The organism is Variovorax sp. R-27 (genome assembly GCF_049913215.1).
In the GTDB taxonomy this organism is placed as follows: Bacteria; Pseudomonadota; Gammaproteobacteria; order Burkholderiales; family Burkholderiaceae_C; genus Variovorax.
In genome coordinates this window covers 4,161,054-4,269,857 of sequence record NZ_CP183984.1, presented here as the reverse complement: position 1 = coordinate 4,269,857, position 108,804 = coordinate 4,161,054, and the positions used below count along the sequence as shown (strand labels likewise).

The following is a 108,804-nucleotide window of genomic DNA, read 5'->3' as shown; positions in this document are numbered from 1 at the left end:
ACGAAGGCGGCATAGGACGCGTTGGCACGGTCGAAGGCGTCGTAGCCCGCTTCCTTGAGGGTCGGAACATCGGGCAGCCAGCTAAGCCGCTTCGTGCCCGCCACGCCAAGAATGCGCAGCTTGCCTGAGCGGTGCAGCTCCAGCTGGGTGGCCAGCGCGTCGGCGCCCAGCGGCACGTGGTCGCCGATGATGTCCGTCGCCAGCGGAGCGCCGCCCCGGTAAGAGACGGCCGTGAGCGGCACGCCGATGGCCTTCGACAGCTGCCACACGCTGAAGTGCAGGCCGCCGCCGAGGTTTGTTATGCCCACACTGCCCTGAGCGGGGTTCTTCTTGATCCACGCGATGTATTCGGGAATCGTCTTGTACGGCTGGTCTGCGCCGGTGGAAACGACACTGGGCACGTTGGCCAGATGCGCGACGGGAATGAAGTCTTTGTCGACGTCGTAGTTCAGCCGCGCATAGGTCATCGGAAACAGCACGAAGGGCGGTGTTGCGCCGATGAGGATCGTGCGGCCATCGGGTCGAGCGGCCTTCACCGCCTCGATGGAAATGCGCGTGGACGCACCGGGGCGGCTCTCCACCAGAACGGGCTCCTTGAGCGAGCCGCGCAATTCTTCGGCGATGGAGCGTGCCAGGTTGTCGAGCGCTCCACCCGGCGGAACGCCGATGATGAGGCGCACGGGCGCGTTGTCGGCGTGCGCGGTGATGCCGGCCAGGGTAATCGACGCGCCGAGCACGAGTGTCTTCAGGAACGAGGTCATGGTGGCTACCTGCTGGTTGAAAAATCGGAAGAGAGAAAAGGGCAAAAAGGGGTGGTGGCTTCAGAAAGCCACGACCGGCAGCGGATTCGCCGGCCAGTGCTCCGCTTCGAACGAGGCAGCGGCTTGCAGCAGTTGCCCGTCTTCGCGGAAGCGCCCGACCAGCTGCATGCCGATGGGCAGGCCCTCGCGGTCTGCGCCGCAGGGCAGGCTGATCGCGGGGTGACCCGTGAGGTTGAACGGCATCGTCCAGGGGAACCAGTTCGCGCGCACCTCGGCGTATTGCTTGCCGTCGATCTCGATGCTGCCGAACAGGTCCTGGTCGATGGGCAGGGCCGTGCGCGAGAGCGTGGGCGTGAAGATGAAGTCGTGCGTTTCCAGCCGCGCCTGCACCTCGCGGAACAACGCAGTCCGCGCGAACATGGCCTGCTGGAAAGCGACGCCGTCCACATGCTCCGCCAGTGCAAGCTGCTTCAGCAGCGACGGGCTCATCTGGTCGCCATGCGCCGCAGCCATGGGCGCGAAGCGGCCGCGCCAGCTGGTGTGGTTGATTACGCGCCACACAGGCTCCACGTCGAAGCCTTCGCCCGACATCGGCTCCAGCACGGCACCCATCGACTCCAGCGTTGCAAGAGCGGCCTCGAAGGCAGATGCGACCTCCGCCGCAATCGGCCGCCCCACCGGCGCGGCGCAGAAAAGAATGCGCTTGCCGCGAAGGTCGCCGCCGGCTTGCAGGTCGTCGAAGTAGCGCTGGGCCGGCACGCCCAGCGACCACGGGTCGGACCCGTGCGCGCCCGTCATGGCCTGCAGCATCAGCGCCGTGTCGGCCACGTTGCGCGTGGTGGGCGTCACGTAGGTGTAGTTGCCGAACGCGTCCTGCACCTGGCTGTGGGGCACCACGCCCAGGCTCTGCTTCAGGCCGACCACGCCATTGCACGCGGCGGGAATGCGCGTGGAGCCGCCGCCGTCGGTGGCAATGGCCAGCGGCGCGATGCCCGCCGCCATCGACGCCGCCGCACCGCCGCTGGAGCCGCCACTCGTGCGCGACGCATTCCACGCGTTGCGGGTGCTTCCGAACAGCGGCGCATCGGTCAGGCACTTGGCGCCGAATTCAGAAGAGGTGGTCTTGCCGATGAGGATGGCGCCGGCCTCGCGCATCCGCGCCACGGCCACCGCGTCTTTCGTGGGCACATGGTCGCGGTGCAGCAAAGAGCCGTAGGTGGTGCGCACGTTCGCCGTATCGACGATGTCCTTCACCGTGAAGGGCAGGCCATGCAGCAGGCCCGAAGCCTCGCCGCGCATCAGCGCCTGTTCGGCCTCCCTGGCCTGCTGCAGCGCCTGTTCATGGCACAGCGTGATGAAGCAGTTCAGGTGCGGCTGCAGCGCATCGGCGCGGCGCAGCACCTCTTCGACGATCTCCACCGGCGAGAGCTCGCGCTGCGCGACCAGCCTGCGCATGGTTGTTGCTGGCATCTCGCAGATCTCGGACTTTGGAAGAAGGACGGGAAAGTTTTTCATGGCGCAAATGATTGATGCGCCGCAACAAGTCGTCCAATACTGTTTTCCAGAAAAGGCATATGCACAGCGTATGGCTACCCCAGACCTTCGAACCCTTCGCTATTTCGTGGCCGTTGCCGAGGAGCGCAGCGTCGGCAAGGCCGCGCGCCGGCTCAACATGGCGCAGCCGCCGCTGTCCGTTCACATCAAGAACCTCGAGGCGGCGGTGGGCACGCCGCTCTTTCGCAGGGCAGCGCACGGCATGGAAATAACCGATGCAGGAAATGCACTGTTTCGGCGCGCGAAAGAGGCACTGCTGCTGGCCAACGAAGGCTTCGACGCCGCGCGCGCCGTCGGCTCGGGCAGCCGGGGCCGGCTCACCATCGGCACCATGGTCGTGCTGTCTTACCTGGTGCTGCCGCGGCTGGAAAACGAATTGCGGCGCAGGCTGCCCGAGGTGGAGATCCAGTATGCGGAGCTGAACGCCGTCAACAACGTATCGGCCCTCACCAACTCGGATGTGTCGGTGGCCATCTGCATTCCTCCCATTGCGCAGGCGGGCATTGCGGCAGAGCGCATCGGCAGCCAGCCGCTGATGCTTGCGGTGCGCGCCGATTCACCCCTGGCGCGACTGCCCAGCATTCCGCTGGCGCGCCTCTCGGGCCTGCCGCTCATCGGGCTGCCCATGCCCGAGGGCGACGTAGACAAATCGGTCGTCGCGTCGCTGCTGCGGCGGCACGACGTGAGCATGCCGATTGCGCAGCGGGTCGAGACGATGGTGTCGGCACTGGCGCTGGTGCTGGCGGGGAAGGGCGTGGCGATATTGCCCGCCTGCGCGCAGATCGGGCGGCCGCCCGGGGTGGTGTTCAGGGCTTTGCGCAATGTCGATGCGCGGATGGAGATTGCGGCTTGCTGGCGGAGTGATTGGGATAGTCCGTTGATTGAGCCGTTTTTGGTTTGTGCGCGGGCGGCGGTGCGGGAGGCGGCTTAGGTGAGTAAGTGAGTCTGTTCGGGGGACGGTCGTAAGTCGCGCTTAGACTTCCGAAGTCGACCAGAACCGGACATTCAAGGCGCCACGATTTCATGCCAATAGACGCCCAACTCTCCGTCCCCGCAGACGGCAAAACAGTTGAACGCCTTCGACATTGCATGGGCTTGCGTGCTGCCTTGAGCGAGGCGAAGGTAAGTGACGGTCTTCTGTTCGTCGACGTGAAGGGCGTGTTGCTTCTCGAAGATGCGTACGGGCGCATCCAGGAACAGTCGACCTCCGATGAAGTTCTCTGGCGGACGAAAGGCGCTCGCCCTGTGCTCCACGAGGAAGATCTTGGCGACCCTGAAAAGGTGGGCCTCATCGGAAGGTGGAATCTAGACTTCCTCCGTTGGCTCCACGGCGTTTCAGCCGAAACCAGCGAGCCGGTAGAAATCAGCTACACGCATGAGCGCGGCGACACGCTCTACGAGTCTGCTTGGTGGGCGGCCGACCCGTCGTCAGCGGAGGGGCGGATCGAGACCTTCGGCATACAGAACGACGAAGGTATGGATGAGACGCTTTGGCGGGCGGAGGCGATACGCCTTTCAGATGGCCGCCTTGAACTTCGTTGAGGCTATGCTGCTTTCGGCCAGGAGCAGACATTCCCCGAGGCGACGACATTGCAATGGACCCACGCCCGCTCATTTTCCTTGAGAAGCCGTATACCGAGAACCATGGGCCGTTTTCGACTCGCCGCGTGGTGCTTTCAGGGCTTGAATCGCAGATGGAGTACTGGATTGACCTGGCTGTCGGTTGGCTGGAACAAGGCGTGCCATTAGACGAAGAAATCGTTGAAGCGCTCAGCCGAATCGCTGAAACTCGGCAGAAGGCGCAGCGACTTCGACACCGGAGTGCTGCGTTGGTCAAGCGCTGGCTTCGCGAAAATGGTTAGGTCGGAATGCGGCCAATACCAGACGTTCAAGCCTTTCTCCAATCGTCCCTCCAATGGAATCCGAAGCTTTCACGCCCGAACAGTTTAAGAAGAGGCCTGCGGTGGCCCAAGTAGACGTCGATCTACGAAAGTGGCTTCGAGGCATTTCAGTTGAAAAACGGTTGGCGTTCATCCGTGCGCTCTGGCCGCTGAACTACACGTACAGCATGTCGCTGGCAAGATCGTCGCAACTTCCAAATAATCATGTTGAGGCGTTGCTTGTGGAATGGCTTCGCGCTGCGCAGAATAGCGCCGGCAATGGTCTGGTTGCCCTGGCGCCTCTCCTTGGTGAAGCCAGATTTTGGAAGATCGTAGATGCCTCGGACCTGACGGAGGAAATGCGAAACTTTTTTTATCTCTACCGTAAAAGTTATCGTCGATACAACGGCGCCACTGGCGCCTAGCGGCCACTTTCGGACCTTCCAATCTCCCGCCCACCGAACTAGAAACATAGCCGGCATGTCGATAGCGGAAATCCTTCAGTTCAGAATTCTCCCTTTCGGAAGTTTCTTGATTCCGGTCACTGGCGTTGCGCTTTGGTGCCTTCGAAAGCGCATGACGTGGCAGGCTATTTTCTTCGTCACCACTATGGGCATTGCTGGTGGCGCGACGTTGGTAGGGGCCCTACGGGCCCTTTTTCTTCTTCCATTGCGCTTTGGCTGCCTGGACTGTGGGCTCCTAAGCGCATGGTGGTACTCGGACGCCATCACCTTTGTCCAGGGCTTCGGTGTTACTTCCGCCCTAGCCCTGTTGACGCATTGGCTCGCGCTCAGGTCACGACACTAGCCCCCGTTCGACCAAAGTCGGCCAACCCCAGTCATTCATCACAGACCCCGATCGCACAAGGCATGAGCACAAATCCATTTCGACAGCGGGTAATCTTCGTTGATGTTGACGACACACTGGTTCGGTCCGTCGGCACCAAGCGTATTCCCATGCCTGCGGTTATTGCGCACATCAGAAGGCTGTATGCGGACGGCGCGGCGCTGTATCTCTGGAGTTCGGGCGGCGGCGAGTATGCGCACAGCTCCGCGGTGGAGCTTGGCATCGACGATCTTTTCATCGGTTTTCTCCCCAAGCCTGACGTCTATGTCGATGACCAAGCAGTGGAAGACTGGCGGTTCTGCCAGCACGTTTTGCCTTCCAATGCTGGCAATCTCACACCGTTGAAGACATAGCGTGCGGATGCCAGACGGCGACAGTCGGCCACTAGGAGACGTTTGCCGGGGCGAGCCGATATTGAGTAAAAGGTCGCGCACATGCGACGATACGAGGAGGAGCGGATGGTTTTCGGCTGGTTTAGGAAAGACAAGAAGCCGGCGGCCAAGACAGCCGCACTCGCACATACAAGCACAGAGCTCTCTGACGAGACGCACGAAGAGGTAAAGCGGCTCTGCGCAGAAGGGGACCAGCAGGCGAGCAGCAAACAGTTTGCAGCCGCGCTGGTCCTGTATTGGCAGGCATTTGATTTGTTGCCTGAGCCCAAAACGGATTGGTCTGCCGGCACGTGGATTCTGGCGGCCATCGGCGACGCCAATTTCTTGGCCGGCGACTTCGAGGCTGGGCGCGACAATCTGTCCAGCGCAATGCACTACCCCGATGCGATTGGCAACCCATTCCTGCATCTCAGACTAGGGCAGTGTCAGTTCGAACTCGGCGCTCTCGAGCGAGCAGCCGACGAACTGTCACGGGCGTACATGGGGGCGGGGGCCGAGATATTCTCGAAGGACGACCCCAAGTACTTCGATTTCCTGAAGACTAGGCTTCAGCGTCCAGCATCTGGGCAATGGTGACCGTAGACGGCCATGACCAGACGTTCGCGGGAGCGGCCCAGTTCGGCCCACTGAGGACTCTCGCAGCGTAAACACAACAGGTTCCGGCGCGTCTGGCGTTGCAAGCAAGAAGCGCGTGCACACCAACCGGACCTGCATGAACAATCGGCAATCAACATTCTTAGATTCAAAGGGCTCAGTGGTGCCAACTATCCGCTTCTCAGCAATGGCCTCCGTATTCGACTTCCGCCGGTCTGACGAAGGCGAACTCGTTGAGGACCGAGGCGTTCTGCGAACGCTGCATGGACTCACCTATTCCGACGAATCTTTTTCTGACTATCTTCTGGACGGCAGCGAGACTCGAGAGCTGGCGGGCGTCGGCATCTCTGGAGGGGAACTGAAGTTTGAGTTCGACTCGCAGGTTGGGGGACTAGTGGCCCGCACGGAATATTCGGTTCCGCGCTTCCTGACCAAACCGGAGGTTGAAGTCTTGCAGAGGTACACGGTCGGCCAATGGAGCGATGGCATTGGTTCGAATTTCTTCCAGGAGCGGATGGCTGATGGTCTCGCACCGCAGGTTTTGATTTTCGAAGACCAGCCGGTTCGCGTCGACCAGCTCGGATAGCAGGCGGCCGGGTGCCAAGTCGCAAAACGGCCACAACCGGTCGCTCGCCGTGCTGGCACATTGCCGCCCAGGAGCGGACATTTGCTGCAACATAGATAAAGGAACTCCCGATGGTGAAGGTCGAACTTGCGGTTTACTCTGACGCTTCGAATCAAGCCGTTGTTCAAACGCCAGGTCGTAGGTTTCCCGGCTCTGTAATTCAAGGAGATTCACTGTCAATTCTTTGTGCGGACGCTCGGCAACTTTCTCAGTGGATTGGGGCGAATAGCGATGCGAACGACGATGTGCGTTGGCTGGCGCAAGGGCTGCAAGAGGCGTTGCTCTCCCGCTTGCTTCACTATCAGTCAACACTGAAGGAAAGCGGAATTGATTTGCCGTATATGAGAATCGCTGCGCCTTCTGATCTAGTTGTCCTGGTCGGACAGGAGGCTGCCAGCGATCAATGAAGCGGGCCGACAGTACGATGTTCGTGTACGGACAATTGCAAACCTCCGACTACCAGCGCAATTGCTATGCCTGGACCACTTTCTGCAGCACGCGAGCGCGAGTTTCAAGAACTCTATGCTTTCGTTGACTTCTACTCCACGCAGGTCACAAAACCTGTCGCAAATTCACCGAAGATGGCGGACGTTTACATCGACATCATCGAGAAGTATGGAAGGTCGAAAGCGCTTGAAGGCTTGCGCATGGCGACCAATGACATTCTCGAAGAACTAGGCCGCATTCCGTCGGAACAAGTCGAGTCTCTCGACGAAGCCTTTCGCGGGGTTGGGTTGGTCTCCTTGTCAGAGCTTCGGCGTAGGTACTCGTCTTCATTCAAACGAATCGTCAAGCGTGGCCACATCAAAGACGATACCGAGTACTACTTGTTGAATGGCGTAGTAGTTGACCAGAGCAACGACATCGATGCCACCGAGCGGGCTTTGCTTCAGCGGTTGCTGGATACCTACGAGCAGGCGGTCACTCCAAAGTCCTAGCGGTTGAACGTCGGCAAAAGAGGACGTCCACCGTCTGCTTCGGGCGGCGGATTCAACCGGTCGATGCAACACACTAACCACCGCATAGGCGGAAGGAGTGTTGCAGATGAAGCGGCGACCAAGAATCTACTATTCAGGCAGTCAGAAGGCACTGATGTGGGAGCGCTGGAAGCAAGGCTGGACGTTGCATGAGATCGGCAAACTCTTCGATCGGCCTCACACGTCGATCCATCGAATACTTGCGGAAACGGGCGGATTCCGGCCGCCTCAGCGATCGCGCGCATCGACTGCATTGACGTTGGCCGAGCGCGAGGAGATCTCGCGGGCGATGGTGGCAGGCGAGTCGATTCGATCCACTGCAGCGCGACTGGGGCGAGCACCATCGACGATCAGTCGAGAGATCAAGCGCAACGGTGGTAGCGATGGCTACCGTGCCAGCCTGGCCGATGAAGCGACTTGGGATCGAGCGCGACGTCCCAAGCGTTGCAAGCTGAGTGAGAACCGCACATTGGCTCGCATCGTGATGGACAAGCTGCGCGTGCTCTGGTCGCCGGAACAGATCGCAGGTTGGCTCCGGCATACTTATCCGTGCGACGAGAGCCACCACGTGTCACACGAGACCATCTACCGCAGTCTGTTCATTCAAGCGCGTGGCGCCTTGAAGAAAGAGTTGTTGGAGCACCTGCGGCGCACCCGTGGAATGCGCCGGTCACGCCACTACACGCAGAAGACGGCAATTCACGGGAAGATCGTCGATGCTGTTTCGATCAGTGAGCGGCCCGCCTGCGTTGAAGACCGAGCAGTGCCTGGTCACTGGGAGGGCGACCTGGTCTTTGGCAGTGGCAACAGCCAGATCGCGACATTGGTTGAACGTCAAACGCGATACGTGATGTTGGTGAAGCTGGATGGCAAGGACTCGCAGACGGTCGTCAATGCACTCATCAAGAACGCCCGCAAACTGCCGCAGGAGCTCTACAAGTCACTGACTTGGGATCGAGGCACGGAGATGCACGCGCACAAGAAATTCACGATGGCCACCGACATCCGGGTCTACTTCTGCGATCCGCAAAGCCCATGGCAACGCGGAAGCAACGAGAACACCAATGGCTTGCTTAGGCAGTACATGCCCAAGGGCGTGAGCCTCGCAGGCTTCTCACAGCGCCAGCTCAACGCGATCGCGAGACAATTGAACGAGAGGCCGCGCAAGACGCTCGGTTTCCAGACACCCGCTGAGATGTTCAGCGAATGTGTTGCATCGACCGGTTGAATCCGCCGCCCCGTGCTGACGTTCTCTCTTGCAGCAAGCAGACTTTCAGCTTCCACTAGGGGTCTGCTCTTCATCAACGCTCCATTCATTCGGGTTAGGCCAAGCCTCTTTCAGATCTCAGTCTCTAGGATTGCGTCATGACCAGTTCCCAGCGGTCTGCGAAAGCAAAGCTAAGTCAGAAGCTGCGCTCCGGCCTGATTGCGGTCGCCGTTTTCGTTGCCTTCGCCTTGGTGGGGCCGTTGTTTGGATTTGGCAGGAGTGCAAGTTCCAGTGGCGCGATGGGCGGCGAGATTTGCCGAGCTACCTGCACGGCGCGAGGCTGGCGAGACGGCGCATTGGTTTCTCCAGAACACGCTGCGACGGGAGCTCAGAACGGCCCCAAGACTTGCCAATGCCGATGATGGCCCCGTACAACTGACCGCATAGGCTCGACCGCAGCCGGATACACCACCGTCGCGATCAGAGCTTGGTCTCAGTTAATGCGCAGCTCATCGATTCGCTTGGTGGCGTCAGCGCAATGACCTTGGCCACCCAAGCTTGACGGGCTCTATCAACACCGCTTACATTGCCCCCGCCTCGTGATGAGCGAGGCCGGGTTTGGAAGCCCGCTGACATCCTGCGACGAAAGCCGCAGCTACCGCACTTGGTCTGCGGCTTTTTCGTTTGCGCCTATTTTTTTAGGCGGCTCGAACGGGAGGGCTCGCGCCCTGCCGGTTTCCGCAAGGATGTCCCGGTCTTCCAACCCGTTCGAGCTGCCGCCCTCGTTTGGAAGCGATGGCGTCGGTTTCTGCAAATCGACATCCTTGGAGGCCCATGGCCAATGCTTCTTCAAACGACGCAAGCACGAACGCCCGTTGTGCTTGCGCGTCTTATCGTCCCACCGCCCAGTTCAAACCCTTCGAATGGGTCCAGGGCGACCGGCTCAACGATTCTTCCCAGCAAAGCCAGGCCGCATTCCTGAACGACGCCCGCGACGTAGTGCAGGGCGCGCAAACGCTGGTTCAGCTCCTCGCCTGGGACGAAGACCGGCGCGATGCCGCTTCGTCCGATGCAGACCCCGCGCCGCTCTTCGACGCATGCCAGCGCGGCTCGCTGCAGCGGCTTCTCTCGGCAACGCTGGGCCTGCTTCACGCCCGTATCGAAGTCCAGTGCGAGGCACTGACGGGGTAGGGAAGGCCTTCGAGTTCAGGCCGCCCGTATCACCGACTTGGGCTCCAGATACGCCTCCAGCCCGAAGGTGCCGAATTCGCGGCCGATGCCCGATTGCTTGAAGCCGCCGAAGGGCGCCAGGGGCTCGTGGTGCAGGCCGTTGATCAGCACCCGGCCCGCCTGCAGGCGGGAGCCCACGGCAAGGGCGTGTTCGTCGCTGCCCGACAGCACCACCGCCTGCAGGCCGTAGACCGTGTCGTTGGCGATTGCGATGGCGTCTTCCTCGTCGCGGTAGGTAATGAGGCAGAGCACGGGCCCGAAGATTTCTTCACGCGCGATGACCATGTCGTTGCGTACTCCGGCGAACAGGGTGGGGCGCACGTAGAAGCCGGCGTCGAGGCCTGCCGGGCGGCCCTCGCCGCCGGTGACGAGCCGCGCGCCCTCGTCGATTCCCTTGCGGATGTAGCCCTGCACCCGCTCCCACTGCTTGCGGCTGACCATGGGGCCGATCTCGGTCGCGGCATCGCGCGGGTCGCCGACCTTCGCGGCCTCGACCGCCGCCCGGGCCAGCGCGATGGCCTCGTCCAGCCGGTGTTCGGGCACCAGGATGCGGGTGCCGGCCAGGCAGGCCTGGCCGCTGTTCTGGAAGCCGGCCGTCACCGCCAGGGGAATGGCGGTGGCGAAGTCGGCGTCGTCCAGCACCACGGTGGGCGACTTGCCGCCCAGCTCCAGCGTCACGCGCTTCAGGGTGTCGGCCCCGGCGCGCTGGATGGCCTTGCCCACGGCGGTGCTGCCGGTGAAAGAAATCTTGGCGATGTCGTGGTGACTGCTCAGCTCCGCGCCCACCACGTCGCCCCGGCCGTTGACGATGTTGAAGAGCCCCGGCGGCAGGCCCGCGGCGTGCAGTGCCTCGGTGACCACCTGGGTCTGGATGGCGCTCATCTCGCTGGGCTTGATGACCACGGTGCAGCCGGCGGCCAGCGCGGTCGCCAGCTTGTTGCAGATGAAGCCGGCGTTGGAATTCCAGGGCGTGATGAGGCCGGCCACGCCGACCGGCTCCATCACGACCTGCGCGCTGCCGATCTGGCGGCTGAGGGGGTATTGCTCCAGCGTCTTCGCCGCGAGCAGGAAGGCCTCTGCCGCATACCGTGCAACCCAGCTAGCGCGGGACACGGGGCCGCCGTACTCCTCGGTGGTGGCGGCATTGATGTCGTCGGCGCGGGCCAGCACCGCGGCATGCAGGCGGTGCAGCAGCGCGATGCGCTCGGACTTGGTGCTGCGTGCATGGGCGGGCCAGGCGCGCTTGGCGGCGGCAATCGCTCGCAGCGTGTCTTCGCGGTCACCCAGGGTGACGTGGCCGATGACGGCCTCGGTGGAGGGGTTGATGAGCTCGGCCTGTTCGCGCCCGTGGGGGGTGACGAAGGCGCCGTCGATGTAGATCTGGTCGATGTTGCGCATGGCGGTGTTCCTGTTGATTCACCGGAGAAAAATCCGGCCTGAACCAAATCTAGGGCTCTGGCATTGACTTGAGAAGCCGGTCAAATCACCATGAGTCATTCAGGTAATCAGGACAATCGACCATGCACAGCAGCGGACTAGTAGAGCTGGAGGCGGTGCTGGCGGTGGCCCGGCACGGCGGTTTCAGGGCGGCGGCGGTCGACATGGGCATGTCGCGCTCGGCCCTCAGCGCCACGGTGGCAGGGCTGGAGGCGCGGCTGGGCGTGCGCCTGTTCAACCGCACCACGCGCAGCGTGTCTACCACCGAGGCGGGCGAGCAGTTCATCGCGCGCATCGCACCGGCGCTGGCCGACATCCGCGGCGCCATGGAGGCGACCAACGAGCTGCGCGACACGCCCACCGGCACCCTGCGGCTCAACAGTTCGGTCGGCGCGGCGCAGATGATCTTCGCGCCGGTGGTGCTGGAGTACCTGCGCCGCTACCCCGACATGAAGGTAGACATCGTGACCGAGCGCCGGATGATCGACATCGTGGCCGAGGGCTTCGACGCCGGCATCCGCCTGGCCGAGGCCGTACCGCGCGACATGGTGGCCGTGCCCATGAGCGGCGAGCAGCGCATGGTGGTGGTCGCATCGCCGCAATATCTGCAGAAGCACCCTGCGCCCCAGGTGCCCGACGACCTGATGGCGCACCGCTGCGTGCGCTGGCGCTTTTCGAGCGGCATCGTTTACCGCTGGGAGTTCGCGCGCCACGGCGAGGCGATGACGCTCGACGTGCCCGGCCCCATCACGCTCGACGAGCCCCTGCTGATGCTGGAGGCGGCGCGCGCAGGCGTGGGCATTGCCTACATGGGAATGTTCCACGTCGCAGAAGACCTGGCCAGCGGCCGGCTGGTGCCGCTGCTGGAAGAGTGGTCGCCAAGCTACCCGGGCATCTGCCTGTATTACCCGAGCCGGCGCAACGTGCCGGCGGGGCTGAGAGCCTTCATCGACCTGGTGCGCGAGGTGATCGAGTTGCCGGGCCGGTAGCGGAGCTAGGAATGTCCTGTTTAATGGACATTAAGCCTATATACATTAATAATGTGTCGTATGAAGGACAAAATAAGACTGCCCATCGAACTGGGCCAGGCAATCCAACGTGCGCGAAAAGATGGCCGCCTGAAGGCGACCGACATCGCCGCGCGCTCGGGCCGCGCGCGCAATGTTCTCTATCGACTGGAGCGGGGGGAAGACATCACGCTTGCCTCGCTTTTTGACATCCTGCGTGCCATGGATCTCACGATCAGCCTGGAGCGCCTGGGCATGCCGACGCTGGAAGAAGTTACGGAACGCTTTGGACAGGATGACGACGATGCTTCCTGAAAAGATCAGGCAGCTCGACGTTGGGATCGCCGGCGAGCCGGCCGGCCAGTTGCTCAAACACTCGGTCTACGAGTTCCGGTATCTCGACGGCCGTGTGGAGCAGCCCGCCGTCGCGTTGCTCATGCCGCCGACCCGGCCGACTTACCAGGACGGCGACCTCTTCGCTGTGATGGATCAGAACCTGCCCGAGGGTGACCTGTACCTGCGTCTGCGAGCGATGTTTCCCAAGCAACAGCTCACTCAGATGCACATGCTCGCGGTGGTGGGATCCAACGGTATCGGTCGGTTGGGCTTTCGGTTGCCGGGGGCGCAGCCGCTTGCGATGCCTCGGGTCATCGACCGCAAGACCTTGCTCGGAACCCGCTACACGCCAGAGGTGTTCGACGAACTGGTGCGCGCATACCTGAGCACGGGCGCCGGCATTGCCGGCATGCAGCCGAAGATCATGGTGCCGGATCGGGTCAGCGTTCCAGTGCCCACGATCATCGTGAAGGCTGCGGCACCGTCCTACCCGGGCCTGTCGGCCAACGAGTTCATGTGCCTGACGGCTGCTGGCCACGCAGGCATCGAGACACCCACGTTCGACCTCTCGGACGACGGGCATCTGCTGCTGGTCGACCGATTCGACATCGCGTCGGATGGGTCCCGGATCGGTTTCGAGGACATTGCGGCGCTGATGAATCTTCGGGTGCGCGACATCCAATCCGACCGCAAGTACCACGGAAGCTACCAGCGCATCGCCGAACTGATGCAGTACCTTCAACTGCCCAGCGAGAACCTCGAGCGGTTTTTCGAGCAAGTGGCGTTCAGCATCATGGTGCGCAACGGCGATGGCCACCTCAAGAACTACGGCTTGCTCTATACCTCGACCGCTGACTGCCGCCTTGCGCCGATGTTCGATGTGGTGACAACCGCGCTCTATCGGTACACGCGCTATGAAGGCGGCCCCGAGCTCGAGGACCGCACACTGGCGCTCAAGCTCTTCGCCGGCAAGGGCCACACGAAGGCCTACCCGACGACCGAGGAACTGCTGCTGTTCGGCCGCAAGGTCTGCGGGGTCGCAAAGCCAGAACTCGTTCTCGCGCGAATCGCGCAGGGGATGCAGAAGACGCTGGGCCTGATGGCCAGTGACCAGCGAATCCCGAAGAGCCTGTTGGAGAGCATGCGAGACATCTGGACCGATGGGATGGGCTATGCCAAGGTGCCGTAGATCTCAGTTGAGCCAACGGGCAGGGCCATCACATCGGCGGCATCTTGTCGAACTTGGGCAGTGCCGGGTCGAGAAAGTCCCAGCCGTGCCCACGCACGGTGTACGTGACCGCCTGCGGCTTGTACCGGCCGGGGTCGTCGAGGCTCGCGGCGTGCACGGTGAAGACGTCGGGCATCGCCGCAAAGGTCAGGTACACGGGCGAGCCGCAGTTCGGGCAGAAACCCCGGGTCTTGACGTTGCCGCTGTCGCCGACCATGTCCCACAGGGTGGCATTGCCGCTGTGCTTTACGCCGGCGCGTGGAAAGGTGAGGTACGAGCCGTGGCCGGTGCCGCTCTTGCGTTGGCAGTCGCGGCACTGGCAGTCGTTCTGGAAGATGGGCTCGGCCGAAATCTCGTAGCGGATTGCGCCGCACGCGCAGCCGCCGGTGTAGGCGTGGCTCATTTGTCTTGTCCTTTCGAGGTTGTTTTCCAGCGGGGCTGGCTGGGTGCAACCAATTTAGGCGAGCGAGGGCGCGGCGGGGGAGTAACAAGTTCGTCGTGAGTGGGCACCGCCCGGGAACTCAGGCTTCCACGGGCACGTAGAAGTCGATCACGGCCCCTGGCTGGTCGGGCGCGAAATGACCGTCGTACATCTCGAAGTCGGGGCTGTCGACGACCCGCAAGCCGGAGGCGGGAATCAACTCGCCCCAGATGGTCGCCATGGCGCTCTTGACTTGCGGGTGCAGCGCGGACCCGTTCAGGGCGATGCGAAAAACGACGTAGGTTGCCGCCGGAATCTCCTTCACTTCGAAGCCCTTGGGGAGGTCGCCGTCGGTTTCCACGCCCACGCCTGCCATGTACATGAAGCTCCCGGCCTCCTGGTCCACGCTCCAGACCACGCCGTACGTCGCCCAGCTCGGGGTCTGGCCCTTCAGCGGCAAGGCACCGACAAGCGCAGACCACAGTTGGGGAATGTCGGACTTCGTCGCGTCGTCGAAGCGCCGGGATGGGCCCGCGACGCGGAACGCCTCGAGCCTGGTCAATTCGGGCAATCGGGCCACTGCCGTGGGGGTGCTGCTGGGGGAGTTCATTGGAAACTGTCCTTCGATGGGGGTAGGAGAGAAGCCGGTACGAAAGCGGCCGGGTGACGCGCCGAAGAGGCGCTTGAATGCGCGCGTGAAAGCCTCCTGCGATTCGAAGCCGCAATCCAGGGCCAGATCGATGAGCTTCACGTCGGGCTCGCTGCAGAGCCTGCGGGCGCTGCGCACGAGTCGACGCCCGCGCACATGCGCCATGACACTGCGGCCCATGCGGGCGGTGAACATCCGGGAGAAGTGGTACGCCGAAAAGCCCGCGCGTTGCGCGATCAGTTCGAGCGTGAGGTGGTCGTCGAGCCGCTCCTCGATCCAGGCCATGAGGGGGACGAATATGTCGGGCTCGCGGGGCATCGGGTTGTCCATGCGGCGATCATGAAGTACCGCAAACCGGCTGTCCTGACCGAACTTGCTGGCGCGCATTAATGCGAAAGAATTGCCAACTCAGTGGCTTCTGCTTTGAAGTTCTTACAACTTCGGCCCCGTACATGCGGGTTTCAGACGGTAAAGTGCCCGTCTCCGGTTTCGGACTGTTTCCGACCCTTTTCCCGCCGCCTCCCGCTCCCCCCGTTTCTGTTTCTTCTTCATGTCCAACCTCATCGTGCACGGCGGTACGCCGCTGCGTGGCCGCATTACCCCCTCCGCCAACAAGAACGCCGTGCTTCCGGTGCTCTGTGCCACTTTGCTCACCTGGGAGCCGCTGCGCCTGCATGGCGTGCCCGACATCACCGACGTGCGCAAGATCCTCGACATCTTCCGCACCCTCGGTAGCGACGTGCACATGGACCACGAGACCGGCACGCTCGAGCTGCATCACCGCGAGACCACTTTCGACGCATCGCTGCACCGGCTGCCCGAAGAGATGCGCTCATCGATCATGCTGGTGCCGCCGCTGCTGGCGCGCTTCGGCGTTGCGCGGCTTGAAGACAACGTGAAGGGCTGCACGCTGGGCGTGCGCGAGATCGATCCGCACGTGGAGGTATTCCAGCGCTTCGGCGGCGAGGTCGAGCGCACCGAGGGCTCGCTGCTGGTGCGCAGCAAAGGCCGGCTTACGCCGACCGATCACTGGCTCGACTACGCCTCGGTCACGACCACCGAGAACTTCGTGCTGTGCGCAGCCGCCGCGGGCGGCACCTCGACGCTGACCAATGCAGCGTCGGAGCCGCACGTGCAGGAGTTCTGCCGCTTCATGGCCATGATTGGCGTGCGCATCGAGGGTATGGGCACCTCACGGCTCACGGTGCATGGCAACGGCGCGCTCAAGGGCGGCGAGTTTCGCTTCGACGAAGATTTCCACGAGATCACGACCTTCCTGGCGTTGGGCGCCATCACCGGCGGCGACGTGGTCGTGCGCAACAGCGCTCCCGAAAACTTTCCGCTGCTCGACCGCACCTTCGCCAAGTTCGGCGTGCAGATCGAGCATGCGGACGGCTGGTCGCGTGCCATCCGCACTGGTCCGCTGAAGGTGCAGACACCTTTCACGAGCAACGTGCTTACCAAGGTCGAGGCGGCGCCGTGGCCGTACTTTCCGGTGGACCTGCTGCCGATCTTCATCGCGCTGGGTGTGCGTGCCCAGGGCAATGCGATGTTCTGGAACAAGGTGTACGACGGGGCGCTGGGCTGGACGGGCGAGCTCTCGAAGTTCGGGGCGCACGTGTTCTCGTCTGACCCGCACCGGCTCATTACCTTCGGCGGCAATCCACTGACGCCCGCGGTGGTCGAGAGCCCCTACATCATTCGCGTGGCGATCGCGCTGTTCATGGTGGCGGCGAGCATCGAGGGCAAGTCGGAGATCCGCAACGCCGCGCCTATCCGACGGGCGCACCCGCGCTTCGTGGAGAACCTGCGCAGCCTGGGCGTGCAGGTTGAGTGGACGAGCGAGGAATAACCAGCGGGGTTGGTGCCGCAGCGCCCGCCCGTCAGAACGACGGAACGGGGTTGCGCCCTTCGGTCAGCACATAGGTGCCGTTGCGCCAGGCATAGACCAGCGTGCTGTCGATGGTGAGCACGCGGCGGTTTTTGGTGCCGCTCGTCCGTTCGCCCTTGAACGCGATGCGCATTTCGCCCGGCGCTTCGTCGGTGCCCAGCGTAAAGCTCGGCGTGCCGCTGACGTCGAAGCACGCGCCGCGTGGCGGCTCTTCCGACTTGCCGGGCCTGGGCGCTTTCTCGCAGGACTCGTCGGCGCCTTCATTGGTGGCCGACAGCGCAATGCCCCTTGCCAGCACGCGCACCTTGCCCGCTTCGAGCCCATACACCGACAGCCACTGCCCACAGTAGCCCTGCCAGCAACTGCCGTGGGCAATGGTCAGCGCAAAGCGCTGGGGTGCGATGCGCTCGACCTTGGTGGTGCCCAGGTTGCCCATGAAGCCGAGGTAGTCGACAGCGTCGCTGCGGCTCGCGAGCTTCCAGCCCTCGGCGCTCTGCTCGAAGAAGTAGGCGCCGAGCCATGCGCCGTTCACGTGGCCGTTCATCGGCTCGCCCCGGTCGTCGAGCGGCACAGTTTCGGTCAGCATGACGGCGTGCGTATCGTCCAGCCGCACCACTTCGCGCGGCGACACCTGAGCCTGTTGATCGGCCTCGCTGCCGGGCACTGTCTTGCCCTCGTTGGCCCTCTCGGGCAGCGAGACGGTGTCGGGCTGTCGGGGCGAGGCGCCCGGGCCCTGGGAGTCGGGGAACACCAGCGCCATGAGTTCGGCTCGCTTGAGCGTGGCCGATGCGGTGGGGCGAGGCACTGGTGGTGCAGGTGATGCTGGCGGTGTCGCGGGGGCAACGGCCTCGGCGGTTGCCACGGCCACTGCGGCTTCGTCCGGCTGCGCGTCGGCGGTGGTAGCGGGGGCTTCTTCTTTCTGCGGGCAGCCGCCGAGCATGACGAGGCTGGCGGTAGCAATGGCAGCAGCAATGCTGCGCTGCAGCGGCCGGGAGTGAGCGGGCCGCGTCGGGTTCAGGATGGGCATGCGCGCGATTGTGCCGAAGCCATTTGGCGATGATGACCCCGCCGCCGCCGCAACCTCCGGCTTGGCGGGAGAATGGCCGGCACCCGGCGACACACGAACAAGGAGCGCTCCAAATGACCACGCTGCAACAACTCATCGGAACAGACCTTCCGCTCATTCAGGCCCCGATGGCCGGCGTGCAGGGCAGCGCGCTGGCCATTGCCGTCAGCAATGCCGGTGGCCTGGGCTCGCTGCCAGGTGCCATGCTGAGCCCCGACGTCATGCGCAGCGAGCTCGCTGCCATTCGCGCGGGCACCGGCAAGCCCTACAACGTCAATTTCTTCTGCCACACCCCGCCGGTGCCGAGCGCCGAGCGTGAAGCGACCTGGCGTGCCGCGCTGGCACCGTATTACGCGGAGTTCGGCATCGACGCGTCGAACATTCCCACCGGCCCGGGGCGCAACCCTTTCAGCACGGAAGTGGCCGATTTGCTGGCCGAATTCCGCCCGCCGGTGGTGAGCTTTCATTTCGGGCTGCCGTCAGAAGCGCTGATGGCGCAGGTGCACGGTTGGGGCGCGAAGGTGCTGGCTTCGGCCACCACGGTCGAAGAGGCGCAGTGGCTCGAAGCGCGCGGCGTGGATGCGGTCATTGCGCAGGGGCTGGAAGCCGGCGGGCATCGCGGGCATTTCCTGTCGCACGACCTGACGCGGCAGCTCGGCACTTTCGCGCTGCTGCCGCAGCTGGTGCACGCCGTGAAGGTGCCGGTGATCGCGGCCGGCGGCATTGCCGATGCAGCCGGCGTGGCCGCGGCCATGGCGATGGGCGCGGCGGGCGTGCAGATTGGCACGGCCTACTTGCTGACGCCCGAGGCGACCACCAGCGCGCTCCATCGCGAGGCGCTCAAGAGCAGGGCCGTGCGACATACGGCACTGACCAATCTCTTTACCGGCCGGCCGGCGCGCGGCATCGTGAACCGCGTGATGCGCGAGCTGGGGCCCATCGGCGCAGCCGCGCCGGAGTTTCCGCTGGCCACATCGGGCATCGCACCCTTGCGTGCCAAGGCCGAGGCGCAGGGCAACGGCGACTTCTCTCCGCTGTGGTCGGGGCAGAACGCCACCGGCTGCCGCGAGCTGCCTGCGGCCGAGGTCACGCGCGAGCTGGCACAAGGATTTCATTGAGCTTCGAACCATGACCCAACTGCATCTGCCCCTGAAGTTTCTCGCGCATGGCGCGCAACCCGATGTTCGCGAACCCTGGCTGCTGGTGCTGATGCACGGCGTGGGCAGCAACGAGCAAGACCTGTTCGGCCTGGCGCGCATGATGCCGCCGCAGTTCAACGTGCTGAGCCTGCGCGCGCCCTATGTGCTGTCGCCCGACGCCTATGCGTGGTTCGAGTTCCAGGTGCTGCCCGATGGTGAACGCCGGATCGACGAAGAGCAGGAGCGCGAAAGCCGCTTCCTGGTCGGCGAGATGATTGCCTCGGCTGGCAAGCAACTCGGCGTGCCGCCAGAACGCGTGGTGGTCGGCGGCTTCAGCCAGGGCGGCATCATGGCGCTGTCGCTGCTGCTGACAAAGCCCGAGAGCGTGCGCGCCGCGATGGTGTGGCACAGCCGGCTGCTGTCGCAGGTGCTGCCGCACGTCGCGGCGCCGGAGGCCTTCGAGGGCAAGGCGTTGTGGGTAAGCCATGGCAGCGCCGACAACGTGATTCCGCCGAGCGCCGCGCAGGCTACGCGCGAGTTCGCGCGCACGCTGCCGTTGGCACTGTCGGGCGCGGACTTTCCGGGTGCGCATGAGATCCGTCCGGCCGAGTTGCAGGCCACGCTGGCGTGGCTGCAATCGCTCAGCGCGTCAACGAACGCGTAGACAGGCGCGCCATGACCATCGCTTCCATCTCGGCCACCCACTCGTCGTTGCCCGCTTCGGGCTGCACCAGCAGGCGATAGCGTCGGCCGCCCCATGCGGCGGTCAGCTGCGCATGGATCGTGGCGGGCGAGGGCTGCGGCTGCAGGTCTGTGCAGGCGGCAAAAGCCTTGAGCCATCTGTCAGCCAGTTCGTCGTACACGCGGCGGTGATGCTTGGGCTCCGCCACGCGGTGTTCGAGCATCAGCATCTCGTGGTCGAAAGCCGGCAGCCCTTCGAGCCGAGTGTCGCAGGTGATGCGCACGAGGCGCTGCACGCGCGTTGGCCAGTCGATATCCGAAGGCGCGATCACTTCCGCATCGAGCCGCGCGAGTAGCGCCTCGATGCAGTGGCGCACATAGCCCGAGAGCAGGGCTTCCTTGTCGGGGAAGTAGTCGTAGAGCGTGCCGACCGCGATGCCGGTTTCCAGCGCCACTGCGCGCGTGGTCACGCCCTCCCAGCCGTGCGCGGACCAAATCCGAACAAAGGCGTCGTAGATCGCCTGCACGGTGAATTTGCTGCGTGCCTGCGTGGGGCGTTTCAGGGGCTTGGAGCGGGGTGCGTCCGGCATCGACGGTTTTCCGAACCCGCCGGGAGACGGGCCGCCATACAGTTTGCGAATGAACAACGCATTCACTTTAACCCGCCTCGAAACGCGCAAGAACGCCCTCGGCACCACCCGTGTCGTGACCGCGCAAGACACAGGCGAGCTGCCGCCCGGCGAGGTGCTGCTGAAGATCGGCCGCTTCTCGTTGACCACCAACAACATCACCTACGCGGCCTTCGGCGACGCAGTCATGAAGTATTGGCAGTTCTTTCCGACTGGTGATGCCGACTGGGGTCACATGCCGGCCTGGGGCTTTGCCGATGTGGTCGCCTCGAGTGTGGAGGGCGTGGCGGTGGGCGAGCGCTTCTACGGCTACTTCCCCATAGCGAGCCACCTGCGCATGCAGCCGGTGCGCGTAACGCCGCGCGGCTTCTACGACGGCGCGCCGCACCGCAGCGAGCTGGTGTCGGCCTACAACCAGTACATGCGCTGCAGCAACGACGCAGGCTACGTCGCCGCGCTGGAGGACTACCAGATGCTGGTGCGCCCGCTGTTCATCACCTCGTTCATGCTGGCCGACTTCCTGGAAGACAACGCCTTCTTCGGCGCGAAGCAGGTCGTGGTGTCGAGTGCGTCGAGCAAGACCGCATTCGGCACGGCCTTTTGCCTGCGACAGCGCGAAGGGCTGGCGCTGATTGCGGCCACGTCCAACGCCAATCGCGCTTTCGTGGAGAGCCTGGGTTGCTACGACCGCACGCTGAGCTATGAAGAAGTGACGGCGCTGCCGGCCGATGTGCCCACGCTGTACGTCGACTTCTCGGGCAACGACGACCTGCGCGCGACCATTCACCACCATTTCGGCGAAGCGCTGGTGTACGACTGCTATGCGGGCTCCGCGCAGAAGACAGAATTTCTCGGTGACACAACCTCGCTGCCCGGCCCGACGCCCAAGCTCTACTTCGCCCCCGTGCAGATCCGCAAGCGCAATGCCGACTGGGGCCCGCAGGAGGTCAACCGGCGCTTCAACGAGGCGCAAGGCAGCTTCATCGCCGAGCTGAGCAGGCCCGGCAATCGATGGATGACGCTGGCACAAGGCGAGGGCTTCGCGCATGCGCAAGCCGTGATCGCCGACCTGCACGCGGGCAGGGTCGATCCGCGGCAGGCGCATGTGGTGCGGCTCGCGGGCTGAGCGTGTGAACTTCCGCGCGGCGGGCGCGTCACAGGGCGTTACGACGACGAGGCTGGTGCACAGCCCGAATTGGTGCACCATAGCCGTTCGCTTCCCCGACATTCCCGCACAAGGAAACCCACCTCATGCCCGAGCCCGACAGCGACACGCGCGACGCCCCTGAGTTCAGACCCCGCCGCGAAATGCCCATAGGCGCCATCGTCGCCTTCGTGCTGGTGCTGTTCGGGACTGCCTACCTTGGCTGGCGCTGGTATCAGCAGCAGATGCTGGCAGAACCCGTGCCAGTGGCCGTGGCGCCCAATGACGCGCCCGCACCACCGCCACCACCGGCGCCGCCCTCGGCAGCGTCCGCCGAGCCGCAGAACCCCATGGATGCACTGGCCCCGCCCGATGCGGCATTGCCCAAGCTGCCTGATTCCGATGCGCGCGTGACGAAGGCGCTGATCGAACTGTTCGGCGGCAAGAACGTTGCAGCGTACATGCACCCCGACGGCATCGTGCGCCGCTTCGTCACCACCGTCGACAACCTCGCGCGCGAACAGGCTCCGCCCAGCGCATGGCCGGTGCTGCCCACGGGCCAGCGCTTCATCACCGACGGACAGCAGGGGCAGGTACAGACGATTGCCGCGAACAACGCCGCGCGCTACAACGCCATCGTGCTGCTGGCCGAGTCGGTCGACCCGGCCAAGGCGGCGGCCGTGTACGCAAAGCTCTATCCGCTGTTCCAGCAGGCGTACGAAGAGCTGGGCTATCCGGGCCGCTACTTCAACGACCGGCTCATTGCCGTGATCGACCATCTGCTGCAGGCGCCCGAGCCCAAGGGGCCGGTGGAGGTGCGGCTGGTCGAGGTGAAGGGTGACGTGCCCTCGACCCGGCCGTGGGTGCGCTATGAATACGCCGACCCCAAGCTGGAGTCGCTGTCTTCCGGCCAGAAGATCATGGTGCGCATGGGACCGGAGAACGAGCGCAAGGTGAAGACCAGCCTGCGCGGCCTGCGCCAGCAGATCGCCACGGGCGACGTGGCGAAGAAGAAGCAACCCTGACGCCGCACGGCGCCCGATCTACACGGGCGCCCGTGAGCATTCCTCCGGCGCGCTGTGTAGGCGCGGACCGATTGCGTGCCGCACGGATGTCGCTGAGGCTTTGTTCTCAAGATCAAAACCTCGAGGACACCCGTATGAACCTGATGAGCGTCGACCTCTACCAGAGTGCAACCGATTCGGAGAAATTCCTCGCGCTTCCAGCGGGCACCGATCCTGCCGAACTCATGGGTCCGATGACCTTCGACCAGGACTATGCGCAGGTCAAGCGATACCAGGAGGCATTCCAGTTCGATCCGTCCGAAGCCTATGCGGGCGTCAATGCCGCCAAGATCGCTGCAGACATCCTGACCGTGAAGTGGGCGACCTATCGTCGTGAATCCCCGCCATAGAAGGGCCGCTGGGTTGCCGCCCGCCTTCTCGGGTTTCGTCAGGCCTCTTCGGTTTCCTTGTAGTCGCCCACGGGCACGCAGCTGCAGAACAGGTTGCGGTCGCCGTACACGTTGTCGACGCGGCCGATGGGCGGCCAGTACTTCGCGTTCTTGAGTTCGGCCAGCGGAAACGCGCCGAGTTCGCGCGAGTACGGGTGGCTCCACTCGGTGCCGAGCAGGCTCGCAGCCGTGTGCGGCGCGTGCTTGAGCGGGTTGTCTTCCTTCGGCCACACGCCTTCTTCGATGCGGCGGATTTCGCCGCGGATGGCGATCATCGCGTCGATGAAGCGGTCGAGTTCGGCCAGCGGCTCGCTCTCGGTCGGCTCGACCATCAGCGTGCCGGGCACGGGGAAGCTCAGCGTAGGCGCGTGAAAGCCGTAGTCGATCAGGCGCTTGGCCACGTCTTCGGCGGTGACGCCGCTGGTGTCCTTCAGCGGGCGCAGGTCGAGGATGCACTCGTGCGCGACGTGCCCGTTGGGGCTCGCGTACAGCGTGGGGTAGTGGTCCTTCAGGCGCGCGCTGATGTAGTTGGCGCTGAGGATGGCCGTTTCGGTCGCAGCCTGCAGGCCCTTGGCGCCCATCATGCGGCAGTACATCCAGCTGATCGGCAGCACGGCCGCATTGCCCAGCGGTGCGGCCGACACGGCGCCCACGCCATTCGACGGCATGCCTGCGGTCACGTGGCCAGGCAGGTACGGCACGAGGTCTTCGACCACGCACACCGGGCCCACGCCGGGGCCGCCGCCGCCGTGCGGAATGCAGAAGGTCTTGTGCAGGTTCAGGTGGCTCACGTCGCCGCCGAACTCGCCCGGCGCGGCCACGCCGACCAGCGCGTTCATGTTGGCGCCGTCGACATACACGCGGCCGCCGTGTTCATGCACCAGCTCGCACAGTTCCTTCACGCGGGTTTCGAACACGCCGTGCGTGCTGGGGTAGGTGATCATCACTGCGGCCAGCTTGTCGCTGTGCTTTTCGCAGGCGCGCTTCAGGTCGTCCATGTCGACGTTGCCCTGCGCGTCGCAGGCCGTCACCACCACCTGCAGGCCCACCATCTGCGCGCTCGCGGGGTTGGTGCCGTGTGCGGAAGACGGAATCAGGCAGATGTTGCGGTGGCCCTGGCCCTTGGCTTCATGGAACGAGCGGATGGCCAGCAGGCCTGCGTACTCGCCTTGCGAGCCGGCGTTGGGCTGCAGGCTGATGCCCGCGTAGCCGGTGGCTTCGCACAGCCAGGCGCGCAGCTGGGCGTCGAGCTGGGCATAGCCCTGCTGTTGCTCGGCGGGCGCGAAGGGGTGGATGTTGGCGAACTCGGGCCAGGTGATGGGGATCATCTCGCTCGTTGCGTTGAGCTTCATCGTGCAACTGCCCAGCGGAATCATGCTGCGGTCGAGCGCCAGGTCTTTGTCCGACAGGCTGCGGATGTAGCGCAGCATCGCGGTTTCGCTCTTGTGGGTGTTGAACACCGGGTGCGTGAGAAAGGCGCTGCTGCGGCGCAGGTCTTCGGGGATCAGCGGCGTGGTGCTGCCCGACAGGTCATCGAAGCGCGGCGCCTGCGTGCCGGCGGGCGCGAACAGGCTCCACAGGGTTTCGACGTCGGCGCGCGTGCTGGTCTCGTCGAGCGAGATGCCCAGGTGCTGTTGCAGGCGCTGGCGCAGGTTGACGCCGGCCGCCTGCGCGCGCTCGATGATTGCCGGCGTGTCTTCGCCGGTGCGGATGGTCAGTGAGTCGAAAGCGGTGGTGTTGACCGGCTCGCGGCCCATCTGCGTGAGGCCCTTGGCGAGGATTGCCGTGAGCGCTGCCACTCGCTGCGCAATGCGCGTGAGGCCATCGGGCCCGTGGTAAACGGCGTACATGCTGGCCACCACGGCCGGCAGCACTTGCGCGGTGCAGATGTTCGACGTTGCCTTCTCGCGGCGGATGTGCTGCTCGCGCGTCTGCAGTGCGAGGCGGTATGCGGGCTGGCCGTGCGTGTCGACGCTCACGCCGACCAGGCGGCCCGGCAGCGAGCGCTTGAATTCGTCGCGGCAGGCCAGGTAGGCGGCGTGCGGGCCGCCGTTGCACAGCGGCATGCCGAAGCGCTGCGTGGTGCCGCAGACGATGTCGGCATCGAATTCGCCGGGTGCGACGAGCAGCGTGAGTGCCAGCAGGTCGGCCGCGACGATGAGGGCGGCGTCGCACTGATGCGCGTGGCCTGCGAGTGGTCGCAGGTCGTGCACGTGACCGGTGGTGGCGGGGTACTGTGCGAGCGCGGCGAAGAACTCGCCGCTCACCATCAGGTGGGGCAGCGTTTCCGACACGGTGCTCACCTTCACTTCGATGCCCAGCGGCGCGGCGCGCGTCCTGATGACTTCGATGGTCTGCGGATGGCAGTCGCCCGACACCAGGAACACGTTGCTCTTGCTCTTCACGCTGCGTTTGGCGAGCGTCATGGCTTCGGCCGCGGCCGTGGCCTCGTCGAGCATCGAGGCGTTGGCGATGGCCATGCCCGTGAGGTCGCACACCATGGTCTGGAAGTTGAGCAGGGCTTCCATGCGGCCCTGCGAGATTTCGGCCTGGTAGGGCGTGTAGGCGGTGTACCAGGCGGGGTTCTCGAGCACGTTGCGCAAGATGACGCCCGGCGTGTGCGTGCCGTAGTAGCCCTGGCCGATGAAGTTCTTGAACACCTTGTTCTTCGACGCCATCACCTTCAGCTCGGCCAGCGCATCGGCTTCGGTTGCCGGTGCGGGCAGGCGCATCGGCTTTGCGCGGCGGATGGCCGCGGGCACGATGCCGTCGATGAGCTCCGCGCGCGTTTCCGAGCCGATCACCGGCAGCATGCGCGCCTCGTCCGCCGCATCGATGCCGATGTGGCGGGCGAGGAATTCTTCGGCGTTCTCTAGTTCTTGCAAAGAGGGAAGGGCGGGCGTCGGCATGGCGGTGAGGGCTCGGGGAGAAGAAGGAAGGTGGCTGAAGAACTCAGCGGATCAGGACTCGGCGGCGAACTTGTCGTAGGAGGCCGCGTCCAGCAGGGCGTCGAGCTGTGCGGGTTCGCTCAGCTTGACCTTGAAGAACCAGCCGGCGGCCAGCGGGTCGCTGTTGGCGAGCGACGGATCGGCGCGCAGGGCCTCGTTCACTTCGGTGATCTCGCCCGACACGGGCATGAACACGTCGGCTGCGGCCTTGACCGATTCGACGACGCCGGCAACTTCGCCTTGCGCAAAGGTCTTGCCGACTTCGGGCAGGTCGACGAACACCACGTCGCCCAGCGCGTCCTGCGCATGCACGGTGATGCCGACGGTGGCTGCGTCGCCTTCGGCCGACACCCATTCGTGGTCCTTGGTGTACTTGATGCTCATGGAAAAACTCCTCGTGGAAAAAATGAATCGGGGTGCAGAGCCTAGCCTGTAGACCAGGCTCAGCCGCGGTAGTAGCGGGTGGGCACGAAAGGCATCGTCGAGACTTCCATCGGCACCGGCTTGCCGCGCACGATGGCCTGCACGCGCGTGCCCGGCTCGGCGAAGGCGGTGGCCACGTAGCCCATGGCGATGCAGCGGTCGGCCGTCGGGCCGAGCAGGCCGCTGGTGACGATGCCGATGTCATGGCCTTCGAAAGATTGCAGCACCGTGCCGTCGCGCACCGGAATGCGTTCGAGGGCGACGAGGCCCACGCGCTTGCGCTTCAGCGTGTCGTGGTCGGTGTGGCCGGCAGCGCCTGCGGCAGCGACGGCAAGCTGCGCGAGGATCTTTGTCGCGCCCGGAAAGCCGCCTTCGCGCGCGCCGCCCGTGCGGCGCACCTTCTGCATCGCCCAGTTGAGCGAGGCCTCGACCGGCGTGGTGGTGGTGTCGATGTCGTTGCCGTAGAGGCACAGGCCGGCTTCGAGCCGCAGCGAATTGCGCGCGCCCAGGCCGATGGGCTTGACATCGGGCTGGGCCAGCAGCAGGCGGGCCAGCGCCTCGGCATCCTTCGCGGCCACCGAGATCTCGAAGCCGTCTTCGCCGGTGTAGCCGCTGCGGGTGACGAAGGCGGCAATGCCGCCGATCTGCACCGCACCGCCCGTCATGAACACGAAGCGCTCGATGCCGGGCGACAGCCGCGCCAGCGCGGCCGCGGCCTGCGGGCCCTGCAGCGCGAGCAGGGCGTGGTCGGGCAGGGGTTGCACTTGGCAGCGGCTGCCGATCTTCTGCTGGATGTGGGCGATGTCGGCCACCTTGCAGGCGCCGTTGACGATCACGAAGATCGAGCCGTTGCCCTCGTTGAAGAACATCAGGTCGTCGAGGATGCCGCCTTCGTCGTTCAGCAGCAGGCCGTAGCGCTGCTTGCCGGCGGGCAGGTCGATCACGTCGACGGGCATCAGGGTTTCGAAAGCCGCCGCCGCATCGGGCCCGACGAGGCGCAACTGGCCCATATGGGAGATGTCGAACAGGCCGGCCGCGTCGCGCGTGTGCTTGTGCTCGGCCATCAGGCCGGCGGGGTACTGCACCGGCATCGAATAGCCGGCAAAGGGCACCATGCGGGCACCGAGCTCCACGTGGAGGTCGTGCAGCGGCGTCTTGAGAAGTTCGGTAGCGGGGGCGGAAGAAGCAGCCACGGGGCACTCCAAAGGGGCAGACGAAATCCATGACGCAAGCCATGGGCCACCCCTGCTGTCCGCTTTACCTGAGAGATTCGCCCCACGATCGGGGTTTGCTCCTTCGGTGGGCCGATGGGCAGTTTTCACTGCAACGGCCTCTCTCCAGCAAGGAAACGCCGGTGTTCACCGGCGCCTTGTCAGTCCTTTTGCCTGAGCGTTCGGGAAACCCCTGCGCCTTCGGCGGCCCCGGCACGCGGGGCTCTCTCCTGACCCTGGCGAGTGTAGTGGATCGCGCGGGGCCGGGGTTTGGCGTCAGTGGATGATTTCGGCCGGCGGCAGCAGCTTGTCGATGCGCTCGCGCAGCGATTCGGCCCGCTCCACCCCGGCGGTTTTCTCGATCTCGGTGAGCATCAGCGCGGCGATGGTCAGCATCGCCTCGCGGTCGCGGGCCTCGCGCAGGGCGTCGCGCATCTGCAGCGCGAACTTCGGGTCGCGCCGCACGAACATGCGCTCGCAGATGTCGAACAGGAACATGCGCGTGGTGGCCAGCGAGCGCTTGCCGTCGAAGGTGTCGGCCGAGGTGGTGGCGACCTGGATCGGCTCGGCGGCGGCGATAGGCGCGGGCCGGGCGGGGGCTGCTACCGGTGCGGGCGCCGGTGCCGCAGCAGCAGCCTGCGGGGCCTGCAGGTAACCCCGCTGCACCAGCGCCTGGATCGCCTGTTCGGCTTCGACCCGGTTGGAGAACAGCGGACTGAAGTCGGTCAGCGAGCGCCGGCCATCGGCCATCAGCAGCAGGGCCCGCTCACGCTGGCTGAGCGTGCGCTGTCCGCCCTGGAGTTCGTCGCGCGCCTTGTCGGTCTTGGTGGGAAACATGGCAGCCACAGCTTTCGGGAATCGAGGGCTGCAGCATCGTTGCAAGTGGTGACATCTTCATGAACCGTTTGCTTTACAGGGGCAATCGCGGCTGGCCTTCAGCCCGCGCTTTCCTTGCGTATGAGCCACTGGTTGCCCACGCGCTGCAATTCCAGCGTCTTGCGGCTCTTCTCGCGCAGCTTGTCGGCGCTGTAGGTCTGTTGAAAGCTCGCGCTGGCCGCCTGCCCCTGGACGCTGATGACCAGGCTGTCGATGCTCACGCTGATGGTCGTCTTGTCGGTAATGCGCGCGCGGCGGTCCGCCTCCCAGGCCTTGCGGTCCTGGCCTCGGGGCGGCGTGAAGTCGGGTGCATAGGCGGCCAGGTAGCGCACCACGTCCCGGGCTGACCAGGCCGCGGCCCAGGCGCGCACGGCGGCTTCGACTTCGCGGATGCTGGAGGCGGGATCGGCCGTCGCTGCTGCCGATACGGGGGCTGGTACCGCGGCGGGCGTTGCGGACGGGGCGCTGAAGGCAGCCGGAGCCAGCAAGGCGCCGCCCAGCAGGCAGCTCAGGAATCGATTCATGGCGCAGTCCCCTCCTTGTCGGTTGTCGGCCCTCGGCCCGTCGCCCGATTCTGGCAGTGAACATCCGCCGATTCACCGGGCCGATCAGGCCCCGGAGTCCAATCCGTTACTTGAACCCGAGCACGTGCGGCAGCCACGTACTCAGCGCGGGCACGAAGGTCAGGATGACCAGCACAGCCCCATGCGCCCAAAGGAACGGCACCAGTTCCTTCACCAGCGCCGACATCGGCACCTTCGACACGTTGCAGGTCACGAACAGCAGCCCGCCCACCGGCGGCGTGATCATGCCCAGCGTGAGGTTGAAGATCACGATCATCGCGAAGTGCACCGGGTCCACACCCAGCTTGATGGCCACCGGCGCGAGGATCGGCGCCAGCACCATCACGCCCGGCAGCGGCTCGATGAAGATGCCGAACAGCAGCAGGAACACGTTGACGATGATCAGGAACATCCACGGCGAGAGGTTCATGCTGATGAGCCATTCGGCCATCTGCTGCGGAATGCCCTCGATGGTCAGCACCCACGCGAACGAGGCCGACAGTCCGATGATGATCAGCACCGAAGCCGACAGCAACGCCGAGCGCGAGAGGATGTCGGGCAGCATCTTCCACTCGAGCGTGCGGTAGACGAACTTGCCGCACACCAGCGCATAGAACACCGCCACCACCGAGGCCTCGGTCGGCGTGAACCAGCCGGCGCGCATGCCGCCCAGGATCACCACCGGCAGCAGGATCGCGGGAATCGCCTTCCAGGTCGTGACCAGGATCTCGCGCAGCGGCGGCGTTTGCCCGTCGCCCTTGTAGTTGCGCTTTTTCGAGACGTAGAAGTTCACGACGCACATCGCCACCGCGATCAGGATGCCCGGCATGATGCCGGCCGCGAACAGCGTGCCGACCGATACGCTTTCGTCCTGCAGCGCGTAGATGATCATGATGATCGAGGGCGGGATGATCGGCCCCACGATGGCGGTCGAGGCCGTGAGCGCCGCCGCGTACGAGCGGTCGTAGCCGGCCTTGTCCATCATCTTGATGAGCATCGACCCCGGCCCCGCCGCGTCGGCCAGCGCCGAGCCCGAGATGCCCGAAAAGAAGGTCAGCGACACCACGTTGGTGTAGCCCAGCCCGCCGCGCCGGTGGCCCACGAACTGGCCCGCGAAGCGCAGCAGCACCTCGGTGAGCGAGCCGCCGCTCATGAGTTCGGCCGCAAGAATGAAGAAGGGCACGGCCATCAGCGGAAAGCTGTCGATGCCGGTGAAGGTTTCCTTCAGCAGCACCATCAGCGGGTAGTTCTCCGCAAGGATCAGCGTGGTAACGGTGGAAAGGCCCAGCGCAAAGGCCACCGGCACGCCGATGGCCAGGAAAATGCAGGCGGAAACGATCAGAACAATGCTTGCGTCCATGGTCGTTCTCCCTACAGCGACGCCGAGGCGTTGGCGTCGAAGTGCGCGTCGGACGCGAACTCCCTGCGCAGCACGTAGCCACGCACCACCAGCAGCCAGTGCACGATCAACAAGATGCCGCCGAACAGCATCGCGCTGTAGATGTAGGCGAACGGAATCTGAGTCACGGCAGTGAGCTGGAACATCGTGCGTTCCATGTACAGCCAGCCGTACCAGACCATGAAGCCGAAGAATGCGAAGAGCAGCCCGGCGACGACGATGCGCACCGCGACGGCCGCGCTGCGGGGCAAGGCGTCCTGCAGGTTCTCGACCGCGATGTGCCCGCCGTAGCGCAGCACCGGCCCGGCGCCCAGGAATGTGAGCCAGATCATCATGTGGCGCGACACCTCCTCGGCCCATTCGAGCGACTGGCTCGTGGTGTAGCGCAGCACGACGTTGGTGAAGATGATGACCGACATGGCGGCCAGCAGAAGAATCAGCGCCCAGCGGTTGGCGGCGAGAAAGTAGCGCTCGAAGGCTTGCACTTTGTGTTGTTCTCTGTTCTGTCTGAAAAACGAAGCGCCCGGCGCACGCATGCGTGCCGGGCGCGTTGCCGGAGGGTCGGCCGTTGCGGCTCAGGGCTTACTTGACGTCCGTGATCTTCTTGATGTTGTCCGCGCCGAATTCCTTGGCGTAGCTCACGTAGGCGGGCTTCAGCGCCTCGCGGAAGGCGGCGCCGTCGACGGTGCGCGTGACCTTCATGCCGTCTTTCTCGAGCTGGGCAATGCCGTTGTTCTCGTCGTCGTTGACCTTCTTGCGCTGGGCAATGGCGGCCTTCTTCGCGGCTTCGGTGAACACCTTCTTGTCGGCGTCAGACAGCTTGTTCCACACCTTCGGCGACAGCAGAAGCAGCGCCGGCGAGTACACGTGGCCTGTGAGCGAGAGGTGCTTTTGCACCTGCGAGAACTTCGACGACAGGATCACCGGAATCGGGTTCTCCTGCCCGTCGACCGTGCCTTGCTGCAGCGCGCCGAACAGTTCGGGGAAAGCCATGGGCGTGGGCAGGATGCCGAAGGTGCGGTAGCCGTCCATGTGCACCTTGTTTTCCATGGTGCGCATCTTCAGGCCGGCCGCGTCGCTGGGCTTGACGATGTCGCGCTTGCTGTTCGTCATGTGGCGAAAGCCGTTCTCCGTCCAGGCCAGCGCGATGATGCCCTTGCTCGGGAACTTGGTCAGGATGTCCTGGCCGATGGGGCCGTCCATGACTTTGCGCGCATGGTCGTAGTCGCGGAACAGGAACGGAATGTCGACGATCTTGACCTCGGGCACGAAGTTGCCCACCGGGCCGGTCGAGGTGTTGACCAGGTCCTGCGTACCGAGCTGGATGGCCTCGATCTGCTCGCGCTCGCCGCCGAGTGCCGAGTTGGCGAAGTGCTGGCACTTGTAGCGGCCTTGGGTGCCTTTCTCGATTTCTTCGCAGAACACCGTGGAGCCCACGCCGTAGTGCGACTCCTTGGAGGTCGCGTAGCCGATCTTCAGAACGGTCGGTTGCTGCGCGAAGGCGGAAGTGCCCAGGGCAAGCGAAAGGCAGGCGGCGGCGATGTGGCCGAGTTTCATGATGTCTCCGGGGTTGGGGTCAGGTGCGCGTCAGGCGCAACGGACTATGCAACACCCGGGAGCTTTACCGCGTCGGGATTTTCACGGACGTACTCGCGAATGACGGCCTCGAAGTTTTCGTCGGACGTGAGCCCGAGCGCCCTCGCGCGCACGGTATCGATGTGGCCCGGCCAGGTCTTCACGATGCGCTGGATCGTCGGGTCGGGTGTGCGGTCCAGCAGGGCGGTGGCGGCCTTGCCGGCCACGCGCTCCAGCGCCGCGGCCATTTCGCCGACCGTGGTGGCGAGAGAGGGCAGGTTGAGCGCAGTGCGCGGGCCCCACTGCGCATCGCTGGCCTCGGCGGCGCGGATGATGCCTTCGATGGTGCGCGCCGGTGACGCAATGGCGACAGGCGTTGCGTCGGGCACGGGGCAGGCGGCGGGCAACCCGGCCAGCGGCTCGCGGATCATGCCGCTGAAGAAGCCCGAGGCCGCGCCGTTGGGCTTGCCCGGGCGCACGCTCACCGTCATGAGCCGCACGCTGCGCCCGCGCACGAAACCCTTGCGCGTGAAATCGGCCACCAGCTGTTCACCAATGAATTTCTGGATGCCGTAGCTGGTCTGCGGCGTGGGCAGCGTGTGGTCTTCGATCACCTTCGGCAGCGGCTGCTCGGGCGAATCGCCGAACACTGCGAGCGAACTGGCGAACACCAGCACGGGTTTCGTGCCGAGCGTGCGTACTTTTTCGAGCAAGGCATGCGTGGCCGCGAAGTTGCTGCGCATGCCGAGGTCGAAGTCGGCTTCGCATTCACCGCTCACCGCGGCGGCCAGGTGGAAGATGGCATCGGCTTCGCGCCAGACGGTGGCATCTGCGTCAGCGGCGAGCTGTGCGTTCAGGTCGCCCGTCACGGTGGTGATGCGCGCATCGGCCGCGAGGTCGGCGGGAGCGCCCGCGCGGTCGACCAGCGTGATGCGTTCGATGGGCCGGGCCGGTGCGCCGGCCAGCGAAAGCTTGCCTTGCTTCAACAGCGTGCGTGCGAGGCGCGCGCCCAGAAAACCGGCGCCGCCGGTGATGACGATCTGCATGGGTTTTGTCTCCTGTGAGCCGCAAGAATAAGCGAGGCTCACCAGAGCTTGGCGCAGGCGCCGCTCAACACCACGTCGGCGCTGGGGGCCGCGGGCGAGGCGCTGCGCTCGCGCGTCACGACGAGGCGCGAGACCTTCGACAGAAGTTTCTCGGAGGTGTCGGGCAGCGTCAGCGTGCCAGCGCCGCTCGCCGGCACCGTGCCGATGGCGAAGGGCGCTGCATCGGCGGGCAAGGCCCACAGCACGAGCCGTTCATCGCCCGAAACGGGCAGCGCTGTCGCACCCAGCACCTTCAGTGTGACCGTGCGGCCATGCCGCAGCGAGCTGACCAGCAATCGGCCCCGGCCCTCGGTGTCGGTGAGCACACCCACATAGCTTTGCGGCAGCCGCTCGCCCGTGCGCATCGCGAGCTGGTCGCTCGTGATGAAGGCGCCGGGCACGGCAAGGAACAACGCACTCGCGGCGATGACGCCCGCCACGAGCCCGCCGAAGCTGAAGCCTGCGGGCCGCAGCCAGCCGGTCCAGCGAGAAGGCCGCGCCTGTCGTGCTTGCTGTGCCTGGGCGGGTTGGGTGCGTGCGGCGATCGCGCGCCAGAGATCGGCCGAAGGCTTGCGCTGCTGCACCGACAGGGCCAGCTGCCCGAGCCGCTGCTCCCATTGCGCCACCACGTCGCGCACGTCCGCGCGATCGCGCATCAGCCGCTCGAAGCGCCGCCGTGCGCCGCCCTCGAGCGTGCCCAGTGCGTAGGCCGATGCCAGTGCATCGAGCAGGCGGGCGTCGGTGTATCTCATGGCGCCACCCCCTGCGCGCTCAGGCAGGCGCGCAGCTTGTCGAGCCCGCGCCGGATCCAGGCCTTGACCGTGCCGAGCGGCGCATTCATCTGCGCGGCCACCTCGGTGTGCGACAGGCCCTGGTAGTAGGCAAGCGCCAGGCTCTGGCGGAAGCTGCCGTCGAGCGCAGACATGCAGCCATCGATGCGAAGCGCATGCATGGCCTGGTCGAACAGCTGCGCTGCGCCGGGGGCCGGGTCGGCTGCCGTATCGGCCTCGGTTTCTGCCTCGCCGTCCGGACCCGTGGCCAGCGGTTGTTCGTGGGTGTTGCGCCGCTTGCGCGCGCGCAGCGCGTCCAGCGCCTTGTTGCGCACGATCGCGATCAGCCAGGTGATGGGCTGGATCTCTTGCCCGTCGACGCTGGAGCGATAGCCGCCCGCGTTTTTCCAGATGCTCACATAGGCCTCTTGCAGCACGTCTTCGGCCGCCTGTTCATTGCCCAACATACGAACCGCGACGCCGAACAGATGCAGGTGCGTGCGTTCGTAGATCTGCGCAAAGCACGCGTGGTCGCCACGGGCCGCGCCAGCGATCAGGTCTTGCAGGCTCATCAGAATATTTCTATTCATGCGGGCGAGTATTGCATCCGTTCCTGCGTGCGTGTCGTTTCTGGAGAAGGGCCGGATGATCCGGTCCGCACTCGTTCGTTTATCTTTTCTTCCTGAACCGGGAAATGCCATGACATTGAAATCGACGCGAATTCTTCCCTCGTGCACTGCCCTGCTGGGCGCCGCCTTGCTTGCCGCTTGCGCATCGCCAGCCACCGAGCTGCCGGCCGCCATCAAGGCATCCGATGGCGAACGCGCCGCCTTCACCTGGCACGCAGTGGGCGTGCAGATCTACGAATGCAAGGCCGGCGACAAGGGCGCGCTGGCCTGGCAGTTCGTGGCGCCCGAGGCGGAGCTTTACGGCCCCGGCGGCGCCAAGGCCGGCACGCACGGCGCGGGGCCCAACTGGACCGCGCTGGACGGCAGCAAGACGCTGGGCACGGTGAAGGCCCGCGCCAACGGCCAGCGCGAGGCCGACATTCCGTGGCTGCTGCTGTCCGCCAAGTCGGCGGGCGGCCCCGGCAAACTGGCCGACGTTACCAGCGTGCAGCGCATCAATACCCTTGGCGGCAATGCGCCGGCAAAGGGGTGCGAGGCGCAGGCCGATGCGGGCAAGCGCATCCGGCAGGACTACAGCGCGGACTACGTCTTCCTGGTTGCCAGGTAGCCGCCACATGAAGCGGGCCGGCCGGCCCGCCTCATGCTCAGCTCTTCTTGGCGCCACCGGCCTTGAAGCTCTCGACGGAAGCCTTCAGGTCCTTGTACTCCGGGCAAGCCATGTTGCAGGCCTGGCCCAGCGCGGCAAGACGCTGCTCGGCCTTGGGCAGGTCACCCATCGAGATGTACAGCTCGCCCGAATATTCGAGCGCACCGACGTGCTTCGGATCGATCTTCAGCGCGGCGTCGTAGTACTTCTCCGAGGCGGCCCACTTGCCGGCGCCGGACTTGCGCAGGGTGTAGCCCATGAGGTTGTTCCAGTCGGCATTGCCGGTGTCGTTGACGCGTTCGAGTTCGCTGATGGCTGCAGTCCACTTGCTGTCGGCGATCAGCGCGCGGGCGGCGGACAGCTTGTTGGCAGGCGTAGCCTTGGCGACCGGTGCGGGGGCAGGTGCCGGGTCTGCGGCGAGCACGTGGCCGGCGGCGAGGGCCAGAGTTGCGGCGATGGCGATGCGGTGGAGCAGGGTGTTCATGGCGAAAGATCCTCTTCGAGAAGTTGAATGGGTTGGCGGGCGGCAACGTGCATCGCCGTCCTGATTCCATTTACGCCACGGGTTTCCGAATGGACGCATCGCCGCGGAAAAAACCGGACGATGCTTTCCGCAGTGCTCCTGTCGCGGATGAGTTCACGCTTAAAGTACCTGCTGGAGCGGAGGATCAGTTCATGGACAGCAGATTTGAAGTGTCGGATGCCGTGCGCAATCTCGACCCGGACCGGATCGATAGCGACCGGTTCAGTTGGCGCGCCGCGTTGCTTGGCGCGGCGGTTGGTGTCGGCGGACAGACCTATGGCAGTACCCTGCTCGCTAATGTGAGCACCCTGGTCCTGCAGTCGCTGGGCGCCTCTCCCAAGGAGGCCTATGCGCAGGTCTACGGTTTTGCGTTGACACCCAGCCTCGTCCTGTCGTTTGCGCTCGGGGTGTGTGTCTACCTTGCTTGTGGCTATGTCGCCGCATCGCATGCGCGCAGCCGGCCTTGTCGGCACGGGCTGGCCGCAGGCCTGATGACGGCTTCGTTCTTCGTGCTCATGGTGATAGGGCCCTACGGATCCTCGATACCCGGCTGGTACGCGTGGCTGGCACTGACACTGCCGGTCGCATGCGGCACGGCCGGGGCGTATCTGTATGCGCGCAAGCGCGGAGGCGGCGTGAAGCCGTAAATATTTCCTGGACGCGGGGAGTGCGGACAGACGTTGAAGAGCCGATAGAGCGGCAGTTGGTCGGCGAACACAACAGCAGCACTCATTGTGCGAAGGGCGCCGGGTGCTCCCCGCAGCGAAATAAAGGAGGAGGCCGCAGGCCGGGGGACATTCGCGGAGGGGAGCACCCGGCGCCCTTCGCACGCACCCCGAACGCACGCATCACCGAAAACGACAAAGCCCTCCGAAGAGGGCTTTTCCACACAAGCGCAGAGCGCCTTACATCCCCACGTAGTTCGGCCCACCGCCACCTTCAGGCGTAACCCACACGATGTTCTGCGTCGGGTCCTTGATGTCGCAGGTCTTGCAGTGCACGCAGTTCTGCGCGTTGATCTGCAGGCGCTGCTTGCCGTCTTCCGTGCCGACGAACTCGTACACGCCGGCCGGGCAGTAGCGGCTCTCAGGGCCCGCGAACTTGGCGAGATTGACGTTGACCGGCACCGTCGCGTCCTTCAGCGTCAGGTGGGCCGGCTGCTGCTCTTCATGGTTCGTGTTGCTGATGAACACGCTGGAGAGACGATCGAAGGTGAGCTTGCCGTCGGGCTTCGGATAGACGATGGGCTTGCACTCCGCCGCGGGCTTCAGGTACTGGTGGTCGGGCTTGTTGCGGTGCAGCGTCCATGGAATGTGGCCCTTGAGCAGCCATTGCTCGATGCCGTTCATGAAAGTTGCAATGCCCAGGCCCTTCTTGAACCAGGCCTTGAAGTTGCGCGCCTTGTTCAGCTCGGCGTGCAGCCAGCTCTTCTCGAAGGCGGCCGGGTAGGCCGTGAGCTCGTCGTGCTGGCGGCCGGCTGTGACCGCGTCGAAGGCGGCCTCGGCGCACAGCATGCCGGTCTTGATGGCGGCGTGGCTGCCCTTGATGCGGCTCACGTTGAGGTAGCCGGCCTCGCAGCCGACCAGTGCGCCGCCCGGGAACACCGTCTTGGGCAGCGACATCAGGCCGCCGGCCGTGATGGCGCGCGCGCCGTAGCCGATGCGCTTGGCCGGCTTGATGCCCTTGGCCTCGTCGCCTTCGAGGTACCAGCGGATGTTGGGGTGCAGCTTCCAGCGCTGCATTTCCTCGAATGGGCTCAGGTAGGGGTTGCTGTAGTCCAGGCCCGTGATGAAGCCCATGGTGACCTTGTTGTCCTCCATGTGATAGAGGAAGGCGCCGCCGTAGGTGTTGTTGTCCATCGGCCAGCCGGCGGTGTGCAGCACGAAGCCGGGCTGGTGGCGCTTGGGGTCGATTTCCCAGACTTCCTTCACGCCGAGGCCGTAGGTCTGCGGGTCTTTACCTGCGTCGAGCTTGTACTTTGCGATGAGCTGGCGGCCCAGGTGGCCGCGCGCGCCTTCGGCGAACACCGTGTATTTGCCCAGCAGCTCCATGCCGAGCTGGAAGTTCTCGGTCGGTTCGCCGTCCTTGCCGACACCCATGTTGCCGGTGGCCACGCCGCGCACCGAACCGTCTTCGTTGTAGAGCACTTCAGCGGCCGGAAAGCCCGGGAAGATCTCGACGCCGAGGTTCTCGGCCTGTTGCGCCAGCCACTTGGTGAAGGCGCCCAGGCTGATGATGTAGTTGCCGTGATTCTGGAAGCAGGCCGGCAGGAAGAGGTTGGGAGTGCGCAGGCTCGACTTCTCGCCCAGGAACACCATCGCGTCGTCTGTCACCGGCTGGTTCAGCGGGGCGCCGAGTTCCTTCCAGTCGGGCAGCAGTTCGTTGAGCGCGCGCGGGTCCATGATGGCGCCCGAGAGGATGTGCGCGCCGGGCTCCGAGCCCTTTTCGAGCACCACGACCGAGATCTCTTTTTCGTGTTGCGCGGCGAGTTGCTTGAGCCGGATCGCGGTCGAGAGGCCGGCCGGGCCGCCACCGACCACGACCACGTCGTATTCCATGGCTTCGCGAGGGCCGAACTGGGCGAGGATTTCGTCGTGGGTCATGTGGGTTGGGTCGATAATGATTTTTCGAGGCGCGGGGCTTCCCGGGTTGCGGGGCATTTTATGCGGCGTCCACGGGCGGTCCGTGTCACTCGTGGGCGGGGCGCTTGGGCGTCACCTGCGCGACTCCACAGGATTCAGTTCATGGCTTACAGCATCGATCTTTCCGGCCGCGTGGCCTTCGTCACCGGCGCCTCCAGCGGGCTCGGCGCCCAGTTCGCGAAAACCCTGGCTCGTGCGGGCGCCGCTGTGGTGCTGGCCAGCCGCCGCGTCGAGAAGCTCAAGGAGCTGCGCGCACGCATCGAAGGCGAGGGCGGCGACGCCCACGTGGTCGAGCTCGACGTGACCGACATCAGCAGCATCAAGGCGGCGGTCGCGCGTGCCGAGACCGAGGTGGGCGCCATCGACATCCTGGTCAACAACTCGGGCGTGAGCACCACACAGCGCCTGCAGGACGTGACTCCCGACGACTACGACTACATCTTCGACACCAACGTGAAGGGCTCCTTCTTCGTGGCGCAAGAGGTCGGCAAGCGCATGCTGGCGCGCGCCCAGGGCACGGCGCCTGGCACCTACATCGGTGGGCGCATCATCAATATTGCGTCGGCGGCGGCGCTCAAGGTCATGCCGCAGATCGGCACGTACTGCATGAGCAAGATCGCCGTGGTGCAGATGACCAAGGCCATGGCGCTCGAATGGGGGCGCTTCGGCATCAACGTGAACGCGCTGTGCCCGGGCTACATCACGACCGAGCTCAACGAGGAACACTGGAGCACCGAAGGCGGCGCCAGGCTGGTCAACATGCTGCCGCGCAAGCGCGTGGGCAAGCCCGAAGACCTGGACGGCCTGATCGTGCTGCTGGCCAGCGGCCAGAGCCACTTCGTGAACGGCGCCGTCATCGCGGCTGACGACGGGTTCTCGCTCTGAGTCCGCGGGCTTGGGTCGGCATTGCGGCCGGACTGGCCGCGGGTGCGCTCTGGGGCTTGACCTTCGTGGCACCGCGCATGGTGGGCCATTTCGGCATGGTGGACATCACGGCCTCGCGCTTCGCGGTGTTCGGAGCGGTCTCGGCGCTTGCCGTGTTTGCGCGGCCTGCCGCCGTGCGCTGGCCGAACGGGCGGCAGGCGCTCGCGGCTCTGGGGCTCAGCGTGCTGGGCTTTACCGGCTACTACCTGCTGCTGGCCTTCGGCATCGAGGCGGCGGGCACCGAGGTACCCAGCCTCATCATCGGCACGATCCCCGTCTGGATGATGCTGCTGGGCCGGCCCGTCGGCCTGCGGATGCGCGCGCTGCTGCCGGGGCTGCTGCTCACGGGCGCGGGCATCGCGCTGATGATCTATGGCGCATGGTCCGCGCAGCACGGCGCAGGCAGTGGCGGTGCCCGCTTCGGCTGGGGCATCGCGCTGGCGCTGGCCGCAATGGCAAGCTGGACGGTGTACGGCCTGCTCAATGCCGCCTGGCTGCAGCGCCACACCGAGCTCAACGCAACCGACTGGGCCAACTGGCTCGGCGTGGCGACCGGCCTGGGCGCCTTGCTGCTGTGGGGCGTTGCGGGTAGCGACGTGGCGACGCTGCAGGCGCAGCCCGACGGCATGCTGTTCATGTGGATCGCGCTGGCGAGCGGCTTCGGCTCGTCGTGGCTGGCCACCATCCTCTGGAACGTCGCGAGCCAGCGCCTGTCCGCCAGCCTGTGCGGCCAGCTGATCGTCAGCGAGACGCTGTTCGCGCTGTTCTATTCCTTCGTCTGGGACGGCCGCTGGCCGCAGGCCGCCGAGTGGGCGGCGGCGCTGCTGTTCGTGCTGGGCATCTTCGCATCCATCAAGGCGCACCGATGAGAATCGAAATCCCCGAAAAGAAAAAGCTCGTGTATGAAACGTCGATCCCGATCCGATGGGGCGACATGGATGCAATGGGCCATCTGAACAACGGCACCTACTTTCGCTACCTCGAAACCGCGCGCATCGACTGGATGCACTCCATCGGCTTCGAGCCCGAGCCTGGCGGCGAGGGCATGGTGATCGTCAACGCCTTCTGCAATTTCTACCGGCAGATCGAATACCCGGGCAACGTGCTGCTCAAGATGTACGTGAGCGACCCCGGCCGCACTACCTTCGAGAGCTGGGGCACCATGGCCCGCGAGGAAGAGCCCGACGTGATCTGCGCGGCCGGCGGCGCGACCACCATCTGGGTCGACTTCCCGAAGCAGAAGGCGCTGGCGCTGCCCGATTGGCTGCGCGCGCTGGTGAGCGAGTGAACGGCGGTCCGATGAAGCGGAAGCTCCTGGCGTTAACGCTCCTGGCATTGCTTGTCACCGGCAGCCACGCCCAGATAGGCCTACCCGGCAAGAACGAATGCGCAGCCAATGCGCCGTACGCGAGCGCCGAGGCGCTGAAGAAGGCAGGGCTTGAACTCCCCGCATTCAAGCGCTATTGCTACACCGACAAGTCGGGCAGCTACGTCTTGCTGCTCGGCGAAAAGCAGGACGAGCCATACGACGGGGAACTGCTGTCCTCGGCCATCCAGGCCTCGCTCTACAAGGTGGGCGGCGACAACACCTTGACCCGTGAATGGTCGATCCGCGACTTCGCCAGCAAGGACGAGGCTGGCGTCAACTTTCGCTCGAAGCTCATTGAACTCGCTGACATCGACGGCGACGGGCTGGTCGACCCGATCCTCGTGTATCGCTTCTTCAACCCCGTTGACGCCGATCACATCGACAACGACGACTACGTGGGGCGCATCAAGATCGTCGCTTTCCATCTGGGCCGCAAGGCGACGATCCACGCCATCACCGGTCATCTGGACGGCGATCGCACGACCACTGCCAATGGCAACTACTTCGCGCTGCCCAAGCCAGTGCAGCAGCACCTCGTGAAGAAGATGGCGGCGATGTACGACGCCGGGCAGTTCGGCTTCGACAACTCCTATGGCTTTGTGCCGAAGAAGGAAGCTGCCCGGCGCTGAAGAGGCTCAGGCCGGTCGCAGCACGATGCGTGCCTCGAAGCCGTGCGCCGCGCTTACGGGCGGCGACGAGAGTTCGAGCTTCGCGCCGTGCTTCTCGACTATGGTGCCCACGATCGAGATGCCCAGACCATAGCCCGCGCGGTCGGAGCTGTGGCGCACGTGGCGCTCGCGCAGGGTTTCGAGCTGCGCGGGGGTAACGCCGTGGCCGGTGTCGCGCACGGCCAGGGTGCAAGGCGACATCACCTCGATGACGACGCGGCCGCCGCCGTAGCGCAGCGCGTTCTCCACCAGGTTGCGCAGGGCAATTGCGAGAGCATCGACGTCGCCGAGGGCCAGTGGCACGACGCTGTCGGGCACCTTGAGCATGAGTCGCTCGGCATTCTGCGGGTCTTGCCAGAACTCCTGCGCCACGGTGCCGGCAAGCTGCACCAGGTCGACCCGCGTGCGCGCGAGCGAGGCGCCCGATTCCGCGCGCGACAGCTGCAGCAGCTTTTCGGTGCGATGGCTGAGGGTGCGCAGCGCATCGAGCGCGGCCTGCACGTCGTTGCGCTGCAGGTCGTGCTCCAGCGCGGTCTGCAGCCGCAGGCGGGCGGCGGCGAGCGGCGTGCGCAGCTCGTGCGCGGCATTGGCCGCCAGGGCGCGCTCCACGTCGAGCGAGTGAGACAGCCGCTCCAGCAGCCGGTTGACGTGATCGCCGACAGTGCGCAACTCCTTGGGCAACCCGCCGGGCAGGGCAATCGGGCTCAGGTCGGCGCCGCTGCGCTTCTCGATCTCGCCGGCCAGATCCTGCAGCACCCGCAGCTCGGTGCGCGCCACGTTGCGCAACACCAGCGCAAGCAGCGGCAGCACTGCGCCGAGCGGAATGATCAGGCCGAAGAGCGTGCGGTTGAGGGCGTGGCGGCGTTCGTCGAGCGGGTCCGCCACCTGGAAGAACAGGCCCAGCGTCGGGTGTCGCACGGTGTAGATGCGCCAGGTCGGGTTGTTCGCGAAGCCGGCGGCCAGCGGCACGTCGAAGGTGTCCGCGGGCGCCTCGGCGGAGCGCAGCATCACATGCTCGTGCAGATCGACGATCTGGTAGATCACCGCGTCTTCCGAGAACAGCTGCTTGGGCGCGATCAGCGGTTCGCGCGGCGGCTCCTGGCCCGGGTGCTGCAGCTTTTCCAGTTCCTGCACCGCCATCGCGAACATGCGGTGCGAGACCTCGACCAGTTCGTTGTCGAAGTTGTGGTTGATCTCGCGGTCCACATACCAGACCACGGCGAACACGCACAACAGCCACACGCCGCCGACCCAGACGATCAGCGTGCGGGTCAGCCGGCCGGCGAGCGAGTCGCGGCCGGCCGCGAAGCTGGAGGCACTCATTCGTCGTCGTCCGCGGAGAACGACAGCCGGTAGCCGAGGCCGCGCAGTGTCTGGATGTGGCTGCGTCCGAGCTTGCGCCGCAGGCGGCTGATGAAGACTTCGAGCGTGTTGCTGTCGGCCTCGTCGCCGAAGCCGTACAGCGCATCGGCGAGGTTCTCGCGCGTGTGGATGCGCTCGGGCCGCGTGGCCATGACGCGCAGCAGCGCCCATTCCTTCTGCGTCAGCGTGATCGGCGAGCCGTCCTTGCGCACCATGTCGTGCGCCAGGTCGATCTCGAGCGTGCCGAGGTGCAGCACCGGCGAACTGCTGGAGCTGCGGCGCCGCTCGACCGCGCGCAGGCGTGCAAGCAGCTCGGCGGGGTCGTAGGGCTTGATGAGGTAGTCGTCGGCGCCGGCGTCCAGGCCGCGGATGCGGTCTGTTACCTGGTCGCGGGCCGTCAGCACGATGACGATGGGGCGCTCGGGCAGGGCGCGGATCTGCGGCAGCAGCGAGAGGCCGTCTCCGTCGCCCAGATGCAGGTCGAGCAGCACGGCTGCGTACTGCACCGAGAGCAGGGCGCCGCGCGCGTCGGCCAGGCTGGGCGCCACGTCGACCACGAAAGCCTTGGCCAACAGATAGCTGCAGACGGCATCTGCCAATGCACTGTCATCTTCGACCAGCAATATGCGCACGCATGTCTTTCCAAGAAAAATTGCAGTCTAGCGTCACCGAGTTGCACCGGGCCTTTCAGTCAGGTTCGGTTCATCTTGCTTCAGGCTCGGTTCATTCCGCAAACGTAGGCTCGCGACTGTTTTTCAGTCCTGCCTTCGTCCATGACTCGCTTTCCCAATTTTCGTCTGGGGGTTCTGACCCTTATCGCACTGGTTGCACTGATGGCGTGGGACGCGACGGGCGGGGATCTGATGCTGGCGCGCATGGCAGGGTCCCACATCGGGTTTCCCCTGCGCGACAGCCCCTTCATGGTTCATGTGATGCATGAGGGCGCCCGTGACCTCAGCTGGGTGCTCGTGATCACGCTGTTCGCCGCGATCCGCTGGCCCTTCGGCCTGCTGCGCCGCCTGAGCACAGGCAGCCGTGCCCAGTTGGCCCTGACCGTGCTGCTCTCGGTGATTGCGGTCAGCGTGCTCAAGCATGCCAGCCACACCAGCTGCCCCTGGGATCTGCAAGAGTTCGGCGGCATGGCGCGCTACGTGTCGCACTGGTCGTGGGGCGTCGACGACGGCGGGCCCGGCGGGTGCTTCCCGGCCGGCCATGCTTCGGCGGCCTTTGCCTATGTGGGCGGGTATTTCGTGCTGCGCCGGGTGTCGTCCCGCGCTGCAGCAATCTGGCTGGGGGCGGCGATGGTTGCAGGGCTCGTGCTGGGTGTGTCACAGCAGCTGCGCGGCGCCCACTACATGAGCCACACGCTCTGGACGGCCTGGGTCTGCTGGGTTGTGGGCTTTGCCATCGAAGTGGCGGTAACGCGCTTCGGTTCGCGCGCATTGAGACCGGCGGTGCCCGCACATGCAGGACCTTGATTTCGCGCTGTTCAGGCTGATCAACGCGGGCATGTCGGTACCGGCATGGAGCCTGGGCTTCGCAGAGTTCTCCTCCGACCTGCTGCCTGCTCTGTTGACGCTCGCCATCGGGGTCTGCGCATTGTTCAGCCGGCGCTGGCGCTATGCGCTGTTCACGGTGCTGATGAGTGTGCTGGCCGTGTGGCTGATCGTGAACATGATCCGCACGGTGGCGCCGATTCCCCGGCCCGCGTTCTATGGCCTGGGCATCCAGTGGGTGCCGCAGGGTGCGCGGCCCGGCTTCCCGAGCCTGCATGCGGCCGGCACCTTTGCCGCGGCCTTTGCGCTCTGGTGCCTGCCTTCTCGCTGGCCCATGCTGGCGGCGCTGCTGGTGGCCGCCGTGGTGGCGTGGAGCCGGGTGTACCTGGGCCTGCATTTCCCCTCCGACATCGTGGCGGCGGCGATGCTGGGCGCGGTGGTGTCGATCGTGGTGGAACGCGGCATCAGCCGGCCGCTGAGCCTGGCCGTTTCCAGCGGTGCTTTCGTGACGCGGCGGCGCGCGAGGATGAGGATGCTGAGGATGCGCAGGGCCAGCCTGAACACTGACTGAATAGTCAGTTCAGGCTCCCTTCAGGCGGGCTCGTTACATTCGCCACATGTCTGTTTCGCGAATCGCTCCCGCCCCATTGCAGCGGGTGGGTACTTCTGACTCCAAAACGCCACACTCGCCTGCCTTCGGCAGCCCGTGGGTGCGCTTCAATCTCTGGCTGGAGCGGCCGCGTTCGGCCGCCGTGGTCGTCCTGTGGCTCAGCCTCTACCTCGTCCTGACCACCAACTGGCCGCTGTGGAACGAGTTGGCCCGCATCGGTGGTGCGCCGAGCACCTACATGTCGACCATCGTGGTCATGAGCCTGCTCACGCTGTGCGGCTCGGCGGCCATGCTGTCGCTCACAGCCTGGTCACGCTGGATGAAGCCGCTGTGGCTCGCCGTGGTCGTGCTGGCCGCGGTGGTGCAGCACTACATGCTCGAGTACCGCGTGGTGATGGACCCGACCATGATCGCCAACGCGCTGCAGACCGACCCGAACGAGGCGCGCGACCTGCTGAGCTGGCGCATGGCCTTCAACGTGGGCGTGGTGGTGCTGCCTGCGGCCTGGTTGCTGTGGCGGGTGCGCGTCGCGCCGATGGGCATCCTGTCGAAGCTATGGCGCAACGTGGCGCTGCTGCTGCTGTCGGTGGTCGTGGCGCTCGGCGCGGCGGTGTCCATGAACCGCGAGCTGGCGCCGCTGATGCGCAACAACGTTCATCTGCGCTACATGATGAACCCCATCGCAACCCTCTATTCCACGGGTTCGCTGCTCATCAAGCCGCTGTTCAAGCGTAGCGGCAAGCTGATTCCGATCACCGCCGGCACGGCGCTGGGGGCGAGCTATGCGGCCCAGACCAAGCCGCCGCTGTTCGTGGTGGTGGTGGGCGAGACGGCCCGCGCCGACCACTTCGCCCTCAACGGCTATGCGCGCGACACCACGCCCGAGCTGGCCAAGCGCGGCGTGCTGAGCTACCGCGACGTGCATTCCTGCGGCACCAATACGCTGGCCTCGGTACCGTGCATGTTCTCGCCGCTGGGCAAGCAGGGCTACGAATCGCGCAAGGACGACTACGAGAACCTGGTCGACGTGCTGCAGGCCGCCGGGCTGGCCGTGTTCTGGCTCGACAACCAGGCTGGCTGCAAGGACGTCTGCACCCGCATTCCGAACGCCTCGGCCTTCGACGGCCTCGATGCCGCCACGAAGAAGGCTCTGTGCGACGGCGACGAATGCCTCGACGACGTGATGCTCAAGGGCCTGGACGAGCGCATCGCCGCATTGCCGGCCGAGCGCCGCGCCAAGGGCATCGTGCTGGTGATGCACCAGATGGGCAGCCACGGCCCGGCCTACTACAAGCGCTCGGCGGCCGATGTGAAGCGCTTCCTGCCCGAGTGCAAGACCAATGCGCTGGCCGAGTGCGGCCACGCCGAGTTGATGAACGTGTACGACAACTCGATCGTGCAGACCGACCGCTTCCTCGGCCAGACCATCGACTGGCTCAAGGCGCAATCGAAGCAGTACGACCCGGCCATGCTGTACGTGAGCGACCACGGCGAGTCGCTCGGCGAGTACGGCCTGTTCCTGCACGGTGTGCCCTACAGCTTCGCGCCTGAGGCGCAGAAGCACGTGCCCATGGTCACGTGGTTCAGCGAAGGCATGAGCGAGCGGCGCAAGCTCTCGCGCTCGTGCATGGAGGCGGGGCTCGATGCGCCGCTCACGCACGATAACCTGTATCACACGGTGCTTGGCGTGATGGACGTGACCACGCCCACCTACAAGCCGGCACTGGACGCCCTCGCATCCTGCCGCGCGAAGGCCTGAGCGGGCCCGGCTACTTCTTCTCGCGGGGCAACCGCCCCATGAGGAAGAACTCGTTGTTCGGCTGCATGCCGCTGAAGCTGGCCAGGCGGTTGCTCAGGCCGAAGAAGGCGGTGATGGCCGCGATGTCCCAGATGTCCTCGTCGTCGAAGCCGTGGGCGTGCAGCGGCGGAAAGTCGCTGTCGTCGATCTCGTGCGAGCGGTCGCAGACCTTCATCGCAAAATCGAGCATCGCGCGCTGGCGCGGCGTGATGTCGGCCTTGCGGTAGTTCACCGCCACCTGGTCGGCCACCAGCGGCTTCTTCTCGTAGATGCGCAGCAGCGCGCCGTGCGCCACCACGCAGTACAGGCACTGGTTGGCCGCGCTGGTGGTAGTGACGATCATCTCGCGGTCGCCCTTGGTGAGCGAGCCTTCTTCCTTGAGCATGAGCGCGTCGTGATACGCGAAGAACGCGCGCCACTCGGTGGGGCGGCGCGCGAGGCCGAGGAACACGTTCGGCACGAAGCCGGCTTTTTCCTGCACGGCGAGGATCGCGGTGCGGATGTCCTCGGGCAGGTCTTTCAGTTCGGCAAGGGGGTAGCGGGCCGTTGTCATGTTGTCTCCTGGTGTTCGATGCCAGGATCATAGGCAACCGCCCGCGGTGCGCCGCGTTTACTTCAGCGCCTTGCCCTGTGCTGCACCCAGCGGCGTGTGCAGCTGCGAGGGTACCCACGAGCCCGTGTTGTCGTCGCGCCCCTGCAGCAGGTAGCGCGTGTCGGCCTTGCCGTAGTTCTGCACTGCCATGGCCGAGAACTTGCCGATGTCGGTCTTCGGGTCGCGCAGGCGATTGACGATCAGCACCTTCTTCGTGTCTGCAAAGTCGGCCATCATGTTCTGGTCGCCTTCGCTGTCGCCGGCCACGAAGCTCGGGCCGTAGCCGTACTTGCTGACCAGGAAGCGCTGGATGTTCTTCGTCTTACCCGGGCCCTGCGTCTGGTCGTAGCCGCGGCGGAACTCGGGCTGGATCACGCCGCTGGCATCGCGCTCCAGCTCCATCGCGAGCACGCGCTCGGGCGGATTGTTGTAGCCGAAGGCGGGGTTCGACGAGATCTCCTTGATCACATCGACGAACGATGCCGAGCACACCCACACGTCGAAGCCCGCGTTGCGGAAGGCGGCATACAGCTCCTGCATTTCGGGCTGCAGGCGCAGGCCGTTCTTCCAGCTCACCGAGACCACGCCCGCGCGGCCCGGCAGCGCGGTGGGCGAAGTCCACTTGACCTTGGCGACCGGCTCCTTCAGCTGCCATGCCACCGTGTCGGCCGTGAGCTTGCGCACCTGCGCCTCGGTCATGCCGGCAAAGAGGTACGTGACCCACGGGTAGGCCGTGTCGTGGTCGAAGGTGTCGCCGATGGCTTCGTACAGGTAGCGCACCTTGGTGGTGAATGCGCCGTAATGCGGGCTCAGTGCCACCACGGCCAGCGACTGGTCGCCTTTCAGGCCCTTGTAGTTCTGGTAAAGCCAGGTGTAGCTCGCGACGATGTCGGGCACCACGCGGTCGATGTTCACCGGTTGGCCGGCCGCGTTGTTGTACGCGGGCAGGAAGTCTTTCTTCGGGATGTTCTTGCGCAGCGCCACTTCGAGCTGCGCGGGCGTGGCACCGAAGACGAGGTTCTCGAGCTGGTAGATGAGCGAGGCCTCTTCGATGTCGAGGAAGACGCTGGTGTTGTCCCAGTCGAACACCACGTACGGCCGCTTCGCGGCGTTGTAGCCCGGGCTGCCCTTGCCGAGGCTGGCGATCAGGCCCTCGATCTGCGCACGATTGAAGGCGTCCCAGTGGCCGGGCGAAAGGGCCGGCCCCGCGGAGGACGACAGGCTGGCACAGCCGGCCGCAGCCATCGCAGCGGCAATTGGCGAGAGAAGAAGGAGGCGACGTTGCATTGCTTTTTTCCTGTTTGAGTGCATGCGTTGGACAAAAAAAGACGATGACGAGCGTACGAAGCGCTCGTGACAGTTCCGGCGTTGCCGCTTGTGGGTTGTGCTCAGCGCGCGAGCGATGGCGCCTGGCGCTGTTCAAGCACCGCGAGATCGCTCTCGTCCTTGAGCCCGATGCCGGTCAGTCCCCTGCGCAGGGACTCTCGCATCAGCCATGCCAGCTTGAACGCGGCCACTTCGTAGGGCAGGCCTTCGGGGCGCACGTTCGAGATGCAGTTGCGCTCGGCGTCGTGCCGGCCGCGCTTTGGCGAATGGGTCAGGTAGATGCCGAGGCTGTCGGGCGAGCTGAGGCCCGGGCGCTCGCCGATCAGCATGACCGAGAGCGCCGCGCCGAACAGTTCGCCCACTTCGTCGGCCAGCGCCACGCGCGCCTGCGTGGCGATGACCACGGGGGCAAAGCTCGTGTCGGGCGGCAGGTGCGATCGCAATGCCGCGAGCAGCGGCACCGTATGACGCGCCGCCGCGAGCGAGGAGAGCCCGTCGCCGACCACCACGCAGACATCGCAGCCATAGCGCCGGTCGCCGAGCAGGCGCGTGGCGGCGTCTTCATCGAGCTGGCGCCCGAGGTCGGGCCTGCGCAGGTATTCGATACGGTCCGCGGCGCGGCTGCGTGCGCGTGCGACCTCCCAGCGCTGCGCGGTCAAGGCGGCTTCGAGCGCATCGACGTCGAGCGCGGCGTGGATCGCGTCGCGGGCCATCGCATGCGCCCATCCGAAGCGCAGTGTCTCGTCGGTCGGCATGCCGGCGCCGGCGCGGCCCAGTGCCAGCCGCGCGGGCGTGGCCGAGCGCCATTGCGCCCATGGGTTGGGGGTGACCGGTGAATCGCTCATGACGCGAGTGCGGACAGCCCGCTCATGTCGGCCAGCAGCCGGTTGGAAGAGGGCGGTGCCAGCTGGCCGGCCGCATTGGTGATCTGCATGCGCTGCAGCCACGCTTCGAACTCCGGCGCACGCTTCAGGCCCAGTGTTTCGCGCAGGAACAGTGCGTCGTGGAAGGAGGTGCTCTGGTAGTTGAGCATCACATCGTCCGCGCCCGGGATGCCCATGATGAAGTTGATGCCCGCCGTGCCCAGCAGCACGAGCAGCGTGTCCATGTCGTCCTGGTCGGCCTCGGCGTGATTGGTGTAGCAGATGTCGCAGCCGATGGGCAGGCCCAGCAGCTTGCCGCAGAAGTGATCTTCGAGCCCGGCGCGGATGATCTGCTTGCCGTCGTACAGATACTCCGGCCCGATGAAGCCGACGACAGTGTTGATGAGAAAGGGCTTGTAGCGCCGCGCCAGCGCATAAGCGCGCGCCTCGCAGGTCTGCTGGTCGACGCCGAAGTTGGCGTTGGCCGAGAGCGCGCTGCCCTGGCCGGTCTCGAAGTACATGACGTTGTCGCCAATGGTGCCGCGCTTGAGCGACAGCGCCGCCGCGTAGGCCTCGTCGAGCAGCTCGGGCGTTACGCCGAAGGAGAGGTTCGCCTTCTCGGTGCCCGCGATCGACTGGAACACCAGGTCCACCGGCGCGCCGGCCTCGGCCAGCTTGAGCGTATTGGTCACGTGCGTGAGCACGCAGCTTTGCGTGGGAATCTCGAAGCGCTGGATCACCTCGTCGAGCATGCGCAGCAACTGGCCAAGCACCGGCATGCTGTCGGAGGCCGGGTTGAGGCCGATCACCGCATCGCCCGCGCCGTAGAGCAGGCCGTCGAGCGTGGAGGCCGCCACGCCGCGCAGGTCGTCGGTCGGGTGGTTGGGCTGCAGGCGCACGGCCAGGTGGCCGGGCAGGCCGATGGTGTCGCGAAAGCGCGTGACCACGCTGCACTTCTTCGCGACCGACACCAGGTCCTGGTTGCGCATGATCTTGGACACGGCCGCCACCATCTCGGGCGTGAGGCCCGGCGCAAGCGCGGTGAGCGTGGCGGTGGTGGCAGCCTCGGACAGCAGCCAGTTGCGGAAGTCGCCGACCGTGAGGTGCGACACCGGCGCGAAGGCTTGCGCGTCGTGGCTGTCGATGATGAGGCGCGTGATGTTGTCGCTCTCGTACGGAATCAGCGCTTCAGAGAGGAACTGCTTGAGCGGCGTGTCGGCCAGCACGTGGCGCGCGGCCATGCGCTGCTGCGCGGTGGCCGCGCCGATGCCCGCGAGGTAGTCGCCCGAGCGCGCGGGGCTTGCGAAGGCCATGACCTGCCGCAGGTCTTCGAAGGCGAAGACCTGGTCGGCGATGGTGGTGCGATACAGCATCTTTCTTCAGGTGTCAGGCGGAGGTCGTCGAAGAAGACAGCATCTCGTCGGGCGCGGCCGCTTTGCGCTGCGCCGATGTCAGCAGGAAGTAGCCGTACGCCGCGGCCATCAGCACGATGAACAGCAGCGTGAGCATGCCGTTGAACCACACCATCGCACCCAGACACACCACGCCGAGCCCGAGCGCGATGGCCGGGAACACCGGGTAGAAGGGCGCGCGGTAGGTGCGCAGCAGGTTCGGCTCGGTGCGGCGCAGCTTGAACAGCGCGGCCATCGAGATCAGGTACATCACGATGGCGCCGAGCACGGCCATGGTCACGATGTTGGCAGTGAGCGTTTGGCCGCCGAACTGCACCCACTCGTCGCTGAAGATGGCAATGACGCCGATCACGCCGCCGGCCAGCAGCGCGCGGTGCGGTGTGTCGAAGCGCGGGCTCAGGCCGGCGAAGTAGCGCGGCAGGTAACCGGCGCGCGCCAGCGCGAAGATCTGGCGCGAGTAGCCCATGATGATTCCGTGGAACGAAGCGATCAGCCCGAAGAGGCCGATCCACACCAGCATGTGCAGCCAGCCACTGTTGTCGCCCACCACCGCCTTCATGGCTTGTGGCAGCGGGTCGTTGATGTTGGCGAGCTTGCGCCAGTCGCCCACGCCGCCCGCGAAAATCATCACGCCGAAGGCCAGCACCACCAGCGTGACGATGCCCGTGGTGTAGGCGATGGGAATGGTGCGGTGCGGGTCGCGCGCCTCTTCGGCGGCCATGGCCGCGCCCTCGATGGCGAGGAAGAACCAGATCGCGAACGGTATGGAGGCGAAGATGCCCGAGATGGCCGCGCCGTTCAGCACGCTGCCGCCGGCCCAGCCGTTGGCCACGAAGTTGGCCATGGTCCAGCCCGGCGTGACCACGCCCATGAACACCAGCAACTCGACGATGGCCAGCACCGTCACGAACAACTCGAAGGCCGCCGCGATGCCCACGCCGACCCAGTTGAGCGCGATGAAGATCACGTACGCGCCCAGGGCGAACCACTTCGGGTTGATGCCCGGGAACTGCACGTTGAGGTACGCGCCGATGGCCAGCGCGATGGCCGGCGGCGCGAAGACGAATTCGATCAGCGTCGCAAAGCCCGCGACAAAACCGCCGTTGGGTCCGAAGGCGCGCCGCGCATAAGCAAAAGGACCACCCGCATGCGGAATGGCTGTGGAGAGCTCGGTGAAGCTGAAGATGAAGGTGGTGTACATCGTGGCCACCAGCACCGTGGCAACCAGGAAGCCGAGCGTGCCGGCCGTGTTCCAGCCGTAGCTCCAACCAAAGTACTCACCCGAGATGACGAGGCCCACCGCAATGCCCCAGAGTTGCACGGGGCCGAGCACTTTCTTGAGATGGCCGGTGCCTGTGTGGGCCGGCGCTGCTGCGCCTGTGCTGGCTTCGGTGGAGTTCATGCGGCTTCCTCTCTGCGTGAATGTTGACAGTGCACATTCAGCAAAGCAAGGGCCGTTCCAACGAGGCCGGCATGGGCCGATATGGGCCGCTGGCCATAATCGGGGCCTCTCAACCTTCGAGGTGTTTTGTGAAGTCTCTTTTCTGTGCCGCTCTCGTGTCCGTCTTTGCAATGCCCGCCGCGTTCGCGCAATCTGCGCCCGTGACCACGCCAAGCGGCCTGATCTACCAGTCGATCAAGGAAGGCACCGGCGCTTCGCCTGCGGCCACCGACGTGGTCAAGGTTCACTACCGCGGCACCTTCCCCGACACGGGCAAGGAATTCGACAGCTCCTACAAGCGCGGCGAACCCACCGAGTTCCCGCTCAACGGCGTGATCCCGTGCTGGACCGAAGGCGTGCAGAAGATGAAGCCCGGCGGCAAGGCCAAGCTGACCTGCCCACCGTCGATTGCCTACGGTTCGCGCGGCGCCGGCGGCGTGATTCCGCCGAACGCCACGCTGAATTTCGAAGTGGAGCTGGTGTCCGTCACCAAGCGCTGATCGTCAGATCTGCGCCATGCCGCCGTCGACGAATAACTCGACGCCGTTGACGAAGCTGCTGTCGTCGGAGGCCAGGAACACCACGGCCTTGGCGATTTCGTCAGGCGTGCCGACCCGGCCCAGCGGGATGTTCTGGGTTTGTCCCTCGACGAAGCCTTGCACCTGTTCCGCCGTGAGGCCCAGCAGGTCGTAGGCGGGGGTCGGCACCACGCCCGGGCTCACGGCGTTCACGCGAATGCCGGCGTCCTTCAGGTCCACCGTCCAGCTGCGCGCAAAGCTGCGCACCGCCGCCTTGGTCGCGCTGTAGACGCTGAAGGCCGGGTTGCCCTTGATGCTGGTGATCGATGCGTTGAGCACGATCGACGAGCCCTTGGGCATCAGCGGCAACGCCTTCTGCACCGTGAAGAGCAGGCCGCGCACGTTGGTGCCGAAGATCTTGTCGAAGTGTTCCTCGGTGATCTGCCCCAGCGGCAGCAGGCTGCCGCCGCCCGCGTTGGCGAACAGCACGTCGAGGCGGCCTTTCTCCTGCTTGATGGCAGCGTAGAGCCGGTCGAGGTCTTCGAGCTTCGACACGTCGCCGAGCACGCCGGTCACGTTGCGCCCGATGGCTTTCACGGCCGCGTCGAGTTCGGCCTTGCGGCGGCCGGTGATGAACACGTGCGCGCCTTCGGCCACGAAGCGTTGCGCGGTGGCCAGGCCGATGCCGCTGGTGCCGCCGGTGACGAGGGCGATCTTGTCGTCGAGCTTGAGGGTCATGGTTTCTTCCTTGGTGGTTGCTGCAATGCAGCGTTGTCGATGGAAGGAAGTTTGGGCGCGACCCCCACGCGGACCAAGACGGCGCGCGGGATTTGTTTGTTTCCGGATCACTAATAATCCGGCGATGGACCAGATCACCGCCATGCGCGTGTTTGCCCGCGTGGTCGAGGCCGGCACCTTCACGCGCGCCGCCGACTCGCTGCAGATGCCCAAGCCCACCGTGACGAAGATGGTGCAGCAACTCGAAACGCACCTGCGCGTGAAGCTGCTGCAGCGCACCACGCGGCGCGTGACGGTCACGCCCGAGGGCGCGGCCTACTACGAGCGCACCGCGCGCGTGCTGGCCGAACTGGAAGACATCGAGTCCGACCTCACCAACGCACAGGCCAATCCGCGTGGGCGGCTGAGGGTGGACGTCGGCTCCTCGCTGGCCAACATGATCCTGATTCCGCAGCTGCCGACGTTCCATGCGCGCTATCCCGAGATCGAACTCGAGATCGGCGTGAGCGACCGGCCGGTGAACCTGATCGGCGATGCGGTCGACTGCGTGATCCGTGCCGGCGAGCTGACCGACCAGTCGCTCGTGGCGCGCCGCATCGCGACCTTGCCCTTCGTGACCTGCGCCACGCCGGCCTATCTGGAGCGCCACGGCGTGCCGAAGACGCCTGCGGACCTCGGCGACGGCACGCATCGCGTGGTGGGCTACTTCTCGTCGCTGAGCAACCGGCCGATTCCGCTGCGCTATGGGCGCGGCGAGGAGCGCATCGAGATCCACGGCCACACCGTGGTGGGCGTGAACGAGAGCACGGCGCACCTGAGCGCGATGCTCACCGGCATGGGCGTGGCGCAGACCTTCGATGTGATAGCCGCGCCCTACCTGGCCAGCGGCGCGCTGGTCGAGGTGCTGCAGGGCTGGGCGCCCGAGCCGTATCCCCTGCACGTGGTGTACCCGACCAACCGGCACCTGAGCGCCAAGCTGCGCGTGTTCGTGGACTGGGCGGTGGAACTCTTCGCGCCCTACAACAAGGTCGGCAAGCGCTGAAGCGCCTGCGGTTTCAGCCCGGCTGGTACTGGTACAGCCAGGTCTCGGTCAACGTCTGGTCGCCGTTCTTCATGTACATGCGCATGTCGATCGGCTCGTTGCCCTCGGGCGTGAAATCGAACTGCGCGCGCCAGTGTCCCGGCACACCGTTGGGCACGGCCTCGGCGAAGACGTACGAGAACTTGCCGCGCGCCGCCGTCAGCATCACCTCGGGCTTCACGCCGAAGGGCACGGCCTGCAGCGGCTGTCCGATGAACTCGACCATGAACTTGCGCACGCCCTGCGGACGCGGCTGGCCCGGCTGCCCGCCGCGCCCGATGCGCGTGGCCACGCAGCGCGCGAGCGGCGACGGAAAGGGTTCCTGATCGGTCCAGTGCAACCGGTATTGCAGGCTGTAGCTGGCCCCGGCCTTCGCATCGGCCTTGGGCACCCAGAAGGCGACGATGTTGTCGTGGATCTCGTCGTCGGTCGGAATCTCGATGAGCTGCACCGAACCCTCGCCCCAGTCGCCCAGCGGCTCGATCCACAGGCTCGGGCGCTTCTCGTAGTTCACGCCGTCCTGGTAGTGGTCGAAGGCGCGATCGCGCTGCAGCAGGCCGAAGCCGCGCGGCTTGGTGTCGGCGAAGGCCGAGGCGCGCGTCTGCGTGGGGTTGTTGAGCGGGCGCCAGATGCGCTCGCCCGCGCCGTTCCAGATTGCGAGGCCGTCGGAGTCGTGCACCTCGGGGCGCCAGTCGATGGCGGTGGGCTTGATGGTTTCCGAGTACCAGTACATCGACGTGAGCGGCACCAGGCCCAGGCGCGACACGTCGCGGCGCAGGAACATGCGCGCGTCGATATCCATGATGACGGCCTTGCCGCGCTGCATGATGAACTTGAACACGCCCGTGACGCTCGGCCCTTCGAGCAGCGCGTAGACCGTCATCGACGTGGTGTTGTTGGCGGCCGGTGTCTCGAAGTAGAAGCGCGTGAAGGTCGGAAACTCCTCGGGCTTGTCGGGCACTGCCACGTCGAGCGCAAGGCCGCGCGCCGACAGGCCGTATTGGTAGAGCTCGCCGATCGCGCGAAAGTACGAGGCGCCGAGGAACGCGACCCAGTCGTTCTTCTGCCAGTCGAGCTTGCTCTGGTCGCCCAGGCGGCTTTCCTGCAGGCGAAAGCCCGCAAAGCCTGCGCCCGGCGGTAGCGCGCGCGCGGGGCTGTCGGGCGGCATCGAGAAATAGGTGGGGCTGTAGAGCACCTCGCGGGAAAATGCGTCGCCGTCGGTGTTCTCGAGCACGTGCATGCGCACGGGCGTCTGGAAGAAGCGCCCGAGGTGGAAGAAGGTAACGGGGAAGGCGCCGGGCCCGTCGCGGAAGAGGGCGTTGGCGGGGTCGAACTTGATCTTGCCGTGCGCGTCGTAGTCGATGCGGTCGAGCACCTCGGGCGCCAGTGGCGCGGCGGCTGCATAGGGCTTGGCGGCGAGCGACTTCGCCTGTGCGATCAACGCGTCGAAGGAAAAGGGCGTGGGCTGGCTCAGTTGCAGCCCGTTGGCGGCCAGTGCCTCCTGGGGCAGTCCGAGGGCGGCGAGTGCGGCAGCGGCACCACCGGCGGCAAGGAAGGATCGGCGATCAAGCATGTGGTTCTTGAGGGTTGCGAATCTTGAGGGGGAAGAAAGAAAAGCAGCGAAGACGATAGAGCATTCTCCGCGACCGGGAACAGCTGGTAGCTTGACCTGGCCCGGGGCCGCACCGCGTCAGCCATTCCGCGCAGCGCGGGCCGGACAAAGCCGGCACTTCACAAAATTGTGCGTTTATGTATCGGCGACGTCCGTCGCCTTCAGCGCGTAGAGCGCATACAGCGGCACCCCGAGAAACAGCATGACCATCGGGGCGAACAAGGTGTAGGGCAGGCCGATGCCTTCCAGCACGCGGTAGGTGTCGGTCAGCTGCAGGCGCGGATGGGGCTGCGTCAGTTCGGTAGAGCGACGGATGCCCCAGAGAAACTCTGCACCGGTCGTGCGCACCGACGGATGCTGCCTTCCGCGCCCCACCGCAAGCCAGCACATGGCGTCGAAGGCCAGCATCGAGCCTGCGGGCGCGCGTTCGCCGAAGGTGGCGAGCACCGCCTGCACCTGCTCGGGCTTCAGGTACATCAGCACGCCTTCGGTGAACAGGAACACCGGCGCAGCGTTGCGCTTGCGCGGCAGGCCCAGCTGTTCCCACCAGTCGGGCGCGGTCAGGTCGAGCTCGCGCAGGTCGTGGCGTTCATTCGTCTCGGGGATCAGCTCGCGGCGCATTTCGAGCACCTCGGGCAGGTCGGCGTCGGTCATGTGGGACTTGCCGTCGTCCAGCCACTGGAAGTAATGGCTAAGGCCGCAACCCATGTTCACCACGCGCCCGCCGGGGTGCTGCTTGAGGAAGTCCTGGGCCAGGCTGCGGAAGCGGCGGGTGCGCGAGAGGATGCTGTAGATGGTTGCCCGGTCTTCCGGCAGCGCATGGCCGTCGTCGCGGATCTGCTCCAGGATGCCCGCGGCGTATGCGTCCCGCACGGCCACTTGCGGAAACATCGCGTCGCCCGAAGCCCGGGCGGCCAGGGGAATCCGCAAGGTCGAAGGAACGGCCGACAGGCGCCGTGCACGTCTGCCGGTGGTCATGGATGCGGAAGAGAGGCCATGCACAAAGTCTGGCCGCTCCGGCATTGCGGGGCAAGTCAGTCTTTGGTTATGCCGGCGGGTGAGAAGCGCATGTCTGCGCAGGCACGCGCCTTCAGCCTGCGGACTGCCCAGTCAATGTGCCTCGGGCTTGCCGCGCTGGCGCGCAAGATGGCGATAGATGGTGCTGCGGTGAACATCCAGCCGGCGGGCGGCCTTCGCCACGTCGTGATCGCAGGCCTTGAGTGCCTCGTCGATGGCGTGGCGTGTGATGCTCATCAGCGGTTCGGCGTACGGCAGGGCATGGGGCGTCGCGTCGTCGGGCGGCGAAGTCCACGCGCCGACCAGATGCGCGGGAAGCATGGCCGCCGTCACCGAATCGCCCACATCGGCCAACGCCACGACCGCACGCAGCGTGCTGCGCAGCTCCCGCACATTGCCCGGCCAGCGGTAGGCGGCCAGCGCTTCGAGCGCATCGCTCTCCAGCCGCAGGTGCTTGGCCGCGCCGCCCGCCTCGAGGAACAGCCGCGAGATCAGCGCGTGCCGGTCGCCGCGCTGGTGCAGCGGCGGCAGGGCGACTGTGAACCCTGCCACGCGATACATCAGGTCGGCGCGAAAGCGCCCGGTCTCCACCAGTGCCGGCAGGTGGCCGTGCGTGGCGCAGACCAGGTCGAAGTCCACCGCCACGCCCTGGCCGCCGCCCAGCGGCGTGACAACGCGCTCTTCGAGCACGCGCAGCAGGCGCGTCTGCAGGGGCAGCGGTATCTCCGCGATCTCGTCGAGAAACAGCACTCCGCCGTGGGCCTCGCGGATGCGGCCCGCCATGCCCTTTCGCTTTGCACCGGTGAAAGCGCCTTCCTCGTAGCCGAACAGCTCGGACTCGATCAGTGTTTCTGGCAGCGAGGCGCAGTCCACTGCCACGAAGGGCCCCGCACTGCGCCGGCTCGCGGCATGCAGGCGGCGCGAGAACACTTCCTTGCCGCTGCCTGTCTCGCCGTTGACCAGCACGGAGACGCCTTCATTCAGCACCCGTACAGCCTTGTGCAGCAGCGGTTGTATATCGTCGGCTTCAGTGGTCATGCCCGGGGGCGACGTGGCGTGGCGAGTGGTGGTACGCGCTGTGTCCGGCGTGTTCGAACGCTCCATCACCATCGCGATCTGCCGCCCGCCCGGCAGCGTCAGCAGGTTGCGCCGGTGCTCCATGCGCGGCCAGTTCGCGCCGAGAAAAGCTTCGGCGTCCAGGTCGAGCAGGCCGTCCCATGAGCGGCCGAACAGTTCGAGCGCTACACGGTTGGCTGCGACGATGCGCCCGCCCTCGATCACCATCAGCCCCTCGCGCGCGGTGCCGATCAGCGCCGGCCGCGCGTGGAAGCGCAGCACGTGGCCGCCGGCCTCGGCCAGCATCATGCGATGCTCGACCTGCTGCGCCGCCATGCGCACCAGCCCCAGCGCATGCGTGTTCACCCGCACCGTCTCGCCAGAGATATCGAGCGCGCCCGCCAGTTCGCCGCGCCCGGTGAAGATGGGCGCCGCCGCACAGCCGAGCGCGCCGTTCTGCGCCAGGTAGTGCTCGCCGCCCAGCACCATCAGCGCTTCTCGCTCTGCCAGCGCCGTGCCGATGGCGTTGGTGCCCCGGTTGTGCTCCGACCATTCCACGCCGGGCTGCAGCGCAATGCGCTCGGCCTTGGGCAGGAAGTCGGCACTGCCAACCTCTTCGAGGATCAGCCCGCTGGCGTCCGACAGGATCACCACGCAGCCATTGCCGACCGCATGCTCGGCAAGGCCGTCGAGCTCGGGCTGCGCGCAGTTCAGCAGCCGCATGGCCTGCTCGCGCCGTTCGCTCAGCAATGCCAGCGCCATCGGCTCGGGGTCGATCACATGGTGGTCGACCGGGCGGCTGCGCTGCCAGGAACGCGAGATGTGCGGTGCGATCCACGGCGCAGGGTCGCGGCCCTGCGCGAAGAACAGCTCGCGGGCCTGATCCACTCCGATCGATGGCAAATGCGCTTCACCACTCATGCGTGTCTCCGATAGGTTTTCGCCTTGTGCGACATCCTAGTCGCCATATTCGCGCGAACATGTCGCAGATTGCGAATGAAAACCCGCTCCGGCATCGGTTTGCAGTGCGCAGGTGCCTAGGGAATGTCCCGATCCGGCCGGGTATGTGGCTTGCGGTAGTCCATGCGGGCCGCCGCATGTCGTGGCGCCACTACCTTGCATATGGAGACAAAGTCATGGACATGCTCGAACCGGGCAAATTCGGTACCGCGGTGCCGTTCAAGAAGCGCTACGGCAACTACATCGGCGGCGAATGGGTCGCGCCGGTGGACAACCAGTACTTCGAGAACATCACACCCGTCACCGGCAAGGTCTTCTGCGAGGTGCCGCGCTCCACGGCGGCCGACATCGACCGCGCGCTCGACGCCGCGCACAAGGCCAAGGGCGCCTGGGGCCGCACCTCGACCACCGAGCGCGCCAACATCCTGAACAGGATCGCCGACCGCATGCAGGAAAACCTGGCGGTTCTGGCGGCCGCCGAAACCTGGGACAACGGCAAGCCCATCCGCGAAACCACGGCGGCCGACCTGCCGCTGGCCATCGACCACTTCCGCTACTTCGCCTCGTGCATCCGCTCGCAGGAAGGCGGCATCAGCGAGATCGACCATGAAACCTTCGCGTACCACTTTCACGAGCCCATCGGCGTGGTCGGCCAGATCATTCCCTGGAACTTCCCGATCCTGATGGCCGTGTGGAAGCTGGCGCCAGCGCTGGCAGCCGGCAACTGCGTGGTGCTGAAGCCGGCCGAGCAGACGCCGGTGTCGATCCTGGTGCTGATGGAAATCATCGGCGACCTGCTGCCGCCGGGCGTGCTGAACGTCGTCAACGGCTTCGGCGTGGAGGCGGGCAAGCCGCTGGCGTCGAGCAACCGCATCGGCAAGATCGCCTTCACCGGCGAGACCACCACCGGCCGGCTGATCTCGCAGTACGCGAGCCAGAACCTGATTCCGGTCACGCTGGAGCTGGGCGGCAAGTCGCCCAACATCTTCTTCGCCGACGTGATGGACAAGGACGACGGCTTCTTCGACAAGGCGCTCGAAGGCTTCACCATGTTCGCGCTGAACCAGGGCGAGGTGTGCACCTGCCCGTCGCGCGCGCTGATACAGGAGTCGATCTACGACCGCTTCATGGAACGCGCGCTGAAACGCGTGGCCGCCATCAAGCAGGGCAGCCCGCTCGACATGGCCACGATGATCGGCGCGCAGGCTTCCAGCGAGCAGCTCGAGAAGATCCTGTCGTACCTCGACATCGGCAAGCAGGAAGGCGCGAAAGTGCTGATCGGCGGCGAGCGCCAGAAGCTCGAAGGCGACCTGGCCGACGGCTACTACGTGAAGCCGACCGTGTTCAGGGGCCACAACAAGATGCGCATCTTCCAGGAGGAAATCTTCGGCCCCGTGGTGTCCGTCACCACCTTCAAGGACGAGGAAGAAGCGCTCGCCATTGCCAACGACACGCTCTACGGCCTCGGCGCCGGCGTGTGGAGCCGCGACATGAACCGCGCCTTCCGCATGGGCAAGGGCATCCAGGCCGGCCGCGTGTGGACCAACTGCTATCACCACTATCCGGCGCATGCGGCCTTCGGTGGCTACAAGCAGTCGGGCATCGGTCGCGAAAACCACAAGATGATGCTCGACCACTACCAGCAGACCAAGAACCTGCTGGTGAGCTACAGCGAGAACAAGCTGGGCTTCTTCTGATGACCGGCGAAGTCCTGCGTGTCACCGCGACCGATGCCGCGCTCGCGTTGACCGACAGGCTCGCCGCAAAGCACGGCCCGCTGATGTTCCATCAGTCGGGCGGCTGCTGCGACGGCAGTGCGCCCATGTGCTACGGGCGTGACGAGTTCATCGTGGGCGACTACGACCGGCTGCTCGGCCACATCGGCGGCATGCCGTTCTACATCAGCGGGCCGCAGTTCGAGTACTGGCAGCACACGCAGCTGATCATCGACGTGGTGCCGGGGCGCGGCGGCATGTTCTCGCTGGAGGGGCCGGAAGGCTTGCGCTTCCTGACGCGCTCGCGGCTCTTCACCGACGAGGAGTGGGCAGTGCTGGAGGCCGAAGAGGCGAAGTAGCAAGGGGAAGGCAGGAGGGCGTTGCGCAGATAGACTGGGGCGTTTTTCGATCAATCTCCAAGGAGCACCCCGTGAAGATCAGCGCGCCCTCGAGTCCGGCCGCGCGCCGGACTTTTCCGTTTGAAGGAAATGTGGTTTCCGCGAAAACCACTTTCCCGGTGACCTGGCCGACGCCATAGTTGCCGACCACCAACCCCAGCACAAGAACAGGAAACCGAATGAGCACCCTCGACATCGTCGGCCTCTGCGGCAGTCTTCGCACCGGCTCCATCAACCGGGCCGCCCTGAACCTCGCAGGCTCGCTGATGCCCGAGCCGATGGCCATGGAGGTCGTCGAATGGCGCGAGGTGCCGGTGTTCGACGCAGACGTGTTCGCCAAGGGCTACCCGGCATCGGTGCAGGCGCTGCGCGACCGCATCCGCCGCGCCGACGGCGTGGTGATTGCCACGCCCGAATACAACTTCTCGATTCCGGGCGGGTTCAAGAACATGATCGACTGGCTCAGCCGCGGCGAAGACCAGCCCTTCGCGCACAAGCCGGTGGCCATCCTGTCGGCATCGCCGGGGCCGGTTGGCGGCGCGCGCGTTCAGTACGACCTGCGCCGCGTGCTGTTGTTCGTGAACGCGATGGTGCTGGCGAAGCCCGAGGTCTTCATCGGCGGCGCGGGCGGCAAGTTCGACGCGGACGGCAACTGCACCGACGAGACGACGCGCAAGTTCGTCGGCGACCAGATGAAGGCGTTCGAGAAGTGGATCGCGGCGGTCAAGCGGATGGCGGCTGGCTGAGTCTTCGCCCGCTAGGTCGATGAGGCGAGTAGCTGACGCACCAACAGCTGTGCAGCGGGCGAGAGCGTGGCCCCCATCTTCGTCGCCATCAGCAACCGCCGCGTGGCCCACGCATCCTTCAGCCGCACGACCTTCAGATCGAGCGCCGCAACCTGCGCCTTGCACGCGGCCAGCGGCACCACGCCGATGCCGAGATTCGCCGCGATCATGTGGCACATCGCATCGAAGCTGCGCACCTGCACGCGCAGGCGCATCGGAATGCCGGCCTGCTCCGCCGCGCGCGACGTGAGCTCCAGCAGCGAACTGCTGCGGTTCAGGCCGACGAATTCGTGCGCGAGGCAGGTCTTGAAGTCGACCTGCTTCACGCGGCTGCGCGCCAGCGGATGCTGCTTTGCGCACAGCACCACGAGCTCATCGGTCTGGAAGGGCGCGACGTCGAGTCCGTAGGCGGGCGTGTTCTCGGCGAACACGCCGACGTCGGCGAGGCCGTCAACCAGCGCGCGCACGATGTCGCCGCTTAACTGCTCTTCGACCTCCACTCGGATGTCGGGATGCTGCGCGAGAAAAGTCGCGAGCGTCGTGGGCAGGAACTCGGTCAGCGCCGACATGTTGGCCCACAGCCGCACGTGGCCGCGCACGCCGCTCGAATAGTCGTTGATCTCGTTGCTGAACTGCTCGAAGCCCTGGAACAGCCGCATCGCATGCTGCATCGCCACATGGCCGGCGGGCGTGAGCGCGATGCCTTGCGCGCTGCGTTCGAGCAGCTTCGATCCCGTTGCTGCCTCGAAGTCCGAAAGCCGCCGGCTTGCCGCCGACAGCGCGAGGTGGCACGCCTCCGCGCCCTTGGTGATGCTGCCCGACTGCGCGACCGCGCAGAACAGGCGCAGCGTCACGAAGTCGACACGGGCGGGGTTGATCGGGCTGGGCATCGGCGGATTCTAGAGAGGCGCGGCCACCCCTTCGCGTTTTGCGAAGGAGTGCTGCCGTCACAGCAATTCCGCCCGGCGCAATCTGTTCCTAGAGTCGGACCTTACCCAACAAGGAGACGGACGCGGACATGAATGCACTCGAAGGCCTGAAAGTGCTGGAGCTCGGCCAGCTCATTGCCGGCCCCTTCGCCGGCAAGACGCTGGCGGAGTTCGGCGCTGACGTGATCAAGGTCGAGCCGGCCGGTGTCGGCGACCCGCTGCGCAAGTGGCGGCTGCTGCGCGATGGCACTTCGGCATGGTGGGAGGTGCAGTCGCGCAACAAGCGTTCGGTGTGTCTCGACCTGCGCAGCGTCGAAGGCCAGGAGGCAGCGCGCGCGCTGGCGCTCGAGGCTGACGTGCTGATCGAGAACTTCAAGCCCGGCACGCTCGAAGGCTGGGGCCTGGGGTGGGAGCAGCTGCACGCGCTGAACCCGCGGCTGATCATGCTGCGCATCTCGGGCTATGGGCAGACCGGGCCTTATCGCGACAAGCCCGGCTTCGGCGTGCTCGGCGAATCGATGGGCGGGCTGCGTTATCTGAGCGGCGAGCCGGGTCGGGTGCCGGTGCGCGTGGGGGTGTCGCTGGGCGACACGCTGGCGGCGCTGCACGGCGTGATCGGCGTGCTGACCGCGCTGCACCATCGTATGGCTCATGGCGGGGAAGGGCAGTTCATCGACGTGGCGCTGTACGAGTCGGTGTTCAACGTGATGGAAAGCCTGCTGCCCGAGTACGACGCCTTCGGCGCGGTGCGCGAGCGCGCCGGCAGCGCGTTGCCCGGCATTGCGCCGACCAACGCCTACCGGTGCAACGACGGACACTACGTGCTGGTGGCCGGCAACGGCGACAGCATCTTCCGCCGGCTGATGCGGGCCATCGGACGCGCGGACCTGGAGAACGACGCGGAGCTCGTGCACAACGACGGGCGCGTGCGGCGCGTGGCGGAGATCGACGCTGCCATCGAGGCATGGACGCTGCAGCGCAGCCGCGATGAAGTGCTGGCCGCACTCGACGCTGCTGGCGTGCCGGTCGGGCGCATCTACACCGTGGCCGACATCGCGAGCGACCCGCAGTACCTGGCGCGCGGGATGATCGTTGAGGCTCCCACGTCTGACGGTGCCACGCTGAAGGTGCCCGGCGTGGTACCCAAGCTCAGCGCCACGCCGGGACGCATCGCGCACCCGGCGCCACGCCTTGGCGAGCACACCGGCGATTTGCAGGGCGCTGGCTGGCCAGCGCGCCGCGTGGAAAGCGGGCTCCTCGTATGAAGACGGGCAAAGGTATGCGGCTATTCATCAATGAGGTCGCCACCCGCGACGGCTTCCAGATGGAGAGCCGCTTCATTCCCACCGACGACAAGGTCGCGCTGATCGACCGGCTCAGCGGGCTGGGCTACGCCAAGATCGAAGTCACGTCGTTCACTTCGGCAAAAGCGATTCCGGCATTGCGCGACGGCGAGGAGGTGATGCACCGCATCGCCCGGCGCCCCGGCGTGGTCTATACCGCGCTGGTGCCGAACGTACGTGGCGCCGAGCGTGCGCTGGAAAGCCGCATCGACGAGTTCAACATCGTCATGTCGGTGAGCGAGACGCACAACCTCGCCAATTTGCGCATGACGCAAGAGCAGTCGTTCGCGCAGCTGGCCGGGGTCGTCGCGCTGGCGAAGCAGGCCGGGGTGCCGGTGAACGTGTCGCTCTCGTGCGTGTTCGGCTGCCCGATGGAGGGCGAGGTGCCGCTGGCAGCGGTGCAAGGCTGGATCGACCGTTTCGCCGCGCTGGAGGTGCAGGGCATCACGCTGTGCGATACGACTGGGATGGCCTATCCCACGCAGGTGCAGGCCCTCTGCGAGAACTTCATCGCGGTTCATCCCCAGATGGACTGGACCGCCCACTTCCACAACACACGCGGCATGGGCCTTGCAAACACAGTGGCCGCCGTCGAGGCCGGCATCCACCGGCTGGACATGTCGCTCGGCGGCGTCGGCGGTTGCCCCTATGCCCCCGGCGCGACCGGCAATGTGGCGACCGAGGACGTGGTGCACATGCTGCAGTGCATGGGCTACGACACCAGCATGGACCTGGACGGCCTGATCGCCGCCGCGGCCGAGCTGGAATCGCTCGTACAGCATGAGCTGTCGAGCCAGGTCTCGCGCGCGGGCCATCGGCTGACCCGGCACGCACCGCCCGCGGATCTCAATGACATCGTTGCCCGTGCCAAGGAGCGCGGACAGAAGGAGCTCCACCCGTGATCGACCACCTGGACCACCTCGTGCTGACGACTGCGCACGAAGAAGCCTGCACCCGTTTCTACGTCGATGTGATGGGCATGGCGCTCGAAAGCTTCGGCGCCGGCCGCAAGGCTTTTCGCTTCGGCAACCAGAAGATCAACCTGCACATCAAGGACCACGAGTTCGAGCCCAAGGCGCAGCTGCCGACGCCGGGGTCGCTCGACCTGTGCTTCATTGCCAGCGTGCCGCTCGAGGAAGTCATCGCGCGGCTGAAGGAGCACGACGTGCCGATCCTCGAAGGCCCGGTGATGCGTACGGGCGCTACATCGCGCATCCGCTCGGTCTATGTGCGCGACCCCGACCTGAACCTGATCGAGATATCGGAGCTGGCGCCCTGACGGTGCGGGCCCGAAGACAGCAAGCCAAATACAAAACCACCGGAGACAAACCATGAAACCCATCCACCGCCTTCTCGCGGTCGTCCTTGCGTTGGCTGCCTCGGCTGCAACTGCCGATACGTGGCCCTCGAAGCCGATCACCATGATCGTGCCCACGTCGCCGGCCGGCTCCACCGACATCATGGCGCGCATGGTCGGCGATCCGCTGCAGCGCGCGCTGGGCCAGCCCGTGGTCATCGACAACAAGCCTGGCGCCAGCGGCAACATCGGCACCGAGTTCGTGGCGCGCGCCGCGCCGGACGGCTACACACTGCTGATGCAGTACTCGGGCTTCCACGTCGGCAACCCCTCGCTCTACCCGAACATCAGGTGGAGCCCGACGAAAGACTTCGTGCCGGTGGCGATGGTGATGCGCGCGCCGCACGTCGTCGCGGTGAGCGGCAAGCTCCCGGTGAACTCGATGAAGGAACTCATCGAATACGGCAAGAAGAAGGAGGGCGGCCTGTTCTACGCCTCGTCGGGCAACGGCTCGATCCAGCACATCGCGGGCGAGTTGCTGTCGCGGCAGTCGAAGCAGGCGATGACGCATGTGCCCTACAAGGGCTCGGGCCCGGCCATCAACGACCTGATCTCGGGCAACGTCGACATGTTCATCACCACGCCGCCCTCGGTCATCGGCCACTTCGCGGGCGGACGCATCAAGGCGCTGGCCTATACGGGCACAAAGCGCCATCCGTCGATGCCCAATGTGCCGACCTCGGCCGAGGCGGGCCTGCCGGGCTACGAGGTCGAGTCGTGGTTCGCGGTGTTCGCGCCGGCGAAGACGCCGCCCGAGGTCGTCGCCAGGCTCAGCGCGGAGCTGAAGAAAATCGTGGAGAGCGAAGCCTTCCGCAAGAAGGTCGACGAGCAGGGCGCCTTCGCGACCTACATGGACTCGCCGACGCTCGCGAAATTCGTCGACCAGGAGCTGGCGACCTGGTCGAAGGTGATCAAGTCGGCGGACATCAAGCCGGATTGAAGGGGGCGGTGCCCTCAGTCTTCCTGGTAGACGACCTTGAAGGTCTCGCACAGCACCGGCATGCGCAGGTCGGGCTTCCTGCCGAGACGCTCGCATTCGCCGCTGAAGTACTTCCAGTGGCCTTCGCGCCAGTAGCGCAGCGAGCAATCGCCTTCGGCCTCGACGGCCACGAAGTCTTCACCGACCTCATCGAAGGGCATGACCACCACGCTGAGGGTTTCGATCACGCACAGGGGCTTGCCATGCCAGTCGGTCACCACGCTCAGGTCACCGGGCTTGGGCCGTGGCCTGCCGGTCGATTCGAAGGACCATTCGAGGCTCGCGGTGCCGCGCTTGCGCCCGTCCAGGACGAGCTTTGCCAGTTCGGTGGCGCCGGCCTCGTTGTCGTCGAAGTAGAAGGCCTCGCCAAAGCGGGCGGACACGTCGGCGCCGGCGGTGGCCTGGAATCGTTCCCAGAAGGGAAGAGTGCTGGTTGGAATGGTCATGTCGGGCGGCCTGGAGTCGAGCCCCAAGCCTGCCACAGCATGAACGGCTACAGCTTGACGTTGATGATCGACAGGATGATTGCCGAGAGCGTCAGTGCGACGGGCACCTTCTGCACAGCGAGCGCGTGGGCCCGTGCGAACGAGGCCTGCGTCTGCAGCAAGAGGCTGGTTTCGGAATGGATACGTGTGGACATTTCAGACTCCTGAGTGGTTGCGGGCTTCCTGCCCTGCATGGCCTCAACGATAGGCCTCGCTGCGCGCAACGGAGCAGGCGTTTCGACGACACGGCGTTTCCGTTTTCGCAACGATCAGGTGGCTTGTGGCCGGAACTTCCGGCGGGCCCCGGCAATCGTCGGGCTCAACCCGCGATCAGCTTCTGCACCAGCTCGGCCGTGGTCGCAGCCGCGTACTTGCGCATCAACCGCGCCCGGTGCAGCTCCACCGTGCGGTGGCTGATGCCCAGTGCCTTGCCGATTTCCTTGGAGGTCAGCCCGCGCATCACCTGCGCCGCCACCTCGCGCTCGCGTGGCGTGAGTTCGGCCTTTACTGCGCGGCGCGAGCCCAGGTCTTCGAAAGTCCAGATGCCGGCCTCGTGCGGGGCGGCGCGATTCATCGCATGGCCCGTGACGTGGCACCAGAAGGTTTCGCCTGCAATGGCGCCGTGCAGGCCACCCAGGCGCCTCATCATGCGGTTGTCGGCGTAGTGCCCGCTGGCGTTCAGAAAGGGCTCCATGCGCTTGCCGATGCGCTCGAACTCGGCCACGCTGGGGTACAGGATGCTGAACGAATGCCCGACCAGCGCGGAGGGCGTTGCGCCAAAAATCTCGCACACGCGCACGTTGCAGGCCACGATGGTGCGGTTGCTCGAAACCACCATGCCGACGGGTGCATGCTCAAAAGCCAGCCGGTAATCGATCTCGGGCATCGGGGGTCACCATTACGAAATACTACGTATGCGAGTAGGTAGTATCGTTCAGGGCTTTCCCACCCACTCTCCATTCATCCATCAAGGAGCCCGAGTGAACAAGATTTATCCCTCCGCAGACGCGGCACTCAAGGGGGTCGTGGCCGACGGGCAGATGCTCGCGGTCGGCGGCTTCGGCCTGTGCGGCATTCCCGAAGCGCTGATCGAAGCGCTCAAGGACTCCGGCGTGCAGAACCTCACAGTTGTCTCGAACAACGCGGGCGTCGACGGCTTCGGCCTCGGCAAGCTGCTGGAAACGCGCCAGATCAAGAAGATGGTCGCCTCCTACGTGGGCGAAAACAAGGAGTTCGAGCGCCAGTACCTGGCCGGCGAACTCGAGCTCGAATTCACGCCCCAGGGCACGCTGGCCGAGAAGCTGCGCGCCGGCGGCGCGGGTATTCCGGCCTTCTTCACCAAGACCGGCGTGGGCACGCAAGTGGCCGAAGGCAAGGAACTGCGCGAATTCGACGGCGAAACCTACGTGATGGAACGTTCGCTCGTGCCCGACGTGGCACTGGTCAAGGCCGACGTGGCCGACAAGTCGGGCAACCTGCGCTTTCGCCTGACGGCGCGCAACTTCAACCCGGCCGCTGCCATGGCCGGCAAGATCTGCATCGTCGAGGTCGAGAAGATCGTCGAAGTGGGCGAGCTGGCTCCCGACGACATCCACCTGCCGGGCATCTACGTGCACCGCATCGTGCTCAACGCCAGCCCCGAGAAGCGCATCGAGAAGCGCACCGTGAGCGCCTCGGTCGATGCCGCCGCCGCCAAGGTCGAGGCCCAGACCGCCATCGCCCAGGCCGCCGCCACCAGCGAAGTGCCCGTGCCCACCGTGCCCGCCAACAAGAAAGAAGGAGCCTGAGATGCCCTGGACCCAAGACCAGATGGCGGCCCGTGCCGCGCAAGAACTCGAAGACGGCTTCTACGTCAACCTCGGCATCGGCATTCCGACGCTGGTGGCCAACCACACCGGCACGAAAGAAGTTTGGCTGCAGAGCGAGAACGGCATGCTCGGCATTGGCCCCTTCCCGACCGAAGACCAGGTCGACGCCGACCTGATCAACGCCGGCAAGCAGACCGTGACCACGCTGCCCGGCTCGGCCATCTTCGGCAGCCATGACAGCTTCGCCATGATTCGCGGCGGCAAGATCAACCTGTCGATCCTGGGCGCGATGCAGGTCAGCACCAAGGGCGACCTCGCCAACTGGATGATCCCCGGCAAGATGGTCAAGGGCATGGGCGGTGCGATGGACCTGGTGGCAGGCGTGAAGCGCGTGATCGTGCTGATGGAACACGTGGCCAAGAAGAAGGACGGCACCGAGGACCTGAAGATCCTAGAGAAGTGCACCCTGCCGCTGACGGGCGTGGGCGTGGTCGACCGCATCATCACCGACCTGGCCGTGATGGACGTGGTGCCCGAGGGCCTGAAGGTCGTCGAGCTGGCGCCGGGCGTCAGCTTCGACACGCTGCAGTCCAAGACCGGCGCCAAGTTGATCCAGTAACAGGGCAGCGAACGCAACGACAACGAAGGGCAGGGCCGCGAGAGCGGGCCCTGCCTTTTTCTTTGGAGCACATAGGAATGAATGCAAGCGAAGTTCTGGGCGGCATCTGGCGGCAGGCAGGCTTGCCCGCAGAAGCCTTGCCGTTTGCACGGCTCACGGGCGCCGAACCGGTGCTGCCGTCGTCTTTCGCGGTCGGCGTGGCGGCACAGAGCACCATCGCTGCGGCGGCACTGGCTGCCTGCGAGCTCGGGCACCTGCGAGGTTCGGCGCGCCAGCAGGTCGGCGTCGACATGCAGCATGCGGCGCTCGACTGCACCGGCTGGTTCAGCCTCGACGGGCGCGTGCCCGATCCGTGGGACACCTTCTCGGGGCTGTACCGCTGCGCCGATGGCTGGGTGCGCATTCACGCGAACTTTGCGCATCACCGCGATGGGGCCTTGCGGTTGATGAAGCTGGACCCGGCCACTGCCACGCGCGCCGAAGCCGAGGCGGTGACGGCGACCTGGCGCGCGCATGAATTCGAGGATGCCGCCGCTGCGCAAGGGCTGGTGGCAACCGCGCTGCGCCGTTTCGACGAGTGGGACGCCACGCCGCAAGGCCAGGCCATTGCGGCGCAACCGCTGTTCACCATCGAACGGATCGGCGACGCACCGCCGCTCGCGCTGACGCCGCTGCGCGAAGATCAACGGCCACTCACCGGCGTGCGCGTGCTGGATCTGACGCGGATCCTCGCGGGTCCGGTCGGTGGCCGCGCGCTGGCGGCGTATGGCGCCGACGTGATGCTCGTCAATTCGCCGAACCTGCCGAACATCGAATCCATCGCCGACACCAGCCGCGGCAAGCTCTCGACGCATGTGGACCTGCGCACCGACGAGGGCCGGGCCGTGCTGCGGCAGCTCGCCACGCAGGCGCATGTCTTCGTGCAGGGCTACCGGCCCGGCGGCATTGCATCGCTGGGCTTCGGGCCGGCGGAGCTGGCGCGGTTGCAGCCGGGCATCGTGTGCGTGTCGCTGACGGCCTACGGCACCCAAGGTCCGTGGGCCAATCGCCGCGGTTTCGATTCGCTCGTGCAGACCGCAATGGGCTTCAACCACGCCGAAGGCGAGGCCGCTGGTGACGGCAAGCCGAAACCGCTGCCGATGCAGATCCTCGACGAAGCGACCGGCTACCTGATCGCATTCGGTGCCGCCGCTGCGCTGTGGCGACAGCAGCAGGAGGGCGGCAGCTGGCACGTGCAGGTGTCGCTGGCGCAGACGGGGCATTGGCTGCGCAGCCTCGGTCGCGTGCCCGGCGGCTTGTCGATTGCAAGGCCCGATCTGAAGCCGTACGTCGAGACCTCGGTCTCCGGCTTCGGCGAACTGGCCGCCCTGCGCCACAGCGCGCAGCTGTCGCGAACGCCCGCCGCGTGGCCGCGCCCTTCGATGCCGCCGGGCAGCCATCCGCCGGTGTGGCCGGCCGACACAGCGAAGTGAGAAACTGGGCCGATGCCCTACCTCGACATCGACAACCTCCAGGCCGTTTTCCTCGACGACGATGCGCTGCGCGCGCGGCACCTGGCGCGGCTGCCCTGCGGCCCGGTGCGGATCACGAGCGGGCGCGTGGTGGCCTGCGACCCGCTGGTGCAGCCCGAGCGCCAACCCTTCGCGCGTGAGCTGCAAGCGCGCGGCGCCTTCCCCGTCGAAGTGCTGCACGACAAGGGCCGGCATGCGCTGGCGGTGCTGTGGCTGCTTGACCGCGGCAGCCTGCGCGCCGCCGATCTGAACTGGCAGATGGCGCTGATGGAAGGTGAGTCGCTCGAAGCGTTGGGCGACGGCGAGTTCTACGGCTACCCGGTCGACGCAGGCGTCGGCTGCTTCATGGACCCCGACGCCGCAGCCGCCATGGCCGAGCGCGACAAGCGCGAAGCCGCCGGCCCCGATTTCATCAGCTACTACGACGACGTGCTCGCGGGCGAGATGGGTGACGCCAACGTCGTCGACCACTACCCGCTCGGGCCGGGCTCGGCGAGCAACATGGTGATCTTCCGCTCGGGCTGGGGCGACGGCAGCTACCCCAGCTTCTGGGCGCTCGACGCTGCGGGCGAACCCGTGGCGCTGGTGACCGACTTCATGATCATGGAAGGCGGCGACGCACGCGACGAGGACGACAAGCGCAGCGATGCCTACAAGGCCAGTCTCTCGCCCGAAAAGTCGGCGGCGCTCGATGCATTGGGCGCGGCGGCTGTCGAAGGCGATGTGGCGGCGATCAAGGCCCTGCTCGGTGCGAGCCTCGCACAGCCCAACGAGATCATTCCGTCGTTCGGCGAGTCCGCGATCACGAGCGCCATCCGCATGAACCAGATCGACGCGCTGCGCGTGTTGCTGAGCGCGGTGCAAGGCCTGCCGATGCCGCCGCGGCTCTACAGGATGGACAAGGAAGAGAGCTACATCGACTATGCGCGCCGGCTCAAGAAGCCGCGCGTGGAAGGGCTGATCGAACTGCTGGAGAAGGCTGCAGCGCCCGCGGCAAAGCCTGGATTTCTGAAGCGCCTTTTTTCCTGAGCTTGTCCTGAGCGCTCAGGCGCCCAGCGCAGCCCGCACCTTGTCTCCCAACCCGCGCAGCCGCTCGACCGGCTCGTTGGAAAACACGAAGCGCAGATACTGCGCGCCATGCGTCTCGCCCCAGCCTTGCATCGCCGTGGCGCAGACGCGATGCGACAGCAGGCGCTGCGACAGCGTCTGCCCATCGATGCCGAAGTCGCTCGTGCGCAGCAGCAGCGACCAGCCGCCGCCCGGCACACCGACAGGCAGGCCGCGAAGTTCGTCCAGCACCGTGTCACGCCGCCGCTCCAGCTCGCCCACGTACGGCGCGAGCGTGCGCACCGATTGTTCCAGCGCCGTTGCCACTGCATCCTGCGCGATGCCCACCGGCACCACCACATTGGCCAGCGACACGGCCACGAGATCAGGCATGTAGCTCTCGGGCGCCACGGTCCAGCCGACGCGCCAGCCGATCATGCGCAGCTCCTTGGCCGACGAGCCCACGGTGATCGTGCGCTCGGCCATGCCGGGCAATCCTGCCGGGTGGATCACTTGCCGGCCGTCGAACAGCAGGCGTTCCATGGCGCTGTCGAGGATCAGCGTCAGGTCGTGCTGCACGCACAGTGCGGCGATGGCGCGCCAGTCGTCTTCATCGAAGCAGCCGCCCGTGGGCATCGAGGGCGACATCAGCAGCATCACGCGCACGCGGGGGCTGATGGCGGTGTGCAGCGCGGCGCGATCGAGCTTCCATTCGCCGCCGGGGCTGAACTGGAACGGCACGTACTTCGGCGTACCGCCGGCGAGGCGGATGCGGTTGAGCAGCCCCGCGTAGGTCGGATCGGTCACCAGCACTTCGTCGCCCACCTCGACGGTCGCGAGCAGCGCATTGAGGATGCCCGAGAGTCCGCCTGCCGAGATCACGCAGTTGCGCGCACCGCTATACGCCACGCCCGACAGCGCCGACACATGCCGCGCCGCCATGTCGCGCAATCGCGACTGGCCGACGAAGGGCAAGTAGCTGTTGTCCGAATCTTCCGAGGCCGCACGCACGGTGCGCGCAATGGCTTCGGGGTCGGGCGGGATGTCGACGTCGAGGTTCTCGAGCCGAAGAAACGGCGGGCCATCGGCATCGTCGGCAATGGCACCCATGCGGTCGACGCCGATGCCTGCGATGTGTTCAAGACGTGCGGGGCGGTGGCGTGGCATGGGGCGGGTCTCCGTGTTTGGGGGCTGGCTACGGGGCTGGCCTGCGCGGGCGGGCCGGGCGTTGCTGCTGCTGCTGTGACGCGCCATTCTCATCGCCGGGCGGGGCCAGAAGCAACAGCGCCTGCCGCGCCTGTACCGTCTCGCGCAGGAAGTTCCACACCGTCTGCATGCGCCCGAGATGCTTGGTCTCCGCCGGCATCGACATCCAGAACGTGCGCGTGAAGTTCGCCTGCCCGGGCAGCACGGGGCGCAGCGCGCTGTCGTTCTCCGCGATGAAGGCCGGCAGTACCGCGATGCCTGCGCCCGCCACCACTGCACTGTGCTGCGCGAGCACGCTGGTGCTGCGCAGCGCGAAGGCGTCGGGGCGGTGCAGTTCGTCGAGGTACTGCAACTCCTTGCTGAAGAGCAGGTCGTCGACGTAGCTGATGAAGGTGTGGCCGCGCAGGTCTTCGCGCGTCTTGATGGGCTTGTGCGCGGCCAGGTACTTTTTCGAGGCGTAGAGCCGCAGCGTGTAGTCGGTGAGCTTGGTGACTACCACCGGCCCACGCGCCGGGCGCTCGAGCGAGATCACGATATCGGCCTCGCGCCGCGACAGATGCACGAGGCGCGGCATCGCGAGCAGGTCGATGGTGAGCTTCGGATGCTGCACCGCGAACAGCGCCAGCTGCGGTGCCAGCACCACCGTGCCGAAGCCCTCGGTCGCACCGATGCGCACCAGCCCCGACAGGCCTTCCTGCGAGGCCGGCGCTGCGCTTTCCACGGTGCGGAAGGCGCTCTCCATTGCCTCGACCTGCGGTTGCAGCCGCCGGCCCGCCTCGGTGAGCCGGTGGCCGCCCGATTCGCGCGAGAAGAGCGGGGCGCCGACTTCCTTTTCCAGTGCCTGGATGCGGCGCGCGACGGTGGTGTGGTCGACCTCGAGCCGGCGGGCCGCGCTCATCAGGGTGCCCGAGCGGGCGAGTTCGAGGAAGTAGCGAAGGTTGTCCCAGTCCATGTGCCCTCGTGTTTTTGGTTTGAGGCTCTGCATTTTTGCAAAGTGGCCGCGCATATTTGTCTATTGTCATGGCAAATCTGCAAAGCTAGGATGCGTGACCGAACCGGCCAGACCGGCACCCGAATTTCACCGGATTCACAGGAGACAAACCCCATGGACGCCACCACCACGCCCTCGACCCAGGTCGCCACCGTCAAATTGCTGATCGGCGGCAAGCTGGTCGAATCGAAGACCACCGAATGGCGCGACGTCGTCAATCCGGCCACGCAGCAGGTGCTGGCCCGCGTGCCCTTCGCGACGCCGGCCGAGCTGGATGCCGCCGTGGCCTCTGCCAAGGAAGCCTTCAAGACCTGGCGCAAGACGCCCATCGGTGCGCGCGCCCGCATCTTCCTGAAGCTGCAGCAGCTCATTCGCGAACACATGGGCGAGCTCGCCGCGATCCTCACGGCCGAGCAGGGCAAGACGCTGCCCGACGCGGAAGGCGATGTGTTCCGCGGCCTCGAAGTGGTCGAGCACGCATCGAACATCGGCAACCTGCAGCTCGGCGAGCTGGCCAACAACGTGGCCAATGGCGTCGATACCTACACGCTGCTGCAGCCGCTGGGCGTGTGCGCCGGCATCACGCCGTTCAACTTCCCGGCCATGATTCCGCTGTGGATGTTCCCGATGGCCATCGTCACCGGCAACACCTTCGTGCTGAAGCCTTCCGAGCAGGACCCGATGGTCACCATGCGCCTGTGCGAACTGGCGCTGGAAGCCGGCATTCCGCCCGGCGTGCTGAACGTGGTGCACGGCGGCGAAGCCATCGTCAACGGCATCTGCGACCACAAGGACATCAAGGCGATCAGCTTCGTCGGCTCGACCAAGGTCGGCACGCACGTCTACAACCGCGCCACGCTGAACGGCAAGCGCGCGCAATGCATGATGGGCGCGAAGAACCACGCCATCGTGATGCCCGACGCCAACAAGGAGCAGACGCTCAATGCGCTGGCCGGCGCGAGCTTCGGCGCCGCCGGTCAACGCTGCATGGCCGTGTCGGTCGCGGTGCTGGTGGGCGAGGCGCGCAACTGGGTGCCCGAACTCATCGAGAAGGCCAAGACGCTGAAGATCGGCGCCGGCACTGAAAAGGGCGTGGACGTGGGCCCGCTGGTTTCGTGCGCGGCGTACGACCGCGTCAACAGCCTCATCGAACGTGGCGAAGCTGACGGTGCTCAACTGGTGCTCGACGGCCGCAAGCCCACCGTACCCGGCTATGAGAAGGGCAATTTCGTCGGCCCGACGATCTTCACCGGCGTGAAGCCCGGCATGACGATCTATGACCAGGAAATCTTCGGCCCGGTGCTTTGCATTGCCGATGCAGAGAACATCGACGAAGCCATCGAGCTGATCAACAGCAACCCGAACGGCAACGGCACGGCGATCTTCACGCAGTCGGGTGCCGCAGCGCGTCGGTTCCAGGAAGACATCGACGTGGGCCAGGTCGGCATCAACGTGCCGATTCCGGTGCCGGTTCCGATGTTCTCGTTCACCGGCTCGCGTGCGTCGAAGCTCGGTGACCTGGGCCCGTACGGCAAGCAGGTCATCATGTTCTACACGCAGACCAAGACGGTGACGGCACGCTGGTTCGACGACAGCACCGTGTCCCACGGCGTGAACACGACGATCAGCCTCAAGTAAGAAGTCCGCCGGATGGACTTCGAACTTTCCGAAGAGCAGCGCGCCTTCGCACAGACTGCGCGTGACTTTGCACAGGCCGAGTTCGCGCCGCATGCGGCGCAGTGGGACGCCGAGGCCATCTTCCCGAAGGAGGCCATCGCAAAGGCCGGCGAACTGGGCTTCTGCGGCCTCTACGCGCCCGAGCGCGTCGGCGGCCTCGGCCTGCCGCGACTCGACGCAGCGCTGGTGTTCGAGGAGATGGCCGCGGTCGACCCCTCGACCACGGCCTTCATCACGATCCACAACATGGCGACGTGGATGCTCGGCACCTGGGCGACCGATGCAGTGGCGCAGCAGTGGGGCGAAGAACTGACGAGCGGGCGCAAGCTCGCCTCGTACTGCCTGACCGAGCCCGGCGCCGGTTCGGATGCTGGCTCGCTCAAGACGCGCGCCGAGCTGCAGGGCGCCGAGTACGTCATCAACGGCGGCAAGGCCTTCATCTCGGGCGCGGGCTCGACCGACGTGCTGGTGCTGATGGCGCGCACGGGTGGCGCGGGCGCGAGTGGCATCTCGGCCTTTGCGGTGCCGGCCGATGCGCCGGGCATCAGCTACGGCAAGAAGGAGCACAAGATGGGCTGGAACAGCCAGCCCACGCGCACCATCAATTTCGACAACGTGCGCATCCCCGCGCAGAACCTGCTGGGCAAGGAAGGCGAGGGCTTTCGCATCGCCATGAAAGGGCTGGACGGCGGGCGCATCAACATCGCGACCTGCTCGGTGGGTGCTGCGCAGGGCGCGCTGGATGCAGCGCGCCGCTACCTGCACGAGCGCCAGCAGTTCGGCAAGCCGCTCGCGAGCTTCCAGGCGCTGCAGTTCAAGCTGGCCGACATGGCGACCGAGCTGGTTGCTGCGCGGCAGATGGTGCGGCTCGCGGCATCGAAGCTCGATGCCGGCCATGCCGATGCGAGCACCTATTGCGCGATGGCCAAGCGCTTTGCGACCGATGCGGGCTTCAACGTCTGCAACGACGCGCTGCAGCTGCACGGGGGCTACGGCTACCTGAGCGAGTTCCCGCTGGAGCGGCTGGTTCGCGATGCGCGGGTTCACCAGATCCTCGAAGGCACCAACGAGATCATGCGCGTGATCGTTGCGCGAAAATTGCTGGAAGGGGACAGCGATATCCGCTGAAGCCCCGCATCCAGAACCCCTCAAGACAATGACCGACTCCGTAGTTCTCTTCGACGAAATCAAGACCGCCGGTGGCCAGCGCTTTGCCGTGGCCACGCTCAACGCACCGGCTTCGCTCAACGCGCTGTCCGTGGACATGGTGCGCCTGCTCACGCCAAAGCTGCGCGAGTGGGCGCAGGACGCCGGCATCGTCGGCGTGCTGCTGCAGGCGGCAGGCGAGAAGGCCTTCTGCGCCGGCGGCGACCTGCGCCAGCTCTACCAGACGCTGCTCGACTGCGGTCCCGCGCGCAACACCTACGCCGAAGACTTCTTCCGCGAAGAGTACGAGCTCGACTACCTGATCCACACCTTCCCCAAGCCCTTCCTGTGCTGGGGCCACGGCATCGTGATGGGCGGCGGCGTGGGCCTGCTGGCCGGTGCATCGCACCGCGTGATGACGCTGCAGAGCCGCATCGCGATGCCCGAGATCAACATCGGCCTGTACCCGGACGTGGGCGGCAGCTGGTTCCTGCGCCGCACGCCGGGCCGCACGGGGCTGTTTCTCGCGCTCACGGCTGCCAACGTGAATGCCGCAGACACCATCTTCTGCGGACTGGCCGATGTGTTGGTACCGCAGGAGCGCAAGGGCGAAGTGCTCGAAGCTATCGGCGCCACGCGGTGGGCAGGCGAGCAGAAGGCCGACCGCGCCACGCTGTCGCGCATCCTCGCCAAGGCGGGCGAAGGCGCGGAGATGCCGGCCTCGAAGGTGCGAGAGCACTACGACACCATCAACGCCCTGATGGCCGGCGACGACCTGCTCGACATCGCGAAGCGCCTGCATGACCTGCAAAGCGACGACACGTGGCTGCAGACGGCGGCCAAGACCTTCGCCAAGGGCGCGCCAAGCTCGGCCGCGCTGAGCTTCGAGCTGTGGCAGCGTGTGCTGCGCATGTCGCTGGCCGAAGTGTTCCGCCTTGAGTATTGGGCTTCGCTGGGCTTCTGCGCGCACAAGGACTTTGCCGAAGGCATCCGCGCCGTGCTGGTCGACAAGGACCGCAACCCGCGCTGGAGCCCGGCCACGCTCGACGAGATCACGCCCGCCTTCATCGAAGACCACCTGCGCCCGCGCGGCGAAATGCCTGCCGAGCTGGCGTCGCTGGTCTGAGTTTCATCATTTCCCGCACAGAACAACGGAGACAAGACAAATGAAGATCGCATTCATCGGCCTCGGCAACATGGGCGGCCCGATGGCCATGAACCTGCTCAAGGCCGGCCACACGCTCAGCGCGTTCGACCTCTCGGCCGAGGCCAGCAAGAAGTTCGGCGGCGAGGGCCTGCCCATTGCCGCTTCGGCTGCAGAAGCGGTGGTCGACGCCGAGGTCGTCATCAGCATGCTGCCGGCCAGCGCGCATGTCGAGGGCCTGTTCCTCGGTGGCGCTGGCAAGCCCGGCCTGCTCGACAGCATTCGCGCCGGCACGCTGGTGATCGACAGCAGCACCATCGCCGCGGCCACGTCGCGCAAGGTGGCTGAAGCGGCCGCCGTCAAGGGCATCGCGATGATCGATGCGCCCGTGTCGGGCGGCACTGGCGGCGCGATTGCCGGCACGCTGACCTTCATGGTCGGCGGCGAAGTGCAAGACCTGGAGCGCGCGCGTCCGGTGCTCGAAAAGATGGGAGCCAACATCTTCCACGCCGGCGCGGCCGGTGCGGGTCAGACAGCGAAGATCTGCAACAACATGCTGCTCGGCATTTTGATGATCGGCACTTCGGAGGCGCTGGCGCTGGGCGTGGCCAACGGGCTCGATCCGAAGGTGCTGTCGGAGATCATGCGCCGCAGCTCGGGCGGCAACTGGGCGCTCGAAAAGTACAACCCGATGCCGGGCGTGATGGAAACCTCGCCCGCCTCGAAGAACTATGCCGGCGGCTTCGGCACCGACCTGATGCTCAAGGACCTGGGGCTCGCGCAGGAAAACGCGACCGCCGTGCGCGCGGCAACGCCGCTGGGTGGGTTGGCGCGCAGCCTGTATGCGGCACACAGCCTCGCGGGCCATGGCGCGCTCGATTTTTCGAGCGTGCTGAAGCTGGTGCAGAAGGCGTCCTGAGCCGGACGCTGGCGGTGGTCAGCCGTAGTGGGAGTGCAGAGCCCAAAGCAGGCCGATCACCACCACGAACAACACGGTGAAAAGCACCCAGGCGCGCATGATCGCCTGGTTTTCCGTGATTTCGGCAGGTGCAGCCGATGCGGGAGGCGGGCTAGGAGCGGCGGGCGGTGCTTGGGTCATGCCCGACTGTACCCCGCGGCGAGGCCGTGGTGGCCAGCTTTGCAGAAGCGTCCATCCGCGACATCGCCCACATGATGCCGGCCGCCACGAGGTTGGCCCCCACGCTGAAAAGAATCGGCAGCAGATAGCTGCGGCTCACATCGAAGGCAAAGCCCGCAGCGGCCGGGCCGACCAGCGTGCCGAAGGCCACGCTGGTGTAGAGCACGCCGATGATCGCGCCGATGTTGCGTCCGCCGAAGTAGTCCATCACCAGCGCCGGCAACAGCGCGACAAAGCCACCGTAGAACGCGCCGTAGAAAAACGCGAACACCGCCAGCCCCCAGAAGCCGCTGGACGCCGCCCACACGAGCAGCGACAGCGCCATGCCGGTCGACATCAGCAGCATGGTCTGCGCGCGCCCCATGCGGTCGGCCAGCCCGCCCAGAAAGAAGCGCCCGGCCGTGCTGCCGACGCCGATGGCACCCAGCAGCAGCACCGCATGCGCATTGGGCACGCCATGGTCCAGCGCGTAGGGCACCAGATGCACGAAGGGCACGAACAGGCCGAAGGAACTGATGAGGCAGGCCACGTACAGGCCGGCGAAGCGCCGCGAGCGCACGGCATCGCGCACCGTGAAGCCCTCGGCTTGGGCCGATGCAGCCTTCGGCTGCGGCGGATCGCCGTCGGGGCCGAGCCCGCGGTCGCGCGGGTCGTTCTCGATCAGCAGCGCCATGCCCACGCCCACCACCACCGCCAGCGCGCCTAGCGCCAGGTAGGCGTTCCGCCAGCCGAGCGTCTCGATGAAGAGCGAGGCCAGTGGCGGCATCACCAGCGTGCCCACGCCGATGCCGCTCACGGCCAGCCCCGAGGCAAAGCCGCGCCGCCTGACGAACCAGCGCTGTACCGCGCCCAGCACCGGCACATACGACGCGCCGACCCCGAGGCCGACGCCCAGCCCATAAGCGAGATAGATCTGCGTCAGGCTCCGCGCCTGCCCCGCAAGCGCCAGCCCCAGCCCGACCAGCACCATGCCGGCGACGGCCAGCCGCCGCGAACCCCAGCGGTCGGCCAGCGGCCCGCTGAGCACGCCGAGGCCGAAGTAGAGAAAGCCCGCCAGCGAGAACACCAGCGAGACCGAGCCGCGCGAGGCGCCGAAGTCTTTCTGCAGCGATTCGAGAAAGGCGCTGAAGGTGTAGGCGCTGCCGAAGCCGACAAAGGTCACGGCAAAGGCGCCCGCGACCACCAGCCAGCCGCGGAAGAGGCCGCCGGCTTGCGATGAGGTTGGCGTGTGGCTCAAGGGCATAGACCTTTAAAGATCAGAATATCTGAATGGATTGATTTCGGGTGCGCGAATATTCCCGCTTCTCAATCTGAACGGCAAACCAGAATTTCTGCTGTTGCTGAATCAGAATTTCTAAATAATGGAACACCAGCTCCCGCCCCTCAACGCACTCCGCGCCTTCGAAGCCACGGCGCGCCATCTCTCGGTGAAGAACGCGGCGGACGAGCTGTGCGTGACGCCCGGTGCCGTGAGCCAGCTCGTCAAGACGCTGGAGCTGCACCTCGGTGTGCAGCTGTTCCGCCGCGTCAATCGCGGCGTCTTCCTGACCGACGCGGGCCAGGCCTATCTGCCGCCCGTGCGCAATGCCTTCAGGCAGATCAGCGATGCCACGCAGAAGGTGGCCGTGCCTGCGGAGACCGGCCTGCTCACCGTGAGCGCCACGCCGTTCTTTGCTTCCGCCTGGCTCGTGCCGCGCCTGAAGTCCTTCCAGGACGCGCATCCCGACATCGACCTGCAGGTGCTGACCAGCAATGCGCTGGCCGATTTCTCGCGCGACGGCGTAGACGTGGCCATCCGTCATGGCATGGGCCAGTACCCCGGGCTTGCCAGCCAGCGCGTGCTCACGGTCGAGATGGTTCCCGTCGCCGCTCCCGCGCTGGTCATAGAACACGGCAAGCCGAAGAAGCCGGTCGACCTGCTGCGGTGGCCGCGCGTGAACGATGCCGATCGCAAGGGCTGGCGCCTGTGGTTCGAGGCGCAGGGCATCGAAGATGCCGGCCCGGCGCGCGGGCCTTCTTTCGACGACGCTAGCCTGTTGCTGCAGGCGGTGCTCGCAGGGCAGGGCGCGGCGCTGCTGCCCGCGGCCATGATGGCTCCCGAGATCGCGCAGGGCCGGCTCGTGCAGCTCTCGAAAGTGACGTGGCTCGAAGACTTCGCGTACTACCTCGTGTGCCCCGAGGGCAGCCGCGACCGGCCGAAAGTCGCGGCTTTTCGTGACTGGCTGCTCGGTGCGGTGCGCCAGAAAGGCGCTTCGTCAGGTAGCCGCAAGAGAGCATCGTCGACAGTCGCAGGTCAGGCCGTAGCGCCGCCACCCCGGCGGCGTGCTGTGCCCAAGCCTTGATGAAACTCCAGCGACACAGATTCCTCCGCCAGATGGCCGCCCGGCCGCGACTCTTCATTGCCACGGCCATCGCCATTGCGACCGGCGTGCTCATACCTTCGGCCGTTGAAGCCCACCTGGTCACGCGCCTGCTGATAGCGTGGAACACGGGAGCCTGCCTGTACGTGCTGCTCGCCGCGGTCATGATGACCCGGTCGTCGCAGCAGCACATGCGCTATCGCGCGCAGATGCAGGACGATGGGCAGATCGTCATCCTCGTGCTGGTGGTGGTGTCCGCCATTGCGAGCCTGGCGGCCATCGGCGGCGAACTCGCGGTGGTGAAGGACATGCACGGCCTGGAGAAGATCGCGCACATCACGCTGGCAGGGCTCACGGTGATGTCGTCGTGGGCCTTCACGCAGATCATGTTCACGCTGCACTACGCGCATGACTACTACGCCGGAGCGGGCCAGGGGCGCAAACCCGGCCTTCAGTTTCCGGACGACGAACCGCCGACCTACGGCGATTTCTTCTACTTCTCCGCGGTGATCGGCACCTCGGGGCAGACGGCGGATGTGTCCTTCGTGTCCAAGCCTCTGCGGCGCATCGGCTCGGTGCATTGCATCCTGGCCTACCTCTTCAACACGACCGTGCTCGCGTTGCTCATCAACATCGGCGCGAGCATGTTTTGAGCACGCCGGCACGCCATCGAAGATTCGCCGCTGCCGCGGCCCTGCTGTGCCTCGCGCCGGCCGCATGGGCCGACGATGAACCGGCCGAACTGCCATTCAAGCTCACCGTGGGCGCCTACCGGGTTTCAGGCGGCGGTCTTCCCGCAGGGCCAGGGCTGGACATGAACCTGCGCTACACCTACGGCGACGGCAATGTCTGGATCGGCTGGTTCCGCTCGCCGGTACTCGACTTCGCGCAGCCGCGCGTGGGGTGGGACCACACCTTCACGCTGGGGCCGGTGCGGGTGCTGCCGTCGTTGCAGGCCGCCTCGGGTGGGTTCGTGGGCGGCAGCCTGGCGGTGGAAACCGGCGACAGCTGGTTCGTCGGCGCGGGGCTGGGCCGCACCAACCTTCGCAACTACGCGAACCTGAACTTCGACCCGAACGATTCGTACACGGTGTACGGCGGCTACAAGTGGACGGACGGCACGGCGCTGTCACTCTCGCTGATCCGCGACAACCGGCTGAACCCCGACCAGCAGGACGTGCATCTGATCTACCGCGTGCCGTTGCCCGAGCGGCAACGCCTGACTGTCGACCTGCTGGCCAAGCAGGGCACTGTCGATGGCCGGTTCATTCGCCGCGCGGGCCTGACAGTCACCTACGACTGGCCGCGCTGGTTCGTTCGCGCGGCCTACGACCCGAAGGTGAACTTCACCGCGCAGGACATGGTGCGGCTGTCGGTGGGCACGCGGTTCTGAAGAGAAAAAACGCTCAGAGCAGTTCGATTCCCGGCAGGCTCTTGAAGCAGTTCTCTCGCGTGATGCGCACGAAGTCCGCCAGCCACGGCTGCTCCGACGTGCCCGGTGTGCAGGCCATGTAGAGCCGCCCCGTCAGCCCCTTGCTGCCCACGCGCCGAGCCGTGACGTAGCCGCGGTCCAGGTAGTTCTGCACCGCCCACAGCGGCAGTGTTGCCACGCCGCGCCCGCTCGCCACCAGCTGCAGCATCGCCACCGTGAGCTCGGTCGTGCGCCGGTGCGCAGGCTCCGCGCCCGCAGGCGCCAGCACCTGCCGCACGACGTCGATCACTTCATCGGGCACGGGGTAGGTGATGAGCGTCTGGTCGGTGAAGTGGCGCGCGGTGAGATAGGCCTTGGCCGTCAGCGGATGGTCGTTGGCCAGCAGGGCCATGATTTCGAAGCGGAACAGCGCGTGATAGTCCACCGCTTCGTTGGGGCCTTCCCTGGACACGATCGCCAATTCGGCGCGGTTCTGCGTCACCAGCGCGATCGGGTCGGAGTGAAAGCCCGAGACGATGTCGAGCTCGATCTCGGGCCAGCGTTGGCGGAACGCATCCATTGCCGGCATGAGCCAGTCGAAGCAGGCGTGGCACTCGACCACGATGCGCAGCTGGCCGCTGCGCCCCAGCGCGAGCCGCGCCACGTCGCGCTCGGCTTCTTCGATGAGCGGCAGCGCCGTGTCGGCCAGCTGCAGCAGCCGCAGGCCGGTGGTGCTGAACTGCGGCGGCACCGATTTGCGCTCGAACAGCTGTGCGTCGTAGCGGTCTTCGAGCAGCTTGATCTGGTGCGACAGCGCCGATTGCGTAAGGTTGAGCAATTGCGCCGCGCGCACCAGGCTGCCGGTGTCGCGAAGCGCGATGAGTGTGCGCAGATGACGTATTTCGAGGATCGACTGGAGCATGAAAAATATTCAATCGAATTTGCGAAATATCTCGGTTGAATCATATGCCTCGCGGCCGGTCACATCCAGTTGCTTGGCTGCAAGCCGGCACGTTTTGATTCCATGGCGACGAGCCTGAACTTTTGCGTTACTTCACAAGATGGCGCGACGTGGGGAGCGGGCAGGTGTGCCAATAATGGCACCATGCTCTCTCCGATCCGTCTTTCGCCGTTCCGTTTCTCCCTGTTGCTTTTGCTGTTTCTGGCCCCGTTGATGGGCTGGGCGCAGAACCGTGCGGAAGCACTCCTGCAGTTCGAAGGCGTGCAGGTGCGCTACCAGGCGTCCTATGCGCCCGGTGCCGTCGCGCGCGGTGCGAAGGAGCTGCTTGACCCGGATGACCAGGCCATCGCCGACAAGGCGCTCAAGGCGCTGGACACGGCTGCCACGCGCGCATTCAACACTGCCGCCTCGGTGTCCGCTATCCAGCAGGAAGTGGCATCGGCAGGCAACGGCGGTGCCGCACTCAGCCCGCAAGTGCAGGCCGCCGTGGCCCGCTTCGTGAAGCTGCGCACCGACTACACCGCCATGAGCGAGGCCGGCAGGGCCGAGTTCTTCAACCGCGAGCGCGCCAGGCCGGCCGACCCAGCGCGCACCGAACTGCTCGAACGCATGGCCGTGGCCGATGTTCGCGAGATCGACTTTTCGAGCCAGCTGCTGATGAGCGCGGTGGTCAAGCAACTGGCGCGCGGCAACGGCGGACAACTCAGCTCGCTGCCGGACCGCACGCTCGACATGGCTCTCGACACGCTGTGGTCGCGTGGTGTGACGTCGACGCGCCCGCGCAACCTGATGCTGGTAGCGCGCGAGTTCGAAAAGCAGATAACGCAGGCACTGCTCGCCGCGCTGCCCGATGCCGATGTGGCCGCCTTGCTGGCCTGGCGCAACGACCCGCAGGCCGCGGCCGAGCGCGAGGCCCTGGTGGGCACCTACCGCGCCGAGGTCAAGGGGAGCGGCGGGGTCGCGCTGCGGACCCTGGTGCGCGCCTGGCCGCGCTCCTGACGATCGCGTTGTTGCCGGACGGTGCTGCCGCGTAAGGCATGAACCGGCTCTGGTTCTCGTCCACGTCGAGCGGCCGGCCAACGAACGGAAACGCGCGCTGCGGGCAGGCCTCGCGCTCGCACACCTTGCAGCCCGCGCCGATGGGTGTGGGCACATCGGGATCGCGCAAGTCCATGCCCTTTGAATAGACCAGCCGCGTGGCGTGGCTGATGTCGCAGCCCAGCCCGATCGAGAAGGTCTTGTTGGGCGAACCGTAGCCGCGATAGCCGTGCGACACGGTGCGTGCAATCCAGAGATAGGCGCGTCCGTCTGGCATGCGAGCGAGCTGCGTGAGCACGCGGCCGGGCTGCGCGAAGGCCTCGTACACGTTCCACAACGGGCAGGTGCCGCCGGTCTTCGAGAAGTGGAAGTGCGTGGCCGATTGCCGCTTCGAGATGTTGCCCGCGCGATCGACGCGGATCAGGAAGAAAGGCACGCCTCGTGCCTCGGGCCGCTGCAGCGAACTCAGGCGGTGGCAGATGGTCTCGAAGCCCACGCCGAAGCGGCGCGCCAGCTGGTCGATGTCGTAGCGCAGCTGCTCGGCAGTTTCGAGGAACTCGCCGTAGGGCAGCAGCAGCGCGGCGGCGAAGTAGTTGGCCAGGCCGATGCGCGCGAGCGAGCGGGCCGTGTCGCTCGACAGCGGCGCGGCGGCCACCAGCTCGTCGAGCATGTCGCCCACTTCGAAGAAGGCGAGTTGCGTGGCGAGCTGGAATGCATGCTGCCCGGGCTCCAGGTAGGGCGAGAGCCGCAGCACGCGCGTGGCTGGGTCGTAGCGCCGCTGCGCGCCGGCCTCTCCGTCTTCGGCGGGCACCACCCGCACGCCATGCGCATCGAGCAACTGGCGCGCGAGGCGGTCGCCGGGGTTGCCTTCGCGCAGGCGCCAATGCGCGGCGAGGGCTTCGGCTGCTTCGTCGAGTGGCGCGATGTGGTTTTGATGTGCGAAGAAGAAGTCGCGCACTTCCTCGAAGGGCATGGGCCGCGCCTGCGGCATCCGTGCGAGATCACCGCGTCCGTCGCCGAGTTCGCCTGCCAGTGCCTCGAGCCGTTCCATCGCATCGCGGTGGCGCTGGTGCAGCGCAACCAGCGCGCGGCCCACGGCGGGCATCTGCGTGGCGACTTCGCGCAGCTCGGCCAGCGCGACGGCATCGCCGCCGGGGTTGTCGGCCAGTGCCTCGCGCAGGCTGGCGATGAGGCGCGCTTCTTCGTCTTCGGAGAAGGCCTGGATGTCGACGCCCAGCGTGGCATGCAGGCGCAGAAGCACCGGCACCGTGAGCGGCCGCTGGTTCTGCTCGATCTGGTTCAGGTAGCTGGGCGACAGGCCCAACTGCTGCGCGAGCGCGAGCTGGCTCAGGCCGCGCTCTTCGCGCAGGCTGCGCAGCCGCACGCCCATGAAAGTCTTCTTCATCGCTTTATCCGGTTATTTGCAAGATTCGCAAATACGGCGAGGCTCATTCGCAACCATTTGCCCAATCAAGCCTTCATTATGGGCGCGATCTTTCTTGAATTGCGAATTGTGCAAAGGTCGCGGACCGGGCCCATTGGGGAGACAGAGAGCTTGCAGGGCGCAGTAGCTGGCATGCAACGTGCTTGGATTTGCTTGCGCGATGGCCGTCGCTTGACGGGCTAGAAGAAAAGTACACAAACTAACCGCATTTCCGGCGACCGAAAGGGCAGTTGAGTTAGCCTCGACCGAAAGTTCCTCGTTATTGTTTCAATTTCATGAACACTGCGATTCGATTAAGCGGGGGTTTACCCTAGGAATCGCGGTGCACACTTGGGGCACCCAAAAGCCCAATGAAGAAGGAATTGAAATGAAGACCTCGAACATCCTCGCCGCCGCCGCTCTGTCCCTGCTCGCCGCCGCTGGCGCCCATGCAGAAACCTACGAAGGCGTTCAGCCCCTGACCTCCGGCTACAGCCGCGCCGAAGTGGCGCCCCAAGCCGTGGCAGCTGCCCGTGCCGGCAACGCTTATGGCGACAACGAAGGCGCTGCGTCGACCGCAACGCCCGCACTGGCCGCTTCGGTCGACCGCGCCACTGTTCGCAGCGAGGCTGTTGCCGCTGCGCACGCACCTGGCCAGAACCTGCGTCCCGAAACCTTCGCTGGCAGCGTGATCCCCTCGCAAGCGAAGGGCCTGACCTTCACGCGTCAAGCCGGCCTGTAATTGAAAGCGGCGCAAGCTGCCTCAGTCACACGTCAATAAAAAACCGGACCTGCGAAAGCAGCGTCCGGTTTTTTCATTGGGGCTTGGGTTTGCGTTTGGCGCCGTGCCGGTGGCAGTCGTGCGCGTGGTCGTCCACGATGCCTGTGGCCTGCATCCACGCGTAGACGATGACGGGGCCGACGAACTTGAAGCCGCGCTTCTTGAGCGCTGCGGAAATATCCTCCGACAGCGGCGTCTTCACCGGCACGCTGCCGGTGCGGTTGACGATGGGCTTGCCGCCCGCCATGCCCCAGATGAATTCGGAGAAATCTTCGCCCGCCGCCTGCATCGCAAGGTAGGCGCGTGCATTGCCGATGGTGGCCTCGATCTTCGAGCGCGAGCGCACGATGCCGGCGTCCTGCATCAGCCGCTCGACATCGGCCTCGGTGAATTTGACGATCTTCTCCGGCACGAAGCCTTTGAAGGCCTTGCGGAACGCGTCGCGCTTGCGCAGGATGGTGAGCCACGAGAGGCCAGCCTGGAAGCCGTCGAGCATGAGCTTTTCCCACAGCGCGCGGCTGTCGCGCTCGGGCACGCCCCATTCGGCGTCGTGATAGGCGGCCAGCAGCGGGTCGGTCTGGGCCCAGGCGCAGCGGATCTTGTCGGTGCTGTTGCTCATTGTTCGTTCGATTCTTTGCTCGGCTATCTTCGGGGAGTGTTTTCAGAATGAGAGGGAGACCCTGATGCAGCATTTTCGATTTTCATTGTCGGCGCTTTCCTTGGGCGTCGCGCTCGCCCTTGGTGCGCAGGCGCACGCCGAAACCATCAAGAAGCCCCAACTCGATCAGCTCGCCGCCGCGTGGCAGGCCGGCAAGCCGGCCGCCGACTTCAACGCCTTCCTTGCGCAGGCTGCAAAGAGCCAGCCCGCGTTGCAGAGCAGCGTGAATGCCTACCGCAGCAAGAAGGCCTCGCTGGCCGGCGACGACCTCGTCAACATCGCGCGCCTGCTCGGCCTCTACAACCGCCTGAAGAACCAGCAGGCCGTGATTGCGAGCATCGGCACCATGGTCGCGATTCCGACGGTGCGCAACGTGCAGGTGCCGCCCCATGAAAGCGCGTCGATCATCGAGTTCGGCCAGCTGGTGCAGAAGATGGCGACCGACTTCGGGCTTGCCTACCGCAACGTCGACAACCGCATCTTCGAAGTCAGCCTCAAGGGCAAAGGCGGCGAGGAGTTCGGCATCCTCACGCATTCCGACGTGGTGCCTGCGGTGCTGTCCGAATGGGTGCTCGACGATGGCACGCGGCTCGACCCCTTCAAGATGACCCGCATCGGCGACTTTCTCTACGGCCGCGGCACCATCGACGACAAGGGCTCAATCGCCGCAGTGCTCTACGCGATGAAGGCCGTGAAGGAAAGCGGCCTGCCCATCGAGCGCAGCATCCGCCTGATGATCGAGACCACCGAGGAAACCGGTGGCGACGCGATGCAGTACTACCGCACCAAAACGCAGCTGCCGGCCTACAACATCGTGCTCGACAGCAAGTACCCGGCCGTGGTGGCAGAGAAGGGCTCGGGCGCGCTGAAGGTGTTGTTCCCGGCAGAGCAGGCGGATGGTGCATCGACCGCGATCACGGCCATGAGCGGCGCCGCATCGGCCAACGCGATTTCGCAGACGGCGATGGCCACGCTCAAGGGCGGCGATCTTGCGGCCGCGCTCGCAAAGCTCGAAGCAGCAAAGCCGGCCTTCCTGCAGAAATACGAAGGGCAGGGCGGCAAGTTCGCCATCGACATTGCGCGTGGCGCTGACAGCATCGAGCTGAAAGTGACAGGCGTTTCGGCCCATGGTTCGCGGCCGGAGGAAGGCGTGAACCCGCTGCCGCGCCTCGCGCTGTTCCTGCAGGAGTCCGGCGTGCCATTGGCCGCCAACCACTATCTGAAGGCCGTGAAGTACATCGACGCGCTCTACGGTACCGGCTACCTCGGCGAGAAGATGGGACTGGGCTACGCCGACGACTTCATGGGCCCGCTGACCTTCTCGCCCAACCTCGTGCGCATGGGCAGCGACGGCAGGCTCGAAGTCACGGTCAATGCGCGCATGCCGCGCGGACGCACGCCCGACGAGCTGAAGGCGCAGGTCACGTCGAAGATCGATGCGTGGGCGAGCGCGAACAACGTGAAGCTCGAGGTCGCATACGACCAGGGCAACTGGATGGCGCGCGACCCCAAGGGCGCGTGGCTCTCGACCCTGTTGAACATCTACGGCGACACCACCGGCCTCGAGGCCAAGCCGGTGCCCACGGCTGGCAGCACCACCGCGAAGCTGATGCCCAACGCCATCAACTTCGGCCCCGCGATGCCCGGCAAGAAGTACACGGCGCACAACGCCAAGGAGTACAAGGAAGTGCCCGACCTTGACGCCGACATGCAGATGTTCACCGAGATGCTGGTGCGCATCGGCAACCTGCAGCAGATGCAGTAACGCACGCGGTTGGCGAACTTAAAGCCGCGCTTTCTCCCTCGTGCGCAACGTTTCTTCGTAGTGCGCAGAGACCTGTCGCAGCGCGTGGCTCGGGTATCGTCGAAGGCTTCCATTTTTGTGAAAAGGGAGTCACGCACATGCTGCAATTTCGCTTCTCGTTGCCAGCCCTCACCATGGGCTTGATGGCAGTTGGCCTCACCGCACCGGCCTTCTCGGAGACGCTCAAGAAACCCGCGCTCGACCAGTTGGCCGCGACCTGGCAAGGCGGCAAGCCCGCCTCCAGCTTCAACGCTTTCCTGGCCCAGGCCGAGAAGGCCAACCCCGAGCTGAAGCCCGCCGTGGCCGCCTATCGCAAGAAGGCACCGCTGGCCGGCGACGACCTCACCAACATCGCGCGCCTGCTGGGCCTGTACAACCGCCTGCACAACCAGAAGGCCGTGATCGCGAGCCTCGGTGCCATGGTGGCGCTGCCGACTGCGCGCAACGTGCAGATCCCGCCGCACGAGAACCCGACGATCATCGACTTCGGCAAGCTGGTCGAGAAGATGGCGCGCGACTTCGGGCTTGCTTACCGCAACGTCGACAACCGCATCTTCGAAGTCAGCCTCAAGGGCAAGGGCACTGAAGAGTTCGGCATCCTCACGCATTCCGACGTGGTGCCCGCGGTGCTTTCAGAATGGGTGCTCGACGACGGCACGCGGCTCGACCCGTTCACCATGGTGCGCGTGGGCGATCGCCTCTACGGCCGCGGCACCATCGACGACAAGGGCTCCATCGCGGCCGTGCTCTATGCAATGAAGACGGTGAAGGAAAGCGGCCTGCCGATCCAGCGCACCATGCGCCTGATGATCGAGACCACCGAGGAAACCGGTGGCGACGCCATGGAGTACTACCGCGGCAAGGTGCCGCTGCCGGCCTACAACATCGTGCTCGACAGCGGCTACCCCGCGGTCGTGGCCGAGAAGGGCGCGGGCTCGCTGAGTGTGTTCTTCCCTGCGGAGAAAACCGATGGCGCAGTCACCGCGATCACGGACATGGGCGCAGCCGCCGCGGTCAACGCGATCTCGCAGACCGCCACCGCCACGCTCAAGGGTGGCGACCTCGCTGCGGTGCTCGCAAAGCTCGAAGCCGCGAAACCGGCCTTCCTGCAGAAGTACGAGCCGCAGGGCGGCAAGTTTGCGATTGCCATCACGCGTGACGGGGACAGCATCGCCATCAAGGTCACCGGCACCTCGGCCCATGGCTCGGAGCCCCAGAACGGCGTGAATCCGCTGCCGCGGCTGGGCCTGTTCCTGCTGGAGTCCGGCGTCGCGCTGGCCGACAACCAGTTCCTCAAGGCGGTGAAATACGTCGATGCGCTCTACGGCACCGGCTACCTCGGCGAGAAGATCGGCCTGGGCTACAGGGACGACTTCATGGGGCCACTGACTTTCTCTCCCAACCTGATCCGCACCGGTGCCGACGGCCGGGTGGTAGTGGCGGTCAACACGCGCATGCCGCGCGGCCGCACGCCCGAAGAACTCAAGGCCCAAGTCACCGCGAAGATCAATGACTGGGCTGCGGCGAACAAGGCCACAGTCGAGATCAAGTACGACCAGGGCAACTGGATGGCGCGCGACCCTTCTGGCCAGTGGCTGACGACGCTGCTCAACATCTACGGCGACACCACCGGCCTCGAGGCCAAGCCCGTATCCGCGGCCGGCGCCACCACGGCCAAGCAGATGCCCAATGCGATCAGCTTCGGCCCCGGCATGCCCGGCAAGAAGTACACCGGGCACAACGCCAAGGAATACAAGGAAGTGCCCGACCTCGACGCCGACCTGCAGATGTTCACCGAGATGCTGGTGCGCATCGGCAACCTGCAGCAGATGCAGTAGCTCAGCGCAGGCCGCGCGCCTGCAGCACCGCCTTGAGCCGGCGCACCTCGTGCTGCAGGTCGAGGATCAGCGCGGCAGCGTCGAGCCCCACGCCGAAGTCGCGCTCCAGCCGGCGCGCTTCGAGCGCGTGCTGCAGGTCGGCGCTGGAGAACTGCCAGCGCTCGGGTTGGGTCTCGGTCGTCTCGATCCGCAGGATGCCGACCTCGACCAGTTGCACGACCCAGGCGGTGTCGGCGCCAACGGCGTGCGCCAGTTCACTCGCCGCGAGCGGCTGCGAGGCGCTGACGGCGGTGGCGGTTGTGACAGTGAAATTCACCATGCTCAGACTCCCAGATGCTGGCGTGGGTGGAACGATGCCGTGGCTTGCGCCAGCTGTTCGTAGGCTTTGCGCGCATCGTCGCTGTCGGCGGGCGGCAGCGCAATGTCGAGCAGCAGGTACAGGTCGCCGGGCGTCTTGCCTGCGAAGCCACGGCCCTTGAGCCGCAGCTTCAGGCCGTTGCGCGCGTTGCGCGGCACGGTCACTTCGACCACGCCGCCGGTGGGCGTTGGCACCTGCACCTGCGCACCCAGCGCGGCTTCGGTGGGCGTGATGGGCAGCGTCATGTACAGGTCGCGCTCTTCCACGCGGTACAGCTTGTGCGGCGCGATGCGCACTTCGAGGTACAGGTCCCCGGGCGGCTCGCCGCCGTGGCCGGGCATGCCTTGCCCCGCGAGGCGGATGAACTGGCCCGGGTGCACGCCCGGCGGGATCTTCACGCTGAGCGTGCGGTTCTCCCACTGCGGGTGGCCCTGTGCGTCGACGGTCTGCGCGCGCAGCGTGATCTCGCGCTCGGCGCCGTTGAGCGCGTCTTCGAGCGTGATCTCGATGGCCGCATGATGGTCCTCGCCGCGCGCGCGGAAGTTCTGCCGCGCGGCGCCGCGGCGTTCGGCCTCGCCGAACAGCGACGAGAAGAATTCGCTGAAGTCGGCGTGGTCGGCCGGGCCCTGGCGCGGGCCGCGGTGAAACTCGAAGCCTTCGTCCCAGCCTGGCGGCGGCTGGAAGTCGCCCTCGGGATGGCCTCCGCGCGCGACACGATCGGCCAGCGCGTCGTAGGCAGCGCGCTTTTCCTTGTCGCCAAGCACGTCCTTGGCCTCGTTGATGTCGCGCATGCGCTTCTCGGCGTCGGGCTCGGTGCTGACGTCGGGGTGGTACTTGCGGGCGAGCTTGCGGTAGGCCTTGCGCACTTCGTCGTCGGACGCGGTGCGGTCGATGCCCAGTGCGCTGTAGTAGTCCTTGAATTCCATGGTGTGTGGCGGTTCGTTGGGTGGACGGCAACAAGGCCCGAGGAGTGGGGGGAGGCTAGGCCAGGGCTGCGTCGCCGTCGGCTTGCCGCAGCAGCGGCGTCACGGCCCATGTGGGGCCGCGGCGCTCGAAACGCAAGGGCTGCGCATTGCCGAGCAGGCCGACGTCGACCGGCACGCCCAGCAGGGCGGCCAGCGCGTAGAGCGTGCCGCCATGTGCCACCACCAGCACCGGGGCGGGCAGCCGCAGGGCCGTGTCGAGCGCGTCGCGCGTGCGTGCGACGAACTGCGTGAGCGTTTCGCCGCCCTCCGGCTCGCAGGCCCAGTCGATGTTGGCGGACGAGGTACCGATCAGCGCGCCGAAGTTGCGCTCGCGCAGCGCGGCCTGTGCGGCCGGCATGAGCTTTAGCGTCGTGGCCACGGTGTACGCGGTGTCGTGCGCGCGCCGCGCGTCGCTGCACACGACGGTGCTGATCGGCTCGCCGGCCAGCAGCCCCGCGGCGCGCGCGGCCTGCTGCAGACCAAGCTCGCTCAGGGGCTCGTCCACCGCCTGGAAGATGCGCAGCGCATTGCGGCCGGTCTGCCCGTGGCGCAGGAAGTAGAAGTGATCGCAGGCTGGCGACAGCGGCTGCGCCTCGGCGATGCGGATCAGTTCGCCGAGCCCGCTCGGGGCGGTGTGGGAAGGGGCGGTTTGCTGTGACATGGATGGGCGGTGTCAGTACGCGAGCTGCAGCGGTGTGCCTTCGCGCTGTGCCCGCACGTCGGCGGGGTGGAACGGCAGCGGGTGCCACTGCTTGGCCGCGAACAGCGGCAACTGGTCGTAGGCGCGCGGCGAAGCCGGGTCGCTGCTCTGGCCGTAGGTCAGCAGGCCTTGAGCAACCGGGCCGTTGGCGTCGAAGGTCACGACTTGCATGTAGCTGCTGCCGTAGTTGACGTTGTAGCCCTTCGGGTCTATCAGCGACTGGCCCTGCGACTCCAGCTTGTTGAGCACGCCCTCGAACTCGTCGCCGCCGTGCAGCGCGATCTTCTGGCCGCGCACCAGGCGCGACTGCGGCACGCCCAGCGGCACGTCGGCCGCGAAGCCGGCGGTGCGCAGGATGCCGACCGCGTCGCCCAGCGCCTTGAACACGGCTTCGCGCGTGGCCGGCGTGGCCATGTCGAGCCCGGCGGGCGTCGCCACTGGCTGCGCGGGATCGAACGGCACGCGCCAGACCTTGGGCACGTCCTTCGTCTTGCGCCAGAACTCGCGGAACAGCGGTGCGCCCTTCGAGTCGGCATTGCTGGTGCGGTCCCAGGCGGTGAGCACGCGGCAGCCGAGCGCCTGATCGGTGGTGAGCGTGTTGCCGGCGGCGCTGCAGGCGGCCTGCAGGTCGGCCATCACCAGCATGCCTGCGAGATTCCTGTCGCGGAAGATCACGCTGCGCAGCTCGGCCGCGCCCATGCGGTTTCCGGGCAGGCCGTCGCCGCCCGAGAGCCGGCCGCGGATTTCCATGATCGCGCTGCGCGTGCGCAGCCGTTGCGGCACGCCGATCGGGCCCACCAAGGGCGACACACCCGCCATCGGCGCGGTTTCGGGGTTGCTGAGCCAGAAGCTGTCGTTGCTGTTCTGCACGTAGTCCGGTGTGATGAGCACCGGCATGCGCGCCGGCGCGATGATGCCGGGCGCTGCGGCCGCGCTGTCGCGGTTCCATGCGCAGGCGCTGCGCGAGCCGTCGAGCACCGGCAGCCCGGCCGCGTTGAGCAGGGCGGCGGCGGCGGGCGAGGGCGCGCAACTCTTCAGCATGTCGGCCGATACGTCGGGCACCACCGACAGGTCGGCGTACATCGCGTTGCCGTCGCGGTCGGCCGCGATGGTGTTGATCCACGGCATGCCCTGGTTGCCCATGGCGGCGCGCAGTTCGGTCACGTTGCGGGCCAGCGCCATCTTCATCCAGCTCTCGGCCGAGCGCACGTTGAGCGTGTTGGCGTCGCGGATGGCGTAGGCCTTCTGCGCGGTCCAGCCCAGGCCGGCGCGCGGCAGCGAGATCACGGGGCCCCAGTCGGTCGAATAGAAGGTGTGCTGCACCGGCGGCGTGCCGCCGCCCGTTGCCGCGGTGGGCAGTGCTACGGTGCGCGCAACCATCTTCTTCGGCTGGCCGTCGACCAGGTACACCGTCGGGTCATTGGGGTCGAGCTTCAGCTCGTACAGCGTGAAGCGCTTGCCGGTCGACACGGTGTGCGTCCAGGCCACGTCCTTGTTGAAGCCGATGGCCACCACCGGGCTCAGGCCGCCGGTGGCGCCCATCACGTCGAGCTTGCCGGGGATGGTGAGGTGCATTTCCCAGAAACGGTTGGTGCCGGTCCACGGAAAGTGCGGGTTGCCGAGCAGCAGGCCCTTGCCGTCCGGCGTGGCATTGCGCCCGAAGGCCCAGCCGTTGGAGCCGAGCTCGCCGCCCTCGGGGTTGGCGTTGAAGCTGTGGCGGCCGATTTCGGCCACGGCTTCCTTCAGGTCCACCGGCGCGGCGCTGGTCTTGGCGCCGGGGGCGGGCGGCACCGCGGCCAGCACTGCGCCGGCCAGCGCGCCCAGGCCGCCCTGGATCATCGACATCTCGGTGGCGCGCGACAGGTCGCCAGTCGTCATCGGCCGCACCCAGGGCTTGCCGCGGCAGGCTTCGGGCAACCCGTTGGGGCCGGCGTCTTGCAGGTAGCGGTTGTAGCCGGCCACGTAGCCGCGCAGCGCGGCCTGCACGTCGGGGCTCGTGGTAGCGCCTGCACGCGCCAGCGCGGCGTCGTCCATGTGATAGCGGATGAACAGGTCGATCTGCGCATTCGGCGCGCGGCCCAGGCCCAGGTCGCCGGTGTTCTGCGCGCCCAGGAACTGCGAGCGCTCGCCGCGCAGCGTGAGCAGGTGCTCGGCCGTCTGGCAGACGTTGTCCTGCGCATGCGCATAGGCGCTGCCGTACGCCAGGCCTTCGTAGTCCGGCGCGGTGATGTGCGGGATGCCGAAGGTAGTGCGCTCGATGGTCACGCTGCGCCCGCCGGGCGGCGGCGTGCTCGCGCAGGCGGCGAGCAGGGCGACCAGGCCCACGGAAAGGGCCGTGAGCGAAAACCGGGAAGGCGTGGCGTTCTTCGATGTCATGCGGGCGTCTCTCTTATTGGAAGGAACAAGGAAGCCGATTAAAGGACGTACCTTTGCCGCGCGTTGTCACCAGCGCGGCATGCCGCGCAGAGTTCAGCCGAACTTCATGCCCTTGGGCCGGGCCTGCAGCCGGTCGATGTAGGCGTCGAGAGTGGGCCGGTTCAGGACGCCGCCGAAGGCGCGGTGCCAGATGAGCATCGCGCCGATCATCACGTCGGCCGCGGTGAATTGCGCGCCGAACAGGTAGGGCCCGTAGCGCAGTTCGCGCTCGACCGCGTCCTTGGCCGCTTCGAAATTGGTCCAGCCGCGCGCGCTGTTGTTGCTGCGGATCTTCAAGATGGCGTCGCCCATCGCGGGCTCCAGCTGCGCGGTCGAATAGACCATCAGCGACAGGTAGCGGCCCCGGTCTGGTGTGCCGACGGGGGGCGCGAGCCGCTTGCCGGGAAACTTCTCGGCCACGTACATGCAGATGGCGGCGTTCTCGAAGACGCGCGCCTGGCCGTCGACCAGCGCCGGCAGCTTGCCCGCAGGGTTGATCTTCAGGAACTCAGGCTTCTTGTGCGCCTTGTCCTTGAGCAGGGTGGTCACGATCTCGTAGTCGGCGCCGGCTTCGTCGAGCATCCACTTGGCGATGTGCGAGCGGCTGTGCGGGTCGAAATACAGCTTCATGGTCATCGGCGTGTCTCCTTCGTCTTGAGTGAGCGGTCAGAACTTCGGGATTCGCAGCGTCTTGCTGATCATGAGCGTGCCCGACAGGGCGAACAGCAGCGTGAGCGGATGCAACTGCCACGGCCCGATGACCCAGGCGCCGCCCCACAAGGCGCTGCCGATGTGGCCCTGCCAGGCCGCGTATGCCAGCACGCCCACCAGCACCACGCTGGTCGGGATGGGGGTGCCCTCGAAGTACTTCACCTTGTCGGAGCCGGCCGACAGTGCCTCGGCCGTCACGTTGAAGCGCGCAAGCCGGCTCACGCCGCAGCCCACGAAATAGATCAGGATCACGCAGTCCCAGCCGCCGTTCAGTCCGGCCGCGAAGCCGAGCGCGGCGGGCGCCATGCCGAAGGAGATGATGTCGGCCAGCGAGTCGAGCTCGCGACCGAGGGCGGATTGCGTCTGGCGCCAGCGTGCGATCCGGCCGTCGAGCACGTCGAAGATGAAAGCGGCCGGTGCGAGCGCGGCCGACCACAGGAACTGTGCGAGCGACTGGCTCGCCATGAAGGCCATCGCGAGGAACACCGCGCCCACCCCGCAGGCTGCATTGCCGAGCGTGAAGGCGTCGGCCAGGTGGAATTCCCGGAGCATCGAAAAATGCTTGCGGGTCGGCGCGGGGGAGGGAGTAGTCATGAAAGATGGGTTGGGCAAACGGCGAATGGACCGCACCTTAACCGAAGCGAAACGCGCTTTTTGTCAGCGCATGGCGTCAGACGCCGTGATGCGCTTCGACGATCCGTGCGAAGCGCCCGAGCAGGCCGGCCGCTGCATCGGTCGGGACCACGTGCTCGCGCAGTGCGGCCGGGTCGGTGCCGGCGCGAGCCAGGTCGCCAGCCAGCTGGTCGATGTAGCCGCGCATGACGCCGGCGTCGAACTCGGGGTGAAACTGCACGCCCCAGGCATGCGCGCCCGCGCGGAACGCGTGCACCGGCTCGTGATCGTTGCCGGCCAGCCGCACAGCACCTTCAGGCAGGCGCAGAGCGCTCTGCCAGTGCACAACGTGGGCCGGGAACTGCGCGGGCAGGCCGCGCAGCAACTGGTCGGTAGCGGCGGCATCGTCGAGCGTGACGGTCACGGTGCCGACCTCCGCGCCCTGCGGGTGGTCGCCGGCCTCGCCGCCGAGCGCATGCGCGAGCAACTGGTGGCCGTAGCAGATGCCGAGCACCGGCGTGTCGCGCGCCACGAGCTGCGCGAGCCACGCGGCCGTGGTCTCGCTCCAGGGTTCGCGGTGCGACACCATCGCGTGCGAACCCGTGACGACCGCGCCTGACACTTCGGCCGGGTCGGGCAGGGCGTCGCCGCGGCGCGGATCGACCACCAGCAGGGGCAGCGCGTGCGTGTCGAGCCCGTCGGCAATCCAGTGCTCGAAGTCGCCGCGCTGCGCGCGCAGGGCCTCGAAGGTGTCTCCAAGCTTGACGATGACGAGCGGGTGCGGGCGGTGGTTGTCCATGCCCGCGATCATGCCGCAGGTGCGAAATGCTCTCGCAACGGCTACAGTGGATGACCCGGGGCGGTCCCCGGGTGTTTGACCTGACTGCAACCCTGCCGAAAAATCGACTGATGCGCACCTTGGCTGCCTCCCTCATGATCTTCGCTGCGGCGCTGGGCGCACATGCGGCGGAGGTGGTGCGCTGCACGGACGCCAGCGGGGCCATCTCCTACACCAACGTCGCCTGCCCGGCGGGCAGCAAGCAGTCGCGGCAGGTGCCGATCCTCGAGTCGCCGCCCGCCGAGGCGCGCCGGCCGGACTACACACCGGCGCCGACCCCGACAGCACCGATTGCACCGCCCAACCAGGTGGCGAGCAATCCGCCTTCGGGTCCGGCCATCATCCCGCGCTATCCCGCCGACACGCAGCCCGCGGCCGCCGATCCCCCGGCCGTCGTCATCCTGAGCCCCGACCCGTACTACGACGGCGTGCGCCCCATTCGCCGGCCGCCACCGCATGCGCACGACCCTGGGCCGCCGCCCGGCCAGAGGCCCTGCCAGAACCTCGCAGGCATCAAGCGCGGCAACTGCTGAATGAGTGCAGGAGAAGCCAGGCCCGACAGCCTTCCGTGGACCGTCTACTGCGACGGCAGCGCCATGCCCAACCCGGGGCGCATGGGCATCGGCGCCGTCATCACCGCGCCTGACGGCAAGCGCCACACGCTGTCGCAAGCCACGCATGCCACAGGCTGCAACAACGAGGCCGAACTGCGGGCGCTGACGCTCGCGCTGCAAGACCTGCGCGAGCGGGGTGCGACGGCGGTGCGGGCCTACAGCGACAACAGCATCCTGGTCGAGCAGCTCGGCCCGGCCGGGGCGAAACCGATCGAGCGCCTGGCCGGCCTGTTCGACGATGCCCGCGCCTTGCTCGGCAGCTTCGACGACGTGCGCGTGCAGTGGATTCCGCGCCACCGCAATGGCGAGGCTGACGCGCTGGCGCGGGGCGCCTTGGGCTTCGCGCCCAAGCCGCCTGCAAGGCCCGCGAAGAAGCGGCGATAGGGTCGGGCCCGGGAGCCCCTATCATCACGCGCCATGACAGAAGCCACTCCCCGCCCACCCCTTCCTGACCACCTCTCCATCGATCCGCGCAGCCCGCACCACGTGGCCGCCGCGTTCGAGCACGATATCGGCATCCGTTTCAACGGCAAGGACCGCCTCGACGTCGAGGAATACTGCATCAGCGAAGGCTGGATCAAGGTGCCCGCCGGCAAGACCCTCGACCGCAAGGGCAAGCCGCTGCTGCTCAAGCTCAAGGGCACGGTCGAGGCGTACTACAAGGAAGCGTAAGCGCGCTCAGCGCCACTGCAGCAGCAGCGACCAGGGCTGGCGGCTCATGTGGCGATCGATGCACCCCGGCGCGCCCGGCGTGCATCCCTCGGGCAGGTAGCTCGGGTCCAGCCAGCGCGTGCCCGGCGCAAAGTCGAGCCGGCGCCGCGTGACCGACTGCAGCACGTTGCCGCCCACGGTGTCGAAGCCCGTGGCATCCACAGCCACCACCACGTCGCAATGCATGGGCAGCGGTTCGCCGCCGGTGTCCCGCGCGGCCAGCACTTCACCGATCTTGTCGAAGGTGTCGAACCCGGCGCCCGCGCCGCGTGCCTGGCAGACCAGGTCGCCGACGCGCGGCGGCGTGCGTGTCAGATCGCAGGTGCGCAGGGCGTAGCGCGTGGGGCGGCCCGCAGCCTCCTCGACGCCGGCTTGCCACGCAGCGCCCGCATAGTCGACATGTGCCTCGGAGAACACGAACTCGTCGTCCGCCAGCCCCGCCTGCCGCGCCAGCCAGCTGATGAAGGCCGCGGACCAGGGCGTGTCGATCACCGCGACCCGGCTCAGTGCGGCCTGAATGGCGCGCAGCTCCACTGAATCAAGCCCCTCGTCGGGGCCGACGCCCATGCCCTGCAGGCGCCCGGCCGTCGCCTCGTTCAACGCCTGCATCAGCAGGTGCCGGTCGGCGCCCCGCAGTGCGCCGAAGCGAACGAGCGACGGGAGCTGCGGATCGACGGCCTGCCAGTAGCCCAGCACCCGCTGCCATGGCGCGAGGCCCGGCACCGTGCGACGCGTGTCCTCGGCTTCGGAGTCGCCGGCTTCGGTCATGCGCCCTTCGGCATCCATGGACTGGCCGCCGAAGGCCTCGTGCTCCTGCAGTGCGAAGGTCGCCATTGCGAGTGCGCGCGACGGTGAAGGGGCCTGCGTGGCCGTTTCGAGGCAGCCCGATGCAGCGGAAGCCAGGCCCGGCGCGGATGCGAGCAAGAAGGCTGCGGCGCCCAGGGCAGCCATCGCCCATCGTGAGGCAGGGGGCGCGTCCGGTCGCAGCATGCGATGCGCCTCAGGCCACTATCACCCGCTCGCACGCCTTGCGCAGTGCCGACAGCCCCGGCAGTTCGCGCGCCTTGGCATCGGTGACCACCACGTCGATGTCCGTCGTCCGCGCATAGGTCACGCGGCTGGCCTGGCCGATCTTGGCGTGGTCGGCCAACAGCACCAGCTGCTGCGCCTGCTCGGCCATGGCGCGCGCCACGGTGGCCTCGTGGTGCTCGAAGCTCATCGCGCCGTGCTTGGCGTGCAGCCCCACCGGCGACAGCAGCGCCACGTCGGCGCGGTAGCGGCGGATGGCCTCGACCGTGGTGTCGCCGCAGGTGGCCTGCGCTTTCACGTCGATCTGGCCGCCCAGCAGGATGGTCTGGTTGCCGGTGAGCCGGCCTTCGCCCGCGCCCGCGAACTTGAGCGCGATGTTCAGCGAGTTGGTGATGACCGTCATGCCGCTCAGCGTGCCGATCTCTTCCGCGCAGATCGACATGGTGCTGCCCGCGTCCATGAAGATGGTCTGCCCCGGCCGCAGTAGTGCGATGGCGGCCTTGGCAATGGCGCGCTTTTCGCGCTGGCGCGCCACCAGCCGCACCGCGAGCGGCGGCTCGGGCTCCGCCTTGATGGCAACGGCACCGCCATGCACGCGGCGCAGTTCGCCCAGGCCTTCGAGTTCGAGCAGGTCGCGGCGCACCGTTTCGCGCGACACCGTGAGGTCCTGCATGACGCGCTCGACGCTGAGTCGCGAGAAGGTGGCGAGCAGGCTGCGGATGCGCAGGAATCGTTCTTCTTGGAGCATGGAATGCCGGCGTAAAAAAGAAAAAGGGGCGGCGTCAGTGTGACAGCCGCCCCGGTTGCACGTGAACAGGCACAGGGGCCGTGCAATTGTGCCGGCCAATATCCCGATGCAGGTGCGTTGGCCCCGTCCGTTGTCAGAGATCGGCGAGGCCCATGGCCGGATCGCTCACCGAGTGCTTGCCGGTTTCGACGCGGCCGGCAAAGCGGCGATAGAAGGCCGGATCGGCATCGCAGGTAACGGCGAAGTCGTACCACTGGCCGCTGCTGGCCAGTACCCACAGTTGCTCGGCCTTGCCGCCGCCACTCACCGTGGCGTTCCACGGGCCGTCGTCGCGGTAGGCCTTGGCGCGCACTGTGAACTTGCAGGCGCCACCACCGCCGTTGAGCATTTCCAGGTACACGTTGCCGTTTGCAATGTCGTAGCACACCTGCACTTCGGGGTTGGGTGCGCCACCGGCGCGAAGCCGGTTGAGGTCGCCCTTGAAGTGGCGGTGATAGCCGTTTGGCCCGAGCACCCAGAGGTCGTAGAAGCCGCTGTTGTCGGTCGTGGGGTTCCACGTGTCGTCGAGCGTCTTGCCGGGCTCGACCATGTAACGGCGCGGCAGGCGGTCGAGGTTGAGCTTGTCGTACACATGGAACACGGCCGCGGCCTTGCCGCTGTTCTTGAAGATCAGCCGCATCTGGCCCTTGATGACATCGGCGCGCGCGCTCGTGTGCAGCTCGTATGGCAGGGCGCGCGAGGGGCGTGTGCCGGTGGCCTGGCGCGGCAGTTGCGGGTCGAGCGGCAACGCCACTTGCGCCAGGGCCTGCTGGTCGGCACGCAGCTTGTCGGCGTCAGCCTTGGTCGTGCGTCCCGTCAAGGTGGGCAGCGCTTCCGTGTTGGGCGTGGCGAAGTTGAATGCGCTGGTGAGGTCGCCGCACACTGCGCGGCGGAATGGCGAGATGTTGGGCTCCTTCACGCCGAAGCGTGCCTCGATGAAGCGGATCACCGAGGTGTGGTCGAAGGCCTGCGAATTGACCCAGCCGCCGCGGCTCCATGGCGAGACGATATACATCGGCACGCGCACGCCGGGGCCGTACACACGGCCGTCAGGTGCGGGCTGGCCGCTGGTGCCCGGCGGCTTTGGATGCGTGAAGCGCTCCACGGCGAGGTCGGCCTCGGGCAGCGTGGTCTTGCCGGCCATGGAGCCGTCGGGGTTGAGCGAGGGCGCGGCCGGCGAGGGGTAGTGGTCGAAGTAGCCGTCGTTCTCGTCGAAGTTGATGAGCAGCACGGTCTTGCTCCACACGTCCGGCACGGCGGTGAGCGCGTCCAGCGTTTCCTGGATGTACCAGCCGCCCTGCACCGGGCTCGAGGGGCCGGGGTGCTCGGAGTAGGCCGCGGGCGCAACGATCCACGACACCTTCGGCAGCTTGCCGTTCTTGATGTCCTGGCGGAACTGCTCGAGGAAGCCGCCGTCGGGCATGGTGTTGGCAATGCCCTTGTAGAGCGGGTTGCCGGCGTCGTCGCTGGCCGGGTCGTAGGCGGGCGACGGGCCGTCGTTGCTCACCGGCTTGCCCGAATCCTCGTTGGCCTTGCGGTACTGCTTGAAGCCGGCCAACGGGTTGTCGGTGAAGTTGTCCGGCAGGCTCTGGTAGATGATCCAGCTGACCTTGGCTTCCTGCAGCCGCTCGGGGTAGGTCTTCCACTCGTAGCCGGTGGTGGACGGGCCGATGTCGTCCCATTCGTTGTTGACGGTGGCCACGTTGGCGCCCGTGGGGCCGTTGGTGCCGGTCCAGTGGAACATGCGGTTCGAGTTGGTGCCCGTATGCATGCTGCAGTGGTAGTCGTCACACAGCGTGAAGGCATTGGCCAGCGCGAACTGGAACGTTACTTCGGCCTCCTTGAAGTAGCCCATCGACGCATTGGTCTTGTAGCGCGGCCATTGGTATGCGCGCCCGCCGTCCCAGGCGTTCTGGCCGTCGCTCCAGGAGTGGGGGGTGCCGCTCACGCGTTGCGCGTTGCCTTTGCGGCTGTCGAGGTGGTAGGGCAGGATGGGTTTGCCGCTGGCATCGCTTTGCTGCCACACGTTCAAGCCCTTTGGCAGCGGAATGGTGAAGCGGTCGCCGAAGCCCCGCACACCCATCAGCGTGCCGAAGTATTGGTCGAACGAACGGTTCTCCTGCATCAGGATCACGATGTGCTCGACGTCCTGGATGGTGCCGGTCTTGTTGTTGGCCGGAATGGCGAGCGCGCGGCGGATGCTCGGCGGAAAGGCTGTCAGCGCGAGGGCGGCGGCGCCGGTCGTGGCCGTGCCGGTGAGGAATTTGCGACGTGAGTTCGTCATGGGCTTGTTGTTTTGGTTGGACATGGTTCGGCGGGGCTCAGGGTGCGCAGCTCTTCACGGGGGCAACGCCGGTGTCGGGTTGCGTGGGCGTGGTGGGGGGTGTCGGTGTGCCGCCGACGAAGCCGCCGCCACCTCCGCTGCCGCCGCAGGCGGAAAGGGCGCAGGCCAGAACGAGCGCGGGCACGAGGCGCGCGCAAAGAAGGGTTTGAACTTGCATGGTTTGATCCTCTGGAATCGTTGTTGTCTTCAGGCTCGGGGGTGATCGGGGTCAGGGCAGCGTCGACAGCGGCGTGCCCGACTTGAAGATGCTGGTCAGCTCGTCGTTCGTGAGCGAGCGGTTCCAGATCGCGAAGTCGTCGAAGTCCATGGCGCCGCGCGGCGAAGAGGTTTCGCGCTGGTAGTAGAGGCCGGTGCCGTCCTCGTTCAGGCCCAGGCCGTTGCCCAGGCCGCCGAGCTTGTCGACCAGCGCGCTGGTGATGGCGGTGCTGTTGGTCTGGATGCCCCTGACGGGGTCCATCACGTAGCCCTTCATCGTGAGTGCGGCCTTGTCGATCACCACCGCCACGTAGGCCCACTGGCCAGCGCTCAGGCTGTAGCCGTTGCTGTCGGCGCGTGCGCTGCCCGTGCCTACGTTGAAGCGGATCTCGCAGCTGCCGAACAGCCCGATGGCCAGGCCCGCGTTGCCGCCGGTGGTGTAGTTCTTGTTGCCGATCACCGTGCCGCCGTTGCTCACGCCCTGGCTGCAGGTGTTGTCGGTGCGCATCCAGAAGCCGATGGTGAAGGCCGTGACCGCCGGGTTGGTGGTTACGTCGCTGTTCTGCACGAGGCGATAGCCGGCCGTGCCGCTGGCGTTCTTCACGGTGCTGTCGACGCGCAGTGCCTTGGCTTTGTTAGGTGCCGGGAAGCCGTCGTCGACCAGCGTGCCGCCATTGGCGTCGGCAGCCCAAGGGGCGAGTGTGGAGGCACTCTTCGCATCGACTGCAGGCAGGGCGTTGAGCGGGTAGTAGTTGACCAGCCCGTTCACCAGCGTGGGAGCGAGCGTCACCGGCGGTTCCGGCGGTACCGGCTTGACGTAGGCGATCTGCGCGGTGAGCGCCACGGTGACCTCGTTGGCGACGACCGCGTACTGGAAGGTGTACAGCCCGTCGCTCTCGGCGACGACGGGGTCGACGTAGGCAGTCGAGCCGGCGGGCAGCGTAGCCACCAGCTTGCCGTCGCGCAGCACTTGCACTGGCGCGGTCGTGGTGCCGGCGAGCGTCCACGACAGCTCGATGCTGCGCTTGTCCGCACCCGTCTTCGCCGAGAGGCCGCGCAGCGACGTGGCCGCCTGCAGGGCCTGGCCGTTGAAGCGGTAGTCGGCGGCCGCGGGCAGCGCGCCGAGGTGACGCAACACGGTCGGCGCGATGTCGGTGGCGGCCGAAAGCGCGAGCAGGCTTGCGTCAGCAGGAGCGGCCGTGCCGACGCCGGCTTGCGCCGCGAGCGTTTTGTTGCTCGCGATGAAGATGGTCTTGTTGTCGTTGTCCTGCAGGCCGGTTGCACCGCCGAAGGTGTCGAGGCCGTGGCTGGTCGTGAGGATCACGAGCCAGTCTTCCTTCGGATCGTTGGTGGTGCGCTGCGCGATGCGCGCCAGCAACTGGCCCACGCCGGCGGCGGTGTCGGCGATCGCGCGCTGGTACGCGTCGCTCTTCAGGCCGCTGCTTGCCGCCGCGCCTGGTGCGCCGTACTGCGCGACCAGCAGGTCGTAGCCCGTGTCGATGAGTTGCGCGGTGCGGTCGGTGACGCAGGTGTCGGCGCCGGCGCCGGCGCAGTCGATTGCGCTGTCGAGCGTGCCGGTTTCGTTCGACAGCAGCAGCGGATAGAGCGTGCTTGTGGTGACAGAAGCTGTCTTGTAGGCGGCCGTCTTGTTCTGCCTGACGAGCGCGAAGACCGAGGGCGCGAGTTTGACGTCGATGCGCTGGTCGTTCGTGTCCCAGCGCACGCCGTGGCGCTGTGCCCATGTGCCGGTCAGCAGCGTGGCCCAGCCCGGGCCGTCGGTGGTGCGCTGTTCGCTCAGCGTGCCGTTGGCGCCGCCGGTCCATGCCGGTGCAACGCGCAGCGACTGCAATGCCGGCACCTTGTTCTGTGCCATGGCGTCGCGAAGCGCCGCATGCGTGAGGCCGTCGATCTCGACGACGAGTGCCTTGGGCCCGCTCTTGCCCTGGTTGACTGTCGGCGCCGGGTTGCTTCCGCTACCAGGCGACTGTGTGCCGATGGGTGAGAAGCCGTTGCCGCTACCTCCACCGCAAGCGGTGAGAAGCAGCAGGGCGCACATGCTTGTTCCTGCCCATGCGCGGCGCGTGTTCATTCCTCTGATCATGTTTTCCCTCGAAGTTCTGAGACGCATATCCCGCGGCTGCGCCGAAGGAGCGTGGGTGTCTTTCTGTTCTTGTGCAAATAAAGTTATTTACAACAAAACACACAAATACTCTTAATGCCTCAGATGCTGCGGTCCTCAGGTGACAACGGTTTGACAATCCCCGCGAACGCCAACGCCCAAAAGAAACGGGGCCCGAAGGCCCCGCGTGAGAGAAATGAAAGGAGGAACGTGCTGCTTCAGTCAGCGAATCTGCGCTTCGTAGTCCTTCTCGAGCGCCGCGTGGTTCGTCCAGAAGCCCTGTGGCTTGCGTCCCGCCAGCACCTCGATGAGCACATCGACGTGCGCATGCCACCCGCCCGCCACGCTGACCATGTCCTTGCGGCTTGCCAGCCGGCGATGCGTGAGCACGAGCTGCGTGGTGTTGCCCTGCGGCGTGAGCTCGAAGGTGACTTCCGACGGCGCCGGGCCTTCGTCCCAGCTGATCGTCAGCAGCGTCGGTGCTTCCATGCGCACCAGTCGCGACTTCTGCACGATGGGCTGGCGGCAATCGGCGTAGCGGTCGGGAGCCACTTCGCCAGTGAGTTCGGTGTGGTTGAAGCGCAGGTCGAACATTTCGCCCGGTTTCTGCGCCATGGTGCCGCCGGCAAGCCAGGCGGCGCGTTTGTCGGGGTCGGTCAGGTAGGCCCACACGCGCTCGATGGGGGCGGGCAGGGTGCGCTCCATGCGCAGGGTGCCGGGGTCGACCTGCTGGCCGAGGCTGTGCTTGATCGTCATGGGTATGTGCTCCTTGTGAATGAAGAAGGGGGAGATCACTTGCGCGATTTCTCTTCGCGCCGCAGCTCCTGTTCCAGTGTGTCGAGACGGTTGTTCCAGAAGCCTTCGTAGTAGCGCAGCCAGGCATCTGCCGTGGCCAGTGCGGCAGGCTCCAGCCGGCAGACGTGCGCGCGGCCCTGCACGGTGCGTGATACCAGGCCTGCGCGCTCCAGCGTCTTCACGTGCTTGGACGCCCCCGCGAAGGACATGCGAAACGGCGCACCGAGTTCGCCCACGCTGCATTCGCCATGGGACAGCAACTGCAGCATGGTGCGGCGCGTGCTGTCGGCCAGGGCGTGGAATACGGCGTCGAGCCGTTCGTCTGCGAGTTCTAGTTCAACCATGAGGTTGAATATAGGCATTTCCAGATCAATGTTCAACTATATGGTTGAATAAACCTTGCCGTTACAGCGGATACACCCGGGACGCGCAACGCCGTCCGGAGGCTGGATCGACGAGGGCGCCGCTCCTAGGATTCGCTTCGTACCATCCACTCGACCAAAGAAAGAGAAAACGAAATGAACCCTCTAGTTCAGCGCCGAAGCCTGCTGCTTGCCGCCTCCGTCCTGCCGCTCGCCAGCGCATGCACTGCGTGGTCTGGTACGGCATCGCAGTCTTCGGCCGAAGCGCAGCTCGCCGCGCTCGAAAGTGCCTCGGGCGGCCGCCTGGGCGTGGTCGGCTTCCACACCGGCAGCGGCGCGCGCATCCAGCACCGCCCGCACGAACGCTTTCCGCTGTGCAGCACCTTCAAGCTGATGCTGGCCGCGGCCGTGCTCGAACGCAGCACCAAGGACAGCGGCCTGCTGTCGAGGAACATCAGCTACGGCAAGAGCGACCTGGTCGCCTATTCGCCGATCACCGAGAAGCACGTTGCCACCGGCATGACCGTGGCCGCGATGTGCGCCGCCACCGTTCAGTACAGCGACAACGCGGCCGCCAACCTGCTGCTGAAGGTGCTGGGTGGCCCGCCCGCCGTTACCGCCTTTGCGCGCGGCATCGGCGACCAGGCCTTCAGGCTCGACCGTACCGAGCCCGAGCTCAACACCAGCATTCCCGGCGACCCGCGCGACACCACCACGCCCGCGGCCATGGCCGACAGCGTGCAGCGGCTGGCGCTGGGTGATGCGCTGGGCACTGTGCAGCGCGACCAGCTGCAGACCTGGCTGCTGGGCAACACCACGAGCACAGAGCGCTTTCTGGCGGGCGTGCCGGCCGGCTGGAAGGTGGGGGACAAGACCGGATCGGGCTCGTATGGCTCCACGAACGACGTCGGCGTGCTGTGGCCGCCGGCCGGTGCACCGATCGTGCTGTCGGTCTACCTGACCTTTCCGCAGAAGGATGCGAAGGGGCGCAACGATGTCATTGCGTCGGCGACGCGCATTGCGGTGGCCGCGCTGGCAGGCTGATCAGCGAAGGTCGAACAGCGCGGCGGCGTTGCCCCAGGCGATGCGTTGCGCTACGTCGGCCGGCAGATCGCCGAGCCAGGTGCGGTAGCCGCGCATCGTCTCGTCGTAGGCGCTCCAGCGCTGGTTGACCCAGGTGTCGGAGCCGACCATGAAGCGCCCCGGGTACTTGAGGATCAACGCACGCCATTCGGGGCACAGCCTGCCGCCTTCGCAGGTCAGCCCCGGGCGGTACGAGAGTTCGCCCATCAGCAGCGGATAGCGCTCCAGCAGCGCCTGCACCCGTTCGACCGGTGGGCCGCCGATGCCGGTGTGGGCCCAGATCAAGCGCAGGGCCTGCCCCTTCGAAGGCGCGTTTGCCATCAGCAGGTCAATT

General features: G+C 66.2%; 114 protein-coding genes and 2 riboswitches (2 of these 116 running past the window's edge). Of the genes, 57 read left to right on the top strand and 57 right to left on the bottom strand.

Annotated features, from left to right (window positions below; genetic code table 11):
* Both ACN9MV_RS20060 and ACN9MV_RS20055 read right to left on the bottom strand, forming a co-directional pair.
* A protein-coding gene (locus ACN9MV_RS20060) for a tripartite tricarboxylate transporter substrate-binding protein (protein ID WP_426389151.1) crosses the window boundary here: on the bottom strand, positions 1-761 show its 5' portion. 208 nt of this gene lie to the left of the window's left edge; only the first 761 of its 969 coding nucleotides appear in the window; its start codon is at positions 759-761; the stop codon falls past the left edge of the window.
* A gap of 60 nt (positions 762-821) precedes the next feature.
* Positions 822-2,231, bottom strand: coding sequence for an amidase (locus ACN9MV_RS20055; RefSeq protein WP_426389150.1), 1,410 nt, complete (start codon positions 2,229-2,231; stop codon positions 822-824).
* Between the two features lie 43 nt (positions 2,232-2,274).
* Between ACN9MV_RS20055 and ACN9MV_RS20050 the strand changes: the two genes are divergently transcribed.
* The 11 genes from ACN9MV_RS20050 (at position 2,275) to ACN9MV_RS20000 (ending at position 10,027) form a co-directional block, all read left to right on the top strand.
* On the top strand, positions 2,275-3,246 hold the full coding sequence (locus ACN9MV_RS20050) for a LysR family transcriptional regulator (RefSeq protein WP_426389148.1): 972 nt from the start codon (positions 2,275-2,277) through the stop codon (positions 3,244-3,246).
* 92 nt (positions 3,247-3,338) lie between these two features.
* Positions 3,339-3,857 (top strand): hypothetical protein, encoded by a 519-nt coding sequence (locus ACN9MV_RS20045; RefSeq protein ID WP_426389147.1) that lies wholly within the window; start codon positions 3,339-3,341, stop codon positions 3,855-3,857.
* Between the two features lie 53 nt (positions 3,858-3,910).
* Entirely contained in the window at positions 3,911-4,177 is a 267-nt protein-coding gene (locus tag ACN9MV_RS20040) for a hypothetical protein (protein ID WP_426389145.1), read from the top strand.
* A 53-nt stretch (positions 4,178-4,230) separates the two neighbouring features.
* Positions 4,231-4,620, top strand: a complete 390-nt coding sequence (locus ACN9MV_RS20035) for a hypothetical protein (protein ID WP_426389144.1) — start codon at positions 4,231-4,233, stop codon at positions 4,618-4,620.
* A 444-nt stretch (positions 4,621-5,064) separates the two neighbouring features.
* Positions 5,065-5,394 (top strand): DUF705 domain-containing protein, encoded by a 330-nt coding sequence (locus tag ACN9MV_RS20030; RefSeq protein ID WP_426389143.1) that lies wholly within the window; start codon positions 5,065-5,067, stop codon positions 5,392-5,394.
* An 81-nt stretch (positions 5,395-5,475) separates the two neighbouring features.
* Complete coding sequence (locus ACN9MV_RS20025) at positions 5,476-6,009, top strand: tetratricopeptide repeat protein (protein WP_256329607.1); 534 nt, start codon at positions 5,476-5,478, stop codon at positions 6,007-6,009.
* Positions 6,010-6,145: 136 nt separating this feature from the next.
* Positions 6,146-6,613, top strand: coding sequence for a hypothetical protein (locus ACN9MV_RS20020; protein WP_426389142.1), 468 nt, complete (start codon positions 6,146-6,148; stop codon positions 6,611-6,613).
* 110 nt (positions 6,614-6,723) lie between these two features.
* Positions 6,724-7,059: a DUF6959 family protein gene (locus tag ACN9MV_RS20015; protein ID WP_426389141.1), complete on the top strand. Its 336-nt coding sequence runs from the start codon at positions 6,724-6,726 to the stop codon at positions 7,057-7,059.
* A 66-nt stretch (positions 7,060-7,125) separates the two neighbouring features.
* Positions 7,126-7,590 carry a hypothetical protein gene (locus ACN9MV_RS20010; RefSeq protein ID WP_426389140.1) on the top strand — a complete coding sequence of 155 codons (465 nt, stop codon included), beginning with the start codon at positions 7,126-7,128 and terminating at the stop codon, positions 7,588-7,590.
* Positions 7,591-7,696: 106 nt separating this feature from the next.
* Positions 7,697-8,857: an IS30 family transposase gene (locus ACN9MV_RS20005; protein WP_354339586.1), complete on the top strand. Its 1,161-nt coding sequence runs from the start codon at positions 7,697-7,699 to the stop codon at positions 8,855-8,857.
* Positions 8,858-9,670: 813 nt separating this feature from the next.
* Positions 9,671-10,027 (top strand): hypothetical protein, encoded by a 357-nt coding sequence (locus tag ACN9MV_RS20000; protein ID WP_426389139.1) that lies wholly within the window; start codon positions 9,671-9,673, stop codon positions 10,025-10,027.
* Positions 10,028-10,042: 15 nt separating this feature from the next.
* Here ACN9MV_RS20000 and ACN9MV_RS19995 read toward each other — a convergent pair whose 3' ends face one another.
* Entirely contained in the window at positions 10,043-11,464 is a 1,422-nt protein-coding gene (locus ACN9MV_RS19995) for an aldehyde dehydrogenase family protein (RefSeq protein WP_426389138.1), read from the bottom strand.
* Positions 11,465-11,586: 122 nt separating this feature from the next.
* On the opposite strand from ACN9MV_RS19995, the gene ACN9MV_RS19990 reads away from it, so the two are divergent.
* From ACN9MV_RS19990 to ACN9MV_RS19980, 3 genes are read left to right on the top strand one after another with little or no spacing between them, the layout of a single operon-like run.
* On the top strand, positions 11,587-12,492 hold the full coding sequence (locus ACN9MV_RS19990; protein ID WP_426389137.1) for a LysR family transcriptional regulator: 906 nt from the start codon (positions 11,587-11,589) through the stop codon (positions 12,490-12,492).
* 60 nt (positions 12,493-12,552) lie between these two features.
* A complete protein-coding gene (locus ACN9MV_RS19985) occupies positions 12,553-12,825 on the top strand; it encodes a helix-turn-helix domain-containing protein (RefSeq protein ID WP_256216607.1) in 273 nt (90 codons plus the stop codon).
* A complete protein-coding gene (locus tag ACN9MV_RS19980) occupies positions 12,806-14,035 on the top strand; it encodes a type II toxin-antitoxin system HipA family toxin (RefSeq protein ID WP_256216609.1) in 1,230 nt (409 codons plus the stop codon). The genes ACN9MV_RS19985 and ACN9MV_RS19980 overlap by 20 nt, the downstream gene beginning before the upstream one ends.
* 28 nt (positions 14,036-14,063) lie before the next feature.
* Here the strand turns inward: ACN9MV_RS19980 and ACN9MV_RS19975 are convergent, their stop codons facing one another.
* The gene (locus tag ACN9MV_RS19975) at positions 14,064-14,477 is read right to left on the bottom strand and encodes a GFA family protein (protein WP_093073234.1); all 414 of its coding nucleotides are present in this window, start codon (positions 14,475-14,477) and stop codon (positions 14,064-14,066) included.
* Between the two features lie 118 nt (positions 14,478-14,595).
* On the bottom strand, positions 14,596-15,531 hold the full coding sequence (locus ACN9MV_RS19970; RefSeq protein ID WP_426389136.1) for an AraC family transcriptional regulator: 936 nt from the start codon (positions 15,529-15,531) through the stop codon (positions 14,596-14,598).
* A 163-nt stretch (positions 15,532-15,694) separates the two neighbouring features.
* Here ACN9MV_RS19970 and ACN9MV_RS19965 point away from each other — a divergent pair, with 163 nt between their 5' ends.
* Complete coding sequence (locus ACN9MV_RS19965; RefSeq protein WP_093055537.1) at positions 15,695-16,996, top strand: UDP-N-acetylglucosamine 1-carboxyvinyltransferase; 1,302 nt, start codon at positions 15,695-15,697, stop codon at positions 16,994-16,996.
* A 31-nt stretch (positions 16,997-17,027) separates the two neighbouring features.
* Here ACN9MV_RS19965 and ACN9MV_RS19960 read toward each other — a convergent pair whose 3' ends face one another.
* Positions 17,028-18,062 carry a hypothetical protein gene (locus tag ACN9MV_RS19960; protein WP_426389135.1) on the bottom strand — a complete coding sequence of 345 codons (1,035 nt, stop codon included), beginning with the start codon at positions 18,060-18,062 and terminating at the stop codon, positions 17,028-17,030.
* Positions 18,063-18,175: 113 nt separating this feature from the next.
* On the opposite strand from ACN9MV_RS19960, the gene ACN9MV_RS19955 reads away from it, so the two are divergent.
* Together ACN9MV_RS19955 and ACN9MV_RS19950 are read left to right on the top strand one after the other, a co-directional pair.
* Entirely contained in the window at positions 18,176-19,219 is a 1,044-nt protein-coding gene (locus ACN9MV_RS19955; RefSeq protein WP_426389133.1) for an NAD(P)H-dependent flavin oxidoreductase, read from the top strand.
* Positions 19,220-19,229: 10 nt separating this feature from the next.
* Complete coding sequence (locus tag ACN9MV_RS19950; RefSeq protein WP_426389132.1) at positions 19,230-19,904, top strand: alpha/beta hydrolase; 675 nt, start codon at positions 19,230-19,232, stop codon at positions 19,902-19,904.
* Here the strand turns inward: ACN9MV_RS19950 and ACN9MV_RS19945 are convergent.
* A complete protein-coding gene (locus ACN9MV_RS19945; protein WP_426389131.1) occupies positions 19,882-20,511 on the bottom strand; it encodes a TetR/AcrR family transcriptional regulator in 630 nt (209 codons plus the stop codon). The genes ACN9MV_RS19950 and ACN9MV_RS19945 overlap by 23 nt on opposite strands.
* A 49-nt stretch (positions 20,512-20,560) precedes the next feature.
* Here ACN9MV_RS19945 and ACN9MV_RS19940 point away from each other — a divergent pair, with 49 nt between their 5' ends.
* The 3 genes from ACN9MV_RS19940 (at position 20,561) to ACN9MV_RS19930 (ending at position 23,108) form a co-directional block, all read left to right on the top strand.
* Positions 20,561-21,676 carry a DUF2855 family protein gene (locus tag ACN9MV_RS19940; RefSeq protein ID WP_426389130.1) on the top strand — a complete coding sequence of 372 codons (1,116 nt, stop codon included), beginning with the start codon at positions 20,561-20,563 and terminating at the stop codon, positions 21,674-21,676.
* Between the two features lie 125 nt (positions 21,677-21,801).
* Positions 21,802-22,719: a DUF3014 domain-containing protein gene (locus ACN9MV_RS19935; protein WP_426389128.1), complete on the top strand. Its 918-nt coding sequence runs from the start codon at positions 21,802-21,804 to the stop codon at positions 22,717-22,719.
* 134 nt (positions 22,720-22,853) lie between these two features.
* A complete protein-coding gene (locus ACN9MV_RS19930) occupies positions 22,854-23,108 on the top strand; it encodes a hypothetical protein (RefSeq protein ID WP_093055551.1) in 255 nt (84 codons plus the stop codon).
* 38 nt (positions 23,109-23,146) lie between these two features.
* On the opposite strand, the gene gcvP is transcribed toward ACN9MV_RS19930, so the two are convergent.
* The 11 genes from gcvP to ACN9MV_RS19875 form a co-directional block, all read right to left on the bottom strand.
* Positions 23,147-26,056: an aminomethyl-transferring glycine dehydrogenase gene (gene gcvP, locus ACN9MV_RS19925; RefSeq protein ID WP_426389127.1), complete on the bottom strand. Its 2,910-nt coding sequence runs from the start codon at positions 26,054-26,056 to the stop codon at positions 23,147-23,149.
* A 51-nt stretch (positions 26,057-26,107) separates the two neighbouring features.
* Positions 26,108-26,479: a glycine cleavage system protein GcvH gene (gcvH, locus tag ACN9MV_RS19920; protein WP_093055555.1), complete on the bottom strand. Its 372-nt coding sequence runs from the start codon at positions 26,477-26,479 to the stop codon at positions 26,108-26,110.
* A 59-nt stretch (positions 26,480-26,538) separates the two neighbouring features.
* On the bottom strand, positions 26,539-27,711 hold the full coding sequence (gene gcvT / locus ACN9MV_RS19915; RefSeq protein ID WP_426389125.1) for a glycine cleavage system aminomethyltransferase GcvT: 1,173 nt from the start codon (positions 27,709-27,711) through the stop codon (positions 26,539-26,541).
* A gap of 45 nt (positions 27,712-27,756) precedes the next feature.
* A riboswitch (glycine riboswitch) is annotated at positions 27,757-27,869 on the bottom strand.
* 12 nt (positions 27,870-27,881) lie between these two features.
* Positions 27,882-27,972, bottom strand: a riboswitch (glycine riboswitch).
* A gap of 33 nt (positions 27,973-28,005) precedes the next feature.
* Positions 28,006-28,566 carry a hypothetical protein gene (locus tag ACN9MV_RS19910; RefSeq protein WP_093073254.1) on the bottom strand — a complete coding sequence of 187 codons (561 nt, stop codon included), beginning with the start codon at positions 28,564-28,566 and terminating at the stop codon, positions 28,006-28,008.
* Positions 28,567-28,664: 98 nt separating this feature from the next.
* Positions 28,665-29,129: a L,D-transpeptidase Cds6 family protein gene (locus ACN9MV_RS19905; protein ID WP_426389124.1), complete on the bottom strand. Its 465-nt coding sequence runs from the start codon at positions 29,127-29,129 to the stop codon at positions 28,665-28,667.
* A gap of 106 nt (positions 29,130-29,235) precedes the next feature.
* A complete protein-coding gene (locus ACN9MV_RS19900) occupies positions 29,236-30,528 on the bottom strand; it encodes a TRAP transporter large permease (RefSeq protein ID WP_093055563.1) in 1,293 nt (430 codons plus the stop codon).
* 11 nt (positions 30,529-30,539) lie between these two features.
* The gene (locus ACN9MV_RS19895; protein ID WP_093055565.1) at positions 30,540-31,052 is read right to left on the bottom strand and encodes a TRAP transporter small permease; all 513 of its coding nucleotides are present in this window, start codon (positions 31,050-31,052) and stop codon (positions 30,540-30,542) included.
* A 97-nt stretch (positions 31,053-31,149) separates the two neighbouring features.
* Positions 31,150-32,124 carry a TRAP transporter substrate-binding protein gene (locus tag ACN9MV_RS19890; RefSeq protein ID WP_093055567.1) on the bottom strand — a complete coding sequence of 325 codons (975 nt, stop codon included), beginning with the start codon at positions 32,122-32,124 and terminating at the stop codon, positions 31,150-31,152.
* Between the two features lie 44 nt (positions 32,125-32,168).
* Complete coding sequence (denD, locus tag ACN9MV_RS19885) at positions 32,169-33,188, bottom strand: D-erythronate dehydrogenase (RefSeq protein ID WP_426389123.1); 1,020 nt, start codon at positions 33,186-33,188, stop codon at positions 32,169-32,171.
* Between the two features lie 38 nt (positions 33,189-33,226).
* Positions 33,227-33,979 carry an anti-sigma factor gene (locus ACN9MV_RS19880; protein WP_426389122.1) on the bottom strand — a complete coding sequence of 251 codons (753 nt, stop codon included), beginning with the start codon at positions 33,977-33,979 and terminating at the stop codon, positions 33,227-33,229.
* Entirely contained in the window at positions 33,976-34,569 is a 594-nt protein-coding gene (locus ACN9MV_RS19875) for an RNA polymerase sigma factor (RefSeq protein WP_354338228.1), read from the bottom strand. Before ACN9MV_RS19875 ends, ACN9MV_RS19880 begins: the two co-directional genes overlap by 4 nt.
* A gap of 127 nt (positions 34,570-34,696) precedes the next feature.
* On the opposite strand from ACN9MV_RS19875, the gene ACN9MV_RS19870 reads away from it, so the two are divergent.
* Positions 34,697-35,233, top strand: coding sequence for a DUF3455 domain-containing protein (locus tag ACN9MV_RS19870; protein ID WP_426389120.1), 537 nt, complete (start codon positions 34,697-34,699; stop codon positions 35,231-35,233).
* A 37-nt stretch (positions 35,234-35,270) separates the two neighbouring features.
* Here the strand turns inward: ACN9MV_RS19870 and ACN9MV_RS19865 are convergent, their stop codons facing one another.
* Positions 35,271-35,756, bottom strand: a complete 486-nt coding sequence (locus tag ACN9MV_RS19865) for a tetratricopeptide repeat protein (RefSeq protein WP_426389118.1) — start codon at positions 35,754-35,756, stop codon at positions 35,271-35,273.
* An 89-nt stretch (positions 35,757-35,845) separates the two neighbouring features.
* Here ACN9MV_RS19865 and ACN9MV_RS19860 point away from each other — a divergent pair, with 89 nt between their 5' ends.
* A complete protein-coding gene (locus ACN9MV_RS19860; protein ID WP_426389117.1) occupies positions 35,846-36,442 on the top strand; it encodes a hypothetical protein in 597 nt (198 codons plus the stop codon).
* Positions 36,443-36,700: 258 nt separating this feature from the next.
* On the opposite strand, the gene ACN9MV_RS19855 is transcribed toward ACN9MV_RS19860, so the two are convergent.
* On the bottom strand, positions 36,701-38,398 hold the full coding sequence (locus tag ACN9MV_RS19855; RefSeq protein ID WP_093073270.1) for an electron transfer flavoprotein-ubiquinone oxidoreductase: 1,698 nt from the start codon (positions 38,396-38,398) through the stop codon (positions 36,701-36,703).
* 141 nt (positions 38,399-38,539) lie between these two features.
* On the opposite strand from ACN9MV_RS19855, the gene ACN9MV_RS19850 reads away from it, so the two are divergent.
* From ACN9MV_RS19850 to ACN9MV_RS19835, 4 genes are all read left to right on the top strand, one after another.
* Positions 38,540-39,322 (top strand): SDR family oxidoreductase, encoded by a 783-nt coding sequence (locus ACN9MV_RS19850; RefSeq protein ID WP_426389116.1) that lies wholly within the window; start codon positions 38,540-38,542, stop codon positions 39,320-39,322.
* A 65-nt stretch (positions 39,323-39,387) separates the two neighbouring features.
* Positions 39,388-40,230 (top strand): DMT family transporter, encoded by an 843-nt coding sequence (locus ACN9MV_RS19845; protein WP_426389115.1) that lies wholly within the window; start codon positions 39,388-39,390, stop codon positions 40,228-40,230.
* Positions 40,227-40,649 (top strand): acyl-CoA thioesterase, encoded by a 423-nt coding sequence (locus ACN9MV_RS19840; protein ID WP_093073272.1) that lies wholly within the window; start codon positions 40,227-40,229, stop codon positions 40,647-40,649. The genes ACN9MV_RS19845 and ACN9MV_RS19840 overlap by 4 nt, the downstream gene beginning before the upstream one ends.
* Positions 40,650-40,660: 11 nt before the next feature.
* Complete coding sequence (locus tag ACN9MV_RS19835; protein ID WP_426389113.1) at positions 40,661-41,359, top strand: M949_RS01915 family surface polysaccharide biosynthesis protein; 699 nt, start codon at positions 40,661-40,663, stop codon at positions 41,357-41,359.
* 6 nt (positions 41,360-41,365) lie between these two features.
* On the opposite strand, the gene ACN9MV_RS19830 is transcribed toward ACN9MV_RS19835, so the two are convergent.
* Together ACN9MV_RS19830 and ACN9MV_RS19825 are read right to left on the bottom strand one after the other, a co-directional pair.
* Positions 41,366-42,721, bottom strand: a complete 1,356-nt coding sequence (locus ACN9MV_RS19830) for a sensor histidine kinase (RefSeq protein WP_426389112.1) — start codon at positions 42,719-42,721, stop codon at positions 41,366-41,368.
* Positions 42,718-43,392: a response regulator transcription factor gene (locus tag ACN9MV_RS19825; protein ID WP_093073278.1), complete on the bottom strand. Its 675-nt coding sequence runs from the start codon at positions 43,390-43,392 to the stop codon at positions 42,718-42,720. Before ACN9MV_RS19825 ends, ACN9MV_RS19830 begins: the two co-directional genes overlap by 4 nt.
* 141 nt (positions 43,393-43,533) lie before the next feature.
* On the opposite strand from ACN9MV_RS19825, the gene ACN9MV_RS19820 reads away from it, so the two are divergent.
* The 3 genes from ACN9MV_RS19820 to ACN9MV_RS19810 are packed head-to-tail and all read left to right on the top strand — an operon-like array spanning position 43,534 to position 46,625.
* On the top strand, positions 43,534-44,238 hold the full coding sequence (locus tag ACN9MV_RS19820) for a phosphatase PAP2 family protein (protein WP_426389111.1): 705 nt from the start codon (positions 43,534-43,536) through the stop codon (positions 44,236-44,238).
* Positions 44,225-44,827, top strand: a complete 603-nt coding sequence (locus tag ACN9MV_RS19815) for a phosphatase PAP2 family protein (RefSeq protein ID WP_426389110.1) — start codon at positions 44,225-44,227, stop codon at positions 44,825-44,827. Before ACN9MV_RS19820 ends, ACN9MV_RS19815 begins: the two co-directional genes overlap by 14 nt.
* Before the next feature lie 46 nt (positions 44,828-44,873).
* The gene (locus tag ACN9MV_RS19810) at positions 44,874-46,625 is read left to right on the top strand and encodes a phosphoethanolamine transferase (protein ID WP_426389109.1); all 1,752 of its coding nucleotides are present in this window, start codon (positions 44,874-44,876) and stop codon (positions 46,623-46,625) included.
* Positions 46,626-46,635: 10 nt separating this feature from the next.
* Here ACN9MV_RS19810 and ACN9MV_RS19805 read toward each other — a convergent pair whose 3' ends face one another.
* The 5 genes from ACN9MV_RS19805 to eat all read right to left on the bottom strand — a co-directional run bounded on the left by ACN9MV_RS19805 (position 46,636) and on the right by eat (position 52,259).
* Positions 46,636-47,217: a peroxidase-related enzyme gene (locus tag ACN9MV_RS19805; RefSeq protein WP_426389108.1), complete on the bottom strand. Its 582-nt coding sequence runs from the start codon at positions 47,215-47,217 to the stop codon at positions 46,636-46,638.
* Positions 47,218-47,274: 57 nt separating this feature from the next.
* A complete protein-coding gene (locus ACN9MV_RS19800; protein ID WP_426389107.1) occupies positions 47,275-48,543 on the bottom strand; it encodes a haloacid dehalogenase-like hydrolase in 1,269 nt (422 codons plus the stop codon).
* Positions 48,544-48,644: 101 nt separating this feature from the next.
* Complete coding sequence (gene eutC / locus ACN9MV_RS19795) at positions 48,645-49,427, bottom strand: ethanolamine ammonia-lyase subunit EutC (protein ID WP_426389106.1); 783 nt, start codon at positions 49,425-49,427, stop codon at positions 48,645-48,647.
* The gene (locus ACN9MV_RS19790; protein ID WP_354338241.1) at positions 49,424-50,818 is read right to left on the bottom strand and encodes an ethanolamine ammonia-lyase subunit EutB; all 1,395 of its coding nucleotides are present in this window, start codon (positions 50,816-50,818) and stop codon (positions 49,424-49,426) included. Before ACN9MV_RS19790 ends, eutC begins: the two co-directional genes overlap by 4 nt.
* A gap of 13 nt (positions 50,819-50,831) precedes the next feature.
* Complete coding sequence (gene eat / locus ACN9MV_RS19785; RefSeq protein WP_093055605.1) at positions 50,832-52,259, bottom strand: ethanolamine permease; 1,428 nt, start codon at positions 52,257-52,259, stop codon at positions 50,832-50,834.
* Between the two features lie 170 nt (positions 52,260-52,429).
* On the opposite strand from eat, the gene ACN9MV_RS19780 reads away from it, so the two are divergent.
* Positions 52,430-52,798 carry an FKBP-type peptidyl-prolyl cis-trans isomerase gene (locus ACN9MV_RS19780; RefSeq protein ID WP_176928807.1) on the top strand — a complete coding sequence of 123 codons (369 nt, stop codon included), beginning with the start codon at positions 52,430-52,432 and terminating at the stop codon, positions 52,796-52,798.
* 3 nt (positions 52,799-52,801) lie between these two features.
* Here the strand turns inward: ACN9MV_RS19780 and ACN9MV_RS19775 are convergent, their stop codons facing one another.
* On the bottom strand, positions 52,802-53,554 hold the full coding sequence (locus tag ACN9MV_RS19775) for a glucose 1-dehydrogenase (protein WP_093176259.1): 753 nt from the start codon (positions 53,552-53,554) through the stop codon (positions 52,802-52,804).
* 124 nt (positions 53,555-53,678) lie between these two features.
* On the opposite strand from ACN9MV_RS19775, the gene ACN9MV_RS19770 reads away from it, so the two are divergent.
* The gene (locus ACN9MV_RS19770; RefSeq protein WP_426389105.1) at positions 53,679-54,596 is read left to right on the top strand and encodes a LysR family transcriptional regulator; all 918 of its coding nucleotides are present in this window, start codon (positions 53,679-53,681) and stop codon (positions 54,594-54,596) included.
* Between the two features lie 13 nt (positions 54,597-54,609).
* Here ACN9MV_RS19770 and ACN9MV_RS19765 read toward each other — a convergent pair whose 3' ends face one another.
* From ACN9MV_RS19765 to ACN9MV_RS19755, 3 genes are all read right to left on the bottom strand, one after another.
* Positions 54,610-56,208 carry a glucan biosynthesis protein gene (locus ACN9MV_RS19765; RefSeq protein ID WP_426389104.1) on the bottom strand — a complete coding sequence of 533 codons (1,599 nt, stop codon included), beginning with the start codon at positions 56,206-56,208 and terminating at the stop codon, positions 54,610-54,612.
* Between the two features lie 174 nt (positions 56,209-56,382).
* Positions 56,383-57,225 carry a class I SAM-dependent methyltransferase gene (locus tag ACN9MV_RS19760; protein WP_093176254.1) on the bottom strand — a complete coding sequence of 281 codons (843 nt, stop codon included), beginning with the start codon at positions 57,223-57,225 and terminating at the stop codon, positions 56,383-56,385.
* Positions 57,226-57,357: 132 nt separating this feature from the next.
* The gene (locus ACN9MV_RS19755; RefSeq protein WP_426389102.1) at positions 57,358-59,241 is read right to left on the bottom strand and encodes a sigma-54-dependent Fis family transcriptional regulator; all 1,884 of its coding nucleotides are present in this window, start codon (positions 59,239-59,241) and stop codon (positions 57,358-57,360) included.
* A 215-nt stretch (positions 59,242-59,456) separates the two neighbouring features.
* Between ACN9MV_RS19755 and adh the strand changes: the two genes are divergently transcribed.
* The 3 genes from adh (at position 59,457) to ACN9MV_RS19740 (ending at position 62,139) form a co-directional block, all read left to right on the top strand.
* Complete coding sequence (gene adh / locus ACN9MV_RS19750) at positions 59,457-60,977, top strand: aldehyde dehydrogenase (RefSeq protein ID WP_093055619.1); 1,521 nt, start codon at positions 59,457-59,459, stop codon at positions 60,975-60,977.
* Complete coding sequence (locus ACN9MV_RS19745) at positions 60,977-61,354, top strand: DUF779 domain-containing protein (RefSeq protein WP_093176248.1); 378 nt, start codon at positions 60,977-60,979, stop codon at positions 61,352-61,354. The genes adh and ACN9MV_RS19745 overlap by 1 nt, the downstream gene beginning before the upstream one ends.
* A 218-nt stretch (positions 61,355-61,572) precedes the next feature.
* Positions 61,573-62,139, top strand: coding sequence for an NADPH-dependent FMN reductase (locus ACN9MV_RS19740; RefSeq protein ID WP_093055623.1), 567 nt, complete (start codon positions 61,573-61,575; stop codon positions 62,137-62,139).
* Between the two features lie 11 nt (positions 62,140-62,150).
* Here the strand turns inward: ACN9MV_RS19740 and ACN9MV_RS19735 are convergent, their stop codons facing one another.
* Entirely contained in the window at positions 62,151-63,068 is a 918-nt protein-coding gene (locus ACN9MV_RS19735; RefSeq protein WP_093055624.1) for a LysR substrate-binding domain-containing protein, read from the bottom strand.
* Positions 63,069-63,196: 128 nt separating this feature from the next.
* Between ACN9MV_RS19735 and ACN9MV_RS19730 the strand changes: the two genes are divergently transcribed.
* Genes ACN9MV_RS19730 through ACN9MV_RS19715 form a run of 4 tightly spaced genes read left to right on the top strand, consistent with a single transcriptional unit; the run spans position 63,197 to position 66,747 of the window.
* Positions 63,197-64,372, top strand: a complete 1,176-nt coding sequence (locus ACN9MV_RS19730; RefSeq protein ID WP_426389101.1) for a CaiB/BaiF CoA transferase family protein — start codon at positions 63,197-63,199, stop codon at positions 64,370-64,372.
* Positions 64,369-65,352, top strand: a complete 984-nt coding sequence (locus tag ACN9MV_RS19725) for a hydroxymethylglutaryl-CoA lyase (RefSeq protein WP_426389100.1) — start codon at positions 64,369-64,371, stop codon at positions 65,350-65,352. The genes ACN9MV_RS19730 and ACN9MV_RS19725 overlap by 4 nt, the downstream gene beginning before the upstream one ends.
* Positions 65,349-65,729 carry a VOC family protein gene (locus tag ACN9MV_RS19720; protein WP_093055629.1) on the top strand — a complete coding sequence of 127 codons (381 nt, stop codon included), beginning with the start codon at positions 65,349-65,351 and terminating at the stop codon, positions 65,727-65,729. The genes ACN9MV_RS19725 and ACN9MV_RS19720 overlap by 4 nt, the downstream gene beginning before the upstream one ends.
* A 52-nt stretch (positions 65,730-65,781) precedes the next feature.
* Positions 65,782-66,747, top strand: a complete 966-nt coding sequence (locus ACN9MV_RS19715; protein ID WP_093055631.1) for a Bug family tripartite tricarboxylate transporter substrate binding protein — start codon at positions 65,782-65,784, stop codon at positions 66,745-66,747.
* A gap of 14 nt (positions 66,748-66,761) precedes the next feature.
* Here ACN9MV_RS19715 and ACN9MV_RS19710 read toward each other — a convergent pair whose 3' ends face one another.
* The 3 genes from ACN9MV_RS19710 to ACN9MV_RS19700 all read right to left on the bottom strand — a co-directional run bounded on the left by ACN9MV_RS19710 (position 66,762) and on the right by ACN9MV_RS19700 (position 68,157).
* Positions 66,762-67,232, bottom strand: a complete 471-nt coding sequence (locus ACN9MV_RS19710) for an ASCH domain-containing protein (protein ID WP_426389099.1) — start codon at positions 67,230-67,232, stop codon at positions 66,762-66,764.
* Positions 67,233-67,279: 47 nt separating this feature from the next.
* Entirely contained in the window at positions 67,280-67,426 is a 147-nt protein-coding gene (locus tag ACN9MV_RS19705) for a hypothetical protein (RefSeq protein WP_176928800.1), read from the bottom strand.
* A gap of 164 nt (positions 67,427-67,590) precedes the next feature.
* Positions 67,591-68,157 carry a LuxR C-terminal-related transcriptional regulator gene (locus ACN9MV_RS19700; protein ID WP_093055635.1) on the bottom strand — a complete coding sequence of 189 codons (567 nt, stop codon included), beginning with the start codon at positions 68,155-68,157 and terminating at the stop codon, positions 67,591-67,593.
* A gap of 94 nt (positions 68,158-68,251) precedes the next feature.
* Between ACN9MV_RS19700 and ACN9MV_RS19695 the strand changes: the two genes are divergently transcribed.
* The 4 genes from ACN9MV_RS19695 (at position 68,252) to ACN9MV_RS19680 (ending at position 72,238) form a co-directional block, all read left to right on the top strand.
* Positions 68,252-69,058: a CoA transferase subunit A gene (locus ACN9MV_RS19695; protein ID WP_093055637.1), complete on the top strand. Its 807-nt coding sequence runs from the start codon at positions 68,252-68,254 to the stop codon at positions 69,056-69,058.
* A 1-nt stretch (position 69,059) separates the two neighbouring features.
* Positions 69,060-69,698, top strand: coding sequence for a 3-oxoacid CoA-transferase subunit B (locus ACN9MV_RS19690; protein ID WP_093055639.1), 639 nt, complete (start codon positions 69,060-69,062; stop codon positions 69,696-69,698).
* 77 nt (positions 69,699-69,775) lie between these two features.
* Positions 69,776-71,170 carry a CoA transferase gene (locus tag ACN9MV_RS19685; RefSeq protein WP_426389097.1) on the top strand — a complete coding sequence of 465 codons (1,395 nt, stop codon included), beginning with the start codon at positions 69,776-69,778 and terminating at the stop codon, positions 71,168-71,170.
* 12 nt (positions 71,171-71,182) lie between these two features.
* Positions 71,183-72,238, top strand: coding sequence for a DUF4241 domain-containing protein (locus ACN9MV_RS19680; protein ID WP_426389095.1), 1,056 nt, complete (start codon positions 71,183-71,185; stop codon positions 72,236-72,238).
* 15 nt (positions 72,239-72,253) lie between these two features.
* Here the strand turns inward: ACN9MV_RS19680 and ACN9MV_RS19675 are convergent, their stop codons facing one another.
* Both ACN9MV_RS19675 and ACN9MV_RS19670 read right to left on the bottom strand, forming a co-directional pair.
* Positions 72,254-73,423 (bottom strand): pyridoxal phosphate-dependent aminotransferase, encoded by a 1,170-nt coding sequence (locus ACN9MV_RS19675; protein ID WP_426389094.1) that lies wholly within the window; start codon positions 73,421-73,423, stop codon positions 72,254-72,256.
* A 28-nt stretch (positions 73,424-73,451) separates the two neighbouring features.
* The gene (locus ACN9MV_RS19670) at positions 73,452-74,414 is read right to left on the bottom strand and encodes a LysR family transcriptional regulator (protein ID WP_426389092.1); all 963 of its coding nucleotides are present in this window, start codon (positions 74,412-74,414) and stop codon (positions 73,452-73,454) included.
* Between the two features lie 153 nt (positions 74,415-74,567).
* Between ACN9MV_RS19670 and ACN9MV_RS19665 the strand changes: the two genes are divergently transcribed.
* From ACN9MV_RS19665 to mmsB, 4 genes are read left to right on the top strand one after another with little or no spacing between them, the layout of a single operon-like run.
* On the top strand, positions 74,568-76,091 hold the full coding sequence (locus ACN9MV_RS19665) for a CoA-acylating methylmalonate-semialdehyde dehydrogenase (protein WP_093073314.1): 1,524 nt from the start codon (positions 74,568-74,570) through the stop codon (positions 76,089-76,091).
* A gap of 12 nt (positions 76,092-76,103) precedes the next feature.
* Positions 76,104-77,258 (top strand): acyl-CoA dehydrogenase family protein, encoded by a 1,155-nt coding sequence (locus tag ACN9MV_RS19660; RefSeq protein ID WP_426389091.1) that lies wholly within the window; start codon positions 76,104-76,106, stop codon positions 77,256-77,258.
* Between the two features lie 28 nt (positions 77,259-77,286).
* On the top strand, positions 77,287-78,402 hold the full coding sequence (locus ACN9MV_RS19655) for an enoyl-CoA hydratase/isomerase family protein (RefSeq protein WP_426389089.1): 1,116 nt from the start codon (positions 77,287-77,289) through the stop codon (positions 78,400-78,402).
* A 40-nt stretch (positions 78,403-78,442) separates the two neighbouring features.
* Entirely contained in the window at positions 78,443-79,339 is an 897-nt protein-coding gene (gene mmsB, locus ACN9MV_RS19650; protein ID WP_307615453.1) for a 3-hydroxyisobutyrate dehydrogenase, read from the top strand.
* Between the two features lie 18 nt (positions 79,340-79,357).
* Here the strand turns inward: mmsB and ACN9MV_RS19645 are convergent, their stop codons facing one another.
* Complete coding sequence (locus ACN9MV_RS19645; protein WP_177192697.1) at positions 79,358-79,519, bottom strand: hypothetical protein; 162 nt, start codon at positions 79,517-79,519, stop codon at positions 79,358-79,360.
* The gene (locus ACN9MV_RS19640; RefSeq protein ID WP_426389086.1) at positions 79,491-80,801 is read right to left on the bottom strand and encodes an MFS transporter; all 1,311 of its coding nucleotides are present in this window, start codon (positions 80,799-80,801) and stop codon (positions 79,491-79,493) included. The genes ACN9MV_RS19645 and ACN9MV_RS19640 overlap by 29 nt, the downstream gene beginning before the upstream one ends.
* Before the next feature lie 118 nt (positions 80,802-80,919).
* Here ACN9MV_RS19640 and gcvA point away from each other — a divergent pair, with 118 nt between their 5' ends.
* From gcvA to ACN9MV_RS19625, 3 genes are read left to right on the top strand one after another with little or no spacing between them, the layout of a single operon-like run.
* The gene (gene gcvA, locus ACN9MV_RS19635) at positions 80,920-81,900 is read left to right on the top strand and encodes a transcriptional regulator GcvA (RefSeq protein ID WP_426389084.1); all 981 of its coding nucleotides are present in this window, start codon (positions 80,920-80,922) and stop codon (positions 81,898-81,900) included.
* Positions 81,901-81,932: 32 nt separating this feature from the next.
* Positions 81,933-82,571, top strand: coding sequence for a DUF1345 domain-containing protein (locus ACN9MV_RS19630; RefSeq protein ID WP_093176211.1), 639 nt, complete (start codon positions 81,933-81,935; stop codon positions 82,569-82,571).
* On the top strand, positions 82,568-83,311 hold the full coding sequence (locus ACN9MV_RS19625) for a hypothetical protein (RefSeq protein WP_426389083.1): 744 nt from the start codon (positions 82,568-82,570) through the stop codon (positions 83,309-83,311). Before ACN9MV_RS19630 ends, ACN9MV_RS19625 begins: the two co-directional genes overlap by 4 nt.
* A 13-nt stretch (positions 83,312-83,324) precedes the next feature.
* On the opposite strand, the gene ACN9MV_RS19620 is transcribed toward ACN9MV_RS19625, so the two are convergent.
* Positions 83,325-84,251 (bottom strand): LysR family transcriptional regulator, encoded by a 927-nt coding sequence (locus tag ACN9MV_RS19620; RefSeq protein ID WP_426389082.1) that lies wholly within the window; start codon positions 84,249-84,251, stop codon positions 83,325-83,327.
* 183 nt (positions 84,252-84,434) lie between these two features.
* Between ACN9MV_RS19620 and ACN9MV_RS19615 the strand changes: the two genes are divergently transcribed.
* On the top strand, positions 84,435-85,289 hold the full coding sequence (locus tag ACN9MV_RS19615) for a hypothetical protein (RefSeq protein ID WP_426389081.1): 855 nt from the start codon (positions 84,435-84,437) through the stop codon (positions 85,287-85,289).
* Here the strand turns inward: ACN9MV_RS19615 and ACN9MV_RS19610 are convergent.
* Positions 85,231-86,733: a short-chain fatty acyl-CoA regulator family protein gene (locus ACN9MV_RS19610; protein WP_426389080.1), complete on the bottom strand. Its 1,503-nt coding sequence runs from the start codon at positions 86,731-86,733 to the stop codon at positions 85,231-85,233. The genes ACN9MV_RS19615 and ACN9MV_RS19610 overlap by 59 nt on opposite strands.
* Positions 86,734-87,139: 406 nt before the next feature.
* Between ACN9MV_RS19610 and ACN9MV_RS19605 the strand changes: the two genes are divergently transcribed.
* Positions 87,140-87,493 carry an alpha/beta hydrolase gene (locus tag ACN9MV_RS19605; protein WP_093073331.1) on the top strand — a complete coding sequence of 118 codons (354 nt, stop codon included), beginning with the start codon at positions 87,140-87,142 and terminating at the stop codon, positions 87,491-87,493.
* 73 nt (positions 87,494-87,566) lie between these two features.
* On the opposite strand, the gene ACN9MV_RS19600 is transcribed toward ACN9MV_RS19605, so the two are convergent.
* Positions 87,567-88,151, bottom strand: a complete 585-nt coding sequence (locus tag ACN9MV_RS19600; RefSeq protein WP_426389079.1) for a DNA-3-methyladenine glycosylase I — start codon at positions 88,149-88,151, stop codon at positions 87,567-87,569.
* Positions 88,152-88,215: 64 nt separating this feature from the next.
* Between ACN9MV_RS19600 and ACN9MV_RS19595 the strand changes: the two genes are divergently transcribed.
* Complete coding sequence (locus tag ACN9MV_RS19595) at positions 88,216-89,955, top strand: dipeptidase (protein ID WP_097198918.1); 1,740 nt, start codon at positions 88,216-88,218, stop codon at positions 89,953-89,955.
* A 137-nt stretch (positions 89,956-90,092) separates the two neighbouring features.
* Positions 90,093-91,832 (top strand): dipeptidase, encoded by a 1,740-nt coding sequence (locus tag ACN9MV_RS19590; RefSeq protein WP_426389078.1) that lies wholly within the window; start codon positions 90,093-90,095, stop codon positions 91,830-91,832.
* A gap of 1 nt (position 91,833) precedes the next feature.
* Here ACN9MV_RS19590 and ACN9MV_RS19585 read toward each other — a convergent pair whose 3' ends face one another.
* The 7 genes from ACN9MV_RS19585 to ACN9MV_RS19555 all read right to left on the bottom strand — a co-directional run bounded on the left by ACN9MV_RS19585 (position 91,834) and on the right by ACN9MV_RS19555 (position 98,392).
* On the bottom strand, positions 91,834-92,151 hold the full coding sequence (locus ACN9MV_RS19585; RefSeq protein ID WP_093055675.1) for a chaperone modulator CbpM: 318 nt from the start codon (positions 92,149-92,151) through the stop codon (positions 91,834-91,836).
* 2 nt (positions 92,152-92,153) lie between these two features.
* The gene (locus tag ACN9MV_RS19580) at positions 92,154-93,116 is read right to left on the bottom strand and encodes a DnaJ C-terminal domain-containing protein (protein ID WP_093055677.1); all 963 of its coding nucleotides are present in this window, start codon (positions 93,114-93,116) and stop codon (positions 92,154-92,156) included.
* Between the two features lie 55 nt (positions 93,117-93,171).
* A complete protein-coding gene (locus ACN9MV_RS19575) occupies positions 93,172-93,816 on the bottom strand; it encodes a histidine phosphatase family protein (protein ID WP_426389077.1) in 645 nt (214 codons plus the stop codon).
* Between the two features lie 12 nt (positions 93,817-93,828).
* Complete coding sequence (locus ACN9MV_RS19570) at positions 93,829-96,231, bottom strand: acylase (protein WP_426389076.1); 2,403 nt, start codon at positions 96,229-96,231, stop codon at positions 93,829-93,831.
* Positions 96,232-96,324: 93 nt separating this feature from the next.
* Positions 96,325-96,906, bottom strand: a complete 582-nt coding sequence (locus ACN9MV_RS19565; RefSeq protein WP_426389075.1) for a glutathione S-transferase family protein — start codon at positions 96,904-96,906, stop codon at positions 96,325-96,327.
* A gap of 30 nt (positions 96,907-96,936) precedes the next feature.
* On the bottom strand, positions 96,937-97,575 hold the full coding sequence (locus ACN9MV_RS19560) for a CDP-alcohol phosphatidyltransferase family protein (RefSeq protein WP_093055684.1): 639 nt from the start codon (positions 97,573-97,575) through the stop codon (positions 96,937-96,939).
* Between the two features lie 76 nt (positions 97,576-97,651).
* Positions 97,652-98,392, bottom strand: a complete 741-nt coding sequence (locus ACN9MV_RS19555; RefSeq protein ID WP_426389074.1) for a glutamine amidotransferase — start codon at positions 98,390-98,392, stop codon at positions 97,652-97,654.
* 119 nt (positions 98,393-98,511) lie between these two features.
* On the opposite strand from ACN9MV_RS19555, the gene ACN9MV_RS19550 reads away from it, so the two are divergent.
* From ACN9MV_RS19550 to ACN9MV_RS19540, 3 genes are read left to right on the top strand one after another with little or no spacing between them, the layout of a single operon-like run.
* Positions 98,512-98,964 carry a hypothetical protein gene (locus ACN9MV_RS19550; protein ID WP_143047748.1) on the top strand — a complete coding sequence of 151 codons (453 nt, stop codon included), beginning with the start codon at positions 98,512-98,514 and terminating at the stop codon, positions 98,962-98,964.
* A complete protein-coding gene (locus ACN9MV_RS19545; RefSeq protein WP_426389073.1) occupies positions 98,965-99,429 on the top strand; it encodes a ribonuclease HI family protein in 465 nt (154 codons plus the stop codon). It abuts the gene before it with no gap.
* Positions 99,430-99,462: 33 nt separating this feature from the next.
* Positions 99,463-99,717 carry a DUF3297 family protein gene (locus ACN9MV_RS19540; protein WP_093055689.1) on the top strand — a complete coding sequence of 85 codons (255 nt, stop codon included), beginning with the start codon at positions 99,463-99,465 and terminating at the stop codon, positions 99,715-99,717.
* A 6-nt stretch (positions 99,718-99,723) separates the two neighbouring features.
* Here ACN9MV_RS19540 and ACN9MV_RS19535 read toward each other — a convergent pair whose 3' ends face one another.
* The 7 genes from ACN9MV_RS19535 to ACN9MV_RS19505 form a co-directional block, all read right to left on the bottom strand.
* Positions 99,724-100,707 (bottom strand): DUF2272 domain-containing protein, encoded by a 984-nt coding sequence (locus tag ACN9MV_RS19535; protein ID WP_426389072.1) that lies wholly within the window; start codon positions 100,705-100,707, stop codon positions 99,724-99,726.
* Between the two features lie 49 nt (positions 100,708-100,756).
* On the bottom strand, positions 100,757-101,533 hold the full coding sequence (locus ACN9MV_RS19530; protein WP_093176178.1) for a DeoR/GlpR family DNA-binding transcription regulator: 777 nt from the start codon (positions 101,531-101,533) through the stop codon (positions 100,757-100,759).
* 133 nt (positions 101,534-101,666) lie between these two features.
* Positions 101,667-103,856 carry a phosphocholine-specific phospholipase C gene (locus ACN9MV_RS19525; RefSeq protein WP_426389071.1) on the bottom strand — a complete coding sequence of 730 codons (2,190 nt, stop codon included), beginning with the start codon at positions 103,854-103,856 and terminating at the stop codon, positions 101,667-101,669.
* Between the two features lie 37 nt (positions 103,857-103,893).
* Complete coding sequence (locus ACN9MV_RS19520) at positions 103,894-104,073, bottom strand: hypothetical protein (protein WP_093055695.1); 180 nt, start codon at positions 104,071-104,073, stop codon at positions 103,894-103,896.
* Between the two features lie 51 nt (positions 104,074-104,124).
* Entirely contained in the window at positions 104,125-106,167 is a 2,043-nt protein-coding gene (locus ACN9MV_RS19515) for a LamG-like jellyroll fold domain-containing protein (protein WP_426389069.1), read from the bottom strand.
* Positions 106,168-106,452: 285 nt separating this feature from the next.
* Positions 106,453-106,986 (bottom strand): SRPBCC family protein, encoded by a 534-nt coding sequence (locus ACN9MV_RS19510; protein WP_426389068.1) that lies wholly within the window; start codon positions 106,984-106,986, stop codon positions 106,453-106,455.
* Positions 106,987-107,021: 35 nt separating this feature from the next.
* Positions 107,022-107,369 carry an ArsR/SmtB family transcription factor gene (locus tag ACN9MV_RS19505; RefSeq protein WP_426389066.1) on the bottom strand — a complete coding sequence of 116 codons (348 nt, stop codon included), beginning with the start codon at positions 107,367-107,369 and terminating at the stop codon, positions 107,022-107,024.
* Between the two features lie 174 nt (positions 107,370-107,543).
* On the opposite strand from ACN9MV_RS19505, the gene bla reads away from it, so the two are divergent.
* The gene (gene bla, locus ACN9MV_RS19500) at positions 107,544-108,431 is read left to right on the top strand and encodes a class A beta-lactamase (protein WP_426389064.1); all 888 of its coding nucleotides are present in this window, start codon (positions 107,544-107,546) and stop codon (positions 108,429-108,431) included.
* Here bla and ACN9MV_RS19495 read toward each other — a convergent pair whose 3' ends face one another.
* Positions 108,432-108,804, bottom strand: the 3' end of a protein-coding gene (locus ACN9MV_RS19495; protein WP_426389063.1) for an amidohydrolase family protein. 524 nt of this gene lie beyond the right edge of the window; the window shows 373 of its 897 coding nt (coding positions 525-897); its start codon lies off the right edge, out of view — the gene reads right to left on this strand; it ends in the stop codon at positions 108,432-108,434.

Coding starts and splice junctions, on each gene's coding strand:
- ACN9MV_RS20055 (WP_426389150.1), bottom strand. CDS start 2,231: ATGCCAGCAACAACCATGCGCAGGCTGGTCGCGCAGCGCGAGCTCTCG.
- ACN9MV_RS20050 (WP_426389148.1), top strand. CDS start 2,275: ATGGCGCAAATGATTGATGCGCCGCAACAAGTCGTCCAATACTGTTTT.
- ACN9MV_RS20045 (WP_426389147.1), top strand. CDS start 3,339: ATGCCAATAGACGCCCAACTCTCCGTCCCCGCAGACGGCAAAACAGTT.
- ACN9MV_RS20040 (WP_426389145.1), top strand. CDS start 3,911: ATGGACCCACGCCCGCTCATTTTCCTTGAGAAGCCGTATACCGAGAAC.
- ACN9MV_RS20035 (WP_426389144.1), top strand. CDS start 4,231: ATGGAATCCGAAGCTTTCACGCCCGAACAGTTTAAGAAGAGGCCTGCG.
- ACN9MV_RS20030 (WP_426389143.1), top strand. CDS start 5,065: ATGAGCACAAATCCATTTCGACAGCGGGTAATCTTCGTTGATGTTGAC.
- ACN9MV_RS20025 (WP_256329607.1), top strand. CDS start 5,476: ATGCGACGATACGAGGAGGAGCGGATGGTTTTCGGCTGGTTTAGGAAA.
- ACN9MV_RS20020 (WP_426389142.1), top strand. CDS start 6,146: ATGAACAATCGGCAATCAACATTCTTAGATTCAAAGGGCTCAGTGGTG.
- ACN9MV_RS20015 (WP_426389141.1), top strand. CDS start 6,724: ATGGTGAAGGTCGAACTTGCGGTTTACTCTGACGCTTCGAATCAAGCC.
- ACN9MV_RS20010 (WP_426389140.1), top strand. CDS start 7,126: ATGCCTGGACCACTTTCTGCAGCACGCGAGCGCGAGTTTCAAGAACTC.
- ACN9MV_RS20005 (WP_354339586.1), top strand. CDS start 7,697: ATGAAGCGGCGACCAAGAATCTACTATTCAGGCAGTCAGAAGGCACTG.
- ACN9MV_RS20000 (WP_426389139.1), top strand. CDS start 9,671: ATGGCCAATGCTTCTTCAAACGACGCAAGCACGAACGCCCGTTGTGCT.
- ACN9MV_RS19995 (WP_426389138.1), bottom strand. CDS start 11,464: ATGCGCAACATCGACCAGATCTACATCGACGGCGCCTTCGTCACCCCC.
- ACN9MV_RS19990 (WP_426389137.1), top strand. CDS start 11,587: ATGCACAGCAGCGGACTAGTAGAGCTGGAGGCGGTGCTGGCGGTGGCC.
- ACN9MV_RS19985 (WP_256216607.1), top strand. CDS start 12,553: ATGAAGGACAAAATAAGACTGCCCATCGAACTGGGCCAGGCAATCCAA.
- ACN9MV_RS19980 (WP_256216609.1), top strand. CDS start 12,806: ATGACGACGATGCTTCCTGAAAAGATCAGGCAGCTCGACGTTGGGATC.
- ACN9MV_RS19975 (WP_093073234.1), bottom strand. CDS start 14,477: ATGAGCCACGCCTACACCGGCGGCTGCGCGTGCGGCGCAATCCGCTAC.
- ACN9MV_RS19970 (WP_426389136.1), bottom strand. CDS start 15,531: ATGCGCGCCAGCAAGTTCGGTCAGGACAGCCGGTTTGCGGTACTTCAT.
- ACN9MV_RS19965 (WP_093055537.1), top strand. CDS start 15,695: ATGTCCAACCTCATCGTGCACGGCGGTACGCCGCTGCGTGGCCGCATT.
- ACN9MV_RS19960 (WP_426389135.1), bottom strand. CDS start 18,062: ATGCCCATCCTGAACCCGACGCGGCCCGCTCACTCCCGGCCGCTGCAG.
- ACN9MV_RS19955 (WP_426389133.1), top strand. CDS start 18,176: ATGACCACGCTGCAACAACTCATCGGAACAGACCTTCCGCTCATTCAG.
- ACN9MV_RS19950 (WP_426389132.1), top strand. CDS start 19,230: ATGACCCAACTGCATCTGCCCCTGAAGTTTCTCGCGCATGGCGCGCAA.
- ACN9MV_RS19945 (WP_426389131.1), bottom strand. CDS start 20,511: ATGCCGGACGCACCCCGCTCCAAGCCCCTGAAACGCCCCACGCAGGCA.
- ACN9MV_RS19940 (WP_426389130.1), top strand. CDS start 20,561: ATGAACAACGCATTCACTTTAACCCGCCTCGAAACGCGCAAGAACGCC.
- ACN9MV_RS19935 (WP_426389128.1), top strand. CDS start 21,802: ATGCCCGAGCCCGACAGCGACACGCGCGACGCCCCTGAGTTCAGACCC.
- ACN9MV_RS19930 (WP_093055551.1), top strand. CDS start 22,854: ATGAACCTGATGAGCGTCGACCTCTACCAGAGTGCAACCGATTCGGAG.
- gcvP (WP_426389127.1), bottom strand. CDS start 26,056: ATGCCGACGCCCGCCCTTCCCTCTTTGCAAGAACTAGAGAACGCCGAA.
- gcvH (WP_093055555.1), bottom strand. CDS start 26,479: ATGAGCATCAAGTACACCAAGGACCACGAATGGGTGTCGGCCGAAGGC.
- ACN9MV_RS19910 (WP_093073254.1), bottom strand. CDS start 28,566: ATGTTTCCCACCAAGACCGACAAGGCGCGCGACGAACTCCAGGGCGGA.
- ACN9MV_RS19905 (WP_426389124.1), bottom strand. CDS start 29,129: ATGAATCGATTCCTGAGCTGCCTGCTGGGCGGCGCCTTGCTGGCTCCG.
- ACN9MV_RS19900 (WP_093055563.1), bottom strand. CDS start 30,528: ATGGACGCAAGCATTGTTCTGATCGTTTCCGCCTGCATTTTCCTGGCC.
- ACN9MV_RS19890 (WP_093055567.1), bottom strand. CDS start 32,124: ATGAAACTCGGCCACATCGCCGCCGCCTGCCTTTCGCTTGCCCTGGGC.
- denD (WP_426389123.1), bottom strand. CDS start 33,188: ATGCAGATCGTCATCACCGGCGGCGCCGGTTTTCTGGGCGCGCGCCTC.
- ACN9MV_RS19880 (WP_426389122.1), bottom strand. CDS start 33,979: ATGAGATACACCGACGCCCGCCTGCTCGATGCACTGGCATCGGCCTAC.
- ACN9MV_RS19875 (WP_354338228.1), bottom strand. CDS start 34,569: ATGAGCCTGCAAGACCTGATCGCTGGCGCGGCCCGTGGCGACCACGCG.
- ACN9MV_RS19870 (WP_426389120.1), top strand. CDS start 34,697: ATGACATTGAAATCGACGCGAATTCTTCCCTCGTGCACTGCCCTGCTG.
- ACN9MV_RS19865 (WP_426389118.1), bottom strand. CDS start 35,756: ATGAACACCCTGCTCCACCGCATCGCCATCGCCGCAACTCTGGCCCTC.
- ACN9MV_RS19860 (WP_426389117.1), top strand. CDS start 35,846: ATGGACGCATCGCCGCGGAAAAAACCGGACGATGCTTTCCGCAGTGCT.
- ACN9MV_RS19855 (WP_093073270.1), bottom strand. CDS start 38,398: ATGACCCACGACGAAATCCTCGCCCAGTTCGGCCCTCGCGAAGCCATG.
- ACN9MV_RS19850 (WP_426389116.1), top strand. CDS start 38,540: ATGGCTTACAGCATCGATCTTTCCGGCCGCGTGGCCTTCGTCACCGGC.
- ACN9MV_RS19840 (WP_093073272.1), top strand. CDS start 40,227: ATGAGAATCGAAATCCCCGAAAAGAAAAAGCTCGTGTATGAAACGTCG.
- ACN9MV_RS19835 (WP_426389113.1), top strand. CDS start 40,661: ATGAAGCGGAAGCTCCTGGCGTTAACGCTCCTGGCATTGCTTGTCACC.
- ACN9MV_RS19830 (WP_426389112.1), bottom strand. CDS start 42,721: ATGAGTGCCTCCAGCTTCGCGGCCGGCCGCGACTCGCTCGCCGGCCGG.
- ACN9MV_RS19820 (WP_426389111.1), top strand. CDS start 43,534: ATGACTCGCTTTCCCAATTTTCGTCTGGGGGTTCTGACCCTTATCGCA.
- ACN9MV_RS19815 (WP_426389110.1), top strand. CDS start 44,225: ATGCAGGACCTTGATTTCGCGCTGTTCAGGCTGATCAACGCGGGCATG.
- ACN9MV_RS19810 (WP_426389109.1), top strand. CDS start 44,874: ATGTCTGTTTCGCGAATCGCTCCCGCCCCATTGCAGCGGGTGGGTACT.
- ACN9MV_RS19805 (WP_426389108.1), bottom strand. CDS start 47,217: ATGACAACGGCCCGCTACCCCCTTGCCGAACTGAAAGACCTGCCCGAG.
- ACN9MV_RS19800 (WP_426389107.1), bottom strand. CDS start 48,543: ATGCAACGTCGCCTCCTTCTTCTCTCGCCAATTGCCGCTGCGATGGCT.
- eutC (WP_426389106.1), bottom strand. CDS start 49,427: ATGAGCGATTCACCGGTCACCCCCAACCCATGGGCGCAATGGCGCTCG.
- ACN9MV_RS19790 (WP_354338241.1), bottom strand. CDS start 50,818: ATGCTGTATCGCACCACCATCGCCGACCAGGTCTTCGCCTTCGAAGAC.
- eat (WP_093055605.1), bottom strand. CDS start 52,259: ATGAACTCCACCGAAGCCAGCACAGGCGCAGCAGCGCCGGCCCACACA.
- ACN9MV_RS19780 (WP_176928807.1), top strand. CDS start 52,430: ATGCCCGCCGCGTTCGCGCAATCTGCGCCCGTGACCACGCCAAGCGGC.
- ACN9MV_RS19775 (WP_093176259.1), bottom strand. CDS start 53,554: ATGACCCTCAAGCTCGACGACAAGATCGCCCTCGTCACCGGCGGCACC.
- ACN9MV_RS19770 (WP_426389105.1), top strand. CDS start 53,679: ATGGACCAGATCACCGCCATGCGCGTGTTTGCCCGCGTGGTCGAGGCC.
- ACN9MV_RS19765 (WP_426389104.1), bottom strand. CDS start 56,208: ATGCTTGATCGCCGATCCTTCCTTGCCGCCGGTGGTGCCGCTGCCGCA.
- ACN9MV_RS19760 (WP_093176254.1), bottom strand. CDS start 57,225: ATGACCACCGGCAGACGTGCACGGCGCCTGTCGGCCGTTCCTTCGACC.
- ACN9MV_RS19755 (WP_426389102.1), bottom strand. CDS start 59,241: ATGAGTGGTGAAGCGCATTTGCCATCGATCGGAGTGGATCAGGCCCGC.
- adh (WP_093055619.1), top strand. CDS start 59,457: ATGGACATGCTCGAACCGGGCAAATTCGGTACCGCGGTGCCGTTCAAG.
- ACN9MV_RS19745 (WP_093176248.1), top strand. CDS start 60,977: ATGACCGGCGAAGTCCTGCGTGTCACCGCGACCGATGCCGCGCTCGCG.
- ACN9MV_RS19740 (WP_093055623.1), top strand. CDS start 61,573: ATGAGCACCCTCGACATCGTCGGCCTCTGCGGCAGTCTTCGCACCGGC.
- ACN9MV_RS19735 (WP_093055624.1), bottom strand. CDS start 63,068: ATGCCCAGCCCGATCAACCCCGCCCGTGTCGACTTCGTGACGCTGCGC.
- ACN9MV_RS19730 (WP_426389101.1), top strand. CDS start 63,197: ATGAATGCACTCGAAGGCCTGAAAGTGCTGGAGCTCGGCCAGCTCATT.
- ACN9MV_RS19725 (WP_426389100.1), top strand. CDS start 64,369: ATGAAGACGGGCAAAGGTATGCGGCTATTCATCAATGAGGTCGCCACC.
- ACN9MV_RS19715 (WP_093055631.1), top strand. CDS start 65,782: ATGAAACCCATCCACCGCCTTCTCGCGGTCGTCCTTGCGTTGGCTGCC.
- ACN9MV_RS19710 (WP_426389099.1), bottom strand. CDS start 67,232: ATGACCATTCCAACCAGCACTCTTCCCTTCTGGGAACGATTCCAGGCC.
- ACN9MV_RS19705 (WP_176928800.1), bottom strand. CDS start 67,426: ATGTCCACACGTATCCATTCCGAAACCAGCCTCTTGCTGCAGACGCAG.
- ACN9MV_RS19700 (WP_093055635.1), bottom strand. CDS start 68,157: ATGCCCGAGATCGATTACCGGCTGGCTTTTGAGCATGCACCCGTCGGC.
- ACN9MV_RS19690 (WP_093055639.1), top strand. CDS start 69,060: ATGCCCTGGACCCAAGACCAGATGGCGGCCCGTGCCGCGCAAGAACTC.
- ACN9MV_RS19685 (WP_426389097.1), top strand. CDS start 69,776: ATGAATGCAAGCGAAGTTCTGGGCGGCATCTGGCGGCAGGCAGGCTTG.
- ACN9MV_RS19680 (WP_426389095.1), top strand. CDS start 71,183: ATGCCCTACCTCGACATCGACAACCTCCAGGCCGTTTTCCTCGACGAC.
- ACN9MV_RS19675 (WP_426389094.1), bottom strand. CDS start 73,423: ATGCCACGCCACCGCCCCGCACGTCTTGAACACATCGCAGGCATCGGC.
- ACN9MV_RS19670 (WP_426389092.1), bottom strand. CDS start 74,414: ATGGACTGGGACAACCTTCGCTACTTCCTCGAACTCGCCCGCTCGGGC.
- ACN9MV_RS19665 (WP_093073314.1), top strand. CDS start 74,568: ATGGACGCCACCACCACGCCCTCGACCCAGGTCGCCACCGTCAAATTG.
- ACN9MV_RS19660 (WP_426389091.1), top strand. CDS start 76,104: ATGGACTTCGAACTTTCCGAAGAGCAGCGCGCCTTCGCACAGACTGCG.
- ACN9MV_RS19655 (WP_426389089.1), top strand. CDS start 77,287: ATGACCGACTCCGTAGTTCTCTTCGACGAAATCAAGACCGCCGGTGGC.
- mmsB (WP_307615453.1), top strand. CDS start 78,443: ATGAAGATCGCATTCATCGGCCTCGGCAACATGGGCGGCCCGATGGCC.
- ACN9MV_RS19645 (WP_177192697.1), bottom strand. CDS start 79,519: ATGACCCAAGCACCGCCCGCCGCTCCTAGCCCGCCTCCCGCATCGGCT.
- ACN9MV_RS19640 (WP_426389086.1), bottom strand. CDS start 80,801: ATGCCCTTGAGCCACACGCCAACCTCATCGCAAGCCGGCGGCCTCTTC.
- gcvA (WP_426389084.1), top strand. CDS start 80,920: ATGGAACACCAGCTCCCGCCCCTCAACGCACTCCGCGCCTTCGAAGCC.
- ACN9MV_RS19630 (WP_093176211.1), top strand. CDS start 81,933: ATGGCCGCCCGGCCGCGACTCTTCATTGCCACGGCCATCGCCATTGCG.
- ACN9MV_RS19620 (WP_426389082.1), bottom strand. CDS start 84,251: ATGCTCCAGTCGATCCTCGAAATACGTCATCTGCGCACACTCATCGCG.
- ACN9MV_RS19615 (WP_426389081.1), top strand. CDS start 84,435: ATGCTCTCTCCGATCCGTCTTTCGCCGTTCCGTTTCTCCCTGTTGCTT.
- ACN9MV_RS19610 (WP_426389080.1), bottom strand. CDS start 86,733: ATGAAGAAGACTTTCATGGGCGTGCGGCTGCGCAGCCTGCGCGAAGAG.
- ACN9MV_RS19605 (WP_093073331.1), top strand. CDS start 87,140: ATGAAGACCTCGAACATCCTCGCCGCCGCCGCTCTGTCCCTGCTCGCC.
- ACN9MV_RS19600 (WP_426389079.1), bottom strand. CDS start 88,151: ATGAGCAACAGCACCGACAAGATCCGCTGCGCCTGGGCCCAGACCGAC.
- ACN9MV_RS19595 (WP_097198918.1), top strand. CDS start 88,216: ATGCAGCATTTTCGATTTTCATTGTCGGCGCTTTCCTTGGGCGTCGCG.
- ACN9MV_RS19590 (WP_426389078.1), top strand. CDS start 90,093: ATGCTGCAATTTCGCTTCTCGTTGCCAGCCCTCACCATGGGCTTGATG.
- ACN9MV_RS19585 (WP_093055675.1), bottom strand. CDS start 92,151: ATGGTGAATTTCACTGTCACAACCGCCACCGCCGTCAGCGCCTCGCAG.
- ACN9MV_RS19580 (WP_093055677.1), bottom strand. CDS start 93,116: ATGGAATTCAAGGACTACTACAGCGCACTGGGCATCGACCGCACCGCG.
- ACN9MV_RS19575 (WP_426389077.1), bottom strand. CDS start 93,816: ATGTCACAGCAAACCGCCCCTTCCCACACCGCCCCGAGCGGGCTCGGC.
- ACN9MV_RS19570 (WP_426389076.1), bottom strand. CDS start 96,231: ATGACATCGAAGAACGCCACGCCTTCCCGGTTTTCGCTCACGGCCCTT.
- ACN9MV_RS19565 (WP_426389075.1), bottom strand. CDS start 96,906: ATGACCATGAAGCTGTATTTCGACCCGCACAGCCGCTCGCACATCGCC.
- ACN9MV_RS19560 (WP_093055684.1), bottom strand. CDS start 97,575: ATGACTACTCCCTCCCCCGCGCCGACCCGCAAGCATTTTTCGATGCTC.
- ACN9MV_RS19555 (WP_426389074.1), bottom strand. CDS start 98,392: ATGGACAACCACCGCCCGCACCCGCTCGTCATCGTCAAGCTTGGAGAC.
- ACN9MV_RS19545 (WP_426389073.1), top strand. CDS start 98,965: ATGAGTGCAGGAGAAGCCAGGCCCGACAGCCTTCCGTGGACCGTCTAC.
- ACN9MV_RS19540 (WP_093055689.1), top strand. CDS start 99,463: ATGACAGAAGCCACTCCCCGCCCACCCCTTCCTGACCACCTCTCCATC.
- ACN9MV_RS19535 (WP_426389072.1), bottom strand. CDS start 100,707: ATGGCTGCCCTGGGCGCCGCAGCCTTCTTGCTCGCATCCGCGCCGGGC.
- ACN9MV_RS19530 (WP_093176178.1), bottom strand. CDS start 101,533: ATGCTCCAAGAAGAACGATTCCTGCGCATCCGCAGCCTGCTCGCCACC.
- ACN9MV_RS19525 (WP_426389071.1), bottom strand. CDS start 103,856: ATGACGAACTCACGTCGCAAATTCCTCACCGGCACGGCCACGACCGGC.
- ACN9MV_RS19520 (WP_093055695.1), bottom strand. CDS start 104,073: ATGCAAGTTCAAACCCTTCTTTGCGCGCGCCTCGTGCCCGCGCTCGTT.
- ACN9MV_RS19515 (WP_426389069.1), bottom strand. CDS start 106,167: ATGTGCGCCCTGCTGCTTCTCACCGCTTGCGGTGGAGGTAGCGGCAAC.
- ACN9MV_RS19510 (WP_426389068.1), bottom strand. CDS start 106,986: ATGACGATCAAGCACAGCCTCGGCCAGCAGGTCGACCCCGGCACCCTG.
- ACN9MV_RS19505 (WP_426389066.1), bottom strand. CDS start 107,369: ATGGTTGAACTAGAACTCGCAGACGAACGGCTCGACGCCGTATTCCAC.
- bla (WP_426389064.1), top strand. CDS start 107,544: ATGAACCCTCTAGTTCAGCGCCGAAGCCTGCTGCTTGCCGCCTCCGTC.